Source organism: Streptomyces sp. NBC_00029 (genome assembly GCF_045160505.1).
GTDB lineage: Bacteria > Actinomycetota > Actinomycetes > Streptomycetales > Streptomycetaceae > Streptomyces.
On the sequence record NZ_CP108292.1, the window covers coordinates 1,239,391 to 1,350,772 of the forward strand.

General features: G+C 72.1%; 110 protein-coding genes, 1 tRNA gene and 1 pseudogene (2 of these 112 running past the window's edge). 45 read left to right on the top strand and 67 right to left on the bottom strand.

The features are described 5' to 3' along the window. Positions 1–489 carry the 3' portion of a hypothetical protein gene (locus tag OG753_RS06180; protein WP_327260771.1) on the top strand. Its footprint begins 360 nt before the window's first position, so the window shows 489 of its 849 coding nt (coding positions 361–849); its start codon lies beyond the left edge, outside the window; its stop codon occupies positions 487–489. 238 nt (positions 490–727) lie between these two features. Here the strand turns inward: OG753_RS06180 and OG753_RS06185 are convergent, their stop codons facing one another. Then, entirely contained in the window at positions 728–1,615 is an 888-nt protein-coding gene (locus tag OG753_RS06185; RefSeq protein WP_405787486.1) for an SDR family oxidoreductase, read from the bottom strand. Positions 1,616–2,027: 412 nt separating this feature from the next. Here OG753_RS06185 and OG753_RS06190 point away from each other — a divergent pair, with 412 nt between their 5' ends. Then, positions 2,028–2,906 (top strand): GNAT family N-acetyltransferase, encoded by an 879-nt coding sequence (locus OG753_RS06190; protein WP_405787488.1) that lies wholly within the window; start codon positions 2,028–2,030, stop codon positions 2,904–2,906. Between the two features lie 95 nt (positions 2,907–3,001). Next, the gene (locus tag OG753_RS06195) at positions 3,002–3,325 is read left to right on the top strand and encodes a hypothetical protein (RefSeq protein ID WP_405787490.1); all 324 of its coding nucleotides are present in this window, start codon (positions 3,002–3,004) and stop codon (positions 3,323–3,325) included. Positions 3,326–3,408: 83 nt separating this feature from the next. Here the strand turns inward: OG753_RS06195 and OG753_RS06200 are convergent, their stop codons facing one another. Further along, positions 3,409–4,242, bottom strand: a complete 834-nt coding sequence (locus tag OG753_RS06200) for a hypothetical protein (protein WP_405787492.1) — start codon at positions 4,240–4,242, stop codon at positions 3,409–3,411. Between the two features lie 171 nt (positions 4,243–4,413). Here OG753_RS06200 and OG753_RS06205 point away from each other — a divergent pair, with 171 nt between their 5' ends. Beyond that, the gene (locus OG753_RS06205; RefSeq protein WP_405787493.1) at positions 4,414–5,406 is read left to right on the top strand and encodes a DUF4344 domain-containing metallopeptidase; all 993 of its coding nucleotides are present in this window, start codon (positions 4,414–4,416) and stop codon (positions 5,404–5,406) included. 254 nt (positions 5,407–5,660) lie between these two features. After that, positions 5,661–6,494, top strand: coding sequence for an SDR family oxidoreductase (locus OG753_RS06210; RefSeq protein WP_405787495.1), 834 nt, complete (start codon positions 5,661–5,663; stop codon positions 6,492–6,494). Positions 6,495–6,690: 196 nt separating this feature from the next. On the opposite strand, the gene OG753_RS06215 is transcribed toward OG753_RS06210, so the two are convergent. The 4 genes from OG753_RS06215 to OG753_RS06230 form a co-directional block, all read right to left on the bottom strand. After that, a complete protein-coding gene (locus OG753_RS06215) occupies positions 6,691–7,479 on the bottom strand; it encodes a hypothetical protein (RefSeq protein WP_405787497.1) in 789 nt (262 codons plus the stop codon). Between the two features lie 875 nt (positions 7,480–8,354). Further along, complete coding sequence (locus tag OG753_RS06220) at positions 8,355–9,245, bottom strand: hypothetical protein (RefSeq protein WP_405787498.1); 891 nt, start codon at positions 9,243–9,245, stop codon at positions 8,355–8,357. Between the two features lie 314 nt (positions 9,246–9,559). Then, positions 9,560–11,332 carry a methyltransferase gene (locus OG753_RS06225; RefSeq protein ID WP_405787500.1) on the bottom strand — a complete coding sequence of 591 codons (1,773 nt, stop codon included), beginning with the start codon at positions 11,330–11,332 and terminating at the stop codon, positions 9,560–9,562. 109 nt (positions 11,333–11,441) lie between these two features. Then, positions 11,442–12,659, bottom strand: coding sequence for a 4-hydroxybenzoate 3-monooxygenase (locus OG753_RS06230; protein WP_405787502.1), 1,218 nt, complete (start codon positions 12,657–12,659; stop codon positions 11,442–11,444). Between the two features lie 412 nt (positions 12,660–13,071). On the opposite strand from OG753_RS06230, the gene OG753_RS06235 reads away from it, so the two are divergent. Beyond that, a complete protein-coding gene (locus tag OG753_RS06235) occupies positions 13,072–14,265 on the top strand; it encodes a serpin family protein (RefSeq protein ID WP_405787503.1) in 1,194 nt (397 codons plus the stop codon). An 88-nt stretch (positions 14,266–14,353) separates the two neighbouring features. On the opposite strand, the gene OG753_RS06240 is transcribed toward OG753_RS06235, so the two are convergent. Next, positions 14,354–15,559: a DUF4241 domain-containing protein gene (locus OG753_RS06240; protein WP_405787505.1), complete on the bottom strand. Its 1,206-nt coding sequence runs from the start codon at positions 15,557–15,559 to the stop codon at positions 14,354–14,356. After that, entirely contained in the window at positions 15,552–16,871 is a 1,320-nt protein-coding gene (locus tag OG753_RS06245) for a DUF4241 domain-containing protein (protein WP_327260782.1), read from the bottom strand. Before OG753_RS06245 ends, OG753_RS06240 begins: the two co-directional genes overlap by 8 nt. 247 nt (positions 16,872–17,118) lie before the next feature. Here OG753_RS06245 and OG753_RS06250 point away from each other — a divergent pair, with 247 nt between their 5' ends. Beyond that, on the top strand, positions 17,119–17,439 hold the full coding sequence (locus tag OG753_RS06250) for a hypothetical protein (RefSeq protein WP_405787507.1): 321 nt from the start codon (positions 17,119–17,121) through the stop codon (positions 17,437–17,439). Between the two features lie 158 nt (positions 17,440–17,597). Here OG753_RS06250 and OG753_RS06255 read toward each other — a convergent pair whose 3' ends face one another. After that, the gene (locus OG753_RS06255; RefSeq protein WP_405787509.1) at positions 17,598–17,930 is read right to left on the bottom strand and encodes a hypothetical protein; all 333 of its coding nucleotides are present in this window, start codon (positions 17,928–17,930) and stop codon (positions 17,598–17,600) included. A gap of 157 nt (positions 17,931–18,087) precedes the next feature. After that, positions 18,088–19,140: a hypothetical protein gene (locus OG753_RS06260; protein ID WP_405787510.1), complete on the bottom strand. Its 1,053-nt coding sequence runs from the start codon at positions 19,138–19,140 to the stop codon at positions 18,088–18,090. Between the two features lie 296 nt (positions 19,141–19,436). Here OG753_RS06260 and OG753_RS06265 point away from each other — a divergent pair, with 296 nt between their 5' ends. Next, positions 19,437–19,730, top strand: coding sequence for a hypothetical protein (locus OG753_RS06265; RefSeq protein ID WP_405787512.1), 294 nt, complete (start codon positions 19,437–19,439; stop codon positions 19,728–19,730). A 412-nt stretch (positions 19,731–20,142) separates the two neighbouring features. Here the strand turns inward: OG753_RS06265 and OG753_RS06270 are convergent, their stop codons facing one another. Continuing rightward, positions 20,143–21,570, bottom strand: coding sequence for an oxygenase MpaB family protein (locus tag OG753_RS06270; RefSeq protein ID WP_327260787.1), 1,428 nt, complete (start codon positions 21,568–21,570; stop codon positions 20,143–20,145). 128 nt (positions 21,571–21,698) lie between these two features. Between OG753_RS06270 and OG753_RS06275 the strand changes: the two genes are divergently transcribed. Both OG753_RS06275 and OG753_RS06280 read left to right on the top strand, forming a co-directional pair. After that, the gene (locus tag OG753_RS06275; RefSeq protein ID WP_405787514.1) at positions 21,699–22,193 is read left to right on the top strand and encodes a hypothetical protein; all 495 of its coding nucleotides are present in this window, start codon (positions 21,699–21,701) and stop codon (positions 22,191–22,193) included. 133 nt (positions 22,194–22,326) lie between these two features. After that, positions 22,327–22,761 carry a pyridoxamine 5'-phosphate oxidase family protein gene (locus OG753_RS06280; RefSeq protein WP_405787515.1) on the top strand — a complete coding sequence of 145 codons (435 nt, stop codon included), beginning with the start codon at positions 22,327–22,329 and terminating at the stop codon, positions 22,759–22,761. 101 nt (positions 22,762–22,862) lie between these two features. Here the strand turns inward: OG753_RS06280 and OG753_RS06285 are convergent, their stop codons facing one another. Together OG753_RS06285 and OG753_RS06290 are read right to left on the bottom strand one after the other, a co-directional pair. Beyond that, a complete protein-coding gene (locus OG753_RS06285; protein WP_327260790.1) occupies positions 22,863–23,414 on the bottom strand; it encodes a YceI family protein in 552 nt (183 codons plus the stop codon). Between the two features lie 295 nt (positions 23,415–23,709). After that, positions 23,710–25,335, bottom strand: coding sequence for a hypothetical protein (locus tag OG753_RS06290; protein WP_405787517.1), 1,626 nt, complete (start codon positions 25,333–25,335; stop codon positions 23,710–23,712). A gap of 132 nt (positions 25,336–25,467) precedes the next feature. Between OG753_RS06290 and OG753_RS06295 the strand changes: the two genes are divergently transcribed. Further along, the gene (locus OG753_RS06295) at positions 25,468–25,674 is read left to right on the top strand and encodes a cold-shock protein (protein WP_081524690.1); all 207 of its coding nucleotides are present in this window, start codon (positions 25,468–25,470) and stop codon (positions 25,672–25,674) included. 122 nt (positions 25,675–25,796) lie between these two features. On the opposite strand, the gene OG753_RS06300 is transcribed toward OG753_RS06295, so the two are convergent. Further along, the gene (locus tag OG753_RS06300; RefSeq protein ID WP_405787520.1) at positions 25,797–26,312 is read right to left on the bottom strand and encodes an RrF2 family transcriptional regulator; all 516 of its coding nucleotides are present in this window, start codon (positions 26,310–26,312) and stop codon (positions 25,797–25,799) included. 124 nt (positions 26,313–26,436) lie between these two features. Here OG753_RS06300 and OG753_RS06305 point away from each other — a divergent pair, with 124 nt between their 5' ends. After that, positions 26,437–27,180 carry an SDR family oxidoreductase gene (locus tag OG753_RS06305; RefSeq protein WP_405787521.1) on the top strand — a complete coding sequence of 248 codons (744 nt, stop codon included), beginning with the start codon at positions 26,437–26,439 and terminating at the stop codon, positions 27,178–27,180. Positions 27,181–27,394: 214 nt separating this feature from the next. On the opposite strand, the gene OG753_RS06310 is transcribed toward OG753_RS06305, so the two are convergent. The 4 genes from OG753_RS06310 to OG753_RS06325 form a co-directional block, all read right to left on the bottom strand. Beyond that, positions 27,395–27,778: a hypothetical protein gene (locus OG753_RS06310; RefSeq protein ID WP_405787523.1), complete on the bottom strand. Its 384-nt coding sequence runs from the start codon at positions 27,776–27,778 to the stop codon at positions 27,395–27,397. Positions 27,779–27,843: 65 nt separating this feature from the next. Next, positions 27,844–28,701 carry a C40 family peptidase gene (locus OG753_RS06315; protein ID WP_405787525.1) on the bottom strand — a complete coding sequence of 286 codons (858 nt, stop codon included), beginning with the start codon at positions 28,699–28,701 and terminating at the stop codon, positions 27,844–27,846. 330 nt (positions 28,702–29,031) lie between these two features. After that, positions 29,032–29,478, bottom strand: a complete 447-nt coding sequence (locus OG753_RS06320) for a hypothetical protein (RefSeq protein ID WP_405787526.1) — start codon at positions 29,476–29,478, stop codon at positions 29,032–29,034. Between the two features lie 146 nt (positions 29,479–29,624). Continuing rightward, entirely contained in the window at positions 29,625–31,178 is a 1,554-nt protein-coding gene (locus OG753_RS06325) for a hypothetical protein (protein WP_405787527.1), read from the bottom strand. Positions 31,179–31,336: 158 nt separating this feature from the next. Between OG753_RS06325 and OG753_RS06330 the strand changes: the two genes are divergently transcribed. After that, positions 31,337–31,489: a hypothetical protein gene (locus OG753_RS06330; RefSeq protein ID WP_327260797.1), complete on the top strand. Its 153-nt coding sequence runs from the start codon at positions 31,337–31,339 to the stop codon at positions 31,487–31,489. Between the two features lie 157 nt (positions 31,490–31,646). Further along, positions 31,647–32,717 carry a serine hydrolase domain-containing protein gene (locus tag OG753_RS06335; RefSeq protein ID WP_405787529.1) on the top strand — a complete coding sequence of 357 codons (1,071 nt, stop codon included), beginning with the start codon at positions 31,647–31,649 and terminating at the stop codon, positions 32,715–32,717. Between the two features lie 25 nt (positions 32,718–32,742). On the opposite strand, the gene OG753_RS06340 is transcribed toward OG753_RS06335, so the two are convergent. From OG753_RS06340 to OG753_RS06360, 5 genes are all read right to left on the bottom strand, one after another. Continuing rightward, positions 32,743–33,384: a GNAT family N-acetyltransferase gene (locus OG753_RS06340; RefSeq protein ID WP_405787530.1), complete on the bottom strand. Its 642-nt coding sequence runs from the start codon at positions 33,382–33,384 to the stop codon at positions 32,743–32,745. A gap of 211 nt (positions 33,385–33,595) precedes the next feature. After that, entirely contained in the window at positions 33,596–34,105 is a 510-nt protein-coding gene (locus tag OG753_RS06345) for a DUF3291 domain-containing protein (RefSeq protein ID WP_405787532.1), read from the bottom strand. A 31-nt stretch (positions 34,106–34,136) separates the two neighbouring features. After that, complete coding sequence (locus OG753_RS06350) at positions 34,137–34,853, bottom strand: helix-turn-helix domain-containing protein (protein WP_327260801.1); 717 nt, start codon at positions 34,851–34,853, stop codon at positions 34,137–34,139. An 82-nt stretch (positions 34,854–34,935) separates the two neighbouring features. Next, positions 34,936–35,670, bottom strand: coding sequence for a response regulator (locus OG753_RS06355; protein WP_405787534.1), 735 nt, complete (start codon positions 35,668–35,670; stop codon positions 34,936–34,938). Continuing rightward, a complete protein-coding gene (locus tag OG753_RS06360; RefSeq protein ID WP_327260803.1) occupies positions 35,667–36,515 on the bottom strand; it encodes a histidine kinase in 849 nt (282 codons plus the stop codon). The genes OG753_RS06355 and OG753_RS06360 overlap by 4 nt, the downstream gene beginning before the upstream one ends. Positions 36,516–36,649: 134 nt before the next feature. Between OG753_RS06360 and OG753_RS06365 the strand changes: the two genes are divergently transcribed. The 3 genes from OG753_RS06365 to OG753_RS06375 all read left to right on the top strand — a co-directional run bounded on the left by OG753_RS06365 (position 36,650) and on the right by OG753_RS06375 (position 41,276). Then, the gene (locus OG753_RS06365) at positions 36,650–37,360 is read left to right on the top strand and encodes an ABC transporter ATP-binding protein (protein WP_327260804.1); all 711 of its coding nucleotides are present in this window, start codon (positions 36,650–36,652) and stop codon (positions 37,358–37,360) included. Beyond that, on the top strand, positions 37,357–39,666 hold the full coding sequence (locus OG753_RS06370; RefSeq protein ID WP_405787536.1) for an FtsX-like permease family protein: 2,310 nt from the start codon (positions 37,357–37,359) through the stop codon (positions 39,664–39,666). The genes OG753_RS06365 and OG753_RS06370 overlap by 4 nt, the downstream gene beginning before the upstream one ends. Before the next feature lie 113 nt (positions 39,667–39,779). Continuing rightward, the gene (locus tag OG753_RS06375; protein ID WP_327260806.1) at positions 39,780–41,276 is read left to right on the top strand and encodes a condensation domain-containing protein; all 1,497 of its coding nucleotides are present in this window, start codon (positions 39,780–39,782) and stop codon (positions 41,274–41,276) included. A gap of 24 nt (positions 41,277–41,300) precedes the next feature. On the opposite strand, the gene OG753_RS06380 is transcribed toward OG753_RS06375, so the two are convergent. The 4 genes from OG753_RS06380 to OG753_RS06395 form a co-directional block, all read right to left on the bottom strand. Next, entirely contained in the window at positions 41,301–41,975 is a 675-nt protein-coding gene (locus tag OG753_RS06380) for a hypothetical protein (protein WP_405787538.1), read from the bottom strand. After that, positions 41,972–42,727 (bottom strand): TetR/AcrR family transcriptional regulator C-terminal domain-containing protein, encoded by a 756-nt coding sequence (locus OG753_RS06385; protein WP_327260808.1) that lies wholly within the window; start codon positions 42,725–42,727, stop codon positions 41,972–41,974. The genes OG753_RS06380 and OG753_RS06385 overlap by 4 nt, the downstream gene beginning before the upstream one ends. A 145-nt stretch (positions 42,728–42,872) precedes the next feature. Continuing rightward, positions 42,873–44,093: an RNA polymerase sigma factor gene (locus OG753_RS06390; RefSeq protein WP_405792561.1), complete on the bottom strand. Its 1,221-nt coding sequence runs from the start codon at positions 44,091–44,093 to the stop codon at positions 42,873–42,875. 124 nt (positions 44,094–44,217) lie between these two features. Next, positions 44,218–44,577 carry a YciI family protein gene (locus OG753_RS06395; RefSeq protein WP_327260809.1) on the bottom strand — a complete coding sequence of 120 codons (360 nt, stop codon included), beginning with the start codon at positions 44,575–44,577 and terminating at the stop codon, positions 44,218–44,220. Positions 44,578–44,811: 234 nt separating this feature from the next. Here OG753_RS06395 and OG753_RS06400 point away from each other — a divergent pair, with 234 nt between their 5' ends. Continuing rightward, on the top strand, positions 44,812–45,186 hold the full coding sequence (locus OG753_RS06400) for a hypothetical protein (protein WP_327260810.1): 375 nt from the start codon (positions 44,812–44,814) through the stop codon (positions 45,184–45,186). A gap of 58 nt (positions 45,187–45,244) precedes the next feature. On the opposite strand, the gene OG753_RS06405 is transcribed toward OG753_RS06400, so the two are convergent. Beyond that, complete coding sequence (locus tag OG753_RS06405; RefSeq protein WP_327260811.1) at positions 45,245–45,514, bottom strand: hypothetical protein; 270 nt, start codon at positions 45,512–45,514, stop codon at positions 45,245–45,247. A gap of 120 nt (positions 45,515–45,634) precedes the next feature. Between OG753_RS06405 and OG753_RS06410 the strand changes: the two genes are divergently transcribed. Then, positions 45,635–45,973, top strand: a complete 339-nt coding sequence (locus OG753_RS06410) for a thioredoxin family protein (RefSeq protein ID WP_383197943.1) — start codon at positions 45,635–45,637, stop codon at positions 45,971–45,973. 3 nt (positions 45,974–45,976) lie between these two features. On the opposite strand, the gene OG753_RS06415 is transcribed toward OG753_RS06410, so the two are convergent. Continuing rightward, positions 45,977–46,999: a BtrH N-terminal domain-containing protein gene (locus OG753_RS06415; protein WP_405787543.1), complete on the bottom strand. Its 1,023-nt coding sequence runs from the start codon at positions 46,997–46,999 to the stop codon at positions 45,977–45,979. A gap of 99 nt (positions 47,000–47,098) precedes the next feature. On the opposite strand from OG753_RS06415, the gene OG753_RS06420 reads away from it, so the two are divergent. Together OG753_RS06420 and OG753_RS06425 are read left to right on the top strand one after the other, a co-directional pair. Further along, positions 47,099–47,452, top strand: a complete 354-nt coding sequence (locus OG753_RS06420) for a DUF1304 domain-containing protein (RefSeq protein ID WP_405787545.1) — start codon at positions 47,099–47,101, stop codon at positions 47,450–47,452. Next, on the top strand, positions 47,449–48,069 hold the full coding sequence (locus OG753_RS06425; protein WP_405787547.1) for a TetR/AcrR family transcriptional regulator: 621 nt from the start codon (positions 47,449–47,451) through the stop codon (positions 48,067–48,069). The genes OG753_RS06420 and OG753_RS06425 overlap by 4 nt, the downstream gene beginning before the upstream one ends. On the opposite strand, the gene OG753_RS06430 is transcribed toward OG753_RS06425, so the two are convergent. The 3 genes from OG753_RS06430 to OG753_RS06440 all read right to left on the bottom strand — a co-directional run bounded on the left by OG753_RS06430 (position 48,057) and on the right by OG753_RS06440 (position 49,326). Continuing rightward, on the bottom strand, positions 48,057–48,299 hold the full coding sequence (locus tag OG753_RS06430) for a hypothetical protein (RefSeq protein WP_327260816.1): 243 nt from the start codon (positions 48,297–48,299) through the stop codon (positions 48,057–48,059). The two genes, OG753_RS06425 and OG753_RS06430, sit on opposite strands and share 13 nt — an antisense overlap. Positions 48,300–48,550: 251 nt before the next feature. Further along, complete coding sequence (locus OG753_RS06435) at positions 48,551–48,757, bottom strand: cold-shock protein (RefSeq protein WP_327260817.1); 207 nt, start codon at positions 48,755–48,757, stop codon at positions 48,551–48,553. Between the two features lie 191 nt (positions 48,758–48,948). Then, complete coding sequence (locus tag OG753_RS06440; protein WP_405787549.1) at positions 48,949–49,326, bottom strand: HGxxPAAW family protein; 378 nt, start codon at positions 49,324–49,326, stop codon at positions 48,949–48,951. A gap of 113 nt (positions 49,327–49,439) precedes the next feature. On the opposite strand from OG753_RS06440, the gene OG753_RS06445 reads away from it, so the two are divergent. Together OG753_RS06445 and OG753_RS06450 are read left to right on the top strand one after the other, a co-directional pair. Further along, a complete protein-coding gene (locus OG753_RS06445) occupies positions 49,440–49,946 on the top strand; it encodes a MarR family transcriptional regulator (protein ID WP_327260819.1) in 507 nt (168 codons plus the stop codon). 86 nt (positions 49,947–50,032) lie between these two features. Next, positions 50,033–51,511: a DEAD/DEAH box helicase gene (locus OG753_RS06450; RefSeq protein WP_405787551.1), complete on the top strand. Its 1,479-nt coding sequence runs from the start codon at positions 50,033–50,035 to the stop codon at positions 51,509–51,511. On the opposite strand, the gene OG753_RS06455 is transcribed toward OG753_RS06450, so the two are convergent. The 8 genes from OG753_RS06455 to OG753_RS06490 all read right to left on the bottom strand — a co-directional run bounded on the left by OG753_RS06455 (position 51,508) and on the right by OG753_RS06490 (position 58,754). Continuing rightward, positions 51,508–52,599: an IS630 family transposase gene (locus OG753_RS06455; RefSeq protein WP_405787552.1), complete on the bottom strand. Its 1,092-nt coding sequence runs from the start codon at positions 52,597–52,599 to the stop codon at positions 51,508–51,510. The genes OG753_RS06450 and OG753_RS06455 overlap by 4 nt on opposite strands. A 344-nt stretch (positions 52,600–52,943) precedes the next feature. After that, positions 52,944–53,417, bottom strand: a complete 474-nt coding sequence (locus OG753_RS06460) for an AAA family ATPase (RefSeq protein ID WP_405787554.1) — start codon at positions 53,415–53,417, stop codon at positions 52,944–52,946. A 111-nt stretch (positions 53,418–53,528) separates the two neighbouring features. Continuing rightward, on the bottom strand, positions 53,529–53,978 hold the full coding sequence (locus OG753_RS06465; protein ID WP_405787556.1) for a hypothetical protein: 450 nt from the start codon (positions 53,976–53,978) through the stop codon (positions 53,529–53,531). Next, positions 53,975–54,397, bottom strand: coding sequence for a hypothetical protein (locus OG753_RS06470; RefSeq protein WP_405787557.1), 423 nt, complete (start codon positions 54,395–54,397; stop codon positions 53,975–53,977). Before OG753_RS06470 ends, OG753_RS06465 begins: the two co-directional genes overlap by 4 nt. Positions 54,398–54,625: 228 nt before the next feature. Continuing rightward, positions 54,626–55,261 (bottom strand): dihydrofolate reductase family protein, encoded by a 636-nt coding sequence (locus OG753_RS06475; RefSeq protein ID WP_405787559.1) that lies wholly within the window; start codon positions 55,259–55,261, stop codon positions 54,626–54,628. A 918-nt stretch (positions 55,262–56,179) separates the two neighbouring features. Next, positions 56,180–56,521 carry a hypothetical protein gene (locus OG753_RS06480; protein ID WP_405787560.1) on the bottom strand — a complete coding sequence of 114 codons (342 nt, stop codon included), beginning with the start codon at positions 56,519–56,521 and terminating at the stop codon, positions 56,180–56,182. Between the two features lie 687 nt (positions 56,522–57,208). Next, the gene (locus tag OG753_RS06485) at positions 57,209–58,048 is read right to left on the bottom strand and encodes a glycosyltransferase family 2 protein (RefSeq protein WP_405792563.1); all 840 of its coding nucleotides are present in this window, start codon (positions 58,046–58,048) and stop codon (positions 57,209–57,211) included. Between the two features lie 340 nt (positions 58,049–58,388). After that, a complete protein-coding gene (locus OG753_RS06490) occupies positions 58,389–58,754 on the bottom strand; it encodes a hypothetical protein (protein ID WP_327260825.1) in 366 nt (121 codons plus the stop codon). Between the two features lie 702 nt (positions 58,755–59,456). Here OG753_RS06490 and OG753_RS06495 point away from each other — a divergent pair. The 3 genes from OG753_RS06495 to OG753_RS06505 all read left to right on the top strand — a co-directional run bounded on the left by OG753_RS06495 (position 59,457) and on the right by OG753_RS06505 (position 63,071). Then, a complete protein-coding gene (locus OG753_RS06495; RefSeq protein ID WP_405787562.1) occupies positions 59,457–61,061 on the top strand; it encodes a phospholipase in 1,605 nt (534 codons plus the stop codon). 220 nt (positions 61,062–61,281) lie between these two features. After that, positions 61,282–62,394 (top strand): LLM class flavin-dependent oxidoreductase, encoded by a 1,113-nt coding sequence (locus OG753_RS06500; RefSeq protein ID WP_405787564.1) that lies wholly within the window; start codon positions 61,282–61,284, stop codon positions 62,392–62,394. Further along, positions 62,391–63,071 carry a CE1759 family FMN reductase gene (locus tag OG753_RS06505; protein ID WP_405787566.1) on the top strand — a complete coding sequence of 227 codons (681 nt, stop codon included), beginning with the start codon at positions 62,391–62,393 and terminating at the stop codon, positions 63,069–63,071. The genes OG753_RS06500 and OG753_RS06505 overlap by 4 nt, the downstream gene beginning before the upstream one ends. Before the next feature lie 10 nt (positions 63,072–63,081). On the opposite strand, the gene OG753_RS06510 is transcribed toward OG753_RS06505, so the two are convergent. Further along, positions 63,082–63,516 carry a hypothetical protein gene (locus tag OG753_RS06510; RefSeq protein WP_405787568.1) on the bottom strand — a complete coding sequence of 145 codons (435 nt, stop codon included), beginning with the start codon at positions 63,514–63,516 and terminating at the stop codon, positions 63,082–63,084. 361 nt (positions 63,517–63,877) lie between these two features. Between OG753_RS06510 and OG753_RS06515 the strand changes: the two genes are divergently transcribed. Next, positions 63,878–64,282 (top strand): hypothetical protein, encoded by a 405-nt coding sequence (locus tag OG753_RS06515; protein ID WP_327260830.1) that lies wholly within the window; start codon positions 63,878–63,880, stop codon positions 64,280–64,282. A 472-nt stretch (positions 64,283–64,754) separates the two neighbouring features. Here the strand turns inward: OG753_RS06515 and OG753_RS06520 are convergent, their stop codons facing one another. From OG753_RS06520 to OG753_RS06545, 6 genes are all read right to left on the bottom strand, one after another. Then, on the bottom strand, positions 64,755–65,600 hold the full coding sequence (locus OG753_RS06520) for a MerR family transcriptional regulator (protein ID WP_405787570.1): 846 nt from the start codon (positions 65,598–65,600) through the stop codon (positions 64,755–64,757). Positions 65,601–65,936: 336 nt separating this feature from the next. Further along, the gene (locus tag OG753_RS06525) at positions 65,937–68,048 is read right to left on the bottom strand and encodes an MMPL family transporter (protein WP_405787572.1); all 2,112 of its coding nucleotides are present in this window, start codon (positions 68,046–68,048) and stop codon (positions 65,937–65,939) included. Positions 68,049–68,306: 258 nt separating this feature from the next. Continuing rightward, on the bottom strand, positions 68,307–68,969 hold the full coding sequence (locus OG753_RS06530; protein WP_405787573.1) for a hypothetical protein: 663 nt from the start codon (positions 68,967–68,969) through the stop codon (positions 68,307–68,309). Positions 68,970–69,382: 413 nt separating this feature from the next. Beyond that, a complete protein-coding gene (locus tag OG753_RS06535; protein ID WP_405787575.1) occupies positions 69,383–69,646 on the bottom strand; it encodes a hypothetical protein in 264 nt (87 codons plus the stop codon). A gap of 152 nt (positions 69,647–69,798) precedes the next feature. Continuing rightward, positions 69,799–71,187, bottom strand: a complete 1,389-nt coding sequence (locus OG753_RS06540; protein WP_405787576.1) for a hypothetical protein — start codon at positions 71,185–71,187, stop codon at positions 69,799–69,801. A gap of 584 nt (positions 71,188–71,771) precedes the next feature. Continuing rightward, positions 71,772–72,347, bottom strand: a complete 576-nt coding sequence (locus OG753_RS06545) for a hypothetical protein (RefSeq protein WP_405787578.1) — start codon at positions 72,345–72,347, stop codon at positions 71,772–71,774. Between the two features lie 406 nt (positions 72,348–72,753). Here OG753_RS06545 and OG753_RS06550 point away from each other — a divergent pair, with 406 nt between their 5' ends. Then, positions 72,754–73,260 carry a DUF2199 domain-containing protein gene (locus OG753_RS06550; protein WP_405787580.1) on the top strand — a complete coding sequence of 169 codons (507 nt, stop codon included), beginning with the start codon at positions 72,754–72,756 and terminating at the stop codon, positions 73,258–73,260. Between the two features lie 189 nt (positions 73,261–73,449). On the opposite strand, the gene OG753_RS06555 is transcribed toward OG753_RS06550, so the two are convergent. Together OG753_RS06555 and OG753_RS06560 are read right to left on the bottom strand one after the other, a co-directional pair. Next, entirely contained in the window at positions 73,450–74,496 is a 1,047-nt protein-coding gene (locus tag OG753_RS06555) for a methyltransferase (protein WP_405787582.1), read from the bottom strand. Between the two features lie 54 nt (positions 74,497–74,550). Continuing rightward, entirely contained in the window at positions 74,551–75,381 is an 831-nt protein-coding gene (locus tag OG753_RS06560; RefSeq protein ID WP_327260839.1) for a helix-turn-helix transcriptional regulator, read from the bottom strand. Positions 75,382–75,616: 235 nt separating this feature from the next. Between OG753_RS06560 and OG753_RS06565 the strand changes: the two genes are divergently transcribed. Further along, a complete protein-coding gene (locus OG753_RS06565) occupies positions 75,617–75,997 on the top strand; it encodes a hypothetical protein (RefSeq protein WP_405787584.1) in 381 nt (126 codons plus the stop codon). Between the two features lie 253 nt (positions 75,998–76,250). On the opposite strand, the gene OG753_RS06570 is transcribed toward OG753_RS06565, so the two are convergent. After that, positions 76,251–76,610 (bottom strand): SH3 domain-containing protein, encoded by a 360-nt coding sequence (locus OG753_RS06570; protein WP_405787586.1) that lies wholly within the window; start codon positions 76,608–76,610, stop codon positions 76,251–76,253. Positions 76,611–77,416: 806 nt separating this feature from the next. On the opposite strand from OG753_RS06570, the gene OG753_RS06575 reads away from it, so the two are divergent. Continuing rightward, positions 77,417–78,148, top strand: coding sequence for a hypothetical protein (locus OG753_RS06575; protein WP_327260841.1), 732 nt, complete (start codon positions 77,417–77,419; stop codon positions 78,146–78,148). Between the two features lie 43 nt (positions 78,149–78,191). On the opposite strand, the gene OG753_RS06580 is transcribed toward OG753_RS06575, so the two are convergent. Further along, positions 78,192–79,622, bottom strand: a complete 1,431-nt coding sequence (locus tag OG753_RS06580; RefSeq protein WP_405787588.1) for an amidohydrolase family protein — start codon at positions 79,620–79,622, stop codon at positions 78,192–78,194. Positions 79,623–80,039: 417 nt separating this feature from the next. Here OG753_RS06580 and OG753_RS06585 point away from each other — a divergent pair. From OG753_RS06585 to OG753_RS06595, 3 genes are all read left to right on the top strand, one after another. After that, positions 80,040–80,114 (top strand) — tRNA-Gly (locus tag OG753_RS06585). After that, the gene (locus OG753_RS06590) at positions 80,114–82,447 is read left to right on the top strand and encodes a hypothetical protein (protein ID WP_405787590.1); all 2,334 of its coding nucleotides are present in this window, start codon (positions 80,114–80,116) and stop codon (positions 82,445–82,447) included. Before OG753_RS06585 ends, OG753_RS06590 begins: the two co-directional genes overlap by 1 nt. A 355-nt stretch (positions 82,448–82,802) precedes the next feature. Then, positions 82,803–83,246 carry an SRPBCC family protein gene (locus OG753_RS06595; RefSeq protein ID WP_327260844.1) on the top strand — a complete coding sequence of 148 codons (444 nt, stop codon included), beginning with the start codon at positions 82,803–82,805 and terminating at the stop codon, positions 83,244–83,246. Here the strand turns inward: OG753_RS06595 and OG753_RS06600 are convergent. The 6 genes from OG753_RS06600 to OG753_RS06625 form a co-directional block, all read right to left on the bottom strand. Continuing rightward, positions 83,243–83,608 carry a UBP-type zinc finger domain-containing protein gene (locus OG753_RS06600; protein WP_405787592.1) on the bottom strand — a complete coding sequence of 122 codons (366 nt, stop codon included), beginning with the start codon at positions 83,606–83,608 and terminating at the stop codon, positions 83,243–83,245. The genes OG753_RS06595 and OG753_RS06600 overlap by 4 nt on opposite strands. 383 nt (positions 83,609–83,991) lie before the next feature. Further along, complete coding sequence (locus OG753_RS06605; RefSeq protein WP_327260846.1) at positions 83,992–84,486, bottom strand: hypothetical protein; 495 nt, start codon at positions 84,484–84,486, stop codon at positions 83,992–83,994. 182 nt (positions 84,487–84,668) lie between these two features. Continuing rightward, positions 84,669–85,316 carry a GNAT family N-acetyltransferase gene (locus OG753_RS06610; RefSeq protein WP_327260847.1) on the bottom strand — a complete coding sequence of 216 codons (648 nt, stop codon included), beginning with the start codon at positions 85,314–85,316 and terminating at the stop codon, positions 84,669–84,671. Between the two features lie 5 nt (positions 85,317–85,321). Beyond that, positions 85,322–86,056, bottom strand: coding sequence for an SDR family oxidoreductase (locus OG753_RS06615; RefSeq protein ID WP_327260848.1), 735 nt, complete (start codon positions 86,054–86,056; stop codon positions 85,322–85,324). A 127-nt stretch (positions 86,057–86,183) separates the two neighbouring features. After that, on the bottom strand, positions 86,184–86,687 hold the full coding sequence (locus OG753_RS06620) for an SRPBCC family protein (protein ID WP_327260849.1): 504 nt from the start codon (positions 86,685–86,687) through the stop codon (positions 86,184–86,186). Between the two features lie 178 nt (positions 86,688–86,865). After that, on the bottom strand, positions 86,866–87,894 hold the full coding sequence (locus OG753_RS06625) for an NUDIX domain-containing protein (protein WP_405787596.1): 1,029 nt from the start codon (positions 87,892–87,894) through the stop codon (positions 86,866–86,868). Between the two features lie 288 nt (positions 87,895–88,182). Between OG753_RS06625 and OG753_RS06630 the strand changes: the two genes are divergently transcribed. The 3 genes from OG753_RS06630 to OG753_RS06640 all read left to right on the top strand — a co-directional run bounded on the left by OG753_RS06630 (position 88,183) and on the right by OG753_RS06640 (position 91,804). Beyond that, positions 88,183–89,934 (top strand): VanW family protein, encoded by a 1,752-nt coding sequence (locus tag OG753_RS06630; protein ID WP_405787598.1) that lies wholly within the window; start codon positions 88,183–88,185, stop codon positions 89,932–89,934. Positions 89,935–89,992: 58 nt separating this feature from the next. Beyond that, positions 89,993–91,246 carry a DUF418 domain-containing protein gene (locus tag OG753_RS06635; protein WP_405787599.1) on the top strand — a complete coding sequence of 418 codons (1,254 nt, stop codon included), beginning with the start codon at positions 89,993–89,995 and terminating at the stop codon, positions 91,244–91,246. Between the two features lie 72 nt (positions 91,247–91,318). After that, positions 91,319–91,804: a hypothetical protein gene (locus OG753_RS06640; protein ID WP_405787601.1), complete on the top strand. Its 486-nt coding sequence runs from the start codon at positions 91,319–91,321 to the stop codon at positions 91,802–91,804. 29 nt (positions 91,805–91,833) lie between these two features. Here the strand turns inward: OG753_RS06640 and OG753_RS06645 are convergent, their stop codons facing one another. From OG753_RS06645 to OG753_RS06655, 3 genes are all read right to left on the bottom strand, one after another. Further along, complete coding sequence (locus OG753_RS06645; RefSeq protein WP_405787603.1) at positions 91,834–92,277, bottom strand: hypothetical protein; 444 nt, start codon at positions 92,275–92,277, stop codon at positions 91,834–91,836. Positions 92,278–92,358: 81 nt separating this feature from the next. Next, positions 92,359–93,582 carry a hypothetical protein gene (locus OG753_RS06650; RefSeq protein ID WP_405787605.1) on the bottom strand — a complete coding sequence of 408 codons (1,224 nt, stop codon included), beginning with the start codon at positions 93,580–93,582 and terminating at the stop codon, positions 92,359–92,361. Next, positions 93,575–93,790: a hypothetical protein gene (locus tag OG753_RS06655; RefSeq protein WP_327260856.1), complete on the bottom strand. Its 216-nt coding sequence runs from the start codon at positions 93,788–93,790 to the stop codon at positions 93,575–93,577. The genes OG753_RS06650 and OG753_RS06655 overlap by 8 nt, the downstream gene beginning before the upstream one ends. A 176-nt stretch (positions 93,791–93,966) precedes the next feature. On the opposite strand from OG753_RS06655, the gene OG753_RS06660 reads away from it, so the two are divergent. From OG753_RS06660 to OG753_RS06675, 4 genes and pseudogenes are all read left to right on the top strand, one after another. Then, positions 93,967–95,490, top strand: coding sequence for a hypothetical protein (locus OG753_RS06660; protein ID WP_405787607.1), 1,524 nt, complete (start codon positions 93,967–93,969; stop codon positions 95,488–95,490). 170 nt (positions 95,491–95,660) lie between these two features. Continuing rightward, positions 95,661–96,361, top strand: a pseudogene (locus OG753_RS06665) (NAD(P)-dependent oxidoreductase). Between the two features lie 87 nt (positions 96,362–96,448). Beyond that, a complete protein-coding gene (locus OG753_RS06670; protein WP_405787608.1) occupies positions 96,449–98,212 on the top strand; it encodes an RNA ligase family protein in 1,764 nt (587 codons plus the stop codon). Further along, positions 98,212–101,220, top strand: coding sequence for a poly(A) polymerase (locus OG753_RS06675; RefSeq protein WP_405787610.1), 3,009 nt, complete (start codon positions 98,212–98,214; stop codon positions 101,218–101,220). Before OG753_RS06670 ends, OG753_RS06675 begins: the two co-directional genes overlap by 1 nt. A 10-nt stretch (positions 101,221–101,230) precedes the next feature. Here the strand turns inward: OG753_RS06675 and OG753_RS06680 are convergent, their stop codons facing one another. After that, positions 101,231–102,148: an NADP-dependent oxidoreductase gene (locus tag OG753_RS06680; RefSeq protein ID WP_327266659.1), complete on the bottom strand. Its 918-nt coding sequence runs from the start codon at positions 102,146–102,148 to the stop codon at positions 101,231–101,233. A 159-nt stretch (positions 102,149–102,307) separates the two neighbouring features. Further along, on the bottom strand, positions 102,308–103,384 hold the full coding sequence (locus OG753_RS06685; protein ID WP_405787612.1) for an RNA ligase (ATP): 1,077 nt from the start codon (positions 103,382–103,384) through the stop codon (positions 102,308–102,310). Positions 103,385–103,574: 190 nt separating this feature from the next. Between OG753_RS06685 and OG753_RS06690 the strand changes: the two genes are divergently transcribed. Beyond that, positions 103,575–104,318, top strand: a complete 744-nt coding sequence (locus tag OG753_RS06690) for an SDR family NAD(P)-dependent oxidoreductase (protein WP_405787614.1) — start codon at positions 103,575–103,577, stop codon at positions 104,316–104,318. Between the two features lie 369 nt (positions 104,319–104,687). Here OG753_RS06690 and OG753_RS06695 read toward each other — a convergent pair whose 3' ends face one another. After that, a complete protein-coding gene (locus OG753_RS06695; RefSeq protein WP_405787616.1) occupies positions 104,688–105,443 on the bottom strand; it encodes a peptidoglycan-binding protein in 756 nt (251 codons plus the stop codon). A 339-nt stretch (positions 105,444–105,782) separates the two neighbouring features. After that, a complete protein-coding gene (locus OG753_RS06700) occupies positions 105,783–107,072 on the bottom strand; it encodes an MFS transporter (protein ID WP_327260864.1) in 1,290 nt (429 codons plus the stop codon). A 240-nt stretch (positions 107,073–107,312) separates the two neighbouring features. Between OG753_RS06700 and OG753_RS06705 the strand changes: the two genes are divergently transcribed. Both OG753_RS06705 and OG753_RS06710 read left to right on the top strand, forming a co-directional pair. Then, a complete protein-coding gene (locus OG753_RS06705; RefSeq protein ID WP_405787618.1) occupies positions 107,313–107,744 on the top strand; it encodes a hypothetical protein in 432 nt (143 codons plus the stop codon). 68 nt (positions 107,745–107,812) lie between these two features. After that, a complete protein-coding gene (locus tag OG753_RS06710; protein ID WP_405792565.1) occupies positions 107,813–108,655 on the top strand; it encodes a MerR family transcriptional regulator in 843 nt (280 codons plus the stop codon). 63 nt (positions 108,656–108,718) lie between these two features. Here OG753_RS06710 and OG753_RS06715 read toward each other — a convergent pair whose 3' ends face one another. Beyond that, the gene (locus OG753_RS06715) at positions 108,719–109,015 is read right to left on the bottom strand and encodes a hypothetical protein (protein ID WP_327260867.1); all 297 of its coding nucleotides are present in this window, start codon (positions 109,013–109,015) and stop codon (positions 108,719–108,721) included. Positions 109,016–109,111: 96 nt separating this feature from the next. Here OG753_RS06715 and OG753_RS06720 point away from each other — a divergent pair, with 96 nt between their 5' ends. After that, entirely contained in the window at positions 109,112–109,639 is a 528-nt protein-coding gene (locus OG753_RS06720) for a hypothetical protein (RefSeq protein WP_405787620.1), read from the top strand. Here OG753_RS06720 and OG753_RS06725 read toward each other — a convergent pair. Further along, positions 109,626–110,096, bottom strand: a complete 471-nt coding sequence (locus tag OG753_RS06725; protein ID WP_405787621.1) for a GNAT family N-acetyltransferase — start codon at positions 110,094–110,096, stop codon at positions 109,626–109,628. The genes OG753_RS06720 and OG753_RS06725 overlap by 14 nt on opposite strands. Before the next feature lie 36 nt (positions 110,097–110,132). After that, the gene (locus tag OG753_RS06730; protein ID WP_327260870.1) at positions 110,133–111,095 is read right to left on the bottom strand and encodes a transcriptional regulator; all 963 of its coding nucleotides are present in this window, start codon (positions 111,093–111,095) and stop codon (positions 110,133–110,135) included. Positions 111,096–111,196: 101 nt separating this feature from the next. On the opposite strand from OG753_RS06730, the gene OG753_RS06735 reads away from it, so the two are divergent. After that, on the top strand, positions 111,197–111,382 hold the 5' portion of the coding sequence (locus tag OG753_RS06735) for a DUF3224 domain-containing protein (protein WP_405787622.1). The gene runs 243 nt beyond the window's last position; only the first 186 of its 429 coding nucleotides appear in the window; it begins with the start codon at positions 111,197–111,199; the stop codon falls past the right edge of the window.

Here is a 111,382-nt window from a genome sequence, read left to right on the forward strand (position 1 = left end):
GGCGGTATCTGGACCTCGTACGGTGACGAGGGCATCTACGGCGACCACCCGGAGACCAGTGCCGGCCTGGCCCGCTGGGACACCGACGGTACCCACACCTGGAGCCCTCAGGGGCGGCTCCCCGTATGGCCCCTGGGCGGAAGCGCGGGCGCCACGGAGGAGGCCACGGCCTGGCTCGCCTGGTACAGCCACGAGGGTGCCTTCGTGTCCCGGGTCGATCCCGCCACCGGCGACATCACCAGCTACCGCAACCCCCTGAGAGACACCGACGGCATCGCCGTCCGCGGCACCCGGATGCTCCTCACCCACCGGTTCCACAACCGTCCCGGCGTCGAGCTGAGCCGCGCGGAGCTCTTCGACGATGCCTGGGTGATCACTGCCCAGGAGAAGCTGCGACTACCGGGGCCGGTGGTCATGCGCTGCGCCCAGGGCCGCGACGGTGTCCTGTGGCTCCGCGCCGGCGACACCTGGATGCAGATCGAGGCCTGAGCACCGGGGCTCGACCGCCCGGTCCCGCCCATGCCCGCACCAGCGATGCCGACTGCGGGCGGGTGCGCGGCCATGTGTAGGGCGAAAGTGCTGGTCACAGCCATTCGTTGATGGCTGTGACCAGCACGGTCGACGTCGTCGGCGTCGCCGGACCCAGCAGCAGGAGCACTGGCTTCGTCGACTTCAAGTGACAGCGTTTCGTTGTCAGTCTCGTCGACATCTCCGCCCCTGTCATCGCTCAAATGAAGTCAGAGGCGTGACCGTGCGCCCAGTGGCGGAAGGAGCGAGCTGGAGTTCCCGTTATCTGGTCGAGTGTGAGGTAGGCATCGCCCTTCGGGGCCCTCGTGTCACTGGGTTCATCTGCGATGCCTTCGATGCCGTCGTAGCTTTCGAACCCGAACAGGAAGTCTGCGTTCGCGGCCGCGAAGCCCCCTTGGGCCCGGTAGAAGTCGCGGGCTTGTTCGGCGGAGACCTCATCGAGCGTGATCTGTTCTCCGATCGCTTCTGCGATCACTGCAACCTGTTCGCGTTTGGTGAGGCTTTCCGGTCCGATGATCGTGTCGATCCGTCCGAGGCGGTGTGGGTCGAACAGGTTGGCCAGGACGACGTCGGCAACGTCGGCCTCATGAACGGGATGCCCGATCTGATCAGGAAAGGGCTCCACGGCTCGGCGACTTGCCTTGATCGCTGGTCCCCATATGAGGAGTGAGTTTGTCGCGAACTCACCGGGACGCACGATGCTCCAATCCAGTCCCGAGTCCATGACGGCCTGCTCGACGACGGCGTTGTACATCGTGTCGTAGCCGGCCGTTACGGCGGCGGAGGAGACCACAACCACGTGCTCGATGCCCGCCTGTTTTGCGCGAGAGACGACCGCCTCAACGGTCTCGGGGACCGCGATCAGGACGAGTTGCGCGGCACCGTCGAATGCGTGCCCCAGTGTGGACGGGTCGTCCAGGTCGCCGAAGACCACGTCCGCACCTTCCGGGAGTGAGGCACGTTGCGGGTGTCGCGAGATTCCGCGCACCGCATGACCGGCATCAAGCAGCCCTGCGACGACCGGGTGGCCGATCGTCCCGGTGGCCCCGGTGACAACAATGGGAGGGGACTTCTTTAAGTGAGACATAGTTTCTCACTATAAGACGTCGACGGGACGCCTGAGGGAGCGTCAATTCTGATCGGCGGACGACAAGGCGTACGCGGTCTCACACGAACCCGACTCCGGCACCTCGTGCTCCATGAGGCGCCGGCGGCGCGTGCGCCAGCTCCCGTCAGGTCGGACCTCGTAGCAGTGGGCAAGCCGGCAGCGTGGAGACTCGCCGCAGTTGGTTCGCGCCCCGCATCGGGCCGGGCCGGCCACACGCAGCGGCCCTCATTAACCCGTTGCCCAGGAGCCAATCGGCCAGCTAGGTTCACGCAGCCGCTTGCATGGGTGCAGGCCGGCGCTGTCGACGAGGAGGTGCGGAGCACATGCGCAGGAGTGCCCAGCAGTTGAGTCCGCGTACTGACCTCTGCCACCTCCTCACGACGGAGACACCTTGTCCCTTCGCATCACCCCACTGACCGACCCCGCTCACGGGCCGCACGGCCGGCGTCTTGCCTGGTTGGCATCGGACGCGGATTCCATCCCTTCCGGCACGGCCTTTCTGCGCCTGTTGGATGGCGGACAGGAGCATGTGGCCGAGCTCGACCTCCGTGTTCATCCTGCGGAGCGCCGCAAGGGCGTCGGCTCCCGGCTCCTCGACACCGCCGTGGCCACCGCCCGGGACCATGCCCGACGCTGCGTCGTCGCGCAGGCAGAAGCCGGATCGCCCGGCGACGACTTCCTGGCGGCGCGCGGCTTCCGAAAGGTCCTCGCCTTGAGGTTCACCCGCTTGCCACTGGCTGAGGTGGATACCGCCGTCCTCGTCGAGATCATCGAGCGGCCGCATCCCGGCTACCGGCTGATGTCATGGCAGGGAACCGTCCCCGACGACCTCGCCGAGACGTTCACCGCCTCTCGCCGCGCCATGGACGACATGCCCATGGACGACGCCGACAGCGGCATCGTGATCTGGGACGTGGACCGCGTGCGGGCCGCGGCGAAGGCCGTCGAACAGCGCGGTGACCACCTGCACACCGTCGTCGCCGTCGACGTCTCCAACGGCGCGATCGCCGGGTTCACCGAACTCGTCATCCCCGGCAACGGCGCAGGTGACGGCCAGCACTACGGCACCGGCGTGCTGTCCGAGCACCGTGGACACGGCCTCGGTCGTTGGATGAAGGCCGAGTCGATCCGACAGGCCCATAGGGACTATCCGGACCTCGGTGGCCTCCTGACCGACACCGCCGACGGCAACACGCACATGAGACAGATCAACGACGGTCTCGCCTACACACCCACGCACACGACACACCAGCATCGGCTCGACCTCTAGCAGAGAGCGGACGAGCCGGACCGGGGCATCACCCCGCCCGGCCCGTCTGCGCTTTCGATACACGCCCCACGCTTGCCGTCGAGCTGTGCAACGCCTTGCTGTGCACGGACGGCCGGGTCCGCACGCTCGTCGACCTGGCGCTCGCTCCCGAGCACCGACGCGGGCACGGTGCCCCGTATTGCGGACTCAACCAAGGCCGGATCGATGTCACCCGGCTGCGACGGGCCGGCCGACGTGCCGTTGCCCCGGGGCCCGTGGCGGCAGTCTGGTGCCGGCCGTGGACGTCTCTCCCCGTGGCTGCAACCGGAGGCGGACACCTGCTCGGCTCGAAGAACCGGCCGCAATCGTCAACGGCCGTTCCCAGGCACGGTGCCAGCACGCCCAATGGAGCCGCCGGCATCGCGTCGTGCGACGGATGACACGCGGCGATCTGCCGTGGCGCAAAGGCCGGCCCCCTGCGGTCACGGCGTCGGCTACGACGTCCTGCATGCCGCCCTGATGGTCACTCGGTGGCGGCCATCATCGCCAGAAAGATGAGGCCCGCCGTGACGACCCACAGCAGCAAGGTCCCGATGGTGGCCGCCACACGCGTGGAGGGGGGATAGACACCGATCGGACTGCCGGGGCGGTCCGGGTGGTAGCTGATCTCGATCTGGCTCGCGTACGCGTCCCGGCCGTAGCTGTGGGTCTGGCCGCTCGGATCCGTGTACTCGTAATTCCCTGACTTGCCGTACGGACTGGTGCGCACGGCCATCACCGTGATGCCGCGCCGGGGTAGGAGCCACATCTGAAGGGTCCGCTCAGCTGCGACGGCACTCGCGAGGTTGAGGAACACGGTCAGGAGTCCCATCGGGACCGCGAGGATGAGCATGCCCGCATCTCCGTGCATGACGACCAGCACGCCGGTCACGATGAGCGTCACGAGACCGGGCCCGAGAGCGAGCAAGAGCCAGGCGATACCCTTTGCCTTCTCACCGGTGCTGACGGACGGACCTGGTGGCCGGGGAGTGCGCAGCGAGACGGTCGTCACGAGCGAGGCACCGTCGAAGGACGGGTCCGGCTCCGGCAGCGCGGCCAGGGCCGTTCCCACCGCCCTCGCGAACAGGCCTGCCGCAGCCTCGCCAACGCCATCGATCCGATGCGTGAGGGGCGTACCGCCGGCCGGGGCTCGCAGTTCGACAGTTACGGCCCGGCGGTCCGGTATGACGTCACGGACGGCCTGCAGGGGGATGCGTATCTCTTCGTCCCCGCGGCGCAGCGTCACTGAGTCAGCCTCGTAACGGAGAACGGCGCCGCCGCTGCCGCGCAGGACAGGGGCGGACGGTGTGGTCGACATGGACGTGATCGTAAGGGGTGATCACCGACCCGTGGGCTGCGCGCCGGTGCTCTGGGCTCCGGCGGGCGAGCGGTCCCCCGAACGGGCGGCTCGGCGGGCGCCCGCTTCCGGACGGCTCGAGAATCGATGCGGGAACACGCGACGGGAGCACGCGACGGGAGCCGATCAAGGATGCCGAACACCGCCGATTGCTCGAAGAGGGCGAGCCTCGTCCTGTCAGGCGTGCTGGTACTCGCCGGGGTCGTCGTGACCGGGTGCAGCGGCGAGGCCCGCGACGCCGGGCAGGGGCCCGGAGCAGGACCTCACCCCAGAGCGACGCCCTCCGGCAGGGTCACCGTCGTCTACGAGACCCGAACGGTCAAACCGGAGGACCGGCCGGCCGTGGCCCTGATCCGGAACTCCCGTGTGCTGGAGCGGTCGGCCGACTGGGTGAACAGAGCGCTCACCCTCCCCCACGATCTGGTCGTGAAGGTCACCTCCGACGTGCCGCCCGGGGTCACGGACGCGGTCACCCAGCCCGACGGCAGGACGATCTTCATCCCGCCGCCGTTCCTGACCGAGATCGAGAAGGCACTCGCCGACGTCGTGAAGACCGTCGAACGGCCTGCACCGTTCCCCGCGTCCGACTACAACACCGACGACCTGACCGTCCTGTCGACGGAGTTCATCTTCGGCCACGAGATGGGTCACGCCCTACAACGCCAGCTCCTCCTGGCCAACCTCGGCCTCGAAGAGGACGCGGCCGACGGCTACGCGTCCTTCTCCACCGTCAACGAGGTCGGACCGGGCCCGTCGCTGGCCGCCGCGATCCTCTTCGACGAGATCGCCCGCAAGGAGGGCCGACCGACCCTGGAAAGCCTGTCGAGCGACCACCCCATTACCCAGCAGCGGGCCTTCAACTTCCTTTGCTACCTGGAGGGCAGCGACCCGAAGAAGTACCAGCAGTCCCTGGTCGACAGCGGGTATCTCCCGAAGACCCGCGCGCCCCTCTGCCCGCAGGCGTGGGCGATGCTGGACTACGGCTGGTGGACCCAGCTCCAGCCCCACTTCAGCGAGGCGTTCAAGGCTCAGGGTGACGAGGAGCAGAGGAAGGCACACGCGCTGCTCATCGCGGAGACGAAGGCTCTGGCGAAGCGGATCGACGAGATCCGCAGCAGTCAGTGAGCCCGTTCGCCCGAGAGGCCCGCGAGGCCCGGCCGGCGGTCGTCGCGCGGGCTCTGGGCGAACGCGTGATGCGGTCGTGCTGACCTGAGGCAGTGCGTCCGGGCTGCCGTCACCGACTGCGCCGCCGTACACGGTTGCAGGCATGGAGAACGTGCCGGTCCGCGGGCGGCATCGCCGGGCGCTTCCTTGACCTGAAGCTTGCTCGAGGTCGTAGCGTGCCACTCACGTGATCAGCCGACGAAGGGAACCTCCCCGTGATCCTCGTGACCGGAGCCACCGGCAACATAGGCCGTGCCCTGCTGAAGGAGCTGCACGCACGCGGTGCCGGGCCGCTCAGAGGGCTTACCCGGGATATCGCACGAGCCGACTTCCCCGAAGGAGTCGAGGCCCTGGAGGGCGACTTCGCCGATCCGGCATCGTTGAAGCCCGCGCTGGAAGGGGTGCGGTCGCTGTTTCTCGTCTCGCGTCTGGGCTCCGACGCCGACATCCTCGAGGCCGCCCGCACGGCGGGTGTGGAGCACGTCGTCCTGGTGTCCTCCATCACCGTTCACACCCACCCGCACCTCGGCCCGGCCAGCGAGAACCTGGCGGTGGAGCAACTGCTCAAGGCGAGCGGTATGGCCTGGACGATCCTGCGGCCCACGCAGTTCGCCTCGAACGCACTGATGTGGGCGGCCATCGTCCGTGGCCGCGCGACCGTCCGTGCGCCGTTCGCCGGGACCGCGCTGCCGACCATCCACCCTGCGGACATCGCTGCAGTGGCCCGGGTGGCACTGACCGAACCCGGCCACCACGGACGCACCTACGCCTTGACCGGTCCGGAGCCGGTCACCGCCCGGCAACAGGTCGAGGCCATCGCGGCAGCACTGGGCCGGGAGGTGCCCTTCGCCGAAATCAGCCGCGGGCAGGCTCACGCACAGATGGCCGCGGTGTTCGGGGCCGATGCAGCGGACGCGGTGCTCGACGTCACGGGTGGAGACGTCAACGACGAGCTGCTGATGGTGCGCGACACGGTTTCACGGATCACCGGAACGCCGGCCCGCCCGTTCCGGCAGTGGGCCTCTGAGAACGCCGGCGCCTTCCGCTGAATCTCCCGGCCGTGCGCGTTCGTCCGCAAACAGGTGTGCATCGCGTGCATCGCGTGCCTGTTCATGAGGACGCACCGGCGGACGGGGGCGGTGACTTCACCGTTCACCGGGGCCTGTGGGTACTGGGCCGCCGTCCTCGACCCCGAACACGCCGAACACCCCGAAGCGGGCCTCGGTGACCGCGATCGCGTCGTGATCAGGCTTCCTCGTCCGCGAGCTGGGCTGCCAGTTCAATCACCAGCTCAAAGACGGAGGCGAGCTCTTCCACGTGACGAACGACGGCGTTCCAGGCGTCCTGCAACGCCTCCTCCAGCCATCTGATGCGGTCGTTCAAGGCCTGCACCCGGCCTGCAAGTTCGAGGAGTTCACGACGGCTTCGGCCCAGCGCGGAATAGGCCTTGGTACTGCGTGTCGTGAGCGTCGCAACCATCTCGTCGTGCCGATGACGGGCAGCCGAAATCTCGGCCGTGAGTTCTTCGGCACGCCGTTCGGCGGCCGCCAGCCGGGCTCGGAGTTCCCCCGACTGTTCCTGCGCTTCTGCCAGTTGAAGGCGCAGCCGTCCCCGGTCGCGCCCTCGCACCCACCCGGTGTAGAGGCGCTGCGTGATGGCGATCTCCGCCTCGGCCTCCGCAACGGTCAACTCGTATGGGAGGCTTGTCCGTTCGGGGCGAGTGGACTCAAGGCCCCTCCCCCTCCTTGCCCGCAACACGGCAAGGATGTGAAGGCCTCTGATCACCTCCGGCCGAGTACTGCGCTTGCCGGAGAGCATCTTCGACAGGTCCGGCACGCTGGCGAACATCGAGGGCGTCCGCTCGAGGTGCGCCAGGTCGGCCAGCCCGTTGCTGACCTCGGCGAGGGTGTCCCCGGCGGCAGTGGCCACCGTTCGCAGCCGTTCGAGGAACTGCCGCTCACCCGGGGAGAACGTCGGGTCGAGGGGTGCCATCGAGCGCCCGCGCCGGTTGCCCCCCTCCTCGCTCTCGCTCACGTGCCCTCCCCTGTGCCGTGGCGCCGCGCCTTCTTGCCCGAGGCGGCAACTTGCCTCTCCTGGGAAATGTCCCCGCCCCTGTTTGTTGCCCCTGGTGGCACAAATCCTCACCCTGCATCTTCCCAGGAGGAGCACCGACAAAGTGCCGGACCGGGAGGAACCACCATGCTGAAAAGGAGCATCCGCAGCGCCGAGAACCGCAAGGTCCGGGCTCGCCCGAGGCAAGTGAGCGCGCGTTCGGTGGAGCTGATCGCCCTGCTTGTCCTCATCGCGCTTGCCACCGTGGTGTACATGGTGGCCGGGTCGACAGGGTTTTCCGTGATCACGAGTGCCGGTGGCGGGCTCTTCGCCACGTGGCGGGCCGGTGAGGCGCGGTCCGCGCAGCGGTACACCGCCCAGGACGTTGCCCATGAGGAGGCTGCACGCCCGCCCCGGGCGTCAGGGCGGACGAGCGGCGGACCTGCCCCGCATTCGCCGTGACAACGGGCTTGCCGGCCGCTGCCGGTCGTGGCGGCCGGCCAGGCCGGTCCTCCTCACCCGCGGCCGCCGCGGTCGGGTTCGAGCTCCCGGAGCCGATCGAGCGCGGCCTCCGAAGAACATCGCCGACCGACGTCACGCACGGGCCCGCCCGGACACACCCCCTCATGACAGCTCTTCGGTCAATCAGCGAATGGAGCCCGGGACGATGCCGGAGTGTGTGACAGCAGCGGGAGTCACCGTCGGCGGACATCCGGTCGCGGTGGTGGGGCACGGCCTGATCCGGAGCCGATGTGACCAAGGACCCCGGTCATGGCCGACGACCCGCAATGGCCCGGCCCGGCCACCCACTGCCCACGGGCCGCGCCCAGGACGACTGGCCGGTCGGGACGACTTCCTCACAGGTCGTCCGCGTCCACGATCCGGACGATGACGCGCGTGGGCAGACGGGCGGAGTGGTCGAGGTCGTGTTCGGCATCGGCGATCCAACGGGGGCTGCGCGCGGGCAGCTCACCCGCCTCGCCCACGGGGATGCTGCCGGAGAGGTCGATCTCCGTCTCACGGATCAGGGCTCCCCCCTCCCCCAGGGTCTCGACGACCAGTCCAGGCAGGCTGACACCGAAGGGGCACTCGTCCTCAAGTGTCGAGTCCTGGTCCCGCCAGTCGTGCACAGCCAGATGGGCGGCCAGCAGCTGCTCGGGAGCACCGAATACGGCGCCGCCGGCGAGGTGCACACGCAGCCGGCTGTCGTACAGGTCGTGCAGGACATGGGCGCTGCTCGTGGTGACCGTGAGCTGTACTGCGGCGGTCTGCGTCGATTCGTCGATCACCTCGACCGGGAGCACCGAGTGCTTCCCGGGTGCGAGGCCGAAATCGGACTCGATCTCCTCCGCGTCCATAGCGGTGATCCGCAAGGTGATCTCCTCGGGCGAGAGCGGGCTCTCGCACTCCCACGAGCTGCTCTTCTCGGAGAGATGCCGGGGACGTTCGGACAACTTGGTCACGGTCTCCATCACAAGCCGTTTGTACTGGGGCGGGACCGGCGAGCCCGTGCGCCCGACGGCGAGCAGGAGGGCGGGCGCGTAGTCACCACCGCCGAAGCGGTCGGACCACTCCTCCCCATGGAACCGTGCCGTCCCGGAGAGCTCGATCTCCTGGTGGTGTTCCCACTCGCTGTAGGTCGTCGTGACCAGGTGCGCCTGGATCTCTTCGATCTGCCAACCCAGTGGGGACAGCGACAGTTCGTCCACGTCCAGGTCCAGCCGCTGCACCGTCTTGTCGTCGTCCACCGCTGTTGCCGCCCCCCCACAAGATCCGCGTTTCATGAGCCGGACCGGACCCGGCAGAGGGACAGTAGTGCCTGTTCGGGGCATCGGGTCGCTCGTTCTCGACGGACCCACCGCGAACACGATCCCCCGCGCCGAACACGCGCTGTACGAGGTGGTGCTGAGCCGTGGCCACGCGGACGACCGGATCACCGTGCCCGTCTCGGACCGGCCCGCCCCGGTCATGGGCTGCGGCCGGCTCTTCGCCTTCCGGGACGGCCACGTCATCGCGGACCCGTACGGTCGGACGGGCCGCTCTCCCGTGGTGTCCGCGGTTGTCAGCCCACTTGTGCCTTGCGGGCGTGCAGGACGTGGGCGTCCAAGGGAAGCGGTGTGCGGTCCAGCAGTTCCAGTCCGGCGTCGGCGAGGAGCCGGGCGTAGTGCTCGGCGCTGCGCTCGCGGCCGCCGACGTTGCACATCATGTGGAGGTCCCAGGCAGTGGCCAGTGACGGGGAACCGTCGGTGGGGAGGAGCCGTTCGACAATCAGCAGGTCGGCGTGGACGGGCATCGCCCGGGCGCAGTGGCGCAGGATCTCGCCGCATCGGTCGTCGTCCCAGTCGTGCAGGACGCGGGACAGTACGTACACGTCGCCGCCGTGGGGTACGTCGGCGAAGTCGCCGCTGAGGAAGTCGCAACGGGCCGCACAGCCCATGGCATCGAGCGAGCGGCGCGCGGCCTCGACCGCGTGGGGACGCTCCAGGAGCGCGCCGCGCAGGGTCGGGTGCGCGGCGAGGATGCGTCCGAGGAGCTCGCCGTTGCCGCCGGCCACGTCGACGACGGTGCCGGGGGTGCCGGCCCGGGCTGCGGCGGTGATCACGGGGTGGGTGGGGATCGGCTGGAACATCCGCGCGCTCGCCGCCATCGAGCGGTCGAACATGTCGGCGAGCGCGGGGTCGCCCGCGAAATGGTCGAAGTGGTTCTCGCCGAAGACGTGGTCGAAGGCAGGCCGGCCGGTCCGCACGGTGTGGTCGAGGGCCGCGAAGGAGCGGTAGAAGGGGCCCGCGTACATCAGGGCCAAGGGGCGCATCGTGTCATGTGAGTCGGCGCGGAGCAGGCGCCCGAGGGGGGTGAGGCGGAAGGCGTCCTGCTGCTCTTCGCCCGTCGCCACGACATCGAGCATGGTGAGGTAGCGCAGGAGGCTGCCGAGGCTTTCGGGGTGGGTGCCGGTACGGCGGGCGAGTTCGCGTGTACTGATGACTTCGGTGTCCATGGCCTCGGGCAGGCGCAGGCGTGCGAACGCGGCCAGGGCCTGCGTGGTCCACGCGCCGGTGAGGAGTTGGAGGAGCGTTTCGGCATGACGGTGCGTGCTGTGGCTCTCGTTGAGATGGGTGCCCAGGACGTCGCGGTGGTCGCCCTGTGCGTAGAGCTCGAGCCGCCGGTAGCCGCACGTCGTGCCGGCGGGGGTGGTGAAGTAGAGGACGGTGCCGTCCTCGTGCGTGTTGTACCCGCCGCCGTCGGGGCGGGCTCCGTGGCGGGTGAGCAGCGCGCACAGCCCGCGGAGCACCAGCGGGTCGGGGTGCTCCAGTTCGAAGGCCAGGTGGGCCTCGTGGCCGCGGACGCGCTCGTACGCGGCGAGCGGTTCGAGGTCCGAGTGTGCAGGGACGGTGAGGGCGAACACCTCCACTGTGCGCCGTTCACCTGTCGGGCCGTGGACGTGGGGGCGCAGGATACGGACGTTCAGTTCGGCCGCGTCGCGGCCGTGGCGCCGGGCGAGCCGTTCCCGTACGACCACGCTGGGGTGGGACGGAACATCGGGGTCCAGCCCGCAGTCGGCGAACTGACGGCGCAGGTGGTGCGGATCCGGCGGGAAGAGGAGCAGGCCGGCGTGGGCGAACCGGCAGTGCGCGGACAGGGATCGCAGTTCGGGGCCGTGCAGGCCGGGAAGCAGCAGGGGCAGCAGGGTGGCCGCGCTCTGGTGCTCGCGTACGAAGGCTGCCGCGGCCCGCAGTCGGGCCGTGTCGTCGGGAAGCATCGTTTCCTCGACGGGCGTGGCGGCGGCGATATCGACCGCGGCGGGTACTCGGGATCCGTCGGGGAGGGTCGTGGTCATCACGGAGGCGTCCTCGGGCCGGTGCCGGGTCGGAGACCGGGGCACGATGGGGCGTGGTGGCGGTGTGCGGGGCCGGCGTGGAGGGCGCGGCCCGGGGCGGAGCGGTGACTCAGACGCCGACGTAGTTCTCGGCGAACCAGAGCTGGTGTGTTCGGGAGGTGCGCAGCGAACGGAGGCGGGCGCGCCGCAGGGAGGCATGGAAGAACGATCCGCCCGAGTGTTCCTGGCCGGGGATCTCGTGCAGCAGTCCGGTCATCCAGTGGGTGAACTCCTGGGAGCGCCAGATGTGTGCCAGCACTCGGGCCGAGTAGCGGTCGAGTGCGGTGTCGTCCCCTCGGGCGAAGGCCTCGGTCAGGGCTCCTGCCAGGGACTCCGCTGCCAGAATCGCGAGGTTCGCTCCCTTCGCGGCGGCCGGTGCGGTCAGGCTGGCGGCGTCACCGGCGAGCAGGAGGGAGCCGTGGCGCAGTGGTTCGACGACGTCGCACGCCAGGTCGATGACGCCGCGCTCGGTGATCCTCCCCCTGCGCAGTGGGCCGTGCTCCACGGCTCGCATCCGCAGGTCGAGCTCGTCCCAGATCCGCTCATCGGACCAGGCGTCGGCGGGGGTGCCGCGTGGGCACTGGAGGTAGTAGCGCGTGATCTGCGGGCTGCGGGTCATGTGGCCGGCGAAGCCCCGGTCGTGGACGGCGTAGCCGACGGCGTCGAGGCTGGGTGGCGCTTCGGCGAGCAGGCCGAGCCAGCTCACCCCGTGGTCGTGGTGGTGGCGGACGGTGGCGGCTGGAAGCGAGCGGCGGGCCGCCCCGTGCCGGCCGTCGCAGCCGGCGACGTACCGGGCAGTCCATCGGGTGGGGCGGTCGTCGTCCGGTTCTCCGGTGATGACGTACGGCCGGGTGCTGTCGGCGTCGTGCACGGCCAGCGCCTCGGTGCGGAAACGAATCCTCCCGCCGGCATCGAGGTAGCGAGCCAGGAGGTCGGTGACAAGGTTCTGCTGCGGGTAGACGGTGTGCTGTTCACCGCGTCCGAGGGCGCCGTAGTCGAGGCGGAAGCTGCCCTCCTCGGTGCGGAACTCGCACGTGCCGTGGGTCCGTCCGTGGCGGTGCAGCCCGTCGGCGAGGCCGTGGCGGTCCAGGATCCGTACGGTGTTCGGCGCGAGGAAGCCGGCTCGCGCACGGGTCTGGACGTGCTGGCGGGTGGCGCGTTCAAGGACGACGCAGTCGATCCCGGCAGCGACCAGGAGATTGCCGAGCACCAAGCCTGCGGGGCCGGCGCCGAGTACGACCACGTCGGCCGATTTCTGTAACGCTTGGAATGTGCGGGTTTCTGTCATGGCGCGGAGATCATAAGCAGGCGAAATCCCACCGATGATCATCACTCATCCCGATGCACTAATAGAGCGAATATCACCGGGGCAGGATTCATCAAGTTGGGTGCAAGTGCTGTCCGTTGAAATGACCATCAGTCCGGCCGCATGTTTCGTTGTGCCCTTGTTCGCAGGAATGGGTTCTGGTCCAACTGCTTTACTGTGCACACACGCTGGGCGATGCGAAGGCCGCTCGGGAGGCGTGAGTCGAAGACGAATCTCTGAGGCGGCTGTACAAAGGCCCTGCACCGACTGACCTCTGCGCGGCTGTCGTCGACCGGCACCGGGTCGATGCGTAATGCGCTCGCCTGCAGGCATCCCCGCCTCTACTCTCGCAAGATCCGGAAGCAGTCCGGAAGAAGGGAGAGGGCGGGCAAGTATGGTCGGTCACGGCACGGTCAAGGCAATCAACGGACTGGCCGCGCGTTGGGCCGCGACACTGCCCGACGACGGCACGGTCATCGCCGCGGCCGGAGTGTGGCCGTTGATCGGTCTCCTCGCCGACGGGGCCGCCGGCCCCGCCCGCAGCGAACTCTCAGCAGCACTCGGTATCCCGGCGGGCGTCGCCGCAGCGGGAGCACGGGACCTGCTCTCCGCCATGCGTTCGACCCGTGGCCTGAGCACGGCGCTGGGACTGTGGACCCGCAAGAACCTGCCCGTCGAACCGGCCTGGCTGGACCGCCTGCCCGCCGACGTGCACGGGCAACTCACCGGCGACGCCGTCGGCGATCAGCAGCGCCTCGACGCCTGGGCAGACAGGTGCACGGACGGGCAGATAGCCGCGATGCCGATCACGGTGGACGACGAGACCCTGCTCGTGTCAGCGAGCGCCATGGCCCTCCGCACCGACTGGATCCGGCCCTTTACCGCGGGTCGGATGGCAGCCGAGTCAGGGCCCTGGCACGGCAAGGACCTGGCCGGCCTGCACCGCAGCAGCAGTCTGCTGAACCGGATCGGCGTCGCGGACTCGGCAAGCGGCCCCCTCACCGAGCTTCAGGTCATCGGCGCCCACGGCATCGACGTTCACCTGTACCTCGGAACACCTGAAGCCACCGCAGGCCAGGTACTGACTGCCGCCGTGGCCACACTCCACGACCGCCGGGCCGTGGTACCCGGGGATCACCTCCCTTACGGCGCCCCGGGCCCCGGGCTGTCCGTGAACCGCGTCCCCAGCGAGGACGGCAGCCCGATGCTCCGCGTGTCCACCGTGCCGTTCACCGTCAACGCCTCCCACAACCTGCTCGACCGTGCCGACCTGTTCGGCCTGCGCGCGGCGAAGGACGCCTCGCAGGGCCACTTCCCCGGCATCAGTGCCGAACCGCTGGCCATCCGGCAAGCCGTGCAGACGATGACGGCCACCTTCGGGGCGCACGGCTTCCGCTCCGCAGCCGTCACCGCCTTCTCCGCACGTGCCGGCGGCGCCCCGTACCACCCCTTCCGGGCTCGCGAGATCTCAGTCCGTTTCGACCGTCCCTTCGGGTTCCTCGCCCTGCACCGCACGTCTCGGCTCGTCCTCAACGCAGGCTGGGTCACCGACCCCGACCCCTTCCGGGAAACCTCCTACGACTGGTGACCGGAGCGCGCCGGACTGGACCGGACTGGACCGGACCGGACTCGAGGGAGCGGGCCTCACGAGCTGACAGGCTCCCCGGCTGACGAGCTCAGGCGTCGATGTCCAGGTCGAAGGCCGTCTGGACGTCGACGCAGACGACCTCTCCGGAGGCGGACCGGCCCACCCACACCGGGTAGACGCCGTCGCCCCCCGTGCAGAAGACCGCCAGGTCCGCGCCCAGGTCGCCGCCGTCGAGATGCATGCCGGCTACGGAATCCGTGAGCTTGTCGGCCTCCGGGGAACCGCGCCAGTTCGACCGCTCCAGCTGGTCCCGCAGGTCCTGCCAGACCCCGGCATCGCCGAAGGCGCCCGTTGCCCCGTCCGTGTCGAAGCCGAATGCCTCTCCGGAACGGAGCCGGAGCGTGTCGTCACGCGGCCCGAGCGCCATCTCCCAGACCGCCACGGGGGCGTCGCCGATCTGCATCCGGACGGCCAGGACGTCCTCGTAGGACCCGTACCCCTGATCCGCGACCTCGACCAGGGCCGCCTTCACCCGGTACGTGCCCGGCGGCACGGCCACCGTGATCCTCGGCTCCCTGTCCCAGCTCTGCGGGCAGGCCACCGCCAGCACCCCGCTCGGCACACGTACGCTGCCGCACGGGACCGGATCGAGGACCGTCAGCCCGGGGATATGGGTACCGGGCCGGAAAACCCGGTCGAAGTCGGTGGACCCGAGCAGCCGGGAGGGCTCCCGGCGCCAGCCGGACGCCTCGGAGACCAGCTGTGCGGCGACCCAGTCCGGCAGTGCGTCCGCGACCGGGAGTCCCGGCCAGTCGTCGAAGCCCGGACGGGCCGTCCAGAGGTCCTCATCGGCCACCGCCACCTCGGCCTCCAGGGAGGCACCGCGCATGCCCTCGGGCTGGTGCGAGATGCGCGCGGTTCCGTCGGCGGCCAGGTCCACCGACGTCCGGGGAGCGTCCACATCGAACTCCGCCGTCCGCCCGTCCTGGTACTGCCGCACGAGCAGGCTCCGTATCAGCAGCCGCCGCTCGTCGGTGAGCAGCCGCAGCTCGGTCTCGGCGGTCCGGCGGCCGTGCTCGTCGTACGCCCAGGTGTCGAGGACCCCGGCCTGCCACGCCACCATCCTTACCCCGAGCGGGACTTCGCGACCCGGTGCGCGATGGACCACCACGTACGGAAGGCCGGCGGCATCGCGGGCACGTGCCTCCCCGGGGGACAGCTCGCGGCCACCGGTCCGGGACGCCGCGTCCCAGGACTCCGCGAACGTCACCGTCATGCACGTCGCCTCAGGCATCGGCGGTGACTCCGTCCCGCTCCGGGAGCAGCTCGGGCATCCCTTCCACCAGCACCACGACGGCGACCACCTGGCCGGCGTCGGAACGGCCGACCCACACGGGGTGGGTACCGTCCCCGGTCGTGGCGAAGGCCATGAGTTCGCCGCCGGAAGCCTCGTCCCAGGTGCGCTGCATGAACATGGAGCTGTCGTCGAGGCCCTCGAAACCGTCCAGGTCCGGCTCCCCCCGGATCAGCCCCCGCTCGAAGAGGGTGATGAGCGGCTCCCAGGCCCCGGCGTCGGCGAAGCAGCCGGTGGCGCCGTCGGTGGAGAAGCCGGCTATCTGGTCCTCGATGAACAGCCGGGGATCGTCGTCCGGACCGAGGGCCATCTCCCAGGTCGCCGCGGGGGTCTCGCTGACGCGGAGGCGGACGGCCGTGGGTGCCGTGGTCGTGACCTCGGCGTCATCCCACATGCAGTGGTAGCTGTAGCGGACCCGCGCCTCGTCGAGTACGTACGTTCCGGGCGGGACGGGGACCGTGATGTGCGGCCCGTCGCTGTGGTCGATGTCAGGGCCGGAGACGGCCAGCAGCCCGCTGGGCACGCGCAGGGTGCCGACCTGGCTCGCCTCCACGACGGTCATCTCGGGGTGGTAGCCGTCGGTCACGCGGACCCCGGGCCGGAACAGTTCGTTGATCGGCCCGGGCTGCGCGGGGCGCGGCGGACGCCAGCAGGTGGCGGGGGCGTCTGTGCCACCGGACTCGGCCGCCTCGGCCGCCTCGACTGCCCCGGCGACCTCTGCCGCCGCCTCGAAGGCCGGCGGCTCAGTGAGCCCGTGCATCCGGGCCGAGAGCAGCGGCCACTCCCCGAAGGCCGGGCGGTCCGTCCAGCGCTCGTCCTCGCTGAGGCGAGGAGAGGTGACGTACGAACCCCCGCCCTTCCCCCGGGACTCCTCCGTCCGCCGGCCCCTCCCGTCCGGGAAGAGGTCCACGGTGATGCGCGGGCACGCCTCGTCGAACTCCGGCATCTCCGGGCCGGTGTACTTCCAGTCGACGGTGTACCGGCGCATGAGCCGCGCCGGGTCGTCCAGCAGCCGCATGTCCAGGTCGTAGGTGCGGCGGCCCTGGGCGTCGTAGACCCACAGCCCGACGTAGCGGTCGCGCCAGGAGACGAGCCGGACCTCCAGCGGAGCCGGACGGCCCGGCTCCCGGTACACCACCACGTACGGAAGCCCGGCGGCATCCCGCTCGCCGGCCTCTCCTGCGGATATCGGCCGCCAGGGCGCACGGGCCTTGAGATCCCACGCCTGTGCGTACCCCACCTCGACGACCATGGCCGCTCCCTGCTCCTGTGTACTCGCCCTGCCTGTGTGCTGAGCTGCAAGGTATCCGCCGGCTGTGACAACGGCCCTACCTGGCCCGGTATCGGGCCGGCCGGGCCAGCGGGCATCCGGCTCCAGCGGCGCGGAGTTCCTCGACGGAAGTCGTCCGGAAAGCGTCGGGGCCTCGTCGAGGCAACCCGCTTCCGTGCAGCGGCGTCCAACTCCGTAGCGGACGGTTGCACATCACCCGGGAGGACACGTGGCGACGAAGGACGAGACGACGGACGCGGCGGGGGAGAAGGACCGCGAAAGGTGGATGGCGCGCTTCCAAGTACGGCTGGCCACGCAGCCGGGCGTGGACCGCGCCGTCGTCCTGCAGGCGGTCAAGGAGGTCACGGCGCACTGCGCGGAAACGGGAGAGCACCCGCGGACTGCCTTCGGTGACCCGGACGCCCATGCCGTAGAGGCCGCAGCGCGACTGGTGCCGGCCGAGCAGGCGGAGCGCGCGAGGCGGCACGGCGCTGTGGTGAACAGGCTCGACTCCGTGCTGAAGAGGGCCCGGGACGTCGCCGGGCTGTGAGCGGTCGAAGCGGCTTCTGACACACGGCTCGGTGCACGGGTTCGTTCCGACAGGGCTTCCAGCCGTCGAAACGCGGCCGGCGACGCAGTCGGCGGGCGGAGCGGCGGAGTCGGTGACCGATCCGGCTGCGCGCGTCCTGCTGGTGACGGGCGGCGCCTTCAGTTCCGGACGCGCGTGCCGGCGGCGAGCACGCCCACCGCAGTGGCGATGCCCAGCCCCCAGGCCACGGCCGTACCCACACTGCCCAAGGCCACCGGACTCCCCAGCATCCAGCCGTACAGCACGGGCGCGTAGAGCAGCAGAACGGCGGTCGGCAGCGGCACCACCACGGCGAACACCTCGGTGCAGCCGAACGGTTGGACACGGCCGCCGGGGACGGACAGGGCCCGCTTCACCAACCGGTACATGCGGGCCGACGCCAGCAGCGCCATCACCGCGAGCCCCGCGGGGTACCACCGGCCGCCGGCCATCCAAGCCGCCAGATAGTCCATCCTCCGCATTATGCCGGGCGAAGCGCTTTCGGAGAGCGGGTGCTGGAGGGCGTCGACGGCTGGACGGTGGCCGATGCCCACAGCGGCGGGCGCAGCAGGCGGGCATCGAGGGCATGTGCGGCGTTCACGCCACGGTGAAGCGGTGCGGGAGCCGGGGTCAGCAGGAGGGCAGAGAGGCCTTGGTGGTGTCGACGTAGACGGCTGGGATGTATTCGCCGGTCGACATGCGGTACCACAATCCGTTGCGCTCGGCCGGGCCCTCGTACGCGCCCAGCGAGATGCGGCGCCCGACGACCTGGCACAGCACGACGATGTCCTGGCCGATGTCATAACCGTGTCCAGTGGCCGACCCCCGGCCGTCGTCGCTGTCCGTGTAGTCGGCATAGGCCTGTACGAGGGTCGTTCCGCGGTTGTCGGACCAGGCGATGCGCGAGAGGTACCAACCGGGCTTCGAGTCAGTTGTCGGGTCCACGGCCGGCTGCCTCAGCTTCGGAGACGATTCCTTTGGAGTCCGCGTAGCAGGTGTGGTGTTGCCTCCGTCTCCCGCGCCGGCGGAGGTGCGGGTGCCGGGCCGGCTCGGTGCGGACGAGCCCGAGTTGCTGACCTGTGGGGCCGCCCCGGCCGACTTCCCCTCGCCCTTCGCGGCGCCGAAGCCCTGGAGAACCAGAATCCCGCCTCCGACGGCGACCACGACAACGACCGCTGCGGCTAAGGCCAGGAGACGCTTCCGTCTCCTCTGCCCCGCTGCGTGTTCGACCGTCGATCCCTCAGTAGTAACGCCGTTGGCCAACTGTCGCATGGCCTCCTTGTCCGTCGTGGCCTCGACCGTCTCCCCCACCGCGTCCTCGGTGTCGACGGGCGTGGGCCCGAGGTAGTGGTCGCCCGGATCCCCTCCACACCGGCGGTAGCCCTCGGCCCAGAGACGCACCAGCTCCTCGGTGCCCGGGATGCCTTTGACTTTTGCGCACACTCGTACGAAGGAATTGACCTGCTCCCACTTCGGTCGTTTGTTCACCCCCTCACCGACAAGGCCGTGGAAGGTTCCTACCGAGAATCCGTCGAGCTCCGGCATGTCTGCGGCTATCACTGCGCTCTCACGCGCCAGAACCGCGAAGCTCGTCACCTTTCCGCTCTTCCGTAGGGCGTTCAGGGCCACCCGGTACTGGTCCCAGCGCCGGGCCGCGCCCAGCAGTTCGCGCCATGTTCCCAATGTGCGCCGCTCCTTTGCGACTTGGCCGAAGTCCAAGCATCCCCTACAGGGGGTGTCGTCCCATTCAGTTCCCTGCACATCAGGAGGTCGATTCTGTTCAGGAACGTTCAGTCGCACCTCTCACCTGCATGAACGCACTGAACGACGGCCATGAAGATCCTTGGTTTTCCAAGATTCTTTTGGGCGTCGAACTACTTGGAGGACCGGTCGCGGGCCGAGTTGTCTGAACTCAGGCCGCCACGCGGGCGGCACCCCCTCCCTATCGGAGGGGGGCAGAGAAGGACGGTTCACCACCCATGCCCAACCAGACAGTCAACCCGCCGGCCCCCACCCACACGCAGGGCCCCCCGGTCCCGGCGACGCCCCAGGGCGCGACGATGCCCGTCGAAACGGACGGACCTTCCCGGACCGAGAAGGTGATGGCGCTCGTGATCGCGATTCTGTGCGGGACCGTCGGCGCGCTCCTCGCCTTCCTCATCACCCGCCACCTGGAGGCGACCTCGCTCGTCGCCGTCGGCTCGTCCGGCCTCAGCTTCCTGGGCGTCACGGGGCTGGTGAGGTACATCGAGGAGAAGCTCGGCGTGCTGTAGCCCGCAACTGCCGACACGGCCGTGGTGCCGCCGCCCGGCACAGGGGCGCGGCACCACGGCCGCCGGCTTCGCCGATGGTTCGGGGGCGGCCGTGTCGCTGCCCGGACGGGCCGGCCGCACCCTGGGCGGGGAGCAGGAGCAGCGCGGCCTGGAGCGAAGCCGCTGGTGCGCTTCGGCTTCGTGGTCGCCGGAGCCCGGTCCGGGCGCGACGAGGTGGCAGGACGATGCGGTGTCGCTGGTGCGGAAGCCGAGTCGGTGTGCCGGACAGCCGCCGCCAGCCCGAGCCTCACCCCAGAAGCCTTGGAGGCCCTCCTCGCCACCCCCCGCACCGCCCGGGGCGCCGCGGCCAACCCGTCCCTCCCCGCCTCCCGCACGCACGCACTCCTCGACCGCTGCCTGGACGGCGCAGCGGTCAGGCGCGGCCCAGCAGCGCCACGCCCGCGGCGGTGTCTTCCCGGGCGGTGAAGAAGTCGACGAACGCGGCGACGAACTCCTCCTCGCTGACCCGCCCGTCACCGTCCACGTCCAGTTGCCGGAAGGCATCGTTCAGCTCGGCGGGGTGGACACGCGGGCCCCCGAACAGCACGCGGTACTCGTCCGCGCACAGATATCCGCTGCCGTCGGTGTCGACGGTCCGGAACAGGGCGCGTACCGCCGGCCCCAGGCCCTGGTCGAGGTAATCGGCGTCCCGGTCGATGCCGCCCAGCATCGCGGAGACGAACTCGGCGCACTCCACCGCGCCGTCGCCGTCCGCGTCCATGCCCTCGCGCAGTTGCTTCCACCAGGACTCGAAGGCGGCGTAGAGCCGGTCCTCGCGCTCGACGGGAAGCTCCAGCTGCCAGCACACGTTGTGGACCATCGCCTGGAGGTCGGCGGAGTCCACCCGCCCGTCACCGGTCTGGTCGAGTACCTGCCGGAAGAACGCCTCGAGCCGCGCCGGGCGGGAGTCGAAGGTGCGGGGCCGGGGCAGGCTCGGGGCGGCTGTGGACCGCCGGGAAGCGGGGCGCTGCCGACCGCCGGCGCCGCCGTCGTTGTCGTCGGACTGGGTGCGGTAGCGCATGCGGTCCGGCAGACGGGTCATCACCTGCCGCATACCGCGGTGCAGCGTCCAGGACAGGGCGGCGGCGGTACGGGTACGCGGCATGGCGAACCGCTCGTGCCACGCCCGCGGCAGGTCGGCGACGGTCAGGGTGGTCAGCACACCCGCGGCGACGGTGCGCAGCAGCGGCCAGGCGGGCCGGAGCCGCCCGAGCCTGCGGGGTGCGGGAGCCTCGCGCAGCATCTCGAAGAGCAGGTAGCGGACCTGGTCACCGAGCTCGAGGACCTCTCGCACGGTCCGGTCGACGTACGCCGGTACGTCGGCGGCGGTGGCCGGGAGGACCTCGCCGGGGATGCCGAGGGCCGCGCAGACCTCGGTGAACTCCGCGTACAGCACGTCGAGTTCGGCTGGTTCGAGCGGATCACCGGACAGCTCGCGCATGGCTGTCATGGCCTCGTACAGCGTCAGCATCACCCAGGCGCGGACCTCCGGGTCCTCGGCGGTGTAGGGGCGGCCGGCGTCGTCGGTGCCGCGGATCCGGCGGTGCGCGCGCTCCAGCCGGGCGATCTCGCGCTGCCGCTCCTCGGGCCCGGCGAAGAACAGCCGGCTGCCGCTGTCCATGGTGTGCTCGATCCGCCGCCAGGGGTGGGCCCGGTAGGTGGAGTAGCGGGCGGTGCCGGCCGCGACGGCCGGGTGCGCGGTCTGCAGGACGAGCAGCCGCCAGGCCACCAGCCCGATGCGCCATTCGCCGAGCGTCTGGCGCAACAGGCCGTCGGTGGCGGGTGAAGAGGTACGCGTCACGCGGTACTCCTGAAGGATGGAGGCCAACAGGAGCACAACGCCGCACATGCGGGGGAGGTTGCGAGGCGGGGCGGGGCGAGTCGAGGTGAGCCATCGAGGTGAGCCGCACCTCTGTCTACTCTCGCGTCATGAACGTGTTTCGCGGCGGTGGCGGCAAGTACCTGGAGATGACCAACGGCGGGACGGCGGTGTTCGTGGACGTGCTGATGCTCGCCGTGTCCGCACTGGCCCGCGAGCCGTGGCACTTCCGCTTCGCAGCGCTGCTGACGCTGCAGGACCAGAACATGATGGGGCGCGGGGCGGTTGGCTTCCGCCTGGCGGAGCTCGACTGGGGGGACACTCCGCAGGAGGCGGCTGCGGCCAAGGACTTCCTGCTGCGCGTCCTCGATCTGGCGCTGTCCCGCCACCGGTGGGAAGAGCTGACCTACGAGCCGCCCCGGGCGGAGGGGTACCTGCGCACGTACCGGGAGATGGTGGAGGAGTTCGACCCTGCGACGGCGAAGGCCGGCTCGTGCGTCATGCCGGGGCCGCAGGAGGCGGCGATGGCCTCGTGCGTACGTCACCGGGTGCTGGAGGCGCTCCCGTTCTGGGAGGCGTGCGTGTTCTGCACGGCCGGGGTCTGAGGGCCGCACCGCCTGGCCGGCCGGGGCGGTACTGGCCCGGGCGGGTGACGGTCGGGGAATGGGCGCGCGGCGGGGCAGGATTCTTGGGGTGAAAGGGATCCGTCAGAGGATTCCCCTGCCGAAGGAGCGTGCCGTGGCCCTGTCCCCCAGCGAACGTGAGCAGTTCCTCGCCGAGCCCCACGTCGCCGCGTTCGCGGTGACCGCGGGAGCGGACGGGGAAGACCGTGCTCCACTGACGGTCCCCATCTGGTACCAGTACGCGCCCGGCGGCGATGTCTGGATCATGACCGGCCGGGACTCGCGCAAGGCCGAACTGATCCGGGCCGCGGGCCGGTTCACCTTGATGGTGGACCGGCTGGAGCCCACGATCCGGTACGTGTCCGTCGAGGGACCGGTCATCTCGACCCTTCCGGCCGAGCGCGAGCAGCTGGTGGAGATCTCCGCCCGGTACCTGCCGGCGGACAAGGTCGACGGCTACGTCGACGCCGCCTGGAAGGAGCACGGTGAGCAGGTCGTGATCCACATGCGTCCGCAGCGGTGGGTGAGTTCGGACCTGGGCAGCCTTTGAGGAACCCCTTGAGGGCCTCTGAGGAACTCAGAGGCCCTCAAGGCTGCTGCCGCAGCAGTCCAGCAGTTTTCAGCGGCGTGTCCTTGGCCTTGGCCTTCGCCTCAGCCCTGCTTGATCGCGGAGATGTCGAACTCCAGGACGACCTTGTCGCCGACCAGCACGCCGCCGCCTTCCAGAGCCGCGTTCCAGGTCACGCCGAAGTCCTTGCGGGAAATGGTCAGCGATCCCTCCAGGCCGACCCGCAGGTTGCCGTAGGGGTCGACGGCGTTCCCCGTGTACTCGAAGTCGATGGTGAGGGGGCGGGTGGTGTCCTTGATGGTCAGGTCGCCGGTGACGCGGTATTCAGTGTCGGACTGCGGCTCGACCGAGGTGGTGCGGAAGGTGATGTCGGGGAAGTTGGGGGCGTCCAGGAAGTCGTTGGTGCGCAGGTGCTGGTCCCGCTGTTCGACTCCGGTGTCGATGCTCTCGGTCTTGATCACCAGCTGGGCGGTGGAGCGGGCCGGATCCTTACCGTCCAGGTGGGCGGTGCCCTCGAAGGCGTGGAACGCACCGCGGACCTTGGTCACCATGGCGTGGCGGGCGACGAAGCCGATCCGGGTGTGGGCGGGGTCGAGGACGTAGTCCCCGGTGAGCTCGTGGATGCCGAGGGTCATGGCTGGCGTTCCTCCGTGGGGCGGGATCCCGGCGGCGGTACGCCCGGATCGTGGCGGACCCACGCTAAGGCGCGACCCGCTCCCGGCCCGGCCGGACTCACGGGGCGGGCGCCAGAGTGCACTCTGTCCAGCGACCTCGGGGCCGCCGGTCTGCCGTTGCCGCGGCCCGCGCTCTCGCGTGGCCGGCGCTGATGCGAACCGGTCCCCGCCGCCGGTGCGCCGCCCACTCCCCCGTTGCGCCCGGCAGGTCGGCCGGATCTGTCACAGCGCCCGCCCACGCCACGCCGCGCCGCCGTCAGTCCCTGCAGCCGTACGCCGCGGCCAGCTCCGCCAGTCCTTCCGGGCCTCCGTCCGCGTCGCCACTGCCCTCGCCCGTGCGGGCGATCAGGAGCACCCGGGCGGGCACCCCTGCGGCCGCGTACGCGGAAAGCCGGTGGTGACCGTCAAGGACGGCGCCGACCAGCCAGCGCTCCTCGTGCCGGGCTTCCACGTACCGGTCGTCGATCCAGCCGAGGACCACGGCCGCGGGCCGCTCACCCGCCGCTATGGAGGCCGCATGCCGGGCGACGGCCGCCGGGTCGAGCGCTTCCGGTGGCTGCGAGGGCAGGAGGGCGCCGTACGTGAACGGCAACCGGGCGCCCGGAACGGGCGCGGTGAGCTGGAAGTGCGCGACGCCGGGCCAGTCGTCGTCGGGACGGTCGTCCTCGTACTCGTAGGTGTAGTCGTCGCCGTCCTCCTTCGCCCGTGCTGCCGCACGGCGGTACCACCACGACCGGGCCGGCTCGGCCACCCGTTCCAGGGGGAGGTCGAGCAGGAGCGCGCGGTAGTGACCGGTCTCCAGCTCGCCGAGTACGGGGCTCCATTCGGCGAGCAGTGCGGTGTCGAGCCGGTCCAGGCCGGCCAGCCGCCCGCGCATGCGGGCCGCGATCCGGGTCGCTGCGTCGTCCGGCCAGTCCAGCAGGGTCAGGCCCAGTTCGCATGTGTCGCACAACGAGCCGACCCGGTACAGCGGCTTTCCGTCGAACGTCAGGGACCGGTCCCAGCGCGGCCAGGAGGAGCCGGGCGACGGCGGGTCGAAGGCGACCCGGATCCGGCCCGCGCCCCCGTCGACGGAGAACCGGGCCCGCGCGCCGGACTCGACGACGAGGTCCCGCACCACGGACGTGCGCCCCGTGTGCTCGTCGGCCCAGGCGGCGCGTACGGCCGCCGCGTACGCCGCCCCGCGCGCCCGTTCCGGCAGGAGCGGGTCGCGTCCGGTGAGCCGCACGAGGGCGTGGTGGACGTCGTACACGCGTTCCTCGCCGCTGTCGGCCAGCCATCGCAGCAGGTGCGGTACGGCGGCGGGATCGTCCATGAGCTCAAGGGCGACGGCGAACGCGGTGTGGTCGGGGCCGGTCACCTCGGACAGCCGCCCGGCGATCGGCGCCGTCCACTCGCGGGCACCGAGGCGGCCGAGCGCGAGTGCGGCGCGGCCGCGCGGGGCGGCGGGGTCATCGAGGAGGGCCCCGAGGCGCGGTGCGAAGGACGGGTCGCCGCAGAGCCCCATGGCGTCGACGAGTGCGGGGGCCGGGACCCGGGACAGGGCCTGAGCCTGCTCCGCGTACGTGCGCAGGAGCTCGGCGGGCAGTCGGAGCCCGCGCGTCACGGCGGTCCCGAGCAGGTGCTGGCGGTCCTCGGCGGGGAACGCGGGCTCGGCGAACAACCGCAGCAGCACCGCGTCGCCCGGATCACCGAGAATCCGGAGCAGCCAGGCGAGGTAGGGGCGGAAGGCCGCCCGTTCCGCGTCCGATCGGTACAGCTCCTCGACCGCCTCGGCGAGAGGGCCGGGCCGGCCGGCGCTCAGTGCGTGGAGCGCGGTCCACGGGTCGTCGGCACGCAACGCGGCGCGCAGACGCGTCTGGACGGTGTCGTGATCCCCCATGGGGGAAGTATCGGCCACGGGACTGCTGCGGGAGGAGTACATCCGCGGTATCGGGTGTGGCATGCGGGGTGGGTGGGCACCATCGAGACGGCTGCGCACCGCGGCCCGTACGACCGATGGAGAAGGACGCAGATGGCAACAGGCATCGTGAAGTGGTTCAACTCGGAGAAGGGGTTCGGGTTCATCCAGCAGGACGACGGCGGCCCGGACGTGTTCGTGCACTTCTCCGCCATCCAGACGACGGGATTCAAGGAACTCGCCGAGGGTGCGAAGGTCGAGTACGACGTCACCCAGGGCCCCAAGGGACCGCAGGCCGAGCAAGTGGTGCCGATCGGCTGAGGTGGGCCGTACCCCGCCCTTGCATCACGGAGCCCCCCGACGGAGAGATCCGTCGGGGGGCTCCGTGTTGCACGGCGCGGTCGGCAGCGCGCGTGGTCGGTGCACGTGGTCGGTGCGCGTGGTCAGTGCGCCTGGCCGGCTGACGGGCCGGACGCGGGGGCGGACGCGGGGTCGAGCCACGCGCCGATGCCCGGCAGCGCCCCGGGGCCGTTGTCCCGCTCCACCGAGCCGACCAGGTCGGCGATGGTGACCCCCTGCAGCGACGCGCGCCAGGCGGCCTCGGCGGCGCCCATCACGCGGGCGATCCCGCACGGCTTCGTGCATGCCTCGGGCGGGGCTCCGAGCGGGCCGCGCCGGCGGATCTCGGTGCAGATGAACGCCGGGTCCGCGCCGTCGACGGCCAGCACCACGTCCAGGACGGTGATCTCGGAAGCGGGCCTGGTCAGCGCGTATCCGCCCGTCTTGCCCTGGACGGAGGCCACGAGGCCCGCCCGGGACAGGGCCTGCATCTGCTTGGCCAGGTAGCTCGGCGAGACGTCGTGCAGCAGCGCCAGACGGGCGGCGGGCACCGGCCGGCTCGCCGCGGTCAGCACCACGCAGCAGTGCAGCGCCCACTCGACGCCCCCGGACAGTTTCATGCGCCCTCCATTTGACTCGGATACAGCTTATCCGAGTAATATCTCAGACAAGAGTTGTCCGAGTTTGAGGCGGCCGAGCGAGAGAGCAGCCGCACTCGATCCCCCTGCAAGAAAGGGCACGGCCATGAAGATCACGGTCATCGGCGGCACCGGACTCATCGGTTCCCAGCTCGTCTCCACGCTCCGCGCGGCCGGACACGAGGTGGTCGCCGCATCCCTGTCGAGCGGCGTCGATCTGCTCACCGGCGCAGGGCTGGACCAGGCGCTCGCCGGCGCGGACACGGTCGTCAACGTGACGAACTCACCCACCTTCGACGAGGCCTCCCCGGACTTCTTCCGCACCACGATGGGCAATCTGCTGGCGGCGGGCGAGCGGGCGGGCGTCGGCCATCAGGTGGTCCTGTCCATCGTGGGCGTCGACCGGGTGCCGCAGCTGGACTACTACCGTGCGAAGACCCTCCAGGAGGACCTGCTCAAGCAGGGGTCCACCCCGTATTCGATCGTCCGCGTCACGCAGTTCTTCGAGTTCATGGACGCGGTCCTGTCCTGGACCGCGGACGAGCACACCGTCCGGCTGCCCTCCACCCCCGTCCAGCCGATGGCCGCGGCCGACGTCGTCGCCGCCCTCGCCGAGGTCACCACCGGCGCACCGCTGAACGGCACGGTCGACGTCGCGGGCCCCGACGTCTTCGCCCTCGACGAGCTCGGCCGTCTCACGCTGTCGGCCCGGCAGGATCCCCGTACGGTCGTCACCGACGAGCAGGCGGGCATGTTCGCGGTCGTCGAGGGCGACGTCCTGACCGGCGGCCCCGACGCGCGCCCGGCCCCCACCTCCTACAAGGAGTGGCTCGCCGGCGCGCCGCGCTGACCGCCCGGTCCGCGCGTCATCGAGCACCCGCCGAGGACCAGGACCCCCATGGCCGCGAGACCGCGGTGGTGGTGCCGGCGGACAGACCTGGGCGTGCTCTTCCGGTACGGGAGAACGGAACTGCGCCCCCGCACCATGGAGGGCAGGGGCGCAGCACTTCACCGGCTCGGGCGGGCCTCCGATCCGTGGCACCGCCGCCTGCCGCCTCGGAGCGTCAGCACTCGCGCAGGCCCGGCGCGGGGTCGACCGACGTGTGGACGTCCACGGCCGCGACGTTGCCCCACTGGCCGTTGTCCAGCTGTGTCCAGTACCAGACGTTGTTGCCGCCGGCGTGCTGGTCACCGCGGCCCCAGCACTGGAACCAGCTGGGGCTCGTGTTCAGCGGCCCCCGCACCGCGGAGTTGTACCGGCGGTGCTCGTAGCCCTTGGCGCCGACCCGGTTGCCGCACCACAGCTTGCCGTCGGCGCGGACGCCGCATTCGGCGGCCACGCTCTTCCCGGTGGCCGGCGTCGCCTGGGCGGGCCCGGTCACGGTGGCCATGCCGCCCACCAGTGCGGCAGCGGCCAGACCCAGGGCGATCTTCTTGCGTGCGGACATGCTTCCTCCTCGAAAGGGCTCTCTGTCGAGCCGTGTGACGGGTGTACTGGTGAGGCGGGCGGCGCTCAGGGACAGGTGCGTACGCCCTCGAGCCAGGCGGCGCCCTTGATGTAGATGTTGGTGATCCACGCCCCGTACTCGGGCAGGTACGACCAGGCGTCGTTGGTGTAGCCCTCCGCCGTCACCGGTTCGGCGTGCTTCTGGCACTCGATGCGTACCGTGGTCGGGCCGGAGAACCGGTGCACCCGCGGGCTGGTGGTGGACGGCTCCCGGTGGGTCCACACATCGGTGCCCCAGGTGCTGAACGTGCCGGGTGCCGCTGCGGCGGCGATCCGGACCGCTCCCGCGTAGTCCCCGCCCAGCCGTACGTCGCTGACGGTGATCCGGGTGCCCGATTCCCGGGCCTCCACCATCTTCCCCGCGCCCAGGTAGATCGCGATGTGGTGGACGGAGCCTCCCGAACCCCAGGCCAGCAGGTCCCCCGGCAGCAGCGGCGCGGTCCCCTGGCCGGCCGTGAAACGCTGCGTCACCTGCGGTGCGTGGAACTGGTGGTAGGCGTTGCCGGGCAGCGGGTCGCCGCCGGCGGCACGGGCGTAGGCGTACCGGACCAGTCCCGAGCAGTCGAAGCCCAGACGCTCCGGGTCGTGTGCACTGTCCGGATCGCTCGGGTCGACCTGACCGTACGTCGGCCCCGGCTGCGGCCCGTGGCCCCCGCCCCAGGTGTACCAGACGCCGATCTGTTCGCATGCGGCCCGCACGGCCCCTTCCGCCACCGCGGAGGCGCCGGGGGCGAGCACGTCGCACGAACCCGCCGCCTTCGGTGCGGGGGCGGCGGCCGCCTCCGTTGCGCAGGTGCCGCCCCACACAGCCAGGAGGGTCACCGCCGTCACCGCCGCCGCCAGCATCGTTGTCCGCACAGCCATGTCCGTTCCCCCGTCCCCGTCGCGGGTGTCCCCCGCGGGTCGTCGTACTCGTCACGGTGCTCGTCGCGGTGTTCGTCGGCGTGCCCGTCGCAGGGAGCACGGACCGGCCGTCCGCCCGGCACTCCGAGACTGGGCCCGCCGCCGCTCCGTGTCGAGGAGGCGCGGGTCGCCCATCGGGACGGGAAACGGGAAACTCCTGGGAAACCCCCTCCCACCAGGCCCTTTTTGATCTGCCGTCAATAGGTCGCCCGGCAAAGGGAGCCGGAAGGGGGACACGTCCCGGACGCGTCGGCCGGCAAGGTCCGGAGGAAAGATGCTCCGGACCGTCGGCTACCAGGAGAGCCGGGGGTCCTGCTCGTACTCAGGAGCGTGCACGGGCAGGTCGTCCCGGGCGTACGTGTTCCAGACAACACCTGGGGCTGGGTGTTCCTTCGGCGGATACCGCACATCGAAGATGCGCTGCGTCCCGGGGATCGGAATTTCCTTGAGCACTCCGTCGCGGAACATCCACAGGGCGAAGCAGTCGTCTTCCTCGTCGTGAAGCATGACCTGAACGCGCTCCGGCCGGTCCCAGGGCAGCGCGTCCAGATCGTTCAGAACACCGGAGCGGCCGTTCGACCGGCAGAACTCGATGTACCAGCCGCCGATGAACCATTCCGTGATCTTCTCGAACCTGCCGCTCCAGGTACGGGTACCTGTCTCGTCGTACCGGGTCAGCGGTTCCATCACCTCGTCCTCATAGCCCGCCATCACGATGATCTGCGCCATTCTGCTCATGGCCGAATACCAGCGCACGCCGCGCCCGGCAGCAAGCCGGTTCTCGTCCGCCCGCGGCACCGGGACCGCGGCTCCTGGACACCGTCCGCCGGCGCGCGGCAGTTGGAGGTGCAGTGAGGCGAAGGTGCCCATCCCACCCGGCGCGTCTATCTGGTCCCGAAGCTGGGAGCCGTCCAGGGGAAGAGGTCGAAGAGCAGCAGAACCGACCAGGTGAGGTGGATGGCGGCGGCCAGGATCCATGCGGGCGTGTTGGGCATCCTCACCAGCCTGAGCCCCCCGTACAACGGGGCGAGGCAGAAGGGGATGCCCACGACGGGATCGGCGAAGGATGCGCCGTCGGCTCGTTTGGCTGCTACATCCTGGCCGATCAAGTACATGAAGACGCTGAAGCCCAGCAGGACTGCGCCCGTATAGATCTTGAGCAGCAGGGCCGGGGCTGCCCTGTGCCCTGCAGGGGTGATTCCGAACAGGAGCATGACGGGTGCGACGAGGATGCCGAGTTGCGTCCTGACGAAGCCGTCGAGCAAGGTGTCCCCCGCCCCCGGGGCGGGCCTCGTGACCGCGCCGACGGTCGTACCGGGCTTCGCCCCGGACTCGTCCAGCAGCCCTAGCCAGATCCCCGCCCTGCTGCCGAACCCGGGACGCGGTGCCTTCGGGACGGGGCGCGAAGGGGCGACCGCCTCTTCCCGGACAGGCGATCGCGGGACTCGGGCGAGCAGCGCCTGCGCCTGCGCCGGAGAGTCCGTGGCGGCCCGGAGATCCGTGTCGCTGCTGGTGGAGGGCTTGTCCAACACTGTTCTGGACACGGGTTGGACAGGATCCGGGCCGACGGGGAGGGCGTGCAGCTGCTCGTCGGGGTCGGGGTCGGGGTCGGGGTCGGGGCCAGGATCGGCGTCGGCGGGGTTGGGCTGGAGGTCTTCCTCGATCAGTGCCTCGTCGTGAAGGCCTTCGGCGGTGATGTGCTCCAGTCGGGCTTCGAATTCGGAGTCGTCCACCGCATCGGCGGTCTCGGCACGGACCGGTTCGAGGGAGCCGGGCGGGACGACCACGAGGTCCTGTGCCTCGCGTTCCAGCCGGCTGATCTCCTCCTGCGCGACCAGTGCCTCGGCCATCCAGAACTCCTGTTGCTCCTCCGCCGTCATCCGGCGGGTACGGGCCCGCTCCTGCTGCACCTGGACCCGGCTGAGGCGCTCCTTGGCCTGGCCGAGCCGGCGCTCCACCCGGGCCCGCTCGCGTTCGCCGCCGAGCTTCAGCTGGAGCTCGGCGTTCTCCAGCCGGCTCTGCGTGTAGGCGAGCATGGGCCTCAGCTCGGCGAGGTGCTTCTCCGCGTTCGCCGCGAGTGCCTGGTACTTGATGACCTGCTGGAGCGCGTCGTCGCGCCGCTGGTGCTGGCGCACCAGCTCCCCGCCACCCGGTAACCGGCTCGCACGGCGTTCGGCATCGGCCGCGTTCCACAGCTCCAGCGCCCGGACGAAAGCGGTGCTGCGACGGACGCCCTGCTGCGTGAAGGCCTCCACCAGTTTCCCGACCAGGGTCTTCGGAATGAGCTGCGAGCCGTTGAGATAGTTCCCCCAACTGGAACTGCTCCGGCCGAACCGGTCGGCCAGTTCCCGCACCGACGTGCCCCTGGTCAGAGCCACCAGGAACAGGGCCAGCCGGCCGGCCGCCGTCTCTTCGTCGATCTCACGCTGCGGGGACACCGCGCCCCTCTCCCACTCTGCCGTCCAACCCTGACCACCTGATGACCACGCCCGAACCCCCTCCCAACAGGCACAACTTGCCGGTCCCGCCCATGGACAGGACCGGCACGGCGAATCTCTCCCCACCACAACCGGCTCTGCCACCAGGGGAGAACACCATGAGCCTGTCCACGCTGTACGCATTCCTCGGCCACGACCTCCTCGGCGACGTCGTCGCCGCGGGCCTCGTCGCCGGAACCGGGTACCTAGCCAAGAAGATCCGGACCCGGGCCCGCAACCGGAACGGCCAAACTCCCTCAAGCCGCCGGTGACCGGGGCGCGCGGCCCGCTGAACCCCCAGCGGGCCCGCGCCGAGGCCGCGCAGGCACCGAGGGCGTCGTCCCGTACCGCTCAGGTCGCAGAGGCACGGGCCGGAAATCATCATCAGGGCGCACGGGTCGGGAGCCGAACGCCAGCAGGATGTTCGTCATGGCACAAGCACAAGAACTCGGCGCCCTCGTCCAGCAGACCGCCGACCGGCTGGCCCGGCAGCACGTCGTCGGCGCGGTGGTGGCCGCGGTGTCGGACGACCTCGTCGAGATCCGGGGTGCCGGCAGCACCGGCGCCGACCGGGGAGATGCGGCCCCCGGACCCGACACGCTCTTCGAGATCGGTTCGGTGACCAAGGCGTTCACCGCCCTGGCTCTTGCGTGCATGGCGACCGCCGGCACGGTGGGCCTGGACGAGCCGCTCGGTGATCTGCTGCCCGACGGGACACACGTACCGTCGCGGGGCGGCCGGCAGATCTCCTTGCAGGACCTGGCCACCCACACCTCGGGCCTGCCGCGGCTGCCCAGGGGCATGCTGCTCCAGTCCCTGTTGCACCCGTCGACGCCGGACCCCTACGCCGACTGCACGTCCGACGTCCTGTTGTCCGGGCTGGCCCGTACGCGTCTGGGTGCCGTACCGGGGAAACGGTTCCGCTACTCCAACCTCGGGGCCGGACTGCTGGGACTGGCCCTCGCCCGCCGGGCCGGCACGGAGTACGAGGCACTCATCGTCCGGGAGATCTGCGCCCCGTTGGGCATGACCGACACCGTCGTGACGGTGGACGACGCGCGTGCGGAACGACTTGCCCGGGGCCACGGCCGCCGGGGGCGGCCCACCGCACCCTGGCACCTCGCCGACCTGGCCGGGGCGGGCGGCCTGCAGTCGACCGCCACCGACCTGGTGGCCTTCGTCCGGGCCCAACTCGACGTCGGTCCCGTCCCCGCAGATCTCGCGGCGGCCATCCGCCTGAGCCGGAGCGTCGAGCACCGCCGGAGCCCCTTCGCCCGGGTGCACCTCGGCTGGATGGCGCACCGCCTCCATCCGCGGCAGGGCGCCCACCTGCAGATCTGGCACAACGGAGGAACGGGCGGCTTCTCCTCCTTCGTGGGCTTCGACCCGGAGAAGCGGCTGGGCGTCATCGCCCTCGGCAACACCCAACGCCCGGTGGACCGGCCCGCCCTCGACCTGCTGCGCACCCTGCAGGCGGAGCATGGATCGGGGAGGGACTGAGGGGCGACGGCCGGCCTGCGTCGACCTAGGAGTGGCGGACGGCTGCCACGGCGGCCGGGAGTACGGCCGGGCGGTCGAGGAACGCGAGCACGGCCCGCTTCTGCGGGAGGTATATCTCGGGCAGGTCGATCTCCGGGAGGGTGATCTCGCCCTCCCGGACGAAGCCGAGCCGGTTCAGCAGGGCGAGCGCCTTGGCGTTGGAGGCGTCGGGCTCGGCGACCGCGCGCAGGACGGCCGGGTCGCGGAAGGCGAACCGGATGAGCGACCCGATCAGGGTCCTGCTGAATCCGGGCCGCGGCCGGCCGGTCATCGGAGCCAGCATCAGGTGGACGCCGATGTCGCCCTCCCGTACGGCGTAGCAGTCGCTGACCCGGTCCTCGGCGGGCTCGTACGTCTGGAAGAGTGCGACGGGTTCGTCGTCCAGCCGGACCATGAACGCGTGGTGCGTGTCCCGGCGGTCCACGTCCTCGTAGATCTCCTGGACCAGTTCCCGGCCGACGCCGTTCATGCCCCAGAACTGCGCGCGCTCCTGGACGACCCAGGAGTGCAGCACGGCGGAGTCCGCGACGGGGTCGACCGGGGTGAAACGGACCGTGCCGAAGCCTTCGACGGTCTCGGTCATGACGTCCGCGCGCGGGGAGAGGAGGGAAGTGGACTCGGGTCTCATACGGGTTCCGTTTCTGCTGGGTCGCAAGGGCCGGCGAGGCCGGGAAGCTCTCGCACGACCCAGGTTAGGGTGCCCTAACTATAGGGGTCATTAGAAGAAGCTCCCGAAAGGGCCTCCGCCCCGCATGCGGAACCACAGGGTGCCGCGGCCGTGCACTTCTTGCGGCCCTGGCGGGCGCAGCAGGCGCGCTCCGCGGTGGACGCGTCGCCTGCTACACGGGCGCCTCGCTCCCGGACGGCGCCGGCTCCGCGCCTCGAGCGGCCTCGGCGGCGGTATAGGAGGAGGCGAAGGTGAACGCGCGCGGGGACGGTCCGTTCGTCCGCAGGTCGGTCAGTCGCTCCAGGGCCTCACCCACGGTCGGCAGGTGTCCGGCGGGGACCCACCAGAGCACCAGGTGCGCCTCGATGTGCCGCTCGAACCATTCGCGGCGACGTCTCATCACCTCCAGGTGCCCGCTGCGGTAGGCGAAGTCCCACAGGGCCTCCTGGTTCTGCCACACCGACAGGTTGACGATGACGTCCTCCCCGGCCGGGCGCAGGCCGGTGGCGTCGGCCTCCCCCTCCTCCACGAGTCGCCACACGAAGCCGGTTGCGCCGTCGGCGGCGGCGTTGACCTCGTCGAGCATGTCGACGAACGGTGCCGTGCGCGGGTCGTCGATGGGGTGGAGGAGTGTGGCGACGTTGAGTTGGGCGAGGTGGAAGGCATGCGCGGGTGCGGTCATGGCCTCATATCAGCATGACCGCCCTTCTATGTCAACGATCTTTGTTTTTAGAAGCCTCGACCACCACGCAGCACTCCCCCGGCCGGGCGTCCATACGAGCGCGGACGGGCCCGTCCACGCCGAACAGCCCTTCCAGCAGTGCGAGGTTCATGCCGCAGACGAGCGGTGGGAAGCGCTCGGCAACGGCGTGGAAGGGGCAGTTGCGCATACGGACGACACGCTCGGCCGGCCCGGCCGCCCCGGCCACCGCCGCCGCGCCTTCGGCATCCTCGGCGTCCCCGTCGCCCGCCAGGTACGGCTCGTAGCCGCGGCCGGCCAGCATCTGCACGGCCTCTTCGAGGTCGCCGCAGGGCGGCGCCGAGCCCCGCAGGGCTTCGCCCCTGCGGCCCGCGGCCGCGCACAGCACCGCGTCCAGCCCCGCCTGCTCGGCGGCCTCGGCGAGCAGCTCGGCCGCGGTGAGGTAGTCGCGGCCGGGCAGCGACACCGACCGCTCGGCCCGTGCCCGCGTGTACACCTTGGCCGGACGGCCGGCCCCCGGACCCGAGCGACCCGTCAGACGGCGACTGCCGCTCTCCAGCAGGCCGGCCTCGGTCAGCCGGTCCAGATGGTGCGCGGCGAGCGTGCGCGCCACCCCGGCCGCCTCGGCGGCCTCGTTGCGGCCGACCTCGCGCCCCTGTGCCGCCACGTACTCGTACAGGCGGCGGCGCACCGGATCCTGCAGCATCGCGATCGCATCGATATCCTTCACGCGGTCATTCTAGGAACAACGCAGATAGGAAATAGAAAGACGAAACCCGCCACCGCGGGAACACCCTCCCCGGCCGGGACGGTCAGCCCGCGGGCTCCGGACGCGGTCCCGAGCGCGCCGCGGTGACCGAGCCGGGGGTCACCAGGCCCGTCTCGTAGGCGAGGACGACCGCCTGTGCCCGGTCGCGCAGCGACAGTTTCGCGAAGATCCGGGCCACGTGGGTCTTCACGGTGGCCTCGCTGAGCGTCAGTTCCCGCGCCAGCTCGGCGTTGGAGCGGCCGTGGCCCATCAGGGTCAGCACCTCGCGTTCGCGCGGGGTCAGCGCCGTCAGCTCACGGGGTACGGAGTCCGCCGCGGCCCGGTCCGGGCCGACCGCGCCCGGGCCGCAGCGTTCCACCAGGCGGCGGGTGATCGACGGGGAGAGCAGCGCGTCGCCGGTGCTGACCAGGCGGACGGCGGCGGCGAGGTGTTCGGGGGTGACGTCCTTGAGCAGGAAGCCGCTGGCCCCGGCGGCGAGGGCGGCGTACACGTACTGGTCGAGGTCGAAGGTGGTCAGCATGATCACCCGGCAGTACGGGGCTTCGGCGAGGATGCGCCGGGCCGCCTCCAGGCCGTCCATGTTCGGCATCCGTATGTCCAGCAGTACGACGTCGGGGCGCAGTCGGCGAACGGCCGCGACCGCTTCCACCCCGTCGGCCGCCACGCCGACCACGTCGATCCCGCGAGCGGTCAGGATCAGCCGGAAGCCGGTGCGGACCAGGTCCTGGTCGTCGGCGATCAGCACACGGGGCGCCTGGGGCGCCTCCGGCGTGGTCACGGTCGCCCCAGCGGGAGCCGGGCGCGCACCCGGTAGCCGCCGCCGAGGCGGCGGCGGGCGTCGAGGTCGCCCCCGTAGACGGCGACGCGTTCGCGCAGTCCGATCAGTCCGCGGCCGGCGCCCTCGGTCTTCGGCCGGTCCCGGTCGCCGGCGGGCCGCGGTCCGGGGGCGCCTCCCGTCAGGACGCTGGGCCCGTCGCCCAGCACCTCCACGCGCAGCGCGTGCTCCTGGTACCGCACCGTCACCTCGGTCCTGCCTCCGTCTCCGTGTTTGAGCGCGTTCGTCAGCGCCTCCTGGATGATCCGGTACGCCGTGACGTCGATCCCGGCCGGGAGGGGGCGCGGGTCCCCGGACATCCGTACCTCCACCGGCAGTCCGGCGAAGGCGAACTCGTCGATCAGCCGGCTGAGCCGTGCGAGGCTCGGCTGTGGCGCGAGCCGGTCGGCCGGGGCCCCGTACGGTTCGTCCGCGCCGTCCTGGGCGGGGGCCAGGAGCCCCAGCAGGTGGCGCAGTTCGGTCATCGTGTTGCGCCCGGCCCGCTCCACGGCGGCCATCGCCGCTGCGGCCTCGTCGGGCATCGTGGTGAGCACCTCGCGTGCGGCCCCGGCCTGGACCACCATCAGGCTCACGTTGTGGCTGACGATGTCGTGGAGCTCCGCCGCGATCCTGGCCCGTTCGGCGTCGACGGCCGTACCGGCCGCGCTCTCGCGCTCCCGCTCCAGCAGCCAGCCGCGTTCCTCGAGCGCCCTGCGGTGGCCGCGCCGGGCGCGCAGCAGGGCGACGGCGAGCGCGCCGGCCACGGCCGCGGAGCCGCAGGCCGCGACCACGGCGATGATCAGTCCCACCCCGAACTCCCCCACCTCGTAGGCCTGGAGGCCATTCTGCCGGACGGTCCGCGTACATCTCCGGGATGACCCGCTCGGACGGTTACATCCGGGGGCCGACGCACCGCGGCCGGGCGCCGTCTTAGGTTCGGGCCATGACAACTGATCACGACATTGCGCGGCAGGTCGTCGTACGGCTGGACGGTGTGCACAAGGAGTACGGCGACGCGAAGGCCCTGGACGGGCTGTCGCTGGAGATCCGGGCCGGGGACGCGGTGGCCGTGATGGGCCCCTCCGGCTGCGGCAAGTCCACGCTGCTCAACATGGTGGCCGGGCTCGACCGGCCGACGTCGGGCACCGTCGAGGTGCAGGGCCAGGACCTGGGCGGGCTGAACGAGACCGGACTGGCGCTGTTCCGGCGCCGGCACATCGGAATGATCTTCCAGTTCTTCAACCTGATCGACGACCTGCCCGTCCTGGACAACGTGGCGCTGGCCGCCCAGCTGACGGGAACCCCCGCCCGGCAGGCGCGCCGCCGGGCCCTGGAGCTCCTTGACGAGCTCGGCGTGGCCGGCCGTCGCAACAACTATCCGGCGACGCTCAGCGGGGGTGAGCGCCAGCGGGTGTCCGTGGCACGGGCCCTGATGAACCGTCCGGCGCTGCTGCTGGCGGACGAGCCGACCGGAGCCCTCGACAGCCGCTCGGGCGAGCAGGTGATGGACCTGCTGATCGACCTCAACCAGATCGGCCAGACCCTGCTGATCGTCACCCACGACCCGCAGTTGGCCGCCCGGTGCGCGAGCCGTCTGGTCGAGGTGGCCGACGGCCGGGTCGCCCGGCAGAGCGCGCTGGAGGCGACCGCGTGAGCGCCGTGTGGCGGGCCTCGCGCGCAGCGGTGAGACGCCGCAGGCTCCAGACCTTCGTCATCGGACTCGTCGTGCTCTGCTCGACCACGACCGTCCTCCTCGCGCTGGGGCTGCTCGACGCGGCCTCCAGCCCCTTCGACAGGGCGTACGCCGCCCAGCGCGGGGCGCACACCGTGGCGACCTTCGACACCGCGAAGGTCTCGCCCGGACAGCTGGAGCGGACGGCCCGGCAGCCCGGGGTGGAGGCCGCCGCGGGTCCGTTCGGGCAGGGCGTCGTGGACGTCCCCGAGGGCTGGCTCTGGATGTCCGGCGGCTCCCTCACGGTGGTGGGCCGGGCCGATCCGGGGGGCCCGGTGGACCGGATCGAGCTGCTGGAGGGCCACTGGGCGACGGCGCCCGGCGAGATCGTCGTCGGCTGGCCCTCAAACGGCTCGCCCGGACCACGCATGCTGGGAACCCGGCTCCCGGTGCCGGGTGGCGCGCCGCTGACCGTCGTGGGGTTCGCGGCCAGCATGACCAAGTCGGCGAGTGCGTGGGTGACGCCCGAACAGATGGCGGCGATGCGTCCGTCGGCCGCGCAGATGCTCTACCGCTTCTCGGACTCCTCGACCGACGCCCGGCTGGCCTCCTCGCTGGCCCGGGCGACCTCGGGAGTGCCCGAAGGGGCGCTGACCAGCGCGCAGACCCACTTGGCCCTGAAGGAGGCCTTTTCGGCGCTGGCCGACGCCTACCTCCCCTTCATGACCCTGTTCGGCGTCCTCGGCCTCCTGGTGTCCGCGCTGATCGTGGGGAACGTCGTCAGTGGGGCGGTCGTTTCCGGGTACCGGCACATCGGCGTGCTCAAGGCCCTGGGGTTCACCCCGAACCAGGTCGTCGCGGTGTACCTGACGATGATGGCCGTGCCTGCGGTCGTCGGCGCCGTCCTCGGCACCCTGCTCGGCAACGCACTGGCCGACCCCATCCTCAACGTCGCGTTCTCCGGCATCGAGACGGGCCGGGCCGCCGTCGGTGAGGTGGGCGCCTGGGTGTCCGCCGTCTGCCTGCTGGGGATGCCGGCCCTCGTCCTGCTCACCGCCCTGGTCCCGGCGCTGCGGGCGCACCGGCTGTCCGCGGCCCGGGCGATCAGCGCGGGCGGGGCCCCCCGGACCGGGCGCGGGCTGCGCGTCCAGCGCCTGCTCGGAGCCACTCCGCTGCCGCGCCCGGTCAGCCTGGGTCTGGGCCAGCCGTTCGCCCGGCCCGGCCGTACGCTGCTGACGATGGCGGCGATCGTCCTCGGGGTCACCACGGTCACCCTGGCGACCGGACTGACCAGCACGATGCTCGCGTTCGGCGAGGCCGGGCGGGGGCAGCCCGGTGCCCGGATCCATGTGGAGGCGGGAGGGCCGCGCAACGGCCGGCCCGCTCCCCCGCTCGGTGACGTGGCGACCGAGGAACGGCTGCGGTCCCTGCCGGGCGCCGCGGCGGTACGGGCCCGCGCGCTGGCCCGGGTGAGCCTGACCGGGCAGTCCCGGCCCGTCTTCGCCAACTTCTACCGCGGGGACGACGCCTCGGCCGCCGGCCGGATCGCCAGGGGCCGCGAAGCGCGGGCAGCCGGCGAGGTCACGGCCGGGCCCGCCTTCCTGACCCAGCACGGGCTGAAGGTCGGCGACCGGGTCACCCTGGCGATGAACGGCCGGCAGGTGACCACGAGCGTCGTGGGCGAGCTGGTGGAGGGCAACGCGCAGGCCCTGGACGCCACCTGGCCGACCCTCGTCCAGCTGTCGCCGGACGCCCGTGCTGCCGAGTACGAGGTGCGCCTCGCGCCCGGGGCTGATGCCCGGGCCTACGCCGAGGCGGCCGGGGCGGCCGACCCGGGGCTGCGCGTGTCCGTGCTGGACAACCGGAACGCCGCCACCACCACCGTCGTCGCCTTCTCGTCCGTGTTCACCGTGCTGCTGAGCATCGTCGCGGCGCTCGGCGTCTTCAACACGGTCCTGCTGAGCACCCGGGAGCGCCGCCGGGACCTCGGCACGCTCAAGTCGATCGGGATGACCCCGCGGCAGGTCGTCGCGATGACCGTGACCTCGGTGGCGGGAGTGGGCGCGGTCGGCGGACTGCTCGGCGTCCCGCTCGGGATGGTCGCGCACCGGCTGCTCGTGGACAACGTCGGGGTGGTCACCTTCCCGGAGTCGATGAAGGACGTCTGGCATGCCCCGCACATGACCGGCCTGCTGCTGGCGGGCGTAGCGATCTCCCTTCTCGGCGCGCTGGTTCCGGCCCGGTCTGCGGCCCGGATGACCATCGCGGCGGCCCTGCACACCGAGTAGGGCCCGCCCGCAAGAAGACCCCGACCCGGCCTGCCCCGAGGGATTTCGTCACCTCCCCGGGCTGGGGGTCGTTAGGGCCTGGGGGTTGACTCGGGGGTCGAAGGGATGACGGAATGCGGCAATTTCCTCTGGAGATGCACCACATGGCACCCGGACGGGTGGTGGAGTGGCGACTCGGGTCCACGGCGGCGGAGGCCGGCGGCCCGGGTGCTCCGGGCGACGCCGGAGACCCGGCGGGCAGGATGGCGTCCTTCAACCAGGACAAGCACTTCACCGTCGCCGAGGAGAGCAGGGCCGCCGACGACCCGGTCGCGTCCTGGGTCGCGGTGACCTTCGAGGTGACCGGCCCGCTCGACGAGCGGGCCCTGGCGCAGTCCCTGCTCGCCTTCGTCCAGCGGCACGAGGTCCTGCGGTGCGCGTTCCGGCGCCTGGCCGGCGAGGTGGCCTGCGAGCCGTTCGACCCGGCCGGACTGACCCTCGAAGCCCAGCAGGTAGGTGAGTTCGGGTCGTCCGAGCAGCTGGGCGCCTTCCTCGTCGAGCGGTTCAAGCGGAGCATCGACACGCTTTCCTGGCCGCTGTTCATCATGGGCGCGGTGGTGCGCGAGGAGTCCTCGACGGTCTACCTCGCCTTCGACCACATCGTCTGCGACGGCATGTCGATGCCGATCGTGGCCCGCGAAGTGTCGACCGGGTACGAGGCCCTGTGCCGCGGCGAGAGCGTCGAACTGCCGCCCGCCCCCAGCTATCTCGACTTCGCCGAGGAGCAGCGCCGCCGCTACCTGTCCATCGACGACCGCGACGAACGCCTCGGCCACTGGAAGGCGTTCATGGGGCAGGAGGGTGAGTTCTTCCCCCGCTTCCCCCTCGACCTCGGCGTCGAGCCCGGCCGGATGTACCCGATCGTCAACGAGGCCTCCACGCTCCTGGACGCCGCCGAGGCCGAGGTGTTCGAGAAGACCTGTCTGGCGGTCGACGGCAAACCGTTCATGGGAGTGCTGGCGTCCGTCGCCGTCTGCCTGCGCGAGGCCGGCGGCCCGGGCGTCTACCGCGGCCTCATGCCGGTCAGTGAGCGCGGCCGGGACACCTGGGCGCATTCGGTGGGCTGGTTCGTCAACACGCTGCCCATCGAGTTCGACGCCTCGCCCGGCCGGGACTTCGCCCAGGTCATGGCATCCGTCCGGGCCGGTTTCACAGAGATGATGGGCCATCTCGACGTCCCGTTCGTACGGGCATGGGAGTTGCTGGCGCCCAAGGAGTTCGCCGCCCGTTCCTGGCCGTACCCGGTGAACTTCTTCTCGTACATCGACATGCGCAAGTGTCCCGGGGCCGAGCGCCACGACGAGTGGCGGCCCACCACCCACGTGTGGTCGGCGCGCGCCAACGGGGCCTGTTCCTGGTTCCAGCGGGACGCGGAGGGAATGCACATGAACTCCCTCTACGTCGACACCCCGGCGGCCCGCCGGACCATGGGCGAATTCCAGGAGGCGCTGCGCCTGACCGTCCAGGGGATCGCGCGCTCGGGCGGCTTCCGCCGGCCCATCGCGCTGACCGCGCCGCGGCGGCCCGTGCGGACCCCGCTGGACGTGGCCGCGTTCGCCCGGCGCGGCTGAGCCGCCGCCCCGCGACCGGGCCGGTCAGGCCGGGCGGGAGGCCGCCCGCAGACCGGCTCGCGGGGTGCGCCGCAGCAGGGCGATCCCGACGGCGCAGGCCCAGTAGACGAACAGGGCGGCGGTCATCGCCGTGTTGCCCCAGCCCACGGCGCTGTAGAAGCGGGCGGCGTCCGTCCCGAAGAACAGGGAGGGCACGAAGGCGAGGTTGACGGCCGCGATGGCGTGGGCCGTGTACCCGGTCCAGCGCGGCAGGATCCCGGCGCGCAGGATCGCGTACCCGGCGGCGGCCAGCAGGACCGCCGTCAGCAGCCGGGCGGCCGATCCGTGCAGCAGCATGTTGGCGTGGGCGAGCGGGCCGTCCACGGTCGGGTCGAGGCCCCCGCCGGGGTTCTCAAGGACGATGCCCGCCTCGACGGACGCGGCGACCAGGGTGACGGTCACGTAGGCCAGCCCGGCGCCGAAGACCACGGTGGCGAGCCAGTCGAAGGCGGGGCCCGCGCCGCGGATGACGTGGCGCAGGCCTGCGAGGAAGCCCAACAGGGCGGCGCAGGTGAGGAGGTTGAGGAGGATCCGGGCCAGGACGTTGCCGGCGGGCGGCGGTCCCGGGTGGACGAAGTACAGCGGTACGGCGACGGCTGCGAGGGCGCCCGCCGATATGCCGCACAGACCCATGAGCCGTAAGACGTGGTTCTCGTTCATCCGTTTCCTTCCTTGGCGGGTGAGGAGCTCTCGATGCCGTCGAGCAGCCGCGCGATGCCGCAGGCGACGATCGGTTCGACCGCACCGTCCTCGTCCTCGCCCAGGCCCGGCTCGCCCGCGAGTGCGCAGAGCGTGGGGAAGTTCCCGGGGTCGAGGCGCTCGGCGAGGATCCGTCCGTACGAGGCGGCGCCGGCCGGATCGAGTTCGGTGGCGATCCGTGCCAGGTCGCGCACGGCGCCGGAGATGAAGGTGGCGAGCGGGATCAGTTCGCCGCGGCCGGCGCCCGAGCGGGCCAGGGGGCTCAGCAGCGCTTCGAACCAGGCGAGTTCGTTCGGTCCGACCGGGGCGCTCGCCGTCGGGATCCGCACCATCCACGGGTGGCGTCCGTACGTGGACCAGAGCGCGTCGACCCAGGCCTCGACCTCGGCGCGCCACCCCTCCCCGGTGGCCGCGGGCGGGCGGCCGGCGGCGGCGTCGGCCATCGCCGCGAGCAGGTGTTCGCGGCCGGGCACGTGGCGGTAGAGGGCCATCGCCGTGCAGCCCAGCTCGGTGGCCACACGCTGCATCGACAGTGCGTCCAGCCCGTCGGCGTCGACGACGGCGACGGCCGCGTCGACGATCCGGCGCGGCGTGAGGCGCGGGCGGCCGTCGGCCGTCCGCTCGGCGCCCACGCGCCAGAGCAGGTCGGCGACGGTGGCGAGATCGGGCGGGGCGGCGGATCCGCCGCCCGGGCGGCGGGGCGCAGGCGACATCGGGGCCTTCCTCTCCGACTGGCGTGGATGTTTACTTCATACAGAAAGTATATGGCGTAAACATGCAGGGCAAGAGGGAACTCAGGACGGGTCCAAGGAGGGGCCTGAACGGGCTCCCCGGACTCCCGCCGCACTCCCCACGGGATCAGAGGCGGGCCGCGCGGCCCAGCAGCAGGGTCCGTTCCTGTTCGTTGCGCGTGAGCGAGGCCGCCCGCTCGAACTCCGCGCGGGCCTCTGCCGTCCGGCCCAGCCGCTCCAGCAGGTCGCCCCGTACGCTCGGCAGCAAGTGGTAGGCGCTCAGGGCCGGTTCTTGCGCCAGGGCGTCGACGAGCGGCAGAGCCGCCTCCGGCCCCTCGGCCATCGAGACCGCGACCGCCCGGTTCAGCTCCACCACCGGGGACGGGACCAGCCGGACGAGCCGCCCGTATAGCGCGGCGATCCTCGGCCAGTCCGTTTCCTCGTAACGGACCGCCGCCGCGTGGCAGCCGGCGATGGCGGCCTGGACGGAGTACGGGCCGCTCCCGGCCCGGCCCAGCGCCCGGGCTCCGCGGTGGATGAGCATGCGGTTCCATCTGGCCCGGTTCTGGTCGGCGAGCAGCACCGGTTCCCCGTCGGGGCCGGTGCGGGCGGCGATCCGGGAGGCCTGGAACTCCAGCAGCGCGGTCAGGCCGTGCACCTCGGGCTCCTGGGGCATCAGGGCGGCCAGTACGCGGGCCAGGCGCAGGGCGTCCTCGCACAGGGCGGGGCGGACGAGGTCGTCCCCGGCGGTGGCCGAGTACCCCTCGTTGAAGACGAGGTAGATGACCTCCAGGACCGAGGAGAGCCGCCCCTCGCGGTCGGCGCCGTACGGGACCTCGAAGGGCACCCCGGCCTTGGCCAGGGCCCGCTTCGCCCGGACGATGCGCTGGGCGACGGTGGCCTCGGAGGTGAGGAAGGCTCGGGCGATCTCCGGGGTGGTCAGTCCTCCCATCAGGCGCAGGGTGAGCGCGATCCTCGCCTCGGTGGCGAGGACGGGGTGGCAGGAGGTGAAGATCAGGCGCAGCAGGTCGTCGTCGATGTCCTCGGGGTCGGCCGGTTCGGGGGGCGGTGGCACGTCCTCCAGGGTCCGGCCGACCTCCGCGAGCTTGCGGGCGTACGTCTCCTTGCGGCGGACGAGGTCGATCGCGCGGTGTTTGGCGGTGGCCGTGAGCCAGGCGCCCGGCCGGTCCGGGACGCCCGTCTGCGGCCACTGCTCCAGCGCCGCGACGAGGGCGTCCTGGGCGATCTCCTCGGCGATGCCGACGTCCCGCACGATGCGGGCGACACCGGCGATGATTCGCGCGGACTCGATCCTGAACACCGCTTCGACCGCCTGGGCCGCGCTCACTGCCGTCACGGCCACCCATCAGAGCAGCCGTGACGAGGCAGGGCAAACACGGCGCGGGCGCGCCGTCGCCGCATCCGCGGTCTCACATGTGCGGGATCACATGTGCGGGGTCACGTCCGCGGGATCACATCTCCTGGATCTCCCGGACCTCGGCGCTCACGTTCCACTCCGCCGGGTGGATCTCGAGGAACCGCCGGGTCCACTCCATGGCCTCGGCCTTGTCCTTGCACTGGGTGAGGGAGTAGCCGCCGACGACCTCCTTGGTCTCGGTGAACGGACCGTCGGTGTAGCTGATCTTCCCGCCGGACCAGCTCAGGCGGGTCGCCTCGGAGGTGGGGAGCAGCCCGGCGGTGTCGAGCATGACCCCGGCCTTGGTGATCTCCTCCATGAGGGCGCCCATCCGCTGCTCGAACTCGGGCGGGAAGGTGGTGTCGGTGGGGAGCTCCCGCTCGTTGATGCGGATCATCGTCAGAAAGCGCGGCATGGTGACTCCTCGGTCGGGAGGGCGGGGTCGTTCCCCGCCTCTCACCCCTGCGTCGAACGGGAGACGCCCGGATCGACAGCCTCCGGGAAATTCTTCGAAGAATCTTCCGGGGCGGCCACCCGGTGCGGATCCGCGCCACGCTGAGATGGTGCGGCCCGACTTCACGGGAGCTCGACCACGAGTGGCTACTCGTGAGTAGGATCGCGGGCCCAGGCACCTTCGAGAGGACCCCCGATGCCACGCGTCTCCTCCCCCCTCATGCTGGCCGGTCTGCTGGCCGGAGCCGCGGTCGCCCACGCGGTCGCACCCAGGCAGTTCGACGCGATCGTGCCCCGTTCGCTGCCGGGCACGCCGCGGCAGTGGACGTACGCCAGCGGAGCGGCCGAACTCGCCCTCGCCGTCGGCGTCGCCCATCCGCGCACCCGCCGGGTGGCCGCGCTGGCCACGGCGGCGTTCTTCGTCGGGGTGTTCCCTGCGAACGTGAAGATGGCGGCCGACGCACGCCGCCGCTCCCCCGCCGTCCGGGCCGTGGCGCTCGGCCGGCTGCCGCTCCAGGTACCGCTCGTGCTCTGGGCCCGCAAGGTGAGCCGGGGCGCCGGAGCCCGCTGAGCCGGCCTCCGGGCCGCGCGCTGCACCGCCCCGGCCCGCCCCATGCCCGCCCGAGCCGTCAGCGGCTGTCACCGGCCCAGTCCCAGCGGCCGGGGTCTCCCGTACGGCGGCGGTAGTGGGCACGGCCACCCGCTCCGTAGCGCCCTATCTCGGTGGGGAGTCTGGCCTCCTCGGCGAGCTGGGGCGCGCTCCAGCCTGTGATGTCCAGGAGGAGTCCGTCCAGCGGCCCGCCGACCAGCTCGCCGTAACTGCGGCCGGGGCGCGGTCCGGGGTCGGGGTCCTCATGGTCGGCGCCGTAGACCCGGCGCCGGAGCATCCTGTCGTCCATACCGCCCAGCTTCACAGCCGCCACTGACAACGGGCCCGGCGGCCGCCGGGTCGTGCGGCGGCGATGATGGGGGCCGCCCTCCCCGATCGGGGGGAGGCGCAGGAGCGAGGAGCGACACGCATGGCACGTCGGGTGCACCAGCCACTGGAGAACCAGGAGTTCGACTTCATCCTCTCGATGACGCCGGGGCCCGTTCTCGCGTACTTCTGCGGCACGTGGCCCAAGGCCGTCGAGGCGTGCCGCGCGATGGACGCCGTCGTCGGCGATCTGACCGAGGAGTACGGGACGCGGTTCACCGCGGTCCGCACCGACATGACCCGCTGCCCCGAGCCGACCAGGCGTTACGGGGTGACGGGTGCGCCGACCGCCGTGCTCATCAAGGACGGCGAGGCGGTCGCGAGCCAGGCGGGGCCGATGACGCGCGAGGAGTTCCGGGCGTTCCTGGACGCCCATCTCTGAGGTTCAGAGCAGGGCGGCGGCGGCCCGGCGTTCCAGGGCGAGGCAGCCGTCGACCAGGCCGGCGAACTCGTCGAAGAGGGCGCGCCGTCCCGCGGCGTCCGCGTCCGGGCCGGCTCCGCGTGCGAGGGTCGCGAGGCGTGACCAGTGGACGGCCGATTCCCGGAACAGGGCGGCCGCCTCGGACCGTCCCACGAGGTCGAGGAAGTCCGCGTAGAGCGGGCGGGTGGCGCCGGGGGCCGTCCATTCCTCCTCCAGGCACGCGTACAGCCTCTGGGTCCCGGCGAGGAAGGCCTCCGGCGCCCCGAAGCGTCGCTCCCATCCGGTCCTGGTGCGGACGTCGCGCAGCTGGGCGGCGAGCTTCTCCATGCCCGAGAAGCCGAAGTTGACGTCGAACCTGTTGCCCAGCACCGGTCCGGTGAGGCGGGCAGCGGTGGCGGCCACGGCCCCGTCGACATCGGGCTCCCCCTCGGCGGGGCCGGTGGGCACGACCATCCGGTGGCGGCCCTTGCGGTGCCCGGACCAGGCGGCGCCGAACTCCAGCATGTCGATCCCGTACGGGTCGGGAGCCCCGTCCTCGACGTGGAGGACGTCGCCGTCGTACCCGGCGAGCACCACGGTGTACGGATCGGCTCCGGCCATCTCGTCCGGGACTCCGCCGTGCCACGGGAGCCGGGACCGGTCGACGTTGCAGAACACCGGCCGTCCCGCGTCGAGGGCGGCGTGCACCCGGTCCCAGCGGGGCCGGGAGCTGTGGGTGACCTCGTAGGGGACGCGGAGCCGGTCGAGGGCGGATTCGACCCAGGGGTCGGGATGGGCCTGCGCGACGATCGTCAGCTGGGGCGGGTGTCCGGCGTACTCGAAGACGAAGTACATGAAGCCGATTCCGCCCGCGAGGCCCGCGACGAGTTCCTCCTCGTGCGCACTGCCGAGTGCGTGCCGGACGAGGGAGCTCTCACGGTGGCGCCCGGTGCCGAAGTCCTCGTAGAGGAGTCCGGCGGGCTTGGGCCGGGGTGACTGCTCGGTCATCGGGCCAGCGTAGCCGCGGGGTCCGACAGTCGGACTTCCTGTACAGTTGTCCAGGAAATACCGGCCCGTAACAAAGACTTTCGAGAAGTGGAGGCGGCCATGCACACGGTCGCTCAGACCCTGATCGGCCTGGTGGCCGCGCTGCACGCGTACTTCATGGTCCTGGAGATGTTCCTGTGGCAGCGGCCTCCGGGCCGCGCACTGTCCGGCTTCGACGCGGACACCGCCCGCCTGACCGCGCCGCTCGCCGCCAACCAGGGCCTCTACAACGGCTTCCTCGCCGCCGGCCTGGTCTGGTCGCTCGTCATCGACTCGCTCGCCACACAGATCTTCTTCCTCGTCTGCGTGATCATCGCCGGGGTGTACGGGGCCGCGACCGCCAACCGCCGGATCCTCGTCGCCCAGGCCCTGCCCGGCGCCCTGGCCCTCGGCGCGGCGCTGCTGGCCGCGTGAGCCCGCAGGACCCGCGTGCGCAGGACCCGCGCACTGCGCGTACGAAGGGGCGGCTGCGCGAGAGCCTGCTGGCGGAGTGCGCCGACCGGCCGCTCGCCGAGGTCAGCGTCTCGGCGGTGGTCCGCCGGGCCGGCATCGGCCGCGCCACCTTCTACCTGCACTACGAGGACCTCACCGCGCTCGCCGTGGACGCGTGCGCGGACGTGGTGCACGCGGCGGTCGACGCCCTGCACGCCTGGCAGACCGGCCCGGCGGCGCTTGCGCCCGCACGGCCTCCCTCCGCGCTGGCCGGGTTCCTCGCGGATGCGGCCGGCCGGGCGCCGCTGTACCGGACCCTGCTGCTCCCGGGCGGTGGGGGCCCGCTCGGCGACCGCCTGCACCGGGAGCTGCGGGCCCGGGCCCGCGCGGAGCGGGCGGCGGTGGGCGCCCCGCACCCGGACCTCGTCGCGTCGGCGGTCGCGGCCGCCTTCACCGGCGTCCTCGCGGACTGGCTGCACGAGGACGTCGCGGCGGAACCGGAGGCGCTCGCGGACCATCTGTGGGCGCTGCTTCTCGCCCTCCACCGGGCCATCGGGCCCGGCCGCGGACCGGAGGCACAGGCGGCTCAGGTCTCGTAGCTGGCCTCGAACACCCGCGTGACCTCCCATCGGGGGATGTCCGGGAGGTCGTCGAGGACCCAGCCCCCGCTGTCGTCGGACTCCACCAGCGGGGTGACGTCACCGGGCCCCGGCATCGCCCCTGCGGCGAACGCGCCGGAGGAGAGCGAGAGCCCTCCGGCCATCAGGGCGATCGCGGCCGAGAGCAGAACGAGGCGCGGGGTCCGGGTGCGGATGCGAATGCGGGCCATGGGTGCGCTCCTTGCAGGAGCCCCGTCGGGGCTGTCACGGACGATGCGGAGGCGCCACTTGTCGTGCGTGGACTCCTCCCTTCCATGGGGCCCGAACGGACGCACCGTGTCATGCCGCGGCATCTCGGGACTTGACGTCCCGGCCGGCCGCCCCCGCCCCCCTCGGCCGCGCCGGGGAGGCACAGGACGCACGAAGCCCCGCCGGGCGGACCGGCGGGGCTTCGTTTCACGGGCACGCCCCGTGAAGTGGACTAGCCGAGGGGAACCACCCGCTCAGCCTGCGGACCCTTGGGGCCCTGGGAGACGGAGTACTCGACGCGCGCGTTCTCCTCCAGCGACTTGAACCCGGTGGTCTCGATCGCGGAGAAGTGCACGAACACGTCGGGGCCGCCGTCGTCCTGCTGGATGAAGCCGAAGCCCTTCTCCGAGTTGAACCACTTCACGATGCCTGTTGCCATCTGGCTGATCCTTCACAACGTTCCACTGCGGGCCGCACACGCGGCCGTCTCGATCCTGCCCAACGGTCCTCCGGAGCACACGCTGAACGCGGCCAACCGGGGCGCGGCGCGCATTCGAACTTCCGACCGCCCCGTCCGTGAAAAGAGGGAGCGATCCCTTCCGGAGGCCTCCGGAAGACGCCTCACACGCCTCACGCGCCGCCGTCCGCCGCGGGTAGCGGCTCGGCGGGCCGGGGTGCCACCGGCCCGGGCGCCGCGGCGAGGGTCCGCCGTGTTCCGCCGACGCGGCAGCCCAGGCAGTCGGCGTGCCCGGTACGGGCGGCGCCGTCCCGGGTGCGCCAGTCCCAGTCGGCCTCCGGCCGGGGCCCGCTCGGCTTCCCCCACCCGGCGAGATGCAGCACCCAGGTGACGGCTCCGGCCACGGCGACGACGGCGAGGCCGATCCAGATCCCCGGGGCCCAGGCGGCGCACACCGACACGCCCGCTCCGGCGAAGCCCAGCAGGGCCAGGGTGGTTCCGGTCCAGCCGGCCACCGTGTGGCCGAGGTCTACGTGGCCGTGCGCGCTCATGGTTCTCGGTTCTCCCTGGTAGGACGGGCAGCAGTAGGCTCGGAGGCTGGACGCTTATTTCGCAAGGTAAGCATCTCAGTTGCTAAGTAACTTAGATCCTAAGGAGTATTTGGGTGCAGGGCAAGACCCGTCCCCCGGCCACGGCCGGTGAGGCCATTTCGCGCATGGACGAGTACGTCGCGCTGGGCATCGTCGGCCAGCAGGAGGTGGCACAGCTGCTCGGGCTCAACGTCACCGATCTGACCTGCCTGGGCCACATCCTGGGCGCCGGGGAGACCCCGCTCGCCGCGGGTGAACTCGCCGGGCTGCTGGACCTCACCACCGGCGCCGTCACCGGGGTGCTCAACCGCCTCGAACGCGCCGGATACGCGCGCCGCGTACCCGACCCCGCCGACCGGCGCCGGGTACGGGTGGTCGCCGACCCCGCGGCCGCCGCGCGGGTCATCGCCGTGTACCAGCCGATGTACGACCGGCTGGCCACCGTCTTCGCCGACTACACCCCCGACGAGATCGCCGTGATCGCCGACTGGTTCGGTCGCGCGGCGGTCGAGATCCGCGCGCACTGCGCGCAGGTACGGTCCGGGGAACTGACCGCCGGGGGGACTGCGCCCGGGGCTTAGGCCAAGATCCGGAAGAGACGGGCCGGCCACCGCTGTTACCATGGGCGGTTGACCATCTTCTTTCTTTCTGCTTCGAAAGGTTCTGCATGAGGAACCCGTCAGCTCATGGGCGCTTCGGTGTGAAGGGCGGTGCCAAGGGCGGTACGCGGACCCCCGCCAAGGCCCCCCGGACCCTCGGCCCGCAGGGTGAGTTCACGATGCACGCGCCGAAGGAGCCGGCGCTCGCGCCGGTGAAGTCCTTCGCGGAGCTCGACCTGCCCCTTGAGCTGGTGGAGACCATGGCCTCGCTGGCCGTGACGGAACCCTTCCCCATCCAGGCCGCGACGCTGCCCAACGCGCTCGCCGGCCGGGACGTCCTCGGCCGCGGCCGGACCGGCTCCGGCAAGACCCTCGCCTTCGGCCTGGCGCTGCTGGCCCGAACCGCGGGACAGCAGGCGGACCCGAAGCGCCCGCTCGCGCTGGTCCTCGTACCGACGCGCGAGCTGGCGCAGCAGGTGACCGAGGCGCTGGAGCCGTACGCGGCCGCGCTGAAGCTGCGGATGGCCACCGTCGTGGGCGGGCTGTCCATCGGCCGCCAGGTGAGCTCGCTGCGCACCGGCGCCGAGGTCGTGGTGGCCACCCCCGGGCGGCTCAGCGACCTGGTGGGGCGGCGGGACGTGCACCTGGAGCGCGTGCGGATCACCGTGCTCGACGAGGCCGACCAGATGTGCGACATGGGCTTCATGCCGCAGGTCACCGAGATCCTCGACCAGGTGCACCACGCGGGGCAGCGGATGCTGTTCTCGGCGACCCTGGACCGCAATGTGGACCAGCTGGTCCGGAAGTACCTGAAGGACCCGGTCTCGCACTCGGTCGACCCGCAGGCGGGCGCGGTGACCACGATGGACCACCACGTGCTGCACATCCACGCGGCCGACAAGATCTCGGCGGCGACCGAGATCGCGGCCCGCGACAACCGGGTGCTGATGTTCCTCGACACCAAGCACGGGGTCGACCAGTTCGTGAAGCATCTGCGGGCCATGGGCGTACGGGCGGAGGGTCTGCACAGCGGGAAGTCGCAGCCGCAGCGCACCCGGACCCTGGCACAGTTCAAGAGCGGCGCGGTCACCGTCCTGGTCGCCACGAACGTCGCGGCGCGCGGCATCCACATCGACGACCTCGACCTCGTGGTCAACGTGGACCCGCCCGCCGACCACAAGGACTACCTGCACCGGGGCGGCCGCACCGCCCGGGCCGGCGAGTCCGGCAAGGTCGTCACCCTCGTCACCCCGAACCAGCGCCGGGACATGGTCCGCCTGCTCTCCGACGCCCGGATCCGGCCGACGATCACTCAGGTGCGCTCCGGCGAGGCCGCCCTGAGCCGCATCACCGGCGCGAAGGCGCCCTCCGGGGTCCCGCTGGCGGGCTCCGCGCCGACCGACGCCAAGGGCAAGCCCTCGGGATCGGAGCTCGCGTTCCGCGGCATGGGCACCCGCCCGGGCCGGGGCAAGGAGTCGCGCAAGACGATCGAGGCCCGCCAGCAGGCCGAGGCCCGCCGCGCGGCACGGGTGCGCCGGGGCGTCTAGTGACCTGAGTCAGAGATTCGGTGGCAGTAGGCGGCGACTTTGTCGAGGATCTCGTCTGCCGTCTTCGTCCAGACGAAGGGCTTGGGCTGGTCGTTCCAGTCGGTCAGCCAGGCCCGGATATCGCGTTCGAGGGCCTGGACGGAGCGGTGGACTCCCCGCTTGAGCTTCTTCTGCGTGAGTTCGGCAAACCACCGCTCGACCAGGTTCAGCCAGGACGCACTGGTCGGCGTGAAGTGCAGGTGGAAGCGAGGGTGCGCCAGCAGCCACTTCTTCACGTCCGGCGTCTTGTGGGTCGCGTAGTTGTCGAGGATCAGATGGACCTGGAGACCGGCCGGGACCTCCTTGTCGAGCTTGGCCAGGAACTTCTTGAACTCGGCGGCCCGGTGGCGGCGGTGGAGCGAGCCGATGACCTTGCCGCTGGCGACTTCGAGGGCAGCGAAGAGGGTGGTGGTGCCGGCGCGGATGTAGTCGTGGCTGCGACGCTCTGGAACACCGGGCATCATCGGCAGGACCGGCTGGGACCGGTCCAGGGCCTGGATCTGCGACTTCTCGTCCACGCAGAGGACCAGAGCCTTCTCCGGCGGGTCGAGATAGAGGCCGACGACGTCACGGACCTTGTCGATGAACAGCGGATCCGTCGACAGCTTGAACGTCTGTGTCCGGTGCGGTGCCAGTGCGAACGCCCGCCAGATCCTGGAGACCGTCGACTGCGACATGCCCGTGGCCGCGGCCATCGACCTGGTCGACCAGTGCGTCGCGTTCTTCGGCGTCTCTTCCAGGGTTTTGACGATCACCCGCTCGACATCCGCATCGGTGATCTTCCGCGGGACACCCGGCCGCGGCTCGTCGCCCAGCCCGTCCAGGCCGTGCTCGAGGAAGCGCCGCCGCCAGGTGCGGACCGTGTCCGGAGCGATCCGCAGCCGCCGCGACACTTCCATGACCGAGTGCCCCTCCGCGCACTCCAACACGATCCGCGACCGCTGAGCCAACGCCTGGGCCGTCGTGCGACGACGTAACCAGCCCTCCAGCACAGCACGCTGGGCGTCAGTGACCGACAACGGCGGAATCTTCGGACCCGGACGACTCATACCGAACTAACGACAAACCTCAGACTCAGGTCACTAGGTCGTCTCTTTCGGATCTTGCTCCCCCAGCTACCGCTGGGAGGTGCCCCCAGGCCCGCGTCGCCCGGCACCGCACCTCGCCGCGTTGTCGGAGCACCGCAGTACGTCCAGTACAACGGCACTCCTCCGCCTTGCGATGCACGGCACCGGACAACGCGGGCCCGACCGACAAGATCCGAAAGAGACGACCTAGACGTTCGCGCGGCTGGTTCACCACCGACACCCGGTACGACACACTCGCCGCCGCGACGAAGCAACGGTGCGGGTCGCAGCCATCGATGAATGGCTGCGACCCAGCACGCCAGGACCTAGGGCATGGGCGGATCGAACAAGTCGAGCTCGGCCTGCGTCGGTGGCTCGAACTGGTCCCGGCAGCTCCTCAAGAGTTCGGCCGTCAGCACGACAGAGCCCGGCTCATGGTTCCGCAGGGCGATACGCCGCTCCAGCTCTTCGACCGGCACTCGGAGGTATCGCAGTTCGACGGCCGCGCCCGACGCACGGGCCGCGAGCCGTTTCTCGTCACGCTCCGTCCGCTCCCAGAAGCCGTTCTCCAAAATCACAACAGCACCTGAGGTCAACAGCGCTTGGGCGTGCTGCCAGAGACACCGCTCCACGCGCTCCCGGGCCTCGCTGTCGAAGAGATCGAAGCCCAGCTGGGCAAGCCACTCGTCCGGGCACAGACGCACGGCGGACAGCTCTCGCACCAGCCTCTTGGCCACCGTGGTCTTACCGGCACCCGGCAGACCGCACAGGAGCACCAGCCTCGGCCTTCGATCGGTCATGACCACCTCCTCTCACCAAGCCTGCAAGGATCATCGCTCAAGCCACGGCAGGGCGGAATCGACAATCGCCGGCCGCCACTGACAGCTGAAGATCCACTTTCGCTGCACGGTCTAGCGGGGCGGGGCGCCGCCGGGCTCGTCGTCGTCCGCCCAGTCGTCGGCCGACCAGCACTCGTACTCGTCGCCGTCCTCGGGGGTGGACACGTCGACGCCGGTCCACCTGCCGTCGTCGGCGGCGCTCGTGAGGACGTACGACCGCTGCCGCTCGTCCAGTGCCGTGAGGGCCGGATGCGTCTCGGCGCGGATCCGGTCCCCCAGCGGGTCCCCGCAGGCCGTGCGGGCGCCGACAGCGCGGTTGGCACGGCCGACGAACCAGAGAGCCGTCAGGCCCGCGGCGGCCGCTGCGGCGCAGGCCCATTCCCGGAGGCCTTCCGGGCGCCCGAGCACCAGCAGCTCGGCCGCCAGGATCCAGAAGCTCACCAGCAGGACGACGCCCACGCAGCCGCAGCAGGCCGACAGCCGCCGCTCGCCCACCGGGGTCCGCGGAATGCGCCCGATCACGGGCAGCAGGGCGTCCCGCTCGCGCCGGTAGGCGATGCACCGCTCCCGGTCCTCCGCATCGGACCGGTCGATCCAGCCGACCGAGACCGGCTCCGGGTCGTGCCTGCGTACGGCCTCCAGCAGGGCGGCGGGCAGCGGCCGCGCGGGGGGGGGCGGCCGATGTCGCGCCCTGCCCCGGTCAGGTGCGCCGCGCCCTTCCCGTCGATGTCGAGGTACCCGCCGAGGAGCAGTTCGGCGGCCGCCGCCTCGGTCTCCCGGTACTTCCTCGCGGCGACGTGGTACGGATCCAGCTCCAGGGCGGCGACACGCCCGAGGATGCCGCGCCGCCGCCGGGCCCGCCAGCACCACCGCACGCCGATGCCCGCGTACACGGCGCCGGCCACGATGAACACGGATACGGCGAGGACGAGTTGGAGCACACCCCGAGGCTACGTCCGCGCGCGCCGGAATCATCGTACTGCCGAGGATCGATACACATCAGGGGCTTCACCTGGCACATCGCCGACATCGCACCCGCCCCCAAGGTTGCATCCGATAGAAGAAGTCGCGGAAGGCGTCCACGTCGGCGAAGTTGAGGGAGAGGGAGGCGGTGGTGACGTTCAACGCGTCTCCTGGCAGGCACGGTCGCGGCGGGGTCTGGCGGTGAATCACACGCGAGGCTGCTGCTCCGGCTGCTCCGGCCTGATCCGGTCCAAGGCCTTCGCGTAGGTGAGGACGAGGTTGCCGCCCTCGAACACGCGGCTGTCCGTGAGCCGGAAGGTGCGCGGGGAGAAGTCGGCGCGGAAGAGCGGGATTCCGGTGCCTGCCACGACCGGGTACTGCTTGACGATCAGCTCGTCGATCTCCGGGAGCAGCCGGCCCGCCAGGTCACCGCCACCGCAGAGCCAGATCCCGAGCCCGTCCTCCTGCTTGAGCTTGCGGACCAGGGCGACCGGGTCCTCTGCAGCAACCTCGACGGCCGGGTCCGGGCTGGTGGTGAGCGAGCGCGAGAGCACGATCTGCCGCAGGTGGGCGTACGGGCTGGTGAGACCGGCGGGCAGGCCCGTGGCGTACGTGCCTCGGCCCATCAGCACGGTGTCGAAGCGGGAGTTGGGCGCGTCCGCGATGCCGGCGGCGGCGCGGGCCGGGGTCGGGACGGTGTCCGCGTACTCGGCGGTCATGTGCAGGACGTAGTCCTCGGTGGAGTACGCCATGAAGAAGTCGAAGCCGCCGTCAGGGGCGGCGATGAAGCCGTCGATGGTGGCTCCGACGAAGTAGGTGAGTTTGCGCAAGTGCAGATCCATTCACCCGGACGAATTTTACGACGAACGTAAATTTAACCCCACCCACTGGAACTGTCAAGCCTATTTTTACTACGGACGCAAGATTGATTCATGGCTGCCGAGATGGGACTCCGCGAGCCCAAGAAGCAGGAGACCAGGCAGCTGATCTCCGACTGCGCGACCAGGCTCGGCGCGCGTGGCCAAGAAGACGGTGACCCTTGTTCTTCTGCTGGTTCTGATCCTGGCCGCTGCCGGTTTTGCACTCGGCGGCTGTGATGGGGTGTCCACCCGACTGCCGGGTGGACACCCCGTCACCGTTTCGCGCGCCGAAACGGTGACGACGCGGCACACGACGAAGGCCGGAGACCGTCCCGGAGAGCGCGAGGCGACAACGAGGCAGCACGCCGAGAGGCAGGCAACTCGATCGCCGGTGCCACCACCCCCGGGTTGGTTCCCGTTTCCTGTTGAGGTGGTGGAGGTCGTCCAGGCTGCGCCTTGCGACAGGCCGACCGGCGGTCAGAGGACGGTATGCCGGAAACGACCTTCTCGAGGCGCTCACCCACCCGGCGCGCTGAAGGGGCCGCAGGCGTCCCTGGGCCTGCCGTTGAAAGGGCCGTGCGGGGACCGTCCGGAGCGGCGGTTTCCCATCGGAGGGTGAGCAACGCGAACCCTCCGGCGTTGTGGGATCAGTCGCCTCCTCCGCCACCGCAGGAGGAGCCCCCACCGCAGGACGCACCGTCCCCGCAGGAGAAGCTGACGCCGTCGCTTTTCGACGATCGGGAACGCCGCCTTGGCTGTGACGACCTGCCGCCGAATGCGCCGCCGCGCCAGGCCTGGAAGAGCCCCCAGGCGAGAGCGACCCCCGCAACTACCAAATACTCCAATTCCGTTACCCCCGTTCCTTGCCGTTCTCACCTGTGCTGGGGATTGCTCCCTTCCTCAGCCACCACCCTGAAAGCCCCATAGCACCAAGGCCACCGCGTACAGCACGAAGGTCGCCACGTGCGCGTATGCCAGGGCCGCGAGGGCGCCGACCCCGCCGAGGGCCAGGCCGCGGGCCTTTGCGCCCGGGCGCGTCGGCGGCCACCAGGAGGCTGCCACCAGCGCCGTCGGAACGACGTACGGCAGGGCCAGCCACGCCGAGCCGTGAAGGATTGGGGACGAGCGGTATCCCCACACACCGCCCAGTGTCGCCGCCACGGTGAACAGGGCGGGGGCCAGCCACCACGTCGGTGCCAGGAGCCGCGCGGTCGGAGGCCTCGGGGAAGAAGTCGCGTTCATGGGCCCATTGCAGCACCCGGGGCGCGCCGTGTGCATGGGCGCACGTACTCAGACTGCCCGTCCTGGTACCCATCACAGTGCTCTGGGGTCCTGCCCCCCGTGCCGTCCCCGAACGCCACGATGACAACGGTCGCGCAGGAGGTGCCGCCCGTGATGTTCCCTCGCCCGGCCGGCCCCGACGGCCGCCGCCTCCGAGTGTCGGAGCTCAGGCTGTGGGGGCCATACTCGGCAAGGCCCTTTCCTCCCTCAAGGGCGAACCTGCACTCGTACGCATGCTGGTGACGCCGTCTTGAGCTTCGCACCACACACCGACCCCACCGCAGTTCGCCGACGACGGCGAGCAGGAAGTCGTCGCCCTGCAGGGGGCACCGCCGCAGGTCCACTGATGCGCAGGTGGAGGCCGGGGCCTTCTGCGGGGGCTCCCTTTCTCCGAATGCCGATCACTGTCGGGGGCGGGCGGGGGCTCCTCCTGCTGTTCGCGAGCCGGTGTTTGCGAGTTGAGGGCGCCTCAGCGGCCGCCGCCCCGGACCGGGGCGCATCGCCGTGCCGGCCTGGACGGGCAGACCTCCGTGGGCGATGGAGGATCGAACCGACAACAGGTGCATGAACGTCCTCGCCCGGCGGCACAGCAGCTGCTGGCGCGGGGACGCTCATGACTGTGCGACGTGCGTCATGGCCTTCGGGGTGTCAGATCACCGGCGGGCGGCCCAGTCGGGTCATCTGCCATACGGTCCGCCACCGCATGGGCTGCCTCGGCGGGCACGGCACCCGTAGGCCTTCGAAGAAGCCGGTCCACCAGGCGGTGAGGCCGGACAGCGGTGGCCGCTGCGCCAGTGTGTACGCGGCCCAGGCGGCGAGGTAGACCGGGATCAGGGCGGCGGGCAGGTGGCGTCGGGCCAGCCAGACCCGGTTCCGGGCGGTGTTGCGGTAGTACACCTTGTGCCGGGAGGCGGGGGTGCGGGGGTGTTGCAGCACCATGTCCGCCCGGTAGTCGATCTCCCAGCCGGCGTCCAGGGCCCGCCAGGCGAAGTCGGTCTCCTCGTGGGCGTAGAAGAACGGGGTGGGGAAGTCGCCGACCTGGTCGATGACGGTCATGCGGATCGCGTGGCCGCCGCCGAGGAACGTCGTCACCGGCCCGGACACCATCGGGTTCTTGCCCCCCAGGCGGGGGACGTGTCTGCGCTGGCTCGCGCCCGTCTCGTCCGCGATGCGGAAGCCCGCGACACCCAGGCGCGGGTTGGCGGCGAAGGCTTCCTGGACCAGCCGGAAGGTGTCGGTGCGGGGCAGCAGGCCGTCGTCGTCGAGGACCACCACGATGTCCACGCCGCCGAGCTCGCGCAGCCGGTCCACGCCGGCGTTGCGGCCGCCGGGGATGCCCAGGTTCTCCGACAGCTCGACGCCGACCACATCGTCCGGGAGCAGGGGGAGCTTCACGCCCTGGCCGAGGACCACGACCGCTGCCGGATCACCTTCCTGAGCGGCCACGGAGGCCAGCAGGAACCCCAGTTCGGCCGGCCGGTCACCCATGGTCAGGACCACAACACCTATCTTCGACACTCTGCTGCCTGTTCCTTTCACGGCTGGCTGCTGAGAAGTCCAGTGGCGCGCTGGTTCAGGCCGGCCGCGCCGGCAACACCACGCCTGTTGTACCGGGCCGCTGCCGCCCGGATCTCCCGGGGCGCCTGCCGGCTCCATGTCACGGACACCGGACCAGCGGCCGGGGCCGGGGCCCGGGCCGGGAATCCAGCGTGTCACAGAGGGAGGAGGCCGCACCAGGAGAGACGGGTCGACGCGGCAAGCAGTCGAACCGCGCCCCGCCAGGACCTCCCCTACCAGTGCCAAGGGTCGTCCGGCTCAACCCCGCCGCTCACGGCGCAGACATGCGGTGGGCGGTGAGCCTGCCGTCGGGGGTGAGGGTGAAGACGGTCGGCTGCATCATGCTGGTCACGCGGGCCGTCTTCCCGTAAGCCCGCAGGGAGATGTCCTCGGCCTTGCCGAAGTGGATGTCGGCCTGGGCCGCGTCACCCCAGGTGCTGACCCGTACATGCGTCGACCAGCCCTCGATCCCCCCATCGGTCCAGGGACCCCAGCTGCGCTCAGGCATCAGCCCGGCTGCGGAGCCCTCCCGGACAGCGACCACGATCCCGGCCGATACCAGCACCACGAGAGCGGCGAGGGCGCCGGCAAGACGGAGCGTGCGGGCCGTGCGGGTGCGACGGGACGAGAGCGGCACCGTGGTTCTCCTGTCGAACGGCCGGTCGGACCGCCGGAAGACGGTCTTCGCCCGGGAAGAGACGGACCGCAGCGGAGGCGTTCCCTCCGCCGCACCACCTCGGCTGGCGGGTCTCCGAGCGGCGCAGGGCATCCGGCCTGGCCGGCAGAGCGGCAACGTCGTTGCGCCGCCGCACGGGAACTCCTCGCCGACGCGTACGCACTCCCCCACATCGCACCCGGCGTGACGGTCCACGGGATGGACATCGGCCGATGGGTGGCACAGCAGCGCCAGCACACCGTCCGGACAGGGCCGACAAACGGGCAACACGTCAGCCCGGAGGGCAGGCGGCGCGGGCTCCTCGTTCGAACCGGTGGCCCGCATCGGCCCGTACGGCGCTCAGCGCAGCACCGGGGGCGCCGATCCGTGGGTGCGCAATGCCGACCCAGGAGTCATCACCGCCCGCTTCAGGCGGCGTTCGCCCCGGCCGGCGCTCCTGGCCCTGTGCGGCCGGCGCTCCTGGTCCCGTGCGGCCGGCGCTCCTGGCCCCGTGCGGCCGGCGGTCCTGGTCCCGTGCGGCGGGCGGTCCTGCCCGGGGTGGCCGGAACTCGTCCGGGAAGGGTGAACAGGACGCTACGTGACGGTAACTTGCGAGTTGATCAAGGTCGGGGTGCGGCTGACCACCCTCCCGGCCGGAGCCACCCCCCAGCACAAGGAACCACATTGGCACGCACCGTCCGTACGACGGCCCTCGTCTCCACCGCTGCCCTCGCACTCGGCCTCTCCTTCCTCACCGGCGCCCCCGCGTCCGCCGCCGACGCGCCCACCCCGCACCTGGACTCGGTCGAGCAGACCCTGCGCCAGGTCTCGCCGGGCCTGGAGGGCTCGGTGTGGGAGCGCACCGCAGGCAACCGGCTCGGCTCCTCCGTCCCCGGGGGCGCCGACTGGCTGCTCCAGACCCCCGGCTGCTGGGGCGACGCCGCCTGCACCGACCGGCCCGGATCGCACCGCCTCCTGGAGAAGATGCGCCAGGACATCGCCGCCGCCCGGGAAACGGTGGACATATCCACGCTCGCGCCCTTCCCCAACGGCGGCTACCAGGACGCGATCGTCGCGGGCCTGAAGGAATCCGCCCAGAAGGGCAACCGGCTGAAGGTACGCGTCATGGTGGGCGCCGCGCCCATTTACCACTCCACGGTGATCCCGTCGTCCTACCGCGACGAGCTGCTCGCCAAGCTGGGGCCGGCCGCCGCGGGGAACATCACCCTCAACGTGGCCTCGATGACCACCTCCAAGACCGCGTTCTCCTGGAACCACTCCAAGCTGGTCGTCGTGGACGGCACTTCGGTGATCACCGGCGGCATCAACAGCTGGAAGGACGACTACCTGGAGACCTCGCACCCGGTGAGCGACGTCGACCTCGCGCTGGCCGGCCCCGCCGCGGGCTCCGCCGGCCGCTACCTGGACACCCTGTGGGACTGGACCTGCCGCAACAGGAGCAACTGGGCCTCGGTCTGGTTCGCCGCCTCGCCCGGCGCGGACTGCATGTCTTCCCTGCCCCGGCCGGCCGCCCCGGCGGGCGGCGGGGACGTGCCCGCGCTCGCCGTCGGCGGCCTGGGCGTGGGCATCCGCCAGAGCGACCCCGCCTCCTCCTTCCGCCCGGTCCTGCCCACCGCCGGCGACACCAAGTGCGGCATCGGGGTGGCGGACCGGACCAACGCCGACCGGGACTACGACACCGTCAACCCGGAGGAGAGCGCCCTGCGCGCCCTGGTCTCCAGCGCGACCTCGCACATCGAGATCTCCCAGCAGGACATCCACGCCACCTGCCCGCCGCTGCCCCGCTACGACGTCCGCCTCTACGACACCCTCGCCGCGAAGCTCGTCTCCGGCGTCAAGGTCCGCATCGTCGTGAGCGACCCGGCCAACCGCGGCACGATCGGCAGCGGCGGCTACTCGCAGATCAAGTCGCTCTCCGAGGTGAGCGACGCCCTGCGCGGCCGGGTGACGGCCCTGACCGGTGACGGCGGCCGGGCGCGCACCGCCCTGTGCGAGAACCTCCAGCTGGCCACGTTCCGCGCCTCCGACCGTCCCACCTGGGCCGACGGCAAGCCCTACGCCCAGCACCACAAGCTGGTCTCGGTCGACGGGTCGGCCTTCTACATCGGCTCCAAGAACCTTTACCCGTCCTGGCTCCAGGACTTCGGGTACGTCGTCGAGAGCCCGGCCGCGGCCGGGCAGCTGAAGAGCGACCTGCTGGACCCGCAGTGGCGCTACTCCCGGGCCACCGCGACGTACGACTACACCCGCGGCCTCTGCCAGGGCTGACCCCCGCCGGCCCGCGCACCCCTGCCCTGGGCGCCCCCGCCCGGCCACTCCTGCCCCGGGCGCACCTTGCGCCGGTACCCCCACCCCTGTCCCGCCCGGCCGTCCGCCGGGCGGGACAGGGGCGGTCCGCTTGCCCGCGCCCGGCCGGGAATACCACGGGCGCGCCTCCCGTTCTCAGGTATGGTTGAACAGTCAACAATCTTGGAAGGGCAGGAGAGCCATGCAGTTCGGGATCTTCACCGTCGGTGACGTCACGGCCGACCCGACGACCGGACGCGTGCCCGGCGAGCACGAACGCATCAAGGCGATGCTCGCCATCGCGCAGAAGGCCGAGGAGGTCGGCCTCGACGTCTTCGCCACCGGCGAGCACCACAACCCGCCGTTCGTCCCCTCCTCACCCACCACGATGCTCGGCTACATCGCCGCGCGCACCGAGCACCTGATCCTGTCCACCTCGACGACGCTGATCACCACCAACGACCCGGTGAAGATCGCCGAGGACTTCGCCATGCTCCAGCACGTCGCCGACGGCCGCGTCGACGTGATGATGGGCCGCGGCAACACCGGACCGGTCTACCCCTGGTTCGGCAAGGACATCCGCGACGGCATCGACCTCGCCATCGAGAACTACGCCCTGCTGCGCCGCCTGTGGGACGAGGACACCGTCACCTGGAAGGGCAAGTTCCGCACCCCGCTGCAGTCCTTCACCTCCACCCCGCGCCCGCTCGACGGCGTCGCGCCCTTCGTCTGGCACGGCTCCATCCGCTCCCCGGAGATCGCCGAACAGGCCGCCTACTACGGCGACGGCTTCTTCCACAACAACATCTTCTGGCCGGCCTCCCACACCGAGCAGATGGTCAACCTCTACCGGCAGCGCTACGCCCACTACGGGCACGGCACCCCCGAACAGGCCATCGTCGGACTCGGCGGCCAGGTGTTCATGCGCAAGAACTCCCAGGACGCCGTCCGCGAGTTCCGCCCCTACTTCGACAACGCACCCGTCTACGGCCACGGCCCGTCCCTGGAGGAGTTCACCTCGCAGACCCCGCTGACCGTCGGCTCGCCCCAGCAGGTCATCGAACGCACCCTGTCCTTCCGCGACTACGCCGGCGACTACCAGCGCCAGCTGTTCCTCATGGACCACGCGGGCCTGCCCCTGAAGACCGTCCTGGAACAGCTCGACCTGCTCGGCGAGGAGGTCGTGCCCGTCCTGCGCAAGGAGTTCGCGAACCTGCGCCCGGCCGGCGTACCGGACGCCCCGACCCACCCGGCCCGCGTGGCAGCGGCCCGGCAGAGCACAGGGCAGAGCACACAGCAGGAGATGCAGGCATGAAACTCGTCGTCGTATCGGCAGGACTGAGCTCGCCCTCCTCCACCCGCCTGCTCGCCGACCGGCTCACGGCCGCGACACTCGGCCACCTGGACGCCCGCCCCGAGACCGTCGAACTGCGGGAACTGGCGACGGAGATCGCCCAGCACTTCGTCACCGGGTTCCCGCCCGCCCGACTGGCCGCCGCACTCGACGCGGTGGCGGCCGCGGACGGCCTGATCGCCGTGACACCGGTCTTCGCGGCCTCCTACAGCGGCCTGTTCAAGTCGTTCTTCGACCTCATGGACAAGGACGCCCTCACCGGCACACCGGTCCTCGTCGGCGCGACCGGCGGCACGGCCCGGCACAGCCTGGTCACCGAACACGCGATGCGCCCGCTCTTCACCCACCTGCGCGCACCGGTCGTGCCCACCGCCGTGTACGCGGCCTCCGAGGACTGGGGCGGACAGGGCCTGGCGCAGCGGATCACCCGTGCGGGCACGGAACTGGCCCGCTCCATGCGCTCCATGCGCCCCATGCGCCCGATGAGCCCCGCCGCCCAGGACACCGCCCCCGACGTCGACACCGCCGCCGCCATCGCACCCCGTTCCCCGACCGGGGCGGTCACCTCGACGGATCCCGCGAACGGCCTCAGGACGGTGCCGTTCGAACAACGGCTGGCCGCACTGCAGTCCGGGTGACCGCCGGTCATCACGAGGGGGGACGGCGAACGAGGCGCCCGTCGAGTACGACCTCCAGCCAGGTGTAGCAGTCACCGATCCACAGCCCGACCCGGGCCCCGCACCCCGCGCAGGCCAGGTTCGGCCCGTCGGCCCCGGCCGGCCCGCAGCAGCCGATCCAGCGGCCCGGCACCTTCACCGTCCCCACCAGGTCGGCGGGGCACAACACCGGGTCCACCCCGGGCCCGTGCCCCGCCCGGAACCGCTTGAAGCCCTTGGGCAGCGGGCCCCAGGTGATCCGGCCCGGCTCCGGATCGCGGGCGAAGGTCCCCGCCGCCATCCTGGGCGGGCAGGGATCCACGGGAGAGTCGAGCGGGGTCCACGCCTCACCCTCCGCCGGCGGGGCCACCTCGCGCACCGGAGCGGAAAGCCGGGCGCCGCACACGGCGCAGTGAAACCCAGTCATACAGGCATGATCCCCGAACACCACCCGCACGCCCGGCCCGGGCCGCCGGGCAACATGCCGCGGTCGGCGAAATCGGCGCTTCGGCCCGACTTCCTCCCCACGGAAGTGCCGTGCCGGGCGGGCCGGGCCCGGCCTGAGCTGGAGACCCCGCACCCGTGCCCACGCCGGGCTCCGCAACGTCGACCGTGGATACCGCCCCGGGCCGAGCGTGGGAACGGCCACTCGTCGCGGTCCACTCGGCGCCGTACGTCCGGCGACAGCGGCACTCTGCGCCGCCTTGCTCCTGCGCAAAAGAGGTCCGGTGCGTCACCCCGGAGTCGAGAAGACGAGGTCAAGGACCATTGCGGTTAGATTCACCCGTATGAACGTCACCCCCATGAACTCATCGGCCCAGGAGTACGACAGGAAGTTCCGGGTGCGGGGCCTGCGCGAACAGGGCTGGGGCCGCGGCCTGATGGCCGTGGCCGTACTGATCTGGCTGTGGCTGGGGTACTTGCTCGCATTCCCCTTCAGCGTCGACGGCCACCGCGGTGCCATCGAGTGCAAGTCACGCGCCTTCCACGAGACCGGATACCTCCGCGAGTCCTACCTCGTGGACGAGGGCGACACCTGCGACGGCGCGCGTGACTGGGGCCCGATCACCGCCGGCCTGCTGCTCTCCCTCCCCTTCGCCATCGGAGGTGCCGGCCTGTTCGTGTCGGGTACCTCGACGGTCCGCACCGCCGCGTACGCCGCGGACATCGCCCGCCTGAACATCGACGAGTAGTCCTCAGCCCCGTCCGGCCGGGCCGCGTTGCCTGCCGAGGAGTCCAGGGGTCCGGTCACCGTCTTCTACCGGCTCAGGGCGATGGTGAGCTCGACCTCCCCGAGAAGCAGACGATGCCCAGGACGGACAGCCTCGGGTTGAGGCGCAGGGGCCTTGGCCCAGTCCTGCTCGAACGCCGGAACCCACTGCTCGGCACGCTGGAATCGCTGGAATCGCTGCCAAGGCATCGGAGTTGGTGATGCCCAGCTGGGGGACGGCGCACGTCTCGTCGATGTTGACCTTGGTACAGGCATCGCCCGGGCGGGGACGGTGAGGAGGGTGGCCCCGCATGCCGCGAGGGCGGTGAACGCGAGAGCGGCGGTACGGCGGGAACGCACAGACAGGGGAGAACTCCGTTGTTCCGGCCCGGCGCAGAAGGCCGGGCTCCCGGCCGGTAGGACCCAGGACGCCTCACCCACGGCCACCCCAGCGATCAGCTGCCTGCGGAAAGGTCCCCGTAAAGGAGCCGTGCCGTGATTTCCATGCACCGCGTCCGGGCCGCGGAGAAGCCGTAGGGCATCTTGGTCACCGCTTCGAAGGCACTCATCCGGGAGTCGTCCTCGCCGCCACTCGCCTCGGCGTCGTAGTTCTCGAAGAGCTTTTCCTCCGCCACGTCCAGTCCGGCCGTTTCTATGGCCTGGAGCAGGGCCTTGTGGTGGGCGCAGTGCTGCGCGGCGAGTTCCTCGACCCGTGGGTCGTGGGGGTCGACGGTGTCATCGAGGGCGGCGTCGGCCGCGTCGAGGCGGTCTGCCTCGGCGCGTAGGCCGGGATGGGTCGCCAGGGTGATGAAGACACTGGCCTGAACTGCGGCTCCCAGCGGCCCGAAGATCCGTTCTGTGACCAGGAGTGCGTCCAGGTCGGAGGGGCGCACTGCACCGGAAGGCAGGTGACCGAGCCGGTCCGTGACCAGCGGGGAGAGCAGGCCCAGCGGGCTGCCCACGGCCCGCAGGCGCCGGACTGCCGCGCGCTGACGCCTGATGTCGGCCTCCTGGGCGGCCAGGGTCTCCTCCAGCCGGCCCAGGACGTCCTCGACGTCCCGGGCATCGTCGAAGGCGGCCCGCATGTCGTCCAGGCTGATGCCGGCCTCGGACATCTTGCGGATCCACAGCAGGCGGATCATGTCGTCGTAGCCGTAGCGGCGGCGTCCGTCTCCGCCTCGCTCGGGCTCCGGCAGCAGACCGATCTGGTGGTAGTGACGAATGGCGCGCGGGGTGGTCCCGGCGAAGGCGGCGGCATCGCCGATCTTGACCTCGCGGGGAGGCGTGGCGGAGGGGTACATCGCAGACAGGGCCTTTCGTGCCGTGGTGCCCTCGACGACACCACATGCCGCTACGGCATGTGCAACTACACACCACCCACCCGGACCTTGCCGGGCTGGTGACGGGCCCGGCCGTCGGCGGTCCCCGCCACCCCGTGGCTTCGTTCGCTTCCCCTACGGGGCGGGGATGAACTCCACGTCCGTGCCGCCGCAGCCCGCGGCGACGTCCCACAGCCGGTCCTGCTCCGCCTCGTCCACCCGCGAGACCCCAACGGAGCTTGGCCGGCGTCCACCCGGAAGCCCCGTACGCCGCAGGCCCCGGCCGGATTCCCGGTCGGGGCCTTCAGGTGCGGGTCGTCAGACGACCGTGAGGGCGGGTTCGCGGTCGGGGTTGCCCGCCGGCGGCTCGGGGGCGTCGTGCTGCCGGAACAGGTTGCTCGGCCACCACATCCACCGGCCCACGTCCAGGGTCAGCGAGGTGACCAGCACCGAGCGGACGATCATGGTGTCCAGCAGTACGCCGAACGCCACCGCGAACCCGAGCTCGGCCGCGAACACCAGCGGCAGCGAGGCCATCGCCGCGAAGGTGCCGGCCAGCACCAGACCAGCCGAGGTGATCACACCCCCGGTGGTGGACAGACCCAGCAGCGCGCCGCGCCGGGTGCCGTGCAGCACCGCCACTTCGCGCACCCGGGTGACCAGGAAGATGTTGTAGTCGATGCCCAGCGCGACCAGGAACACGAACGTCAGGAGCGGGAAGGAGGCTTCCGCCCCGGCGAAGCCGAACACGTGGTTGAACACCAGGCTGCTCACGCCGAGGGCCGCTGCGAACGACAGCACCACCGTCGCCATGAGCAGCAGCGGCGCGACGATCGCCCGCAGCAGCAGCGCGAGGACGAGGAGCACCACCACCAGCACGATGGGGATGATCACCTTGGAGTCGCGGGCGGCCGCTTCCTGTGTGTCGAGCATGATCGCCGTGCTGCCGCCGACCTGGGCGTCCGCACCCTCGACCGCGTGGACCGCGGTCCTGGCCTTCTCGACGGTACGGATCGAAGCCTTGCTGCTGGGGTCGTCCTTCAGCTCCCCGAGCATGATGGCCTCTCCGTCCTTGACCACCGGCTCCCCGACACCGACAACTCCGGGTACGCCGGACAGCGCGGTCCTCACCTGCTCCGCCGAGGCGGCCCTGGCCACGACGACGACGGGGTCGCCCGATCCGGCCGGGAAGTGCTCGGACTGAATCTTCTCGCCGACGGCCATCTGCGGTGTGCCGGTGAACTGGTCCTTGTTGGACAGCCCGTCGGCCTTGAGCCCGAGCATCCCGATCGCCATCACGCCAAGGACGAGCGTGGTGCCGATCCACACGATCCGCGGCCGGCGGGAGACGGCGGTGCCGACCCGGGTCCAGATGCCGTCCCCGGCCGCATCGGCCGATCCGTACGACGGCTTCACCGGCCAGAAGATCCAGCGGCCGCAGATGACCAGCAGGGCCGGCATCAGGGTGACCATGGCGAGCAGTCCGACGAGGATGCCGACGGCGCAGGCCGGCCCGAGCCCCTGGGTGGAGCTGAGGGTGGCCAGCATCAGCAGCATCAGGCTGACCGCGACGGTCGCGGCGCTGGCTATGATCGCGGGACTGGAGCGGTAGAGGGCCTCCGCCATCGCTTCGTGCCGGTCCTCGTGCCGCAGCAGCTCTTCCCGGTACCGGGAAATGAGCAGGAGCGCGTAGTCGGTGGCGGCGCCGAACACCAGCACGGTCAGGATGAAACTGGTCTGCTTGTTGACGACGAGTCCGGCGTTCTTCGCCAGCAAGTAGATCACCGCCTCCGACGTGACCAGGGCGACGCCCACGGTCAGCAGGGGCAGCAGGGGCAGCAACGGGCTGCGGTAGGTGAGCAGCAGCATCACCACGACCACCAGTGCGGTGATCGCCGTCAGGGCGCCCCCTCCGCTGAACGCCTTGATCGAGTCGGAGGCGTGACCGCCCGGTCCGGTGACGTGGAATCCGAGACCGCCCGCGTTCTCCTTGCCGACCTCGGTGATCGCGTCGACGGTCCTGCCGATCCCCTCCCAGCCCGTCTTGTCCTTGTGGATCTGGACCACGGTCTGGATGGCCTTGCCGTCCTCGGACTTCACCGGCCCCTGCGGCCGCCCGACGACGTTCTCCATGCCCTTGAAGGCTTCGGAGTCGGCCTGGGCCTCGGCCATGTCGGCGGGGGTGACGCCCCCGGGCCGGTCGTAGATCACGATCGCGGGCACGGTATCGGCACGCTGGAAGTTCTCGGCCCGCTCGACGACCTTGGTCGACTCCGCGTTGCCGGGCAGCCAAGCCGAATTGTCGTTCTCCTCGACGTCGCCGAGCTGGCCGGCCAGCATCAGGACCGGGATCAACAGGGCCGCCCAGAGCGCGAGGACGACCCACTTCCCTACTCTTCCACCGGGCAACGAAGCCAGTCTTCGCATCATGTTGATTCCTCAGCGTCGCGGGTGCATGGCGCACTAAGAGCGATGCAGGTCCCGGGATTGTGAGGTTCGCCAGCCGGAATGTGACCCACGCCTCATACCGTCGTCCCCGGGCGGTGACCACGGAAGCGCGAAGAGCCCCGCTGCACGCAGCGGGGCCCGGCGGTGCTCTCGGCTCCGGGAAGAGAGAAATGGCACGGCCCTCCCGAATGGTCTCGGGAGGGCCGTGCCCGTGCCATGCGCGGCCGGTCGCCGCCGTTCTCACCAAGGGCTCCGCACCCTGACGCCGAGGGCCCGGACGCGGTCCTGGGCCTGCGGATCGAGCTTGCGCAGCAGGTCCTCGCCGACGACTCCGTCGCGCTGCCAGATGGTGCAGAGGGTCTCCAGACCCGCTTCGGCGACCTCCGGCTCCGCGTCGGCCGAGGTCTGCACCAGGGCTTCGACGACCGGCCTGCCCTGCAGCCCCGCGACCGCCCTCGCCATCCGGGCCCGCTGCTCCGCGGGAACGGCCGGGTCGGCGAGCGAGCGCAGCACGTCCGCCGTGTCGCGGGCGTCCTGGCAGGGCAGCACCCACACCAGGTACACGAGCTGCGCGCCGAGCACGATCAGGTACTGCAGTGGCGCGAGCAGGGCCGCGGGCAGCAGCAGGACCAGGGGCAGCACGATCAGCCAGCCGCCCCGGATCCGCGAGGGACCGCCGGTCGGCGGCTCGAACCGTCGACCGGCCAGCAGGACGAGTACGAACGTGGTCACGACGGTCAGGAGCGGCACCACGATCAGCCCCGCTCCCAGTCCCGCGCCCAGCGACGCCCAGAAGGGATCGTCGCCCAGAACGGGCAGCACCAGGGCCGCGGCCACCCAGCCGAGAGCGGCGGTCATGACGTACCGCTGCAGGCAGACCCACAGCCATCTTCCCGTGCTCATGGCAGCTTCCTCATCTCCGCAGCTCGTCGCGCAGGTGCCATTAACTCACCTCCGGTCGTCACGATCCTCGGTGGGGGTGACGTTCAGCCAGTTACCGGCCGATCCAACCCACATGACCGGCTGCACGCGCTGCCGGTCGCGTACGACGAGATGGTGCGCTTGCCCGGCATGGTGCGGGACGGCGCCAGGTTGAGAACGACCTCGCCGGAAGCCTGTCCCACCGGAGGACCATCCGGCAGGCGGCGTTCGGGTCGCCGGTCGGGGCGCCGGTCGGACCGCGGTTGTCGCCCATCGGCACGGGGTACTTCGGGAGACTCGCTTCGGGAGACTCTGCCTCAACTTCTGTGGTGCGGCGCGGCCGCCCGGAACGGCCCAGCCTGCCAGCGGGCTCTCGTTGCCTTCGGCGAGGACAGTCACGGCACGGTGGCCATCCCCTCGGACATCGCCGACCCTTCAAGGAGGGACATGGTGGTGCCGTCCTCAGGATCGGCCGCGAAGGTCTCGACAAGCCGGGAGCGCGGGGCCTCGGGGCCGTGCCGGCAGGCCGCGGCGGCGGTTGCGGTGGCGGCGACGGCGGCGCCGAGCAGGCCCAGCCAGCCGGTCGTATGGGCCGCGCCGCCGTTGCGGGTTTCGACGAGGCCCGTCGGTAACCGCGACGAGGGGCTGCCCGCCTCCACCGGGTGGCTGACAGCGGGCGGGGACAGTCATGCGGATGGCGTGGCCGCCGCCGAGGAACGTCGTTACGGTGATGCGCGGTTCTCGGACGTGCCCGGGCAGCCAGCGGCTCGGCTGCCCGGGTATCCGCTGGCTGCATTGCCTCCTGGGACTGTCAGCCGGTGCAGCCGGGTACCGAGCCGAGCGGGCTGCAGTTGTTCGGCTGATTGTCGCGGACGATGTCGCCGTTCAGGGTGAGGACGCCGGAGGCCTTGAAGATGCCGCCGCCGTCACCCGCCCGGTTGTGGGTGATGGTGTTGCCCTCCAGGGTGGTGGTGCCCAGGCCCGTGGTTCCCCCGCCGTGGTAGAGGCCTCCGCCCTGAGCGGTACCGCCCTTCGCGGTCGCCGTGTTACGGAGGACCTTGTTGCGCCTGGCTGTCAGGGTGCCGCCGTCGGGGTTGTCGAGCCCGCCGCCCTGAGCTGTGCCGTTCGGTGCTTCGGCGGTGTTTCCGGTGATGTGACTGTCGTTCACATCGAGCGTGCCGAAGGGGCCCACGCGGACGCCGCCACCGCGCGCGGTTCCCCCGTCGGCCACCGCCCGGTTGTAGCCGATCTGCACCTTGCTCACGGTCATGAGGCCGTTGTTCGCGATGCCGGCGCCCTGGGCGACACCGTGCGGCGCGTCCGATGTGTTGTGGCTGATGGCGCCACCGGTCACGGTCAGCCTGCCGGGCGCCGGGATACCGTTGGAAACGGCGGCACGCGCGAATCCGCCCGGGGCGAAGGAACGGTTCTTGCTGATCACCGTGTCCTCGACGGTCGTCTCGGCGAAGCTGATGATGCCGGCCGCGAAGGCGGTGCTCTGGGTGTCCTTGGTGACGGTCGCGGTGTTTCCGGTCAGCCGGGAGCGGGTGACCGTCAACGGGCCGTCGTTCGCGATGGCGCCACCGGCGGCGCCACCACCGGTGGCGCTCCCGGTGTAGATGACGTGGTTTCCGGAAACCTCGGTCTCGCTCACGCTTCCGGTGCCGGGGCTGTCGATGGCGCCGCCCTGGGCGAACACGTCGGAGCTGGATGTATTGCCGATGAATTTGCTGCGGGTCACCTTCATCGTTCCGGTGTTGGAGATGCCGCCGCCACAGGCCAGGCCCGGGGGGTCGGGGAAGGCAGGGCAGTCCGTGGCGAAGCCGCCGCGGATCGTCGTGTGGGTGAGCGTGAGGTTTCCCGTCGGACCGACGAAGAGGATCCGGAACTTCGCCACGTTGTTTCCGTGCTCGTCCCGCCTGATGGTGGCTCCGCGCCCGTCGATGGTGATCTCACTGGTGATCACCGGCAGCCCGTTGCCGGGGCTCACGGGGTCCGGCGATGTCAGCCTGTACGTGCACTTGCGCGCGAGCTGGAGCGTGTCCGGTCCCGGTGAGCCGTTCGCCGCATTGATCGCCGCGACGAGCTCCGGGACCGAGCAGCCGACCTTCACCGTGGCGGCATGAGCGGCCGGTGCGGGGAGCGCGACCAGCGCGCCTGCCACGAGGCCGAGGACGGCAGGGACATGCCGACGGGGCATCAGGAACTCCTTTTTCTGCTGGGATCGGCCGGCCGTCCGGGGACCGCGGTCGGCCGAGCCCAGCCGACCATGCACCACCGCAGTCGGCTTCCCGACGTGATCCGTACGGGCGGGCGGACAGCCCGGATGGAGCATGAAGACGCGCGAACGGGCCAAGTTGCGGCGAAACGGGGGCGCCCTGGGACGGCGCGGTTCGCCGTGACTCGACTCGCCGGAACGTGGCTCGCCGCACCTCGGCTGCAGCGGAGGACTGGGACCCGTGCAGGCCCTGCCCTCTGATGTCGCCAGCCGTTGACCGTCCGATGGCGGCCGGCAGCGTGGATCGGGCCGGTACTTCCCGCCTTCGGGGTGCCGCTCCTCCGTCACCGGCCCTACGCCTCGCCGTGCCCGTGGCACCAGGAAACGGAGGATCACGCCGCCCTCAGTCGTGCCGCCTACGCCGAGGCTTCGGCACGGGGCACTGACGTCTTTGAGGCCCGGCTGCCGGGTCGGCGGTCTCCACCACGGCACGCGACCACCGAGCTGCGTGGTCACGTCACTCGATCACGAAGTCGCCGTGGCGGTGTGGGCTTGTCCGTGGGGGGTCAGCCGATGCGGACGGTGATCCCGGGGAGGGGGATGTCGGAAAGGTTCAGCTGGAGGCCCGTCACGGTCAGGTAGGTCTGCGAGTCGGTCAAGGCGGAGGTGGTGGACGGCGCCTGGGACTGCCCGCGTGTGCTCACCAGCAGGTACCAGCCCCCGCGTTTGTAGCTGCGGGAGGCGTCGGGGCGGTCGCCGTTCGGGTTCAGCGTCCAGCCCTGGCGCTCCAGGTCGGAGCAGATCGTGTTCATCTCCGACTGTGCGGCGGTCTTCTCGCGGACGGCCGTCCAGCCCGTCCTGTTCGAGTTGGCGCCGGCCGCGCCGATCGGGCGGCCCTGCGCCGGGTCGAGGCCCGCCGCGCTGACCGCGGTCCGGATCACCTCGTCCACGGCGTCCCGTGTGAGGGGCGGTGAGGTGGACTCCGGCGTGGGCTCCGCCGTGGACGGGGACGGCGTGGGCGCGCCCACGTGGATGCGCCCGTCGTCACCTATCTGGATGTGGTCCGGCAGGGCCACGGCGGCCAGACTCACGATCAAGGTCGTGGCCAGCCCGATCCACACCCTCTTCAACAGCGCGTTCAACGCGAAAACTCCCCCCGAGTGATCATTCAGAGGGAGTCTCACACATGCCGCTCGGTGCCCGGCAGCCCTGAGAGGTTCTGACAAGGCGTTGGAGGTGGCGAGGGGTGATGAAGCAGGTCGCGAGGCCGGGTAAGGCTTCATGGATGTCGTCTCGTTGTTCCCATGGGATGCGGAGCTCGTCCGACACGATCCACTGCCTCGACTGACACTTCCCAGGGCCGGACCGAACGGACCAACCGCCACCATCACCCTGCCCACTCACCTCCCGGTCCGGAGTCGGGCCGGGTGACCAGGGACCTGCTCGCCGTGTGCACGCCGCCTCGTCAGGTCCGCCTCCTCGAGCGCCGGCGGCGGTACGTCATATACGCCCGCAGGACGGTCTGACCAGTTCGTTAGGCTCAGCGCCATGGCTGCTGAACACCACCACACCTGCGCTTGCTGCACAGAACACAGGGACGGTCTGCCGCTGTCCTACGGAGCTCCGGCTCCGGCGGCGTGGAAGCCTCGGTACTCCCGGCGCCGGGACAGCGAGCTGACCGCCGACCAATGCACGATCAAAGGCCGGCACTTCTTCGTCCACGGCCTTATCGAGATACCGGTGCGCGACAGCGGCGACACCTTCTCCTGGGGAGTCTGGGTCTCCTTGAGCGAAACGAACTTCGCCCGGACGCACGACCTGTGGGACGACCCGGCACGCGCGCAGGAGCCTCCGTACTTCGGGTGGCTCTCCACCGAGCTGTCCGTCTATCCACAGACCACGCTCCACCTCAAGACCCACGTCCACACGCGCGCCGTCGGCCGGCGCCCACTGATCGAAGTGGAACCCACCGACCATCCCCTGGCGATCGAGCAGCGTGAGGGCATCACCGCCGACCGTGTGAAGGACCTCGCAGACTTGCTTCTCCGGGGCTGAAACCTCAGCGTCACGGCGATCCCGTGCACACTGCTGCCGCCGCACCGCCGGCCTGTGCGGAGCACAATCCATGACGCCCGTCAGTAGCCGGGCAGGGTGGCCGCAGGGCGGTCCGAGTCGCCCGTTCTGCGGGCCGAAGCCCCACCAGGCGCGCTTGTTCTTGCCAGGTGCTCGGCGCGCGGTCAGTGATCAGTCGGCCACGGCCTCGATCAGGGAGTACGGGGCGGCCTCCGCGAGCGGGGTGACCGACGTGACGCGCAGGGCCGCCCGGCGGCACACCTCCTCGAAGTCCGCGCGGGTGCGTTCCCTGCCGCCGACGTTCACCATCATGTTGAGGTCGCTCAGGTAGGTGCCCTCGTCCTCCGCATCGACGACCTCGGGAAGCACGGGCTCCACGATCAGGACGACGCCGTCGGGCGGCAGCACCCGGCGGCAGTGGCGCAGGATCGTGACCGCCTGGGCGTCCGTCCAGTCGTGCAGGATGCTCTTCACGAGGTACACGTCCGTGCCGTGCGGGACCGACTGGAAGAAGTCCCCGGCGATGACGGTGCAGCGTTCGTCCACTCCGTGTCGCGCCAGTGTCTTCGCAGCCTCTGCGAGGCCGTCGGCCGTGTCGAAGACGACGCCGGCGAGATGCGGGTGCGCTTCGAGGACGGCGGCCAGGAGGGTGCCGCTGCCTCCACCGACGTCCGTGACCGAGGTGAACCGGCTGAAGTCGAAGGCCCGCGGCAGCACGGCGGCCGTCTCGGAGGCGACCTGGCTCATTGCCGCGTTGAAGTCCGTGGAGAGCTCGGGGTGCCGGGCGAGGTGGCTGAAGAAGTCCGTGCCGAAGACGGAATCGAATGCGATCTCCCCCGTACGGACGCTGCTGTCCAGGTGCTCCCAGGCGCGCACGATCGCCGGATCGGTGAACATGCGGACGAACGACGCGAGGGAGTCGGGGTGACCGGGGCCGAGGAGCGTGCCCGCCGGGGTCACCGAGAACGTGTCGGGGGCGTGTTCCGCGAGCAGGCCGAGGGCGGTCAGGGCCCGCAGCAGGCGTGTCATGGGCTGGTGCGCGGTCCGGGCTCCGGCTGCTACCTCGGCGGCCGTGCGCGGTCCGTCGCCGATCAGTTCCACGACGCTCAGGCGGACTGCCGCCCGCAGGGTGTGCGCGGCCATGCTCCCGAACGCGAGCCGGACGACGAGCTCGCGGCCTGCCGCCGTCTGTGCTGTTCGTACCTCGGTGTTCGTCACGGTACTGCTTCCTTCCTTGGGGTCGGCCGATCGTCGATCGGTCTGACGAGGCGGTCAGGGCTGGGTGGAAGCGGTCAGGCCGGCCAGTGCGCCGGGTGTGCACCCGGTGAGGGCCTGGACGTCGCGGTGGAGGTGGGGCTGGTCGGCATACCCGCACGCCATGGCGACGTCGCCGGCGCGCTCGCCGGCGAGGAGCGCCCGGGCGGCGTGGTCGAAGCGGACCAGCATGGCGGCGCGTTTGGGGGTCAGGCCGACCTGGGAGCTGAACCTGGCCCAGAGCCGCTTGCGGCTCCATCCGCAGGACGCGGCGAGGTCGCCGACCCGTACGCGGCCCCGGCCGGCCACGATGGCGTCCCAGGCGGCGGCGACCTCGGCCGCCATGGGCGGGGCTCCTTCGGCCCTCTGTCTGAGGAATCCGTCCGTGAGCGCGAGGCGTTCCTGCCAGGATGCGGTGTCGGCCAGCTGCTCGCGCAGCAGCCGGGCGTGCCGCCCCCAGAGGTCCTCGAGTCCGGTGATGGAGCCGTCCAGTTCGAGCGGGGAAACCCCCAGCAGGGCGTAGGCGGTCCGGGGTGACAACGCCACCTCGACGCATTCGACGCCCTCGCCGCGGATGCGGGCCGGGCCGGGCGAGAGGGAGGCGACGAGACCTCTCAGTGGCCGGTGCCCGGAGGTGCTCTCCACCGTGACCGGGCCGGCTCCGAGCCCGATGACGATGATCACGGCGGGCTGCGGCAGCACCCGCATGTCCAGCCCGCAGCCCGTGCGGTCCCGGAACCCTGCCATCCGTACGCCGTCGATGGAGGTTCCGCGCAGGGGGCGGGCGACCTCCCAGCGGTTGTCAGAACTGCGCTCCGGGGGCGTGTCCCCCGCGTTGTCTCTGGGCATGCCTCCAGGCTCGCTGAAGTCGCGGGCCTTGTCTTGAACGAAAGTTCCGCGGCTCCTGCATGAACGAACCGTGTTCGAGCCGGGGAGCGGGGAAGTCCGCGTCGGTACCGCTGCGGGCGGCCGCGATGTCCGGCAGGCGGTCGCGTTCCGCGTCGTGCGCCGTGAAACACGAATAGTCGTTTGCCGTACCCGGCCCGCCCACTCGATCATGAAAGTTCCCGATCGAGGAGGCTTCGTGGGACTGTGTCTGTTTCCTGGGGACGGTGACCTCGCCGGCCCCGACATCAGCTGGTCCTACTCGGGGTTCAACGCCTTTCGCCAACGCTTGGCTCAAGCCGAGGGGTTCACGTTGCCGGCCATGCAGGGCTTCGGCGGGGACCGGCAGTGGAGCGAGATCTCATCGGCGCTCGAGCCCCTGCTCCACCATCCCGACGATGACGGTGATCTGTCCGCCGCCGACTGTGCGAGAGTCCTGCCCCGGCTGGCCGAGATCGTCACGGAGTGGGAGACGGAGGAAGGCGACCCCACGCTCCCGCGGCACATCGAGGATGCCCGACAGCTCGTGATCGTGCTGAAGGCCTGCGCCGACGCGGACGTCGAACTGCTCTTCGGGTGACCTTGAGGGCCCTGCAGATCGGCCCGGGACGAGGGCGAACCTCACTGTCGCGTCGCGCAGTTCGGACGGCCGCGCGGGTTGGTGGGCGCGGTGCCGCCGGTGCCGGCCAGGAGGGCATCCCGGTCGGTGAACGACGCGGGAACGCCGGCCCTGCAGTCTGCTTCAGCGTGACGCGGGAGCGGCACCTGACCGCCACCGCCGAGGGCGGTGGCGGTCAGGGAGAAGGGGGGCCGAGCAGGCGGGCCGGCGGTTGTCAGTCGAGCTGCATGGGCACGTTGATGTACTGAGCGGCAACCCAGCCCTTCTTGCCCTTGTGGGCGCCGGACTTCACCGTGATGTAGCCCCAGGCGCCGGGCTTGTCGTTGCGGCCCTTGTTGCACTGCCAGTACACATCGGTGCCCTTGGAGAGCGTGCCGGTGGCCGTGTAGCCGGTGCCCGGGCCGGTGCGGAAGTTCACCGTTGTATATACGTCGGTGTTGATCTTGATTTGGTGGGTGCAGGCTCCGCTGCCGATGGTGGCGGCGCTGGCCGTGGAGGCGGTGGCGACGGCGCCGCCCAGGAGCAGCGCGCCGGTCGTTGCCACGGTCACAACGCGGCGGGCGAGTGTGTTCATGTGCAATTTCTTCCTGGTGTCGTCGGCCTGAACTCGGTCGCCAGGCCTGCGGCGGGCCTCTTCGCCCGGGGCGCCGATACGTCGGCGACGGCGGGCGAGAAGGGCCGGGAGCGAGACAGGTTCGCCGTCACTCCGCATCCGATCTTACGTATACGCAGGGAGTTGACGGTCAATCGGGGTACTGCAGCGGCATCCCGTGGGGCCGCGCTCCGGCGAAGCGTTCGTCCTGGGTGGGGGCGAGGCTCGTGAACCCACCCACCCGTCCGCAGGTTCACGGACTCGATTCCGTTCGTAAAGTCGCTCTCCGAGAACGGGGCCTTTCGCGGCCGAGTACCGTGGCCGGTCCGCCGCTTTTGGAGACCACCGGACGAGGGTCCTCGCTGCCCATCAGGTGCTCCCGTGCGGTGGCGGCATGCGGTCAGACTGCTCTCCGGCCGCAGACGTCCCTGCGGCCGCGCAGGGTGGGCGGGCAGGGGCGGGCGGGCGGGCAGGGCGGTGTTCGACAAGAAGATCCCCGGCTCCTGGCCGGCAGACCTCTCCCCCATCGGCCTCGACCCGTGCGCCGCACCCGCACCCGCACCCGCACCCGCCGGCACCACCCTGGGGGAGAGTGACGGGCCGGTGCTGGTCACCGGGGGCGGGGCCTCCGCCGGTCGGTCGGGGGGATCATTGCGCTGAACGGATGCAGTCGTCGGGCTGCAGGGTATCCGTGGGGATCACGGTGGCCCCCTCGTGCGTTGAACCGTACGAGGGTGCGCTACAGGCCGGCACACCGCACCGCCGGCCGATGCGATGAGGAGGATTCGATGCATGCCGCCGAGGAGAACCGGCAGGAGCTGGACTCGGTCAGTGTCCTGAACGCGAAGAGGACGCTGCTCCAGCTGCTCGGCCGGGCGGGAGTCTTCGCCGACGACGCGGAGGGCCTGATCGCCCTGGTCGAGGCGGGAGCCCTGGCCGGCGCGTGCGAGGAGCTCGGCGCGCTCGGGGGGTCCGTACCGGGGGACAAGGGCGAGCCGTACGGGTCGGGCTGGCTGGACGGTGCCCGTGCCGTCACCGACGAGCTCGGCGCGATCGCCGAACGGACGCTGCGGCAGGCCGTCGACCCCGACGGACCGGGCGCCGCTGCGGCTGCCCGGCCGCCGGTCGGGCGGATCGAGGTGGAGCAGGCGAAGGCGGCCGTCACGCCGCTCTACCTCACCTTCACCGCCGTCTCCGACCTCGACCCCGAGGTCACCGAGGAGGTGCTGCGTGCCGTCCTCGGCACGATGACCTCCTGGCAGAGGGCCCGGTACGCCGGCCGGCTGGCGGAGTTCGCGGCGGCGCACCGGGCCCGTCTGGAGCGGTTGTACGTGGAGTACGGGCCCGGCAGTGCCACCGCCGTACACAGCCGCTACTCCCTTCTGCACTCCGCCACCGGCGTCGCCGTGCTGGAGCGGCTCGCCACGCGGCCGGCCGCACTACGGGAGGAGTGGGACGCCGCCGAGCTGCCGCCCGCCTGGCTGGACGGTCCGATGAGGGCCTGGGACGCGGTGGGCTGACCCCGTGGCTCCGGCGTCGGTGCTCGTTGAGGGCCGGCGGGGTCTATCCGGCCGCGCGCAGTCGGGTCGCGGCCGTCTCCGCCTCCCGTACGACGCGCTGCGTGTCGACGCCGACGAGCCGGCCGTCGAACTTCAGCGGGCGCCCGTCCACGAACACGGCCTCGACGTTCTCGGGCCGCCCGTTGAAGACGGTCTGGCCGACCCAGTCGAAGCGCGGCGCGAAGTTCAGGGCGGCCGGGTCGACGACCACGACGTCGGCCCGTTTTCCGGGGGTCAGGGAGCCCGTCCGGTCGCTGATTCCCAGGGCCTCGGCGCCGCCGAGGGTGGCCATCCGCAGGACGTCTGGGACCTGCGGGAAGATCGTGGCCTGCGTGGCGCGGGCGCGCTGCAGGCCGATGGCCGTCTTCATCAGCGCGTGGAAGTCCGAGCTGTCGTTGGTGCCGCCGTCCAGGCCGAGGCCGATCTTGACGCCCCGTCGCCCGAATTCGGACAGCCGCATGATGCCGGAGGCGAGCCGCATGTTGCTGAGCGGGCAGTGCGCCGCGCGCACGTCGTGCGCGGCGACGGCGGCGATCTCGTCGTCGGTCAGGTGGATCGCGTGGTTGATCAGGAGCCGCGGACCGAGGGCGCCGATGTCGGTGAGGACTCCGATGGGGTCGTCGGCGCGCTGCTCGGGGCGTTCCAGGACGTGGGAGTTGAGCATGACCCCGAGGTCCTGGGCGGCTTCCCAGTGCGCGTGGTTGAGGTGTTGGACGGCTCGCGCGGCGTGCGTGGCGACCTGGAAGCCGCCGAGCGGAACGGGATCGACGAGCTCCTTCTTCACCTTGGCGACCAGCGTCGGGTCGGCTTCGGAGGGGAACATCGCGTAGGTGAACCGCACTCCGGTCTCGGCCAGGGCCCGTACGTAGCTCTCGATGAGGTCGTACGAGAAGATGTCCACCCAGTCCACGAGGGTGGTCACCCCCGACTGGACGGCGTCGAGGGCGGCGAGGCGTACGAAGCTGTGCAGGGCCTCGGGGGTGAGCCGGCCCCGCTGGGGGTCGGTACATCGTGTGAACCAGCCGAACAGGTCCCCGTCGGTACAGCCTCCGCGGATCACGGCCTGCCAGAGGTGGGTGTGGGTGTCGATGAATCCCGGCATGACCAGCTTGCCCGAAGCGTCCACGATCCGGGTGCCGGGCGGGGGCCGCAGGCCCGTGCCGACGGAGGCGATGGTGCCGTTCCGCATCAGGACGTCGGCGTTGTCGAGGGCGCCGAGGGGGCCGCTGCCGAGGGCCGGGTCCATGGTGAGTACGAGGGAGGCGCCGCGCAGCAGGACGGTCGGGCCGACCGGGACCTGTGGGGTGTGGGGGACGTGGGGGCGTTCGGGGCGGGTGGTGATGCCGAGGACGAGCGGGGTGGCGGCGGCCAGGCCGAGGCCGGTGAGGATGTCGCGGCGGCTGTGGGCCGGCGAAGGAGTGGGGGACGGCTGCATGGCGTAGTACCTCCCGAGGGCTCAGAACGGAAGGCCCGCCCCGGGCGACGCCGGGTGGGGGCGTCGGGCAGGGCGGGAGAACACACGCAGCATTCCCAGCGAACTGTCATTCGATAGGTGCTTGCGGAAAACATTTTCCGTTCCGGTCTCCCGTCGGCCATCTGTCGGCCATCCATCGGCTCCCCAGGATCTGCGCCAGAGCCCGGGACCGGTTCGCGGGAGGTCTCACGCGCCGCCTCACGCGCCTCCTTGGATGCCTCCTCCCATGCCATGTCCCCCTCCGGGAGCCAGAAGTGGGGCTCCGTCAGGTCTTCGTCGGTCGCTCTCCTGTGGCCGGCCCCGGCCCGCCGGGCAGGCCGCAAATCCGTTGCGCAGGCGCCCGCCCACCGCCTAGGTTTCAGGCCACGACCACGACCACGACGTGTAGCTCAGTAGCAGAGCGCCGGGCTTCCTACCCGGAGGGCGCAGGGGCGGAACCTGCCACGTCGGCCATGAACGCACACGCTGACAAGCAGCTCCCGAACCGGTCCGCTCCGAAGGCCGCGCCCGAGACCGCACCGGTGTCCGTGTCCCCCGCCTACGCCGAGAGCCGGCTGGCCCGGGCCCTGCGGACTTCCGTCCTCCACGAGGACACCGCCACGCGCGAGCGCGCCCGCTTCCGGGCTCAGCAGTGGCGTCAGGTCCTGTCCGGCATCGGCGCGGGTTCCCTGGCCGTCGGATCGCGCACTCCGGTGGCCGGCCTGCCCGCATGGGTGACCCCGGACGTGGTTACCGGCGGCTTTGCGACCGGCTCCGCCACGGCCGGCGGGCCGCTGCTGCCGTACGAGGAGGAAGCCGCCCGGCTGGCCGGCGTACCGGCGACCCGGTCGGCGCTCTTCGCCCACTTCCTCACCGAGGACGGCCTGGCCCGCCTCTGGTCCCTGCTGGACAGCGGGCAGTACGAGGTCCGTGTGCCGGAGGAGGCCGCGCTGGCCACCGTGGCCTGGCTGGTCCGTGCCGGGGACTTCGACGCCGCCGCCGAACTCGTCACCGCGCTGCAGCCGTTCGCCGACCGGCTGCGCTTCCTGCCGCGTCCCACCGACCGGCCGCGGCCCGCGGCGGGCGCCGTGCACCGCCGGACCGTCGGCGACGCCGCGGCCGCGCTCGCCCGGCGCCGGCCGGGCGCGTCCGTCGAGACCCAGCGGGAGGCGCTCACCGTCTGGGCGCCCTTCGCGGACGACCTGCTCACCCACCGGCTGGAGGCCGTCTCCGGCACGCCCGGCCCGCACTGGCACGCCGACGGCGTTGCTCTGCTGGCGCGCTACGGGTCCCTCGCCGCTGAGCACACCCGCTGCACCAAGCACCTGAACCCGAAGTCGAACGTCGCCGTCCTGCTCCGGGCCCTGGAGGAGGAGCTCGCGGGCCGTGCCCCGGCGCCCCGGCTCGCCGGACTGCTGCGCGTGGCCGTCAGCGCGATGGTCGCCAAGCGCGGAGCACCCGGCTCTCCCGGACATGCCCGCCTGCGCCGTGTCCAGGCCGCTCAGGCGGCGCTGCCCTCGCACCACGCGCTGGCCGGTCTGGTGCTGCGCCGCCTCTCGCGGCTCGACCCGGCCGGTGGGACGGCCGATGTGGAAGCGCCGCTGGCCCCTGTGGACGAGAGGGAGTCCCTGGAGACCGGCCTGCCCGTGGGCGCGGCCGTGCCCACGGCGATCGGGAACTGCGTCCGCGCCGCGCTCAGCGCCCCGTTGGAGGAGCTGGTGGCGCGCGGCGTGGTGCCGTCCGCAGAGGTGCTCGCGGAGCTCGTGCCACAGCTCGTCGCCGCCGTGACCGCCGATCAGTACACCGACGAGCCGCTGCGCAACCTGATGGCGGGCACCTACTGCGCCTTCCGCAACCGCCGGTCCCTGCTGCTGCTGAACCTCCAGCACCAGGTGCGGATCGAGGAACTCCCCTGGCTGCGGGCGGTCTCCGCGCACCGCGACGGCGACGCCGCCGCGGGCGCCCAGGAACAGGCCGAGGAGGCACTGCGCCGGCTCGGCGGGCTGGCGGTGTCCGCATTCCCTGCGACCGTGCTGCCCAACCCGCTCGTGCGGGAGCTGTCGCACCTGGGCCGACAGGCCGAGCTGGGCACACCGTTCGTGGAGGAGCTCGCCGCCGACATCTTCATGGGGACCTTCACCCCGAAATTCCTCGTGGCCGCACGGATCGCCGCCGACCTTCTCGAAGGGAGCCTGTACGAGCGGTACTACGGCATCGACTTCGCGCGGCTGCGCCGGATGGCGGTCGCGCAGGCCGTCGACAGCGCGCAGCGCGGCCGGCCTGCTCGCAGCGCCGAAGAGTTCGCGCGGCTGTGTGCCGAGCGTGCCGGGACCAACGGGGCGAGCTGGCGGCCGGCCGTGAACGGCAAGGTGATCGAGCAGGCCCAGATCCTCACGACCCACAACCTGGCCACCCTGGCCGCCCGGGTGAAGATCGCTCCGGTGGCGGGCTGGGCGGCACTGGCCCGGGACTGCTTCGACGTGGTGTGCCGCTTGGTGAACCGAATGGCAGGTAGGCCGATGCTGTCCACCATCAAGGACACCGCGTACGCATGGCGGCAGATGCTGTTCCACCTCTCCCTGTGCGAGGACGCGGAGCGGGCGGCCGTGCTGGAGTGGATCGAGGCGGACATCCTGCGCCGGCCGCCGCTGGTGCAGGCCCGGCTGGCGCCGGCCCTCGCCGGGTTGCGCCTGGTGGCGGCGGGCGGCTCCTTCGGAGCGGACGGCACGGGCGAGCGCGGCCGTGCCCGTCGGCTGCTCGGTTGGAGCACCGACGAGCACTGGATGCGCGCGCCGACCAGGTGCTGAAGGAGTCCCCCTCTCTCCTGCCGAGAGTTTTCGTGCGGCCGGCTCGTGGCCCGCGCCGGGGAGGTCCTGCGCGCGGCGTGCGCGGGCGGAGGCGCGGCCCGGCTCTGTACCGCCCGGGCGGGTAGGCGGAGAGGGCGACCGGCCCCGTACGAGGGTCACGCCGGCCGCACCGGACCGCTCGGCGACCGGCACGGAAGGCAGGAGCGTCTTCCGATTCCGCCCTCACGTCCTCAGCCCTCCCCCGGGATTTTCACGGACCCGGCCGTCGGTCGTGCATCCGTCCGCGGCTCCCGTGGGGAAGCAATACGTCTGCGGAACATCGATTCGGCTCTCACGGGCCGGTAAGGGGTCGGCTGTGGCTGTCACCGTCCGGAGGGACATCCTCGTAGGGCTTCCTCTCAATGACCTGGTCGCCTACCTGGAGGACTTCTCCCGGACCGAGGAATGGGACCCTGGCACGGTGCGGTGCGTGCAGGTCGGCGAAGGACCGGTGCAGCAGGGAACCACGTGGCAGAACACTTCGCGCTTCCGTGGCAGGACCAGCGACCTGCTCTACCGGCTCGTCTCCAAAGAGCCGGATCGGCTGCTGTTCGTCGGTGAGAACAAGACCGTCACGGCCACCGATGACCTGGGTTTCCGGGCCCGCTCGGCCACGACCACGCTCCTCACCTACACGGCGTCCTTGCGGTTCAAGGGATGGGCACGCCTGGCCACACCCTTCCTGCGCCCCGAATTCGACAGGATGGCCGACGCCGTGGCCGACAGACTGCCGTCCGCAGCCACCATCCACCGCGGTTAGCGCCGCTGCCGCCGCGCCTGCCCCGATCCGCTGTGGCCGGACCGGACGAGAAAGACCTCGTCGGTGAAGCACCAGGCCCAGTCCTCGTCGGACGCCAGGGAGAGCACGACCGGGTGTCCGCTCAGCACATGGTGGTCATGGGCGTGCATGCCTCGCGAGCTGTCACAGCATCCGACGTAGCCGCACGTCACGCACCGGCGCAACCGCACCCAGCTCCAGCCGCGCGACAAACAGTCCGCGCAGCCGGCCGGCGGAGCCGGCGGCGACGGCTCGGACGTCGGCAGGAGCCCGATATGGGCGCAGGACCGCCCCTGCGGTCGACCGCCGTCGGGCCGGACCCGCCAGCCGGGGTCACCTGCCATCGCCACCACTCCTCACCCGTGTCGGCCGGTGCCGGCCCGTGCCCGGCGCAGCTCCGGATACGGAGGCTTTTGCATCCCTCTTCCTTTCGGCCGAGGTGCGCGAACGGATGCATCCACGGCTGGGGAATCGTCCGCGTGGTCGCGCAGCAGGGTTCCGGGGACTGCGGTGAAGCCGTCCGATCCTCGCTACCTGTGTGCGGACTTCGTCGAGCGCTTCCGGCCCGGCTGGCCCTCCGACATCGGTCACCCCGTACGCGACCCGGGACCCGCCGGCGGTCGATGACCTGCGGGCCTGGGAGGTGACGGCATGCTCGGCGCCGCCCGGCTCTTGCCGGACGTGCGCGGCGGCCTCCACCACGACTGCCCCACGGCAGCCGGGCGGTTCAGGCTTCGGGGAGGCGGCGCAGGCGCTCGGTCGCCGCGTTGCGGACGCGGCGGGTGCGGGCGTCGGTGGCGAGCAGGCTCAGCGCCTCGTACGAGGTCAGCAGCCGGACGGCGGTCCGCTGGCACCAGTCGGAGGCGGCCGTGAGCTCGTCCGCGGCCCAGGGCTCGCCGCGGGTGACGGTCTTGAGCAGGTTCCACTCCCGCAGCCGGCGTTCGGGAAAGGGCCGGCCCGCGAGGACTTCGGCCATGGCCCGGGCCCAGGCGGGGAATTCCTCGTCGGCGAGCAGTTGTACGGCCCGCCGGTCGAGGTGGGTGACGACGGCACTCTCCGCCATCACCCGGTCGGGGTCGCACAGCACGTCGGCCACGACCTCCGCCTCGCCGCTTCCGCCCGGCGCCGCGGCCAGCGACTCCAGGTGGCGGGCGTAGCGCCAGTGCTCGGGGGGCGTGTCGTCGTCGGGGCCGCTCATCGGGTCGCTCGTCGGGGCGCTCATCGGCCCACCCCCGCGTCGGCCATGGTCTCGTGGGCCGGCCGTGCCGGCCCGGCCTGTGCCCGCGCCTGTGCCCGCGCCGGTATGCCAGTGGCCGATAGCTGCTGGTTGTTTCCTCGCCCCATGGCACCCATTCCACACGACCGCCGTGAGCGGCCGGTGGTCAGGGTGCCGTCAGCGCGTGCTCAGCGGGCCGGAGCCAGCATCAGGGCCTCCGAACCGACCGGCCGGTAGCCCGCCGCCTGGAAGACCCGGATGCTGCGCGCGTTGCCGGTGGCCTGCTGGGACCAGACCGGCTGCCCGTCGGGGACGAGGTGGCGGGCGGCGCGGGCCAGTTCCCGGCCCAGCCCGCGGTGGCGTACCCCCTCGTCCACCTCGATCGCCGCCTCCCAGCGGCCCGCGACACCGCGGCCCAGGACGAGGACTCCCCCGTCCGCCGTCCAGACCCGTATGTCGTCGCGCCGGCGCAGTGCCCTGCGTACGCGGGGGTGGTCGGGGTCGGTCGCCTCCACGAGCTCCAGCCCGGGTGCGCCGGGCAGCGGCCCGGCGACGGTGAGCAGGTCGATCGTGTCGGTGCCGCGTCCCGTGCGGTCGAGCAGCGCGGCGAGGAAGCGGGGGTTCATCGTGGCGGCCAGCGCGTCGCAGTCGATTGCGGCGAGGGTGGCGTGCACCCAGTCCGGGTCCTCGTCGGTGAAGACCACGGAGTGCGCGGTGAAGGCGATGACACCCGCGTCCCGCCGGTGTTCCTGGGGGACCACGGTCGTGCCGCCGTCGGGGGGCGGGAACAGTCCGCCGGCCGCCGCGTCCAGGATGTCCGTCAGCGTCCGCCCCATGGCCGTCAGACCTGCTCGAAGTGGAAGGACTTGATGAAACAGTCGCGGGGCTGGCCGATCGCGAAGAAGATGCAGTCCACGAGCGACTGTGCGGTCAGCGGGTCCTTCGCCGTGCGCGGCGCTCCCTCCCATGCCTCCGACAGCGGGTCGTGGTTGTCGAAGTCCGGCGGGTAGAGGGAGATGACGCGGACGCCCTCGTCGCGCAGCCGGCGGGAGAGGATCTCGGTGAAACCGGCCTGGGCGCTCTTGGCCGCGTAGAAGGCCGCGTGGGCGTCGGACCGGTGGTGGCCGGTCTCTCCGCAGCCGGAGACCATGGTGACGATGTCCGGCCCGGCCGACTTCAGGAGCAGGGGGAGGAAGGCCTTGGTGGCCAGGACGGTGCCGGTGGCGCCGGAGGCGAGGGTGTCGGTCACGTCCTCGTCGGAGGCGGACAGCAGGTCGGTGCCGTGCTGGTAGCGGGATCCGTTGTTGACGAGCACGTCCAGGTGGTCGGTACGGGCGGCGACCGCGGCCGCGAAGTCCCGTACGGAGGCGGGGTCGCTGAGATCGCAGGCGTAGGCGTGGACGCGGTCCGCGTCGTGGCCCTGTGCGCGGATCTCCTCGCGGACGCGTTCGGCGGCTTCGAGGGTGCGGGCGGAGAGGTGGACCTCGGCGCCCCGGCTCGCGAAACGGAGGGCGAGGGTACGCCCGAAGTCGCGGCCGGCGGCGGTGATGACGACGCGGTGGTGCTCGAGTGTCATGTCTGCGCTCCTGATTCGTGGTCTGTACACATGATCTCAGGTGCGGCGTACGGCGGTTGGGCCGGGGAAACCGCGGAGAGCCGGCAGGGGCACGGGCGCGGGCGCGTACCGGCTCTCCGCGCCGCGGTCAGTCCTCGCCCGCCTCCTGCTCGGCCTCGGGCAGCGGGGCCCCGGTCTCCAGCAGGGTCTTGAGGCTGGACGCGAGCATCGGCCAGGCCCGTCCGCACATGCCGATGAGGGTGCCGCCGGGTTCGAAGCCCTCGTGCAGGATCGTCAGCCGTGCGAGGGTGTCGCCGACGGGTTCGATCTCGTACGTCACCTTGGTACGGCTTTCCTTCGCCAGTTCGGCCCGCAGCTCCTCGCCGATCCCGACGGAGGCCGCCCACTGCGGGGTGAAGGTGTGCCAGGTGTAGGAGAGCAGGCGGTCCGGGACGCAGTCGAGAACCACCTGCTCGGGGTCGCTGGTACGGGCCCCTCGCTCGACCCAGTCCATCGGCGAGCCCACCGCCCAGTCGGTCTCGAAGCTGAGGCCCCAGTACCGGCGGGTGAAGGCGGGCTCGGTGAGGGCCTGCCAGACCCGGGCCGGGTCGGCCTGGATGTACAGGGTGTACGTGATCGCGCTGTCGCTCATGGCCCCATGCTGAGGGACCGCGGACCGCGGACGCCGGATTTCCCGGTCACGGCGGTGGCACCGGGACGGCGGGCCTTCGCGTCGGCCCCGGGGCCGAACCCGGGTGCCCGCTCCACCGCGGGCGGCGTACCGCCGCGCTCCGGCCGCCGTCAGCAGGTACGAGGCGCCACCGGGCACCTCACCAGCGAGCGCCCTCCTCGGGGATTTCCATGGGCGGGGTGCGGGTGGGGACGGGGAGGCCGAGGGCGGACCGGGCCGCGTCGACCGCCGCGAGCTCGTCGTCGCCCGCCCGACCCCAGTCGTTCAGTTCGCGGACCTGTTCCGGGGTGGCCAGCAGGCGTGCGTACCCGGGATCGGTGTCCGTGCCCGGGGGGAGGCAGGTGAGGCGGGCCGCGGCCCGGGCGTGGGCCCCATGCCCGCCGTTCCGGTGGCCGAGCGGGGCGGCATCCTCGGTGGTTCCGGCCGTCGGGGGCGGGAGGTGGGCGGCGCCGGTGTCCCGGGAGACCAGGAGCAGGACCCGCCCGTCGGGGGCGAACAGCCATGCCCGGTGGTCCCGTACGGGGAGCCCCGCCGGGACGGGTCCCGGGTGCCAGGCGTCGTGCTGCGGGATCCGCCGGGTGCGCAGGACGCCGAGCCGGTCGAGAGCCGTCGGGGCGGTGGGCCGGCCGTCCTCCAGCAGGGCGGTGCCGGGGCCGTTGATCCGGGCGCGCAGGGCGGACAGGGCGCGGCGGGCGTCGCCCGGGTCCATCAGGGCGGGCAGATCGGCCGGCTCGGCGAAGTGGATGGCGGTGATCTCCTGGTCCGGGAGGCGGACGGCCGCGATCCGCTCCGGGGTCCAGGTACCGCCGTCGTAGACGTGCAGGATCTCGCCGGGGAAGCGCATCTCGGGCGGGAAGCCGGGGGTGTCCGCCGGGATCCAGTCCACGGCGAGGCCGCGCGGGTAGCGGCCGTCGACGCCGAGCTCCTCGCGCAGCTCACGGGCGGCGGCCGCGGACGGCGCCTCGCCCGCGTCCACGGCCCCGCCGGGGAGCAGCCGGTCGGCGCGGTAGTCGACGCTCTGGATGAGGACCCGGCCGCGTACGTCGGTGACCAGGACGACGGCGGCGGTCCACACGGCGGCCCTCGAGGCTCCGTACTCCGCCGGGGTCATCCAGGTCCCCGCCTGCCCGTGTTCGTCGATCGCGCCCTGGTCGGTCAGCTGCGGCATCGGACTCCGTTCACCGTGGGTGGACCCGCCGCCTGTGCAACAGCGGGCACGGCCCCCGGGTTACGGCGCCCCGTCCGCCGGACCGGCACCCCACGGCTTTGCCACCCCTATACCTCCTTATTACTTGGTTATGCACTCCCTGGTACGTTCCGGATGCGGACTGGCGGCATGAAAACCGCCGGTCCGACCAGACTTCCCGCAACGGGTGCCGCGCGGCCGCGCGGCACCCGTTGCGGCACACGACGCACCGCAGGCCCCACACCGCACGCACCCAGGAGAGACCCCCACATGCGACGCGCCTCCCCCACGGGCACCGGCACCCCGGCGGAACCCGGCAGGAGGTGGACCGTGACGGGAATCGCCGGCGCGGCCGCGGGCGCCGCGGTCGTCGGCTTCGGCGGGCTGTACGCCGCCGCGCTGCTCCTGGCCGGCGAGGACATCGCCGTGGGCACGAAGGTGCGCGGCGTCTCCATAGGCGGGATGAGCAGGGACGAGGCCCTCCGGACCCTGGACCGGGAGCTCGGCCCGGCCGCCGCGGCCCCGGTCGCGCTGCGGGTCGGCGAGCGCACCGAGCGGGCCGACCCGGCGGCGCTCGGCCTGTCCCTGGACAGCGGCGCGACCGTCGACCGGGCCGCCCGCACCGGATCCGGCCCGCTGACGGTGATCGGCCGGCTCTTCGCCTCCGGCGATCCCGACGTGCGCCCGGTGGTCCGCCTCGACGAGAAGGCGGCCCGCGGCTCCCTGGACGGCATCGCGAAGGCCGCCGGGGTGGAGGCCCGGGAGGGCTCCGTCGCCTTCGAGAAGGGCAGGGCCAAGGCGGTCGCCCCGGTCACCGGAATCGCCGTCGACGTGGACGGCGCTCTGGCCGCGCTGCGCGCCGGCCACCCGCTGGCCGGCACCGAACCGCTCGCCCTGCCCGTTCGGCGGACCGAGCCGAAGGTGGGCCGGCAGGAGACCGACCGGGCCCTGAAGGAGTTCGCCGAGCCGGCGATGTCCGCCCCGGTGACCCTCGCGGTCGCCGGGCGGAACATAACCGTCTCCCCCGCCGTCCTCTCCAAGCACCTGAGCCTGAAGGACGACGGCGGGGGCCGCCTCGCCCCGGGCCTCGACGCGAAGGCGCTGCTCGCCGACCCGGCCCTCGCGGGGCCGCTGCGCCAGGCCGCCCCGCGCCCCGCCGAGGCACGCCTGCGGCTCGACGGCACGGGCCGCGTCACGGTCACCGAGGAGGGCAGGGCGGGCCGGCAGGTCACGGAACGGGCCCTGAGCGCAGCGGTGCTCCCGCTGCTGACCGGCACCGGCGCGGCCGCCCGTACCGGCGAGGTCGCCACCGAGGCCGCCGCGCCCCGGCTCTCCAAGGACACCGTCGAGCAGCTCGGGATCAAGGAGAAGGTGTCCTCCTTCACGGTCCGCTTCGAGCCGGCCGCGTACCGGACGACCAACATCGGGCGGGCCGCCGAGCTGATCGACGGCTCGCTGGTGCTGCCCGACGAGACCTGGAGCTTCAACCGGACCGTCGGCGAACGCACCAAGGAGAACGGCTTCGTCGACGGCCTGATCATCAACAACGGGCAGTACGAGAAGGCCGCCGGCGGCGGGGTGTCGGCCGTCGCCACCACGGTGTTCAACGCGATGTTCTTCGCGGGCGTCAAGCCCGTCGAGTACGGCGCCCACTCCTTCTACATCGAGCGCTACCCCGAGGGCCGCGAGGCCACGGTGGCCTGGGGCAGCCTCGACCTGCGCTTCGCCAACGACTCGGGCAAGGCCCTGTACATCCAGGCCGAGGCCACGGACACCTCGATCACCATCACCTTCCTCGGCACGAAGAAGTACGAGGAGATACGCGCGGACCAGGGCCCGCGGACCAACATCAAGCAGCCGGCCGTCCGCAACGGCAGCGGCCCCAAGTGCGAGCCCCAGTCACCGCTGGAGGGCTTCGACGTGGCCGTGGACCGCGTCTTCGTGCAGGGCGGCCAAGAGGTCAAGCGGGAGACGATGAAGACGCGTTACACGCCGCGCGACAGCGTGACGTGCGCCGCATGAGGCGCACGGGGGCAGGAAAAGAGTGGGGGACGTGAGCGGTGTGGGGGACGTGAGTGGCGTGAGTGGCGCAGGGGATGTGAGGGACGCGGGGGACGCGAAAGCCGTAAGCGGTGCGGGGGCTCCGGCCCGGGGGACCGGCAGGCTCGCCGGTGTCGACGCCGTGCGCGGCCTGGCCGTCCTCGGCATGTTTGCCGTACACGTCGGTCCCAGCCCCGAGCCCGAGGGAGCCGGTTACCTCCTCGTCGCGGCCGACGGACGCGCCCCGGCCCTCTTCACCCTGCTCGCCGGCTTCTCCCTGGTCCTCGCCCAGCGCGGGCTGGACCCGTCGCAGCGGCCCCGGGGCTGGGCGCTGCGCTGGCGTCCCCTGCTGATCCGCTGCGTGCTGCTGGCCGCACTCGGCTTCTGGCTGGCCTCGTTGTGGCCCGGGATCCTGGTCATCCTGGCCTTCTTCGCCGTGTACTTCCTGGCGGCCGAGCCGTTCACCCGCCTCTCCACCCCGGTGCTCACCGCCGTGGCGGGCGCGTCGGTGGTGGCGGGACCGGTGCTGTCGTACCTGCTGGGCCCGGTGTTCGGGTACGGAGCGTCCGGGCGCGGCCTGGTCCCCGAGGCCACCGATCTGACCAGCTGGTCCGGGCTGGGTGCGGTGCTGTGCGAACTGCTGCTCACCGGGGCGTATCCGCTGGCCACCTACTTCCCGTACGTCCTGGCCGGGATGGCCCTCGCCCGTCTGTGCGACGTGCGGGTGCGGGCGGTGGCCCTGCGGATGGCGGTGTGGGGAACGGCGGCCGCCCTCGCCGGGTACGGCTCCGCCTGGCTCGCGAGCCACGTGTTCGGCGCCCGGCAGCGCCTGCTGGAGGCGATCGCGGTCCACCACCCGGAGGCCATGGCCGCCGACGACCCCGTACGGGAGGTGCTGCGCGGTCAGTACGGCGCCGTGCCGAGCACCTCCTGGGACTGGCTGCTGGTGGCCGACCCCTACAGCCAGACCCCGCTGGAGACCCTGGGCAACGCGGGCGTTGGCTGCGCCCTCATCGGGCTGTGCGCCCTGGCCGCGCGCCACGGCGCGGGCGCCCGCCTGCTGCGGCCGCTCACGGTGCTCGGGGCGATGGCGCTGAGCGCGTACGTCGTCCACGCACTGGTGCTGGCCGGCCCGGCGCACGGCGCAGCGTCCTGGTCCGCCTGGATCGCCTTCAGCGGAGCGGCGCTGGCCCTGACCTGGGCCTGGCAACAGATCTGGGCGGACAGCCCCCTGCGCCGCGGCCCGGTGGAACACGTACTCCGGCTGGCCACGCAGGGGCGGAGCGGGGCCTAGGAAGTCTCTGCCGTTTCCCCCATCCGTGTGACGGGTTCGGCTCGCGCGGCGGCGGTAGGGCAGGGTGGGCGGATGCAGCTGCGCCGGGCCCTGGCCCTGATCCTCACCGCGCTCGTGGTGGCCACCGGGTGTGTGACGGTGCGTCCCGCTGCTCCGCCGGACGCGCCGCTGCCGGGGCCGGCATCGGCGGGGGCGACGCAGGCGCGGCAACCGGCGTCCCTCGCTCTGCCGTTGAGCCCGCTCCCGGGGGCGGCCGAACCGGCCCTGCCCGAGTCCCCCGCGCCATCCCCGTCATCAGCACCGCCGGAGGCAAGGCCGGCACCCGTCCCTGCCGCGGCCGAGCGGCAGCATCGGCCGCCCCGGCGGGCAGCCGCGAAGCCCCCGCGGCACCAGCGGCCGGCGAAGCAGGCCAAGCCCGCGGCTCCGGCGAAGCCGCGCAAGCGCCCGCCGACGGTGGCGAAGCCCCGGCCCGCGCCGCAGCGTACGTTCGACATGGCCCAGCTGTGCGAGGCGGCCAAGGGCACGGTGTCCCCGTCCATCGTCGCCCTCTGCCGCTGAAGGGACCACAGGGCGCCCCAAGAGGCCCGCTAGTCGCCGGAGAAGCCCCAGAACCAGATCTCCTGCGGCCGGCCCTCGGCGTCGTGCAGGACGGCGCACCTGCCGAACCAACGCCGTTCGGCCAGCGGCTCCATGAGCTGCACGTGGGCCCGAGCAGGACGGTCGGTCCCGGTCAGCCGGTGGGCCTCGGCAGGCTGAACGGGCTGCACGGTGCCGTAGTCGGGATCCTCACCCGGCCGCAGGACCCTGTGCATGTCCAGGATCGAGTGCGTCCCCTCTTCCTGGACCCGCTCGTCCTCCCACAGCCCGTCGATGGTCGCCGGCCGCGGCCTCAGCCCGTCGCCGTCGTCCTCGTCCTCGTCCTCGTCCCAGTAGTAGTCCTGCGCCTCGAAGACCTTCTGTCTCAGGGCCGCGAGGGCCGCCCCGAGATCATCCTGATAGGGAACGAAATATTCCCACCCCGACGCACCCACGACAGTCCCCGCCCTCTGCATCCCGTACCGACAGTCCAGCAGAAGCTAGTGCAGTGCACCGCGTGGCGACGGCTGCGGGACTCAGACGATCGACTTGATGGTCCTGTCCGCGTACCGCAGGGTCTCGTCGATGGCCCTGTCCATCTCGCGCAGAGCGTCGGGTTCCGCCGTGAGGAGAGCGGGGACGTTGATGATGCTGGCGGCGAGGAAGCATCCCGATACGGTGAGGAACTCCTTGTACCGTTCCTGCCCCGCGTGCCCGAGCGATTCCCAGTCGCGGGGCTCCGGCGGCAGGCTCACCCTCCATTTCTCCAGGGCGTGGACGCCGTGGACCTCGACGTATTCCATGGTGGCCGTCGCGCGCGACAGCACGTCGACCATCGTGTCGAAGCCCTGCTGAGACTGGTCCAGAGCCGCCTCCGCGGCCTCGACCTCGGTGCGCAGGCGTTCCTCTTCCTTCTTGTTCCGGCGCTTGCGCAGAACGTAGAAGCCGGCGGCCGCCAGCGCTGCCGCCGGGGCGGCGACCATGCCGGTGAGCAGGAGAATCCCACCCGCCATCCCCGCACCGCCGGCGGCCAGCGTGCCTCCGCCCAGGAGGGCCAGAGTCGCGTTGGTCGCGGCAGCCCCGGCCAGCGTCGCGATGACCGTTCCGGTCGAGGCGGTGCCGAACATTGCGGCGGCGGTGAAGGCACCGTAGGCCGCTGCGCCGCCGACTGCCGCCCCGGCCGCGCCTCCGGCAGCGGCGCCACGGATCGCGTTCGCGATCCCGGCGGACATGGCCTCGATACGGATCGCCGTAGGGGTCTCGCCCGTGCCCTCGATCTGCCCCTCCCTCGGCCTCTCCGGCTCGGGGGCCCCGCTGATGCTGCTGGCCAGCTCCACGAACCTCATGAAGAACTCGTCGCGGACGACGTCATGGACCCTGTTGAAGGCTTCCCCGTGCTCCTGGGCAATCTTCGACCGCTCGGCCGTCTTCTCGTTGATCGCGGCGTGGCGTTCCTTCGTCTCGGCGACCTGGTCGCGCAGCTTCACCGGCCGCTGGCCCCGCTGGAGAGCGAGCGACCTGGTGCGGTCCTCCGCTTCCTGCGTGAGCTGCCCGGGTGTCAGTTGCAGTGCGAGGGCGATGGCGGCCAGACGGTGCTCCCCGGGGCTTACGAGCCCGTGCTCGATGCGTGAGATCGAGACCGCTCCGCCCTTCCCGTAATCGGCCCGTTCGGCCAGCTCTTCCTGGGTGATGGCGGGTATCCGGGCCTGACGGTGCTCGCGGATCACGAGGCCCATCGCCTCTGCGCTGAACTCATTCACCGGTTGCGGGCCCCTTGGCCTGCGGGCTGTGGCGACGCCAGGAGGACTGAGCCTCACGCGCCAGCGAACCTCCGGAGCGGTATGCCTGGGCGCAGTCTTCCGCGAACTGCTGGGCGGCCTTGACGAGGGCCGGGTCCCGGCGGGCAGCCTGGACGGCCTGAACGAGGGCAATGGCGAGGGCCAGTTGGGCAAGGTTGAGGCGAGACATGGCAGTGGACCGACCTTTCGTCGCTGATGGTGTCTACGGGTGTCTAACATAGCGTCACTTAGTGTCTGGCGTACGCACTATGGCGACTCTGGAACCGGCCGGGGCGAGGGCACGCCGTGGTGATACACGGCGATACCCTCGGAGCCGCAGAGCGGACGACACGGGGAGCCACGAACATGTACGACGCGGGGCCGCAGGCGGTGGAAGCCGTGCGGGCGCTGAGGGTGCTGGCGCAGGAGCGGCCGCAGGAGCTGGAGCTGTTCGAGGGATTCACGGACGCGGAGCTGGACGGGTGGGCCGTGGCCGTGCCGGAGGACGTCCGGGTGGTCCTGCGGGAGATCGGCGGCCTGGAGACCGCGGACCACGAGTACCGCTTCGGGCCGCGCGGCCGTGAGACGTTCGCGGACGGCTGCTGGACCCTCGGGGAGACGGACTTCGGCGAGGGCTCGCTGATCACCGGGGTCGGAGCCGCCGGGTGGGGGCCGGTCGTGGCCGTCAATCCGTGGGGGGCCGATCCGGATGTCACCGTCGAGGCCCCGGACTTTGCCACCTGGCTCACCGGGTTCGCCGAGCGGCTCGCCGTGGGGGTGGCGGACCGGCCGAGGGGGAGGTTCTCCGTCCCGGCCACCCCCACCGTCGAACTCGCCGAGCAGGCAGGGGCGGCCGACCCCGGACTCGCAGCGCTCGCAGCGCTCGTCGACGGCTGTGACGGCAGCGGCGGCCGCGGCGACTCGCTCACCGATCTCGTCGACCTCCACGGCCTCCCGGGCTATCCGTGCGCCGTGGACTGGGAACCGTACTTCTCCACCTTCCACAACACGGCCGACACCGGAAGCAGCGAGGTCCAGTTCCAGATCGTCGGTGACGGGCGGGCCCTGCTGCTGCGCAGCGTGGTCAGCGGCGACTTCCTCGGCCGGGCGGTGCGCCGGCACAGCGTGCCGGCCGATGCCGCCCGCTGTGCGGTGGCCGAGCTGTGCGAACTGGCCGACTCCTTGCCCGACTTCGTCGTGCTCGAACCCGGGTGCGCCGACTCCGTGATGGACGGCTGGGCGGTGCCGGTCCCCGAGGACGTCAGGACGGTGTTCCGGGAGATCGGCGGGGTGACGATCGCGGGGCTCCCCGAGCTGCGGCTGCTTCCCTGGGCCGCCGAGCACGCGGTGGATCCCGAACTGCACCGCATGCTGGGCGGCGACGGCTCCTACTGGCCGCTGGCCCGGATCGACCACGGGCGCAGCCACGCCCTGGCGCAGATCCGTATCGACCCGGCGACCGGGCGGTGGGGGTACGTCGTTTCCGTGCCCGGGGACGGCGAGAAGCTGCGGGAGTACCCGGAGCTGGCCCTGCTCGCCGAATCCCTGCCGGACCTGCTGCTGACCTTCGCCCGGCTGGCTCGGCGGGCCGCGGCCGGGCCGGACTTCGCCTCCCGGATGTCCCGGGACACCCGGTGGCTGTTCCCCAACACCGGGGAACCCTGGCCGCGTCCCGCCCCGGTCGGCGAGTGGGCCGGCTCGGCGGACCCGCTGCTCGCGGCGGCCACGGAACTGCCGGACGGGACGCACGCCGCCGACCTGCGGGCGGTACCGATCCCGAGCGACCTGTGCTTCTACCGGGCGGCCGGCTGGCCCTACGCGGCCCGGCTCGAGCGGCTGCACTTCGCGGCGGCGGGCCAGCTCGCCGCGGCCGTACCCGCCCGGGGCTGACGGGCCGGGGCTGAGTGGCGCGGGCTGACAGCCCGGGGCTCACGGCCCGGGACCGGATCATCCGACTGGCCCCGGCCCGGCTGCCCCGGGGTGGCGGGCCGGTTCGCTTGGATGGGCCGGGCGGAGCCCGACCGGAGCTCCGTACAGCCCCTCACCCCCAGGGAGTCGCCATGACGAAGATCGCCCTCTTCGGCGCGACCGGCACCATCGGAACCCGGGTGCTGCACGAAGCACTCCGGCGCGGCCACGAGGTCACGGCGGTCGTCCGCGATCCGGCGAAACTGCCGGACTCCGGAACCGGGACGGGGACCGGGAACGGGAGCGGAGGTGGCGGTGGCGGTGGAGCCGCGACGGTGGTGCGCGGCGATGTCCTCGACCCGGCGTCGGTGGCCGCGGCGGTGGCGGGTCACGACGTGGTGGTCAGTGCCTTCGGCCCCGGCTCCGGAGACCCCGGCGTCCTCGTCACCGCCGCGAAGTCGCTGATCGGCGGGGTCCGGTCACTTGGCGGGGACGCTCCGGCACCGCGCGTGGTGGTCGTCGGCGGGCGGGCTCGCTGCGCACCCCCGGCGGCCCGCTGGTCTGGGACCAGGCCGGCATTCCGGCGCCCGTCCTGGCCCTGATGCACGCCCACGGGGATGCACTGGACTTCCTGCGGACCGTTCCGGTGGAGGAGGTGCGGTGGACCTGTCTGAGCCCGGCCGCGCAGATCGCGCCCGGCGAGCGCACGGGCACGTACCGGCTCGGGCTGGACGGGCTGGTGGTCGACGACGAGGGGCGGAGCCGGATCTCGACGGAGGACTTCGCTGTCGCCCTGGTCGACGAGATCGAGCGCGACGCGCACGCGGGCCGGCGGTTCACCGTCGCCCACTGAGCGGCCGGTAGGCCGTTATTGGGTGGATGCGTCCGGTCGGGCTACCTACAGTGACGGGGCACCCCCGACGTCGAGCAGGAGCGGATCATGCGCGTCCACTACCCCCGTACGCCGCATCTGCCCTGGTCCCCCGGGGTCGCGGCGGACGATCTGCGGGCCGTCGGGCCGACGGCACTGGCAGGACTGGCCGGGCGTGAGGTCGTGGTGACGGAGAAGCTCGACGGGGAGAACACCACCCTGTACGCGGACGGCCTGCACGCACGGTCGCTCGACTCGGCGCACCACCCCTCGCGGGCGTGGGTCAAGGGTCTCCAGGGCCGGATCGGCGCCGGGATCCCGGCCGGCTGGCGGGTGTGCGGGGAGAATCTGTACGCCCGCCACTCGATCCCCTACGAGGATCTCGACAGCTGGTTCTACGGCTTCTCGGTCTGGGACGGGGACCAGTGCATGGACTGGGACCGGACCGTGCGCTTCCTGCGGGGTCTGGGGGTGCCCACCCCGCGCGTGCTGTGGCGCGGCACCTTCGACGAGCGCGCGCTGCGCAGGCTGAAGCTCGACACCGCGCGCCAGGAGGGGTACGTCGTACGGACGGTGGCCGGTTTCACGCGCGAGGAGTTCGGGCGGAGCCTGGCCAAGTGGGTGCGCGGCGGCCACGTACAGACGAGTACGCACTGGATGTTCGCGCAGGTGGTACCGAACGGGCTCGGGCCGGCGGCCCCGTTGTGGGCGGTGCGTGCGGGGGCCGAGGCCGATGTGGCGGGGCTGGCCGCCGCCGTGGGGGCCGACGCCGCCCATACCGCCGACCCGGCCGAGGTCGCCGACGTCGCCGCCCGGATCGACGGGGCGGGGCGGACCGGGGAGGACCGGCTGGCCGGTGTCCTGGCCGCCGTGCTCCACCGCGAGCCGCGGGCCCGTGTCGCCGCGCGGCTCGCGGCGGGCCCGGCCGGGATGGCGCTCGCCCGGCGGGTGTCCGACCTGCTCGGGCTGTACCCGTACCTGCAGCGGCCGTTCCCGGACGCCGACCGGCGGGCCGGGCTGGTCCGGATGGCCGCCGCGGCCGACCTCGGGGTGCTGCACGCGCTCGCCGGGGCGCTGGCCGACGAGCCGCAGGCGCGGGAGTGCGTGGAGTGGTCCGCCCTGTGCGCCGAGGAGGCGGGCCTGCTCGGCGGCGCCGATCCGCTGGAGTCCTTGCGCGCCGGGCTGCGGGAGCCTCTCGCCGCGCTGGGCGCGGACGCCGCCGACCGTTGCTGGGCGGAGGCCCGGCGCGCGTTCGCGCAGGGAAGGATTTCCGGATCCGTGGTGGAGGAGGCGGTGGCGGCGACGTGGCAGTGGCGCGAGGGAACGTTTCCCCGGCTGGTGCAGCTGTGCGGGCCCTCGGGCAGCGGGAAGAGCACCTTCGGCCGCGGACTGCCGGGCGTGGACGCGTACGTCAGTCTCGACGACCTGCGCACGGCCCGGGGTTCCCGTGCGGACCAGCGGTCCAACACCGAGGTGCTGAGCGAGGGACTGGACCTCCTCGAAGCGGCGCTGGCCCGCGGCGGGACGGTGGTGTGGGACGCCACCTCGCTCACCGACCAGCAGCGCGGACTGGCCGGCTCGGTGGCGCGGCGCCGCGACGCGCTCGTCACGCACGCCGTGGTGCTGGTGGAGGAGACGGAGCTGGCACGGCGCAACGCCGTGCGCCCGCATCCGGTGCCGCCGCCGGTGCTGGCCTCGCAGGTGCACCGGTTCAGCCCGCCGTACGCCGGACAGGCGCACCGTACGTGGTACATCGGTGCGGCCGGGGACATCGAGGACACGGCGGGAGGCCTCACGGCCGCTCCCGCCGGCACGGAACGGGGGCGGTACTGATGCGTACCAGCGAGGAGCTCTACCACCAGGTCCGCTGGGACTCCCGGTTCGATCCGGCACGGTTCGTGCTCGGGCTGCTCCAGCGCGGGGCGGCGCCGAAGCGGGTCCCGTTGCCCTCCTTCGTGCCCGGCGGCGACATCCCCTGGCACCGGGTGCTGTTCGTCGAGGCCGACGGCGAGCTGGTGTGGGACCGGGCCACGGGCGTGGACCGGATCGACGCCACCGCGGCGGGCCGGGTCCGCGATCCGCGGCTGCTGCGGGCCCCGTTCTTCACCGCGCGGACCCCGCACGTGTGGGACCCGGCGGGCGGCGGCGCCTGGCGCCCCGCCGAGCCCCTGGCCCGGGGCGCGGCGTCGTACGCCGCCCCCGCCACGGTGCGGTTGCTGACCTGGAACACCCTCTGGGACCGGTACGACTCCCCGCGCATCGCCACCGCCCGGCGCAGGCCGCTGCTGCTGGCCGATCTCGCGGCCGCCGACGCAGACGTCATCGCGCTGCAGGAGGCCGAGCCCGAGCTGCTCCGCATGCTGCTGGCGGCGCCGTGGGTGCGGGAGGCGTACACCCTCGGCACGGATCCGGGCGGCCGGGACGTCGCCGAGTGCGGGCTGCTGGTGCTCAGCCGGCTGCCGGTACGGGAGGCGGGGATGCACCTGCTCCGCCCGCACAAGGCGGTCACGGCCGTGACGGTGGACACCGCGGCCGGCTCCCTGGTCGTCGCCGCCACCCACCTGACGAGCGATCACACCGAGAACGGGGAGACCCGGCGGGAGGCCGAACTGGCCCGGCTCGCCGAGGGTCTGGGCGGCATCGAAGCCCCCGTGGCGCTGCTGGGCGACTTCAATGACGGCCGGCACGGCGCCGAGGGGCCCGCGGCCGCGCTCGGCATGCGGGACGCCTGGAGCGACGTGCACGGGGCCGCGGACGCCACGCCGACCTTCGACCCGGTGGCCAATCCGCTGGCCGCGGTGGGATCGCTGTCGGGGCGGGCGTCCCGGCTGGACCGGATCCTGCTGCGGTCCACGGCGGCGCGGGTGACCCGGGCCGCGCTGCGCGGTGACTCACCGGTCCCGCCCGCGGCGCCGGTCGGTGCCCCGGAGGCGTCCCAAGAAGCTTTCGCGGAAGGGCTGTTCATCTCCGACCACTACGGGGTGGAGGCCACTCTGGAGTTCGGTGCGCGGGACGGCGGGCCCGCGCGTCTCGACGTACCGGCGACGGCCCGGACCGCGGTGGCGTGGCTGCCGCCGCACCTGCCCGGGGCGGTACGGGAGCTGCGCCGCGCGCACGATCCGCAGGCCGGGCGCTGGCCCGCGCACGTGAACCTGCTCTTCGGGTTCGTGCCGGAGTCCTCCTTCGCCGAGGCCCTGCCGCTGCTGGCGGAGGTGGCCGCCGCGACCGGGCCGTTCGCCGCACGGCTGGAGGGCGTGCACAGTTTCGGGCACCGCGAGGACGCCACCGTGTGGCTGGACCCGGCCGCCGACGGTGAGGCGCCGTGGCAGGAGCTCCGGCGCGCCCTGGCGGAGCGCTTCCCGGGCTGCCGGGGGCGTACGGCCGAACAGAACGGCTACACCCCGCACCTGACGCTGGGCCGCAGCCAGGACCCCCAGCGGGCGGTCGCGGACTTCACGGCGCGGCTCGGCGGCCCGGTGGCCGCGCGGGTCGGGGAGCTGGCCGTGCTCTCGCGGCGCGGGGACGGTCCGATGCGGGTCCGGGCGACGGTGGCGCTGGGGACGGGCGAGGTCCGCTGGGAGCCCGAGTCCGGGCCCGAGTCCGGGCCCGAGTCTGCGCCTGCGGCGGAGCCCTCGTCCCGGCCCGCGGACGCGCCCGTCGGCCGGGACGAGGCCGCCGAGGCCGTCTTCGCGCGCATCAGGGCCGCTCTGGGCGACGCGCAGGTGCACCTGGCCGGGTCCCGCCGTATGGGCTGCGCGCTGCCGGAGGCCGACCTGGACCTGGTGGCGGCCCTGCCGGGCCCGGCAGGCCTCGCCCTCGTACGGGACCGGCTGGCGGCGGCCCTGCCCGAGTCGGGGCCGCTGCGCGAGGTGACGGGAGCCCGGGTGCCGGGCCTGCGCTTCCGCGTCGGTGCGCTCCCGGTGGATCTGGTGGTGGTGGCCACGGGCGGCCTGGACCCGGCGCACGCGGTGGCACGGCGGGCCGAACTGGGCGAGGCGGCCGCGATCGCACTGAGCGCGGTCGGCGACGCCGATGCCGTACGGGAGCGGGTCGGCGCGGAATCGGCCGCGTTCGCCGGCCTGGCGCGGCAGGTGAAGGCGTGGGCGCGGGCCCGGGGGCTGGACGCGGCGCCCTTCGGCGGGCTGCCCGGGCTGGCCTGGTCGGTCCTCGCGGCGCGCACGGTCCGGGAGGCCGGGGCGCTGCCCCCCGATGCGCTGCTGCGCGAATTCTTCGGCAGGTGGGCCGCCTGGGACTGGCGCGAGCCGGTGTCCCTGTCTACGGATCCCCTGCCGACGGCGGCCCTGTCCGCCGATTCCCTTCCGACTGCGGCCGTGTCCGCGGTGGTCTCGGGACCGGCGGGCGGGCCGGATCCGGTCACGGTCCTCACTCCGTCGGAGCCGGTGCGCAGTTGCACGGCCCAGGTGGGGCCGGGCCTGCGCGACCTGCTGGTCCAGGAGCTGTACGCGGCCTGGGAGCTGCTGGAGGCCGGCCCCTCGGGCGGCTGGGCGCCGGGGCCGCCGCCCCTGCACCGCCGTCACGCAGCCTGGGCGGTGGTGACCGTACGGAGCTCTTCCGAGGGGGAGTTCGAGGAGACCCTGGGCCGGGTGCGCGGGCGGCTGCGGGCCCTGCTCGGTGCGCTGGAGGAGGCGGGAGTCGCGGACGTGCACGCGTGGCCCCGCCCGTACGAGTCCGGCCCGGCCCTGGCCCGCTACGCGATCGGCCTCGGCGCCGCCCCGCCGGACGCGGCCCGCCTGACCGCCCTGGCCGGCCCCTGGCGGTCGGGCCTGCCGGGGGTCGAGGTCTCCTGGGCGGCCGGCGGCGAGGTGCCGGACCTGGCCTGAGCGGCCGGGATCAGATCTCGATGATGATCTTTCCCGCGGTGTGTCCGCCCTGGCTCAGTTCGAAGGCGGCCGCCAGCTCGCCCAGCGGGAAGGTGGTGGCGACCGGAACCTTCAGCTGCCCGCTGTCGGCGAGCCTGCCCAGTTCGGCCAGGTCGCTGCCGACCGGGCGGACCCACATCCACTCGCCGCCCGCCCCGAGCACACTGGGATCGGCGATGGAGGCGTGCCGCCCGTCGTCGTGCAGCACCTCCCGGGTGACGGCGCCGACGCCTCCGACGAAGTCCGCGACGACCGTGGGGCCATCGGGTACCAGGGCCCGTACGCGCTCGGCGAGGCCGTCCCCGTACTCGATGGGTTCGGCGCCGAGTTCGCGCACCCGGTCGTGGTTGCGGGGCGAGGCGGTGCCGATGACGCGGGCGCCCAGTGCGCGGGCGATCTGCACGCCGAAGGAGCCGACACCGCCCGCCGCTCCGTGGATGAGGACGGTGTCGTCCTTGCCCGTGCCGAGGCGGGTGAGCAGCTGGTAGGCGGTGAGCCCGGCGAGCGGGAGTCCGGCGGCCTCGGCCCAGTTGAGCGAGGTGGGCTTGTGCGCGAGGGCGCGTACGGGCACGGTGACGAACTCCGCGAAGGTCCCGCCGTGCACGTAGTCCTTGCGGGCGTACGCGATGACCTCGTCGCCCTCGGCGTACTCGGGGGTGTCGATGCCGACGCGCTCGACGGTGCCGGACACGTCCCAGCCCGGGACCACCGGGTAGACGATGTCCATGAGGGGATCGAGCCCGCCCGCCATGATCTTCCAGTCGACGGGATTGACGGAGGCGCACTTGACCCTGACGAGGACCTCACCGGGTCCGAGCTTGGGCATCGGCAGCCGGGTATCGGAGAGCACCTCCGTCCCGCCGTAGGTCTCGTACGCCATTGCCCGCATGGTTTCCTGAGTGCTGCCGCCCGGCTGGGACATCTGACCGACCTCTCCGTGTGCTGGTGGATCCGCCCCCCGCTTCATCCCACCATGCACGAAGCGCCCGCCCCACGAGGCGGGGCGGGCGCGGCGCGGCGCGGCACGGTGCGGCACCGGGCGGGCCGGTCACTCGTACTCGGTGCCGCCCTTGCGGGTCAGGTAGGCCGGGCTGACGGCCTTGGCTATGGCGCGGCCGCCCACGACCGGGCTGTAGCGCTCCGCCGACGGCCGGATGACGACGCCCTCGCGCAGGTGCACGGCCTTCCCGGAGACCGTCTCGCGGCCGCTCGCCAGCTCCAGCACCGTGTCGAGGTCGTACGGGCCCTCGTACAGCCGTGGCACCAGCGGGAGCTCACCTTCCGTCAGTACGGCGGCCGGGTCCAGCCAGCGCACCTGGCCGTCGATCTCGGCGGACACGTCGAAGACGGCGTATCCGGGCGGCGCGTCGGCGGTGCGTACGTCGGTCCCGTACGAGAGGTCCTGGACGCCCTTGCCGTACACCTCGCCGAAGATCCCGACCCGGGTCGCGCCGAGACGTTCGGCCAGGGCCGCCGCGACGGCGGGTACGTCATGGCCGCGCACGGCCCGCCAGTAGAGGTTGCGCTCGTCCTCCTTGAGCGCCAGTCCCTTCGAACCGAACCCCTTGGAGGAGACGAAGGACCGCCCTCCCTCGGCCACGTACGTGAACAGGCAGGCGGTGCCGTGCAGCTTTTCGGTGAGGACGACGGGCTCGCCGGGCTCGAAGATGTGCGGGTAGCGCTGGAGGTTCTCGATGTCGACCCACGGCATCAGGTCGGCGGCGGCTTCGACGTCGCCGTTCATGGTCGTGGGTATGGGCGGGGCCCATTTGGTGATGCCCAGCAGCTCGGCGAAGTCCGTTTCCTCCTTGGCCGCTTGGGCCAGGTCGACGTCGGCGAGCGCGCGCGGCCTGCAGACCAGGCCCTGCGAGAGTTCGCCGCGCAGCCGGACCGCCTTGACCCGGTCGGCGGAGCCGCCGGCGAGCCGCCCGGTGAGACCGAGCTCCTCGATCAGATCCGCGGGCAGCACGGCCTGTTCGGGGATGTAGACCGCGAACTCGCCGGTGCGGTAGGCACCCTTGGCGATCACGGCACGGTAGAGACCCACTTGGGCCAGTTCCAGCGCGTCGGCGTTCGGATGTTCGTGGACGGTCAGCTCTTCGGCGGTGACTCGCAGGGTCGACATGGGGCGGCTCCAGCATTCCTCGGGGACACGGACGGCGGACGACGTGTGACGGCCGACGCATCGCGGGCGACGCGCGCCCGGTGGTGCGCCGCGTCGGTGAACTCCACTCTGCTTCCCGCCATTTCCGCTGGTCCAGCGATTATCGCGGTGTTAGCCTGCCGCCCCGACCCGCCGTCACGCAGGAGGCCCCATGTCCCCTCGTCCCATCACCGTCGTCACCGGTGGCAGCAGAGGCATCGGGGCGGCGACCTGTCTGCGACTGGCCACCGACGGACACGATGTGGCGCTCGGATACACCCGCGACGCGGGGGCGGCGGAGGCCGTCGCCCGGCGCGTGCGGTCCACCGGGGCCCGCTGTGTGACCGTGCGCGGCGACGTCTCCGAGGAGTGCGCCGTCGAGCGGCTCTTCGACATCGCGGGCGCCGAACTCGGCGGGGTGACCGGCCTGGTCAACAACGCCGGGGTGACCGGCCCGCTGGGCCGGCTCGCCGATGCGCGTACGGAGGATCTGCGGCGCGTCGTGGAGGTGAACCTCCTCGGGTACCTGCTGTGCTGCCGCCGGGCCGCCCGGGACATGGCGGCGGGCGGGGGCGGGGCGATCGTGAACGTCTCCTCCGCGGCCGCCACCCTCGGCAGCCCCGGTGAGTACGTGCACTATGCGGCGACCAAGGCCGCCACCGACGCGCTCACGGTGGGGCTCGCCAAGGAACTCGGCCCGGACGGGATCCGGGTCAACGCCGTGGCGCCGGGCATCATCGAGACCGACATGCACGCGGCGATGGGCGATCCCGACCGTCCGGCGCGCGCCGCGGCCGGCATCCCGCTCGGCCGGCCGGGCCGGCCCGAGGAGATCGCCGGGGCGATCGCCTGGCTGCTGTCCGCGGACGCCTCGTACACGACGGGCACCGTGCTGCGCGTCTCGGGCGGCCGCTGATCAGGTCCCGCCGCCGTCCGGTCCGGGGCTCATGGCCAGTACCAGAGGCACAGCAGCCAGAGGAGCACCAGCGTGCCGGCGACTGCGCCGAGGCAGGAGAACGCGAAGGCCTTCGCCACGCTGTGCTCGTCCGGCACGGGCGCAGGACGTGGCGCCGGCACCGGCCGGGGGTGCGGGGGCAGCGGCGGGCCGGGCGGTGGGACCGGGACGGACATGAAACCCCCGTGGGCGCAGGTGCAGATCCCCCAGGAACGAGCCTTTCGGCATCGCCCGCTCCTGCGGCCGCTCCGTAGCCTGACAGAAGAACTGAACGCGTTCAACCCTGGTGGGGTCCCATCGGCCCGCGCAGCCGCCGGGCACGGCGGACGGTCACCGCATCGCGGCCTGGGTGGCCGGGCCGTAGACGCCGTTGGGGTCGCCCTTGATGGAGCGGTCGCGCTGCAGCTGGCTGACGCCCCGCTTGGTCTGCCCGTCGAAGACGCCGGTGACGGAGACGTACGTGAACCCCTGCCCGTGGAGCAGCTCCTGCAGGGCGCGCACCTCGGGCCCGCGATCCCCCATCCGCAGCGTTCCGGAGGAGCCGGACGGGCCCGGGGCCGCAGCGCTCGGCGAGGGCGGCTCCTGCGGGCCCCGGCCGGTGGCCGAGGCGCTGGGCGAGGCCGTGGGCGCACCGGACCGTACGGACGCGGTGGGACGGGGTACGTCGGCATCGGCGCCGGAATCCGGGCCGCGGTCCGGGAGCACCGGGACGGACAGCTCGGCGGGCGCCCCGGCCCGGAGCGGCTCCGGGTCGGGGCCGCTCAGCCAGAGCACCAGGGCGCCCGCCGCGGCGAGCGCCAGCAGGCTGAGGACGGCGAGCGGAAGCCTGCTGCGGCCGGCAGCGTGGGCGGGGGCAGCGGCGGGGGCCGGAACAGGGGCGGCATCGGGAACGCGAACGGGAGCGGCATCGGGAACGTCGCCGGGGTACGGGCCGCGCGCCGGGCCGGGGAAGGCCAGCGGGCCGGCCTGCGGCCATGCGGGCGGCGCCGCCGCCGACGGGGACGGTCGGCCCGAGGGGGCGACGTACGGGCGTACGAGCAGGTGGTCGTCGGGGACGATCCCGCTCTCATCAGGGTCCTGGGACATGGTGGTCTCCCGGCGGGGACGGGGACCGACGCGGCGGTGCGGCGCCGGCCCCCGTCCGGCCTGTCAGGCTCCGTGCCGCCGGGCGGCGGGCGTGCCGGGAGTGGCGGGCGTGGCGGGCGTGCCGCGTACGGGAGAACCACCGGGTGCGGCCGGGGCGGCCGACGAGCGAACGGACATGGACATCTGGCGTATCTCCGAAGTGCGGCTGGTGCAGTGGTCCTCGATCGGCGCACTCTCGCCCTCCGGCGGGCGCCGGGTCAAGCCGGATGTCCGATCCGGCCCCATCCATCCGAACTGTCGGGCGCGGCGTGAGCGGTCCCTCCCGCCGCGCCCCACCGGTCAGCCGGGAGTGCCGGGTTTGCGGCGGATCGCCGTGGCCCAGACGGTACCGGCGGCCGCGAGCATGAGGGCGGCTCCGCCGAGCGGGGCGGCGGGGGCGGAGATGCCGTCGACCGCGAGACCGCCACCCAGCGCACCTGCCGCTATGGCGAAGTTGAACATCGCCACCATCAGCGAGGAAGCGGCCTCGGGCGCCTCCGGGGCCGCCTTGATCATCCAGCCCTGCACGCTCACCGAGACCCCTCCGTAGACGAGTCCCCAGGCCAGCAGCAGTACGGTCCCGGCGACGGGTCCCGGCAGGACGGCGATCAGCGCGAGGATCACGGCGAGGGAGGAGCTGACGACGAGCAGGGTGCGGTACGCGTCTCGCGCCCCCGCCAGGAAGTTGCCGGCGACCCCCGCGACGCCGTAGCCGAGCAGCAGGGTGCTGACACAGCCGGCGTCGATGCCGGAGACGTCCTGCAGGATCGGTCGGACGAAGGTGTAGGCGGCGAACTGCCCGGTCACCACGAGGAAGGTGACGACGACCCCGGCCCGCACGGCGCGGTTCTCGCGGAGCAGGGCGGGGAGTTCGGGGAAGGCGACGTGCCGGGTCGGCGGCAGCGGGGGGAGCAGCAGGAGGAGGGCGGTCAGGGTGACCAGGCCGAGGCCGCCGACCGCCGCGAAGGCGGCGCGCCAGCCGATGACTTCGCCGAGCAGGGTGCCGGCGGGGACGCCGAGCACGGAGGCGGTGGGCACACCGCCGAAGACGAGCGCGGTCGCCCGGCCGACGTGGCGCTCGGGCACGAGGCGTACGGCGAGTCCGCCCGCGATGGCCCAGAACCCGCCGACGCTGACTCCGACGAGCAGCCGGGCCGCCAGGACGACGGCGAAGCCGGGGGCGAGGGCGGCGGCCAGGTTGGCGGCGACCATCAGGGCGATGAGCACGCACAGGACGAGCCGACGGTCGAGCCGGCCGGCGCCGACGGTGACCAGCGGCGCACAGAAACCGGCGACCAGCCCGGGTGCGGTGACCATCAGGCCGGCGGTCCCGTCGGACACGCCGAGGTCGGTCCCGACGGGGGTGAGCAGCCCGACGGGCAGCAGCTCGGAGGTGATCAGGCAGAAGATTCCGAGCGAGACGGCGCAGACGGCCGCCCAGCCCTTCCACGGAGCGGTCCCGTCTCCCGGTGGGGAGCCGGCTGAGGGCGGGAATGCGGCTCCCGGCCGGGCCGTGGACTTCGGCTCCCCGGGCGGGCCGGACTCGGGGGGCGGCGCGGGATGGCTGCCGGGCGCGGCGGCTGAGGTCATGGATCGGTTCTCCGTACGGGCGATCGGCGGGCAGGACACCACGGCACGGGGAGCCGGGGGGTCGCGCCTCCCCCTTCACCCGTACTGCCGTTCCAATTTCCCACAGGCCCCTGCCCTTCCCACAGGCCCCGGCCTTGCCGCCCGGCCGCTTGCTGCCGAAGCCGCCGTCACCCCGGCCGTTGTCACCCACAGGCGTGAGGGCGGAGCCGGGCCGGGCCGGCGGTACGGCAAGGTGGTCGGATGCAGTTACGCCGGGCCGTGCCCCTCTCCCTCGTCGTGCTCCTCGCGAGCACCGGCTGCGTCTCCGTCGGACCACAGGATGCGGATCCGGCTCCCGTACGGGGATCCGTACCGCCCGCCGAGGCGTCCGAGGTCCCGGCTCCCCCGGCCCTGCCGCTGGGGGCGCTGCCCCAGGCCGAGAGACCCCCCGCGAACCCGGCCCCGGGCCCGAAGCCGCCCCCGAAGTCCGCCCCGGAGCGCGAGCCTTCGCGGGAGCGGGCCCCCGCGAAGGCGGCGCCCCTGCCCCGGCGCAAGCGGCTGCCCGGACCGGCCACGGCCCATCCGCGTCGGCGGCCGGCGCCCCCTCCCCGCCTGGACCAGCTGTGCGCGGTCGCGGAGGGCGCGGTACCGCCGTCCATCGTCGACCTGTGCCTGCGGCAGTACGGTCACTGACCACCGCGTCCGTACCCGGTGAGACGCTTGACCCTCTCCCTGTGTCAGACCTTGTAGTGGAGCGCATCATGTTCACCATCGGAGACTTCGCCAAGCACGGCCGGGTGTCGGTCCGCATGCTGCGTCACTACGACGCCCTCGGACTGCTGCGCCCGGCCCGTGTCGACCCGTTCACGGGCTACCGCTCCTACGAGGCCGGGCAGCTCGCCCGCCTCAACCGTGTCATCGCGCTCAAGGAACTCGGCTTCAGCCTCGACCAGGTGGGGTCGATCCTCGACGAGCGGGTGGGCGCGGAGGAGCTGCGCGGCATGCTGCGACTGCGGCAGGCGGAGCTGGAGACCGCCATGGCCGCCGCGGCGGCCCGGCTCGTCCAGGTCGAGGCAAGGCTCCGGATCATCGAGAGCGAGGGAACCATGCCCGTCGACGACATCGTCGTGAAGAGCCTTCCGCCCGTCCGGCTCGCCGAGCTGACCGCTACGGCCGCGAGCTACGAACCGCAGGACATCGGCCCCGCCATCGGCCCGCTCTTCGACGAGCTGTGCCGCCGCGTCGAGGCGGCCGGGGTCGTCCCGACCGGTCCCGGCACCGCCTACTACGAGGACGCGCCCGGTACGGAGTCCGCAGCGGCCGTCCTCGTCCACGCCGGACTGCCGGTGGCGTCCTCGGTCCGCGCCGAGGACCTCGGGGGTGGGATACGCATCGTCACGCTGCCCGCGGTGGAGCGGGCCGCGACCGTGGTGCACCGGGGCCCGATGGACGGGGTCCTGCCCACGGCGCAGGCCCTGGCGCGGTGGATCGACGCGCACGGTCACCGCTCGGCCGGGTACGCGCGCGAGCTGAGCCTGGCCTGCCCCGAGGACCCGGAGCAGTGGGTCACCGAACTCCAGGAGCCGCTGGCCGCCACCTCCTGACGCCCGCCGGGGGCGGAGCGGGGCGGGACGGGGGCAGCAGGGCCGGGGCGTGGGCTCGGAGCCTCAGGGGCGGCGGCCGCAGGCACGGGCGCAGCGCCGCGCGGTGGTCCGCTGCGCGGTGCGCAGCCTGCGCACGGTGTTGTGCCCGCGCCGCTTCCACTCGCCCCGCGGCAGCGCCGCCCGCTGGCCGCCGCCCGCGATCAGGGCATTGACCGGGGTCATCGGGTCGGCGGCCATGGCCTTCGCGAACAGGACGCCGACGACGAGCGGGACCAGGGCCACGGCCAGGGCCGAGCCGGCGGTGGTCACGTGTTGCAGGCGCGGGCGGGGAGCCACGCTGCTCGGGGCGTCTGAAGTCATGTCCCCATTCGACCAGTGGAGCGGCTCCGGGGAATCGGGGTGGATACTCAGGCCGTTGGGCGTGAGGTACTCAGACGGCGGGGCAGGTGGTGAGTGATGGCGGTACCCGGGCAGGGATTCGAGCCCGCTACCGGCGACGGCCCGGCCGAGCCGCCCGGCGGGCGCGAGGCAGAACTGCGCACCGCCTACGAGGGGCTGCTGCAGATCCGCCGTCTGGTCAACGGCCCGGCGGGCGAGGCGGTTCCCGCGCCGTGGGAGGTACGGCAGGTTCCGCGCGCGGTGGCCCTCGTACTGGAGGCGGCCGGGATCGCGCCGTCGGCGCTGGACGGGGAGGGGCGGCGCACACGGACGGGATACCGCGTGGCAGCCGGGGCGGAGCCCGGGCGGGCGGAGGTGACCTGGCTCGGCCCTGCGGGCGGTGGCGCGGCCGGTGCGGAGCAGGAGCGGCTGACGGCCTGCGCGGCGGTACTGGAAGGGCTGGGCTGGGTCTGCCTGCTGTACCGGGGCCCTCGGCGGCGCCGCTTCCTGGAGGTGGAACCTCCGGGCCGGCCGGCGGCACCGGGCGGGCAGGGCGGGTCGTGCGGACCGGGCGGACCGGGCGGGCCTCCGCTCAGTGCAGGGTGAGCAGGACGACGTCCACCTCTTCGCCGCGGGCCCTGGCGTAGTCGCGGGTGCGGCCGGTGAGGACGAACCCGCACTTCTCCAGCACCCGGATCGAGCCCGCGTTGTCGGAGACCGCCCCGGCGTGCAGGGGCCGGGTGTCCTCCAGCCGGATCAGCTCGGCCAGCGCCCGGGTGGCGATCCCCCGTCCCCAGTGCCCGGGGCCGATCACGTACGTCACCTCGCGCTCCCCGGGCGGCCCGAACACGGCGGCGTGACCGACGACGACCCGGTCGGCGAGCACCGTGCGCAGGGTCACGGCGGGGTCGTTGCGCACCTTCGCCCAGTGCGCGTCGAAATGGCCCCGGTCGTAGTGGTACTTCCTGGTGAGCGCCGCCATCCGCCGGAGCTCCGGGTGTGTCAGCTGCTCCCAGAACACGGCCAGGTCGTCGTCGTTCGTCTCGCGCAGCTCGATCTCCATCCGCCCACCCTACGAGGGACGCGGGCGGCGCATGCCTCACGCGTAGCGTCGGGCCAGGGCTGTCACCGTCTCCGCGAGGGCGCGGCGCAGTTCGGGCGGGCCGAGCACCTCGGCCTCCGTGCCCAGGCGGAGCAGGTCGCCGACGGCGACGGCCGGGGACTCGACGCCGAGGCGCAGCCGGACCCAGCCGTCGGCGTCGGGCGGGTCTGCTTCGGCGAGCGCCCGGGTGCCCGCCGCCCCGAACTGCATCGGCAGCATCAGCTGCCCGCGCGGTGACAGCCGCAGTTCGGCGGTCTGCTGGTGGAGTACGGCATCCAGCCGGCTGGTGGACTCCTGCCAGTACGCGGCCAGTTCGAATCCGGCGGGCCGTTCGAAGCGCTCCGCGGCGGTGTCCACGGTCAGGAACCGGGAGACCCGGTAGGTCCGTACGGCGCCGTCGACGTCGGCGACGAGGTACCAGATGCCGCCCTTGAGGACGAGGCCGAGGGGGTGCAGCTCGCGCCGTACCTCGCCGCGCCAGCGGCGGTAGTGGGTGCGCAGGACGTGCTGGTCCCAGACGGCCCGGGCGATCTGGGCGAGATGGGGGACGGGGTCGGCGTCCCGGAACCAGGCGGGGGCGTCGAGGTGGAATCGGCCCTGGATCCTGCGGGCCCGCTCGGCGAGTGCGGCCGGCAGCGCGGCCTGCAGTTTGAGCTGGGCGGTGGCCAGGTCGGCGCCGAGGCCGAGCTCCTGCGCGGCCGTGGGGGCGCCGGCGAGGAAGAGGGAGTCCGCCTGGGTGTCGGTGAGGCCGGTGAGGCGCGTGCGGTAGCCCTCGGCCAGCCGGTATCCGCCGGCCGGTCCGCGGTCGGCGAGGACGGGAACGCCCGACGCCCCGAGGGCGTCGATGTCGCGGTGGATCGTGCGTACCGACACCTCCAGCTCGGCGGCGAGCCGGGACGCGGTCATCCGGCCGCGGTTCTGCAGCAGCAGGAGCAGGGAGAGGAGCCGGTCGGCGCGCATGGCGCCATTGTCGCCCGTACCTGACAGAAGGTGTCAGGTACGGCTGCCAGCCTGGGGGCACTCCGGACGGATGGACCGTCCGGCCGGCCGAGAGGACAGTCATGCCCACGCCCGTAGAGACCGGTGGCCGCTTCACCTTCGCCAACTGGGAGGAGAGCCCCGTCGGCTCCGCGGCCGAACCGGCCGCCGCGACCGCCGTCCCGCGGCTCGCCCACGCCCGTGTCAACAACGCCTTCACCGGTGGGATCGAGGCCTCGGAGACCGCCTGCGACTACACGATCGCCTAC

Coding starts and splice junctions, on each gene's coding strand:
- OG753_RS06185 (WP_405787486.1), bottom strand. CDS start 1,615: ATGTCTCACTTAAAGAAGTCCCCTCCCATTGTTGTCACCGGGGCCACC.
- OG753_RS06200 (WP_405787492.1), bottom strand. CDS start 4,242: ATGTCGACCACACCGTCCGCCCCTGTCCTGCGCGGCAGCGGCGGCGCC.
- OG753_RS06205 (WP_405787493.1), top strand. CDS start 4,414: ATGCCGAACACCGCCGATTGCTCGAAGAGGGCGAGCCTCGTCCTGTCA.
- OG753_RS06225 (WP_405787500.1), bottom strand. CDS start 11,332: ATGACCACGACCCTCCCCGACGGATCCCGAGTACCCGCCGCGGTCGAT.
- OG753_RS06230 (WP_405787502.1), bottom strand. CDS start 12,659: ATGACAGAAACCCGCACATTCCAAGCGTTACAGAAATCGGCCGACGTG.
- OG753_RS06235 (WP_405787503.1), top strand. CDS start 13,072: ATGGTCGGTCACGGCACGGTCAAGGCAATCAACGGACTGGCCGCGCGT.
- OG753_RS06240 (WP_405787505.1), bottom strand. CDS start 15,559: ATGCCTGAGGCGACGTGCATGACGGTGACGTTCGCGGAGTCCTGGGAC.
- OG753_RS06245 (WP_327260782.1), bottom strand. CDS start 16,871: ATGGTCGTCGAGGTGGGGTACGCACAGGCGTGGGATCTCAAGGCCCGT.
- OG753_RS06255 (WP_405787509.1), bottom strand. CDS start 17,930: ATGGACTATCTGGCGGCTTGGATGGCCGGCGGCCGGTGGTACCCCGCG.
- OG753_RS06265 (WP_405787512.1), top strand. CDS start 19,437: ATGCCCAACCAGACAGTCAACCCGCCGGCCCCCACCCACACGCAGGGC.
- OG753_RS06275 (WP_405787514.1), top strand. CDS start 21,699: ATGAACGTGTTTCGCGGCGGTGGCGGCAAGTACCTGGAGATGACCAAC.
- OG753_RS06285 (WP_327260790.1), bottom strand. CDS start 23,414: ATGACCCTCGGCATCCACGAGCTCACCGGGGACTACGTCCTCGACCCC.
- OG753_RS06290 (WP_405787517.1), bottom strand. CDS start 25,335: ATGGGGGATCACGACACCGTCCAGACGCGTCTGCGCGCCGCGTTGCGT.
- OG753_RS06295 (WP_081524690.1), top strand. CDS start 25,468: ATGGCAACAGGCATCGTGAAGTGGTTCAACTCGGAGAAGGGGTTCGGG.
- OG753_RS06300 (WP_405787520.1), bottom strand. CDS start 26,312: ATGAAACTGTCCGGGGGCGTCGAGTGGGCGCTGCACTGCTGCGTGGTG.
- OG753_RS06305 (WP_405787521.1), top strand. CDS start 26,437: ATGAAGATCACGGTCATCGGCGGCACCGGACTCATCGGTTCCCAGCTC.
- OG753_RS06310 (WP_405787523.1), bottom strand. CDS start 27,778: ATGTCCGCACGCAAGAAGATCGCCCTGGGTCTGGCCGCTGCCGCACTG.
- OG753_RS06315 (WP_405787525.1), bottom strand. CDS start 28,701: ATGGCTGTGCGGACAACGATGCTGGCGGCGGCGGTGACGGCGGTGACC.
- OG753_RS06320 (WP_405787526.1), bottom strand. CDS start 29,478: ATGAGCAGAATGGCGCAGATCATCGTGATGGCGGGCTATGAGGACGAG.
- OG753_RS06330 (WP_327260797.1), top strand. CDS start 31,337: ATGAGCCTGTCCACGCTGTACGCATTCCTCGGCCACGACCTCCTCGGC.
- OG753_RS06335 (WP_405787529.1), top strand. CDS start 31,647: ATGGCACAAGCACAAGAACTCGGCGCCCTCGTCCAGCAGACCGCCGAC.
- OG753_RS06340 (WP_405787530.1), bottom strand. CDS start 33,384: ATGAGACCCGAGTCCACTTCCCTCCTCTCCCCGCGCGCGGACGTCATG.
- OG753_RS06345 (WP_405787532.1), bottom strand. CDS start 34,105: ATGACCGCACCCGCGCATGCCTTCCACCTCGCCCAACTCAACGTCGCC.
- OG753_RS06365 (WP_327260804.1), top strand. CDS start 36,650: ATGACAACTGATCACGACATTGCGCGGCAGGTCGTCGTACGGCTGGAC.
- OG753_RS06375 (WP_327260806.1), top strand. CDS start 39,780: ATGCGGCAATTTCCTCTGGAGATGCACCACATGGCACCCGGACGGGTG.
- OG753_RS06380 (WP_405787538.1), bottom strand. CDS start 41,975: ATGAACGAGAACCACGTCTTACGGCTCATGGGTCTGTGCGGCATATCG.
- OG753_RS06385 (WP_327260808.1), bottom strand. CDS start 42,727: ATGTCGCCTGCGCCCCGCCGCCCGGGCGGCGGATCCGCCGCCCCGCCC.
- OG753_RS06395 (WP_327260809.1), bottom strand. CDS start 44,577: ATGCCGCGCTTTCTGACGATGATCCGCATCAACGAGCGGGAGCTCCCC.
- OG753_RS06400 (WP_327260810.1), top strand. CDS start 44,812: ATGCCACGCGTCTCCTCCCCCCTCATGCTGGCCGGTCTGCTGGCCGGA.
- OG753_RS06405 (WP_327260811.1), bottom strand. CDS start 45,514: ATGGACGACAGGATGCTCCGGCGCCGGGTCTACGGCGCCGACCATGAG.
- OG753_RS06410 (WP_383197943.1), top strand. CDS start 45,635: ATGGCACGTCGGGTGCACCAGCCACTGGAGAACCAGGAGTTCGACTTC.
- OG753_RS06415 (WP_405787543.1), bottom strand. CDS start 46,999: ATGACCGAGCAGTCACCCCGGCCCAAGCCCGCCGGACTCCTCTACGAG.
- OG753_RS06420 (WP_405787545.1), top strand. CDS start 47,099: ATGCACACGGTCGCTCAGACCCTGATCGGCCTGGTGGCCGCGCTGCAC.
- OG753_RS06430 (WP_327260816.1), bottom strand. CDS start 48,299: ATGGCCCGCATTCGCATCCGCACCCGGACCCCGCGCCTCGTTCTGCTC.
- OG753_RS06435 (WP_327260817.1), bottom strand. CDS start 48,757: ATGGCAACAGGCATCGTGAAGTGGTTCAACTCGGAGAAGGGCTTCGGC.
- OG753_RS06440 (WP_405787549.1), bottom strand. CDS start 49,326: ATGAGCGCGCACGGCCACGTAGACCTCGGCCACACGGTGGCCGGCTGG.
- OG753_RS06450 (WP_405787551.1), top strand. CDS start 50,033: ATGAGGAACCCGTCAGCTCATGGGCGCTTCGGTGTGAAGGGCGGTGCC.
- OG753_RS06455 (WP_405787552.1), bottom strand. CDS start 52,599: ATGAGTCGTCCGGGTCCGAAGATTCCGCCGTTGTCGGTCACTGACGCC.
- OG753_RS06460 (WP_405787554.1), bottom strand. CDS start 53,417: ATGACCGATCGAAGGCCGAGGCTGGTGCTCCTGTGCGGTCTGCCGGGT.
- OG753_RS06475 (WP_405787559.1), bottom strand. CDS start 55,261: ATGGATCTGCACTTGCGCAAACTCACCTACTTCGTCGGAGCCACCATC.
- OG753_RS06480 (WP_405787560.1), bottom strand. CDS start 56,521: ATGAACGCGACTTCTTCCCCGAGGCCTCCGACCGCGCGGCTCCTGGCA.
- OG753_RS06485 (WP_405792563.1), bottom strand. CDS start 58,048: ATGGGTGACCGGCCGGCCGAACTGGGGTTCCTGCTGGCCTCCGTGGCC.
- OG753_RS06500 (WP_405787564.1), top strand. CDS start 61,282: ATGCAGTTCGGGATCTTCACCGTCGGTGACGTCACGGCCGACCCGACG.
- OG753_RS06505 (WP_405787566.1), top strand. CDS start 62,391: ATGAAACTCGTCGTCGTATCGGCAGGACTGAGCTCGCCCTCCTCCACC.
- OG753_RS06510 (WP_405787568.1), bottom strand. CDS start 63,516: ATGACTGGGTTTCACTGCGCCGTGTGCGGCGCCCGGCTTTCCGCTCCG.
- OG753_RS06515 (WP_327260830.1), top strand. CDS start 63,878: ATGAACGTCACCCCCATGAACTCATCGGCCCAGGAGTACGACAGGAAG.
- OG753_RS06520 (WP_405787570.1), bottom strand. CDS start 65,600: ATGTACCCCTCCGCCACGCCTCCCCGCGAGGTCAAGATCGGCGATGCC.
- OG753_RS06525 (WP_405787572.1), bottom strand. CDS start 68,048: ATGATGCGAAGACTGGCTTCGTTGCCCGGTGGAAGAGTAGGGAAGTGG.
- OG753_RS06530 (WP_405787573.1), bottom strand. CDS start 68,969: ATGAGCACGGGAAGATGGCTGTGGGTCTGCCTGCAGCGGTACGTCATG.
- OG753_RS06540 (WP_405787576.1), bottom strand. CDS start 71,187: ATGCCCCGTCGGCATGTCCCTGCCGTCCTCGGCCTCGTGGCAGGCGCG.
- OG753_RS06550 (WP_405787580.1), top strand. CDS start 72,754: ATGGCTGCTGAACACCACCACACCTGCGCTTGCTGCACAGAACACAGG.
- OG753_RS06560 (WP_327260839.1), bottom strand. CDS start 75,381: ATGCCCAGAGACAACGCGGGGGACACGCCCCCGGAGCGCAGTTCTGAC.
- OG753_RS06570 (WP_405787586.1), bottom strand. CDS start 76,610: ATGAACACACTCGCCCGCCGCGTTGTGACCGTGGCAACGACCGGCGCG.
- OG753_RS06575 (WP_327260841.1), top strand. CDS start 77,417: ATGCATGCCGCCGAGGAGAACCGGCAGGAGCTGGACTCGGTCAGTGTC.
- OG753_RS06580 (WP_405787588.1), bottom strand. CDS start 79,622: ATGCAGCCGTCCCCCACTCCTTCGCCGGCCCACAGCCGCCGCGACATC.
- OG753_RS06590 (WP_405787590.1), top strand. CDS start 80,114: ATGAACGCACACGCTGACAAGCAGCTCCCGAACCGGTCCGCTCCGAAG.
- OG753_RS06600 (WP_405787592.1), bottom strand. CDS start 83,608: ATGGCAGGTGACCCCGGCTGGCGGGTCCGGCCCGACGGCGGTCGACCG.
- OG753_RS06605 (WP_327260846.1), bottom strand. CDS start 84,486: ATGAGCGCCCCGACGAGCGACCCGATGAGCGGCCCCGACGACGACACG.
- OG753_RS06610 (WP_327260847.1), bottom strand. CDS start 85,316: ATGGGGCGGACGCTGACGGACATCCTGGACGCGGCGGCCGGCGGACTG.
- OG753_RS06615 (WP_327260848.1), bottom strand. CDS start 86,056: ATGACACTCGAGCACCACCGCGTCGTCATCACCGCCGCCGGCCGCGAC.
- OG753_RS06620 (WP_327260849.1), bottom strand. CDS start 86,687: ATGAGCGACAGCGCGATCACGTACACCCTGTACATCCAGGCCGACCCG.
- OG753_RS06625 (WP_405787596.1), bottom strand. CDS start 87,894: ATGCCGCAGCTGACCGACCAGGGCGCGATCGACGAACACGGGCAGGCG.
- OG753_RS06630 (WP_405787598.1), top strand. CDS start 88,183: ATGCGACGCGCCTCCCCCACGGGCACCGGCACCCCGGCGGAACCCGGC.
- OG753_RS06640 (WP_405787601.1), top strand. CDS start 91,319: ATGCAGCTGCGCCGGGCCCTGGCCCTGATCCTCACCGCGCTCGTGGTG.
- OG753_RS06655 (WP_327260856.1), bottom strand. CDS start 93,790: ATGTCTCGCCTCAACCTTGCCCAACTGGCCCTCGCCATTGCCCTCGTT.
- OG753_RS06660 (WP_405787607.1), top strand. CDS start 93,967: ATGTACGACGCGGGGCCGCAGGCGGTGGAAGCCGTGCGGGCGCTGAGG.
- OG753_RS06670 (WP_405787608.1), top strand. CDS start 96,449: ATGCGCGTCCACTACCCCCGTACGCCGCATCTGCCCTGGTCCCCCGGG.
- OG753_RS06675 (WP_405787610.1), top strand. CDS start 98,212: ATGCGTACCAGCGAGGAGCTCTACCACCAGGTCCGCTGGGACTCCCGG.
- OG753_RS06680 (WP_327266659.1), bottom strand. CDS start 102,148: ATGCGGGCAATGGCGTACGAGACCTACGGCGGGACGGAGGTGCTCTCC.
- OG753_RS06685 (WP_405787612.1), bottom strand. CDS start 103,384: ATGTCGACCCTGCGAGTCACCGCCGAAGAGCTGACCGTCCACGAACAT.
- OG753_RS06690 (WP_405787614.1), top strand. CDS start 103,575: ATGTCCCCTCGTCCCATCACCGTCGTCACCGGTGGCAGCAGAGGCATC.
- OG753_RS06695 (WP_405787616.1), bottom strand. CDS start 105,443: ATGTCCCAGGACCCTGATGAGAGCGGGATCGTCCCCGACGACCACCTG.
- OG753_RS06700 (WP_327260864.1), bottom strand. CDS start 107,072: ATGACCTCAGCCGCCGCGCCCGGCAGCCATCCCGCGCCGCCCCCCGAG.
- OG753_RS06705 (WP_405787618.1), top strand. CDS start 107,313: ATGCAGTTACGCCGGGCCGTGCCCCTCTCCCTCGTCGTGCTCCTCGCG.
- OG753_RS06710 (WP_405792565.1), top strand. CDS start 107,813: ATGTTCACCATCGGAGACTTCGCCAAGCACGGCCGGGTGTCGGTCCGC.
- OG753_RS06715 (WP_327260867.1), bottom strand. CDS start 109,015: ATGACTTCAGACGCCCCGAGCAGCGTGGCTCCCCGCCCGCGCCTGCAA.
- OG753_RS06720 (WP_405787620.1), top strand. CDS start 109,112: ATGGCGGTACCCGGGCAGGGATTCGAGCCCGCTACCGGCGACGGCCCG.
- OG753_RS06725 (WP_405787621.1), bottom strand. CDS start 110,096: ATGGAGATCGAGCTGCGCGAGACGAACGACGACGACCTGGCCGTGTTC.
- OG753_RS06730 (WP_327260870.1), bottom strand. CDS start 111,095: ATGCGCGCCGACCGGCTCCTCTCCCTGCTCCTGCTGCTGCAGAACCGC.